Origin of the sequence: Leptolyngbya boryana PCC 6306 (genome assembly GCF_000353285.1) — a bacterium.
Classification (GTDB): Bacteria; Cyanobacteriota; Cyanobacteriia; order Leptolyngbyales; family Leptolyngbyaceae; genus Leptolyngbya; species Leptolyngbya boryana.
Map to the genome: position 1 here is coordinate 4,421,372 of NZ_KB731324.1, position 115,343 is coordinate 4,536,714.

Genomic DNA, 115,343 nt, shown 5'->3' on the forward strand with positions numbered 1-115,343 from the left:
GGTGCCTACTGGTCACGAGTGATTCGGCGCAATGACACATTGCGGATTCTAGCTCCAGAAGGTTCGAGTGGCGTAGCGCTCTTGTGCTATAACGCGGACAATCCGATCGAGCGATACAATGCAGCGGATACCGCGAAAATTCAGTTCAATGCTTTCTTAAAGAAAGGCATGGTCATTTATTCAGACATGGGACGAATTTTGTTCTCGATCGTTGAAGATACCTGCGGTTACCATGACACTCTCGGCGGATGTAGTAACCTCGCAACCAATGCAAAGTATGGCGAAGGCGACTACAAAAATTCGCGAGACAACTTTCTGCTTGCCCTGACGAAGCGTGATCTGGGCAAAAAAGATATCATGCCGAACTTAAATCTCTTTACCCGCATTGCAGTAGAGCCAAATGGCAATCTAGTTTGGGCAAACAAAACGGCTCAACCCGGACAATACATTGATCTCAGAGCCGAGATGAATGTGCTGGTTGTCCTCTCGAATTGCCCGCATCCGCTTGATCCAAATCCAGCGTATGACCCGAAACCGATTCAAGCAACTGTCTGGAGTTCACCTGCTCCCACTGCGGATGATCTGTGCCGAACTGCGAACCCAGAAGCCAAGCGTGGCTTCCAAAATACTGATGCCGTTTTCGCGTAATGTAGGAGCCTTTCAGTGATGACTTCAACGATTAGTACTCAACTCGATCCCAAGCTCGCAATCTACGATCAAGTTCTTCCATCTCGCAAACCTTGGGCGAAAGTAATCAAAAAAGGACAAACCCTGCGGATTGTAGATTTAGGTGGAAATCAAGCGGTTGATTTTCTGGTCTATAATGCCGATGATACGAGCGAACGTTACAGCGCTCCAGATACCATTCGCGCCCAAGGAAATATTTTTATTACCACTGGAACAAAGCTCTACTCGAACGATGGCAATGTTCTGATGACTGTTCTCAACGATACCTGTGGTCGGCATGATACGTCGGGTGGAGCTTGTAGTTGTGAAAGTAACTCTGTGCGCTTTGGATTAGATAAAAAATGGCAACATGCTTGCGTAGAAAACTTTCTTTATGCCTTGAAAGACTACGGCATGGGCAAGCGAGACATGACGAGCAATATCAACTTTTTCATGAATGTTCCAGTCAGTGAAGATGGAACGCTAGAAATTGTGGATGGCATTTCTGATCCTGGTAGCATCGTTGATCTACGTGCAGAAATGAATGCCCTAGTGGTGATCTCAAATTGCCCTCAAATGAATAATCCGTGTAACGGCTACAATCCAACTCCGATTCAACTCATTGTGTGGGATAGCTAGTGATCGGGCAGATTTGCTATGAAGGGTAGGGGAATAGGGGAATAGGGGAAACACTAGAAATGATTCTTGCTCCCCACTCCCCACCTCCCCAATATGACTAACTCCTAGAGCCACAATTTCTATCCCCCTTACCCTACAAGTGCCTTTTATGTTTCAAAAAATTCTGATCGCCAATCGCGGAGAGATTGCTTGCCGGATTATTCGGACGCTCGATCGCTTAAATATTGCTTCAGTTGCCGTCTATTCGGAAGCAGATCAATATGCTCGGCATGTCGCGATCGCAACTGAAGCCGTGGCGATTGGTTCTGCATCCGCAGCAGATAGCTATCTGAGATGGGATCGAATTCTCGAAGCAGCAAAACAAACAGGCGCAGAAGCAATTCACCCAGGCTATGGCTTTTTGAGCGAAAATGCTGAATTTGCAGAAGCTTGTGCAGCAGTAGGAATTGTCTTTATTGGGCCGACTCCTGCACAGATGCGAAGCTTTGGGCTGAAGCATACTGCACGTGAACTTGCGGCTCAGAATCAAGTGCCTTTGCTTCCGGGTACTTCGCTTCTCGAAAATGTTGAACAAGCACAAGCTGAAGCTGAGAAAATTGGCTACCCAGTCATGCTCAAAAGCACGGCAGGAGGAGGGGGAATTGGATTACAGCTTTGCCACAGTCAAGATCAACTGGCGGAATTGTTTCAAACGGTACAACGCCTCAGTCAAAACAACTTTAAGCAAAGCGGAATTTATCTAGAACGCTATGTCCAAAAAGCGCGACATATTGAGGTACAAATTTTTGGCGATGGGCAAGGGCAAGTGATTGCACTCGGCGATCGCGATTGTTCAGTGCAACGTCGTAATCAGAAAGTCATCGAAGAAACACCCTGTCCTGGAATTAGTGACGCTCTTCGCCAACAGCTATATGAAGCAGCATTGCGGCTCACAAAAGCGATCGATTATCAATCCGCTGGAACCGTTGAGTTTGTCTTTGATGTCGATCGACAAGAGTTTTACTTTCTTGAAGTCAATACTCGTCTGCAAGTCGAACATGGCGTGACTGAAGAAGTGACAGGCGTTGATCTGGTTGAATGGATGATTCGGCTCGCAGCAGGCGATCGCAGTTTTCTAGAAAATTACCAACCGCAAACAGAAGGACATTCGATTCAGGTGCGTCTCTATGCTGAAGATCCAGGTAAAAACTTTCAGCCGAGTTCTGGGATCTTAACTGAAGTCAAATTTCCAGAAACCGTTCGATGTGATACTTGGATCGATCGCGGGACAGAAATTACTCCCTACTATGATCCGTTAATTGCAAAACTGATTACTCATGCAGAATCGCGAGAAAGCGCGATCGCTCAACTCAAATCCGCATTAGATCAATCTACTGTTGCAGGCATTGAGACAAATCTCGACTTTTTGCGCCAAATTCTAGCAAGTTCAACCTTTGCCGCAGCAGATCTCAGTACTCGGTTTCTCGATTCGTTTGAGTACTTGCCCAACTCGATCGAAGTTCTACAACCCGGAACCTTTAGCACAATTCAAGATTATCCGGGTCGCATGGGCTATTGGAATGTTGGTGTTCCTCCTTCGGGACCGATGGATCATCTTGCTTTTCGCTTAGCCAATCGGTTAGTTGGAAATTCTGAATCTTGTGCTGCACTAGAACTTACTGTTACAGGGCCTACCTTACGATTCAACTGTAATACTGTCATTTGCTTAACAGGTGCGCCAATGCGCGCAGAGCTAGATGGGGTTGCGATTCCGTTTTGGTCGGCGATTCCAGTTGCAGCAGGAAATACTCTGAAACTGAGTACGATCGAGGGAGCAGGGACACGTACCTATCTTGCGGTACAGAACGGATTTGATGTTCCAGATTATCTCGGCAGTAAATCAACTTTTACGTTAGGTAAATTTGGCGGGCACTGCGGCAGAGTTCTGCGAATTGGAGATATTCTCAAACTGAATGTACCGGATGAGCCTGCTCGTTGCCATTCGCTACCAACCGAGCTTATCCCGACTTACACTCACAACTGGGAAATCGGAGTGCTTTATGGGCCTCATGGTGCGCCGGATTTCTTTACTGATGATGATATTGAAATGCTCTTTTCAACCGACTGGGAAGTGCATTACAACTCTGCTCGAACCGGAGTGAGATTGATCGGCCCGAAACCCCAATGGGCGCGTCAGGATGGCGGTGAAGCGGGATTGCATCCGTCGAATATTCATGACAATGCTTATGCGATCGGGACAATTGACTTCACGGGAGACATGCCGATTATTCTCGGCCCCGATGGGCCTAGCCTCGGCGGGTTTGTCTGTCCAGCAACGATCGTTCAAGCTGAACTTTGGAAAATGGGACAGCTTAAACCGGGTGATAAAGTTCGTTTCAAACGTTTATCGCTTGCAGAAGCAATTCAAAAAGAACAGGTTCAAGATCAAGAAATTAATACCTTAAAACCGCAAAAAGTTGACCCTGTTCACTCATCAGAGCCAGACAGTGCGATTCTGCATGAAATTTCCGGATCTGCTGAGAAAATTGCGGTGAAGTATCGCAGGTCAGGAGATAAGTATCTACTCGTCGAATATGGCCCGCTTGTGCTCGATCTCAATCTACGGTTTCATGTTCATGCGTTGATGAACTGGTTACTCGATCATCCTCAACTCGGAATTTTAGATCTGACACCTGGAATTCGATCGCTACAAATTCACTACGATAATCGTGTTTTACCTCTACAAACATTACTGTCTATATTGATTGCCGCAGAGGGTGAGCTTCCTTCGATCGATGAAATGGAAGTCCCAACTCGGATTGTTTATCTGCCGCTCTCTTGGGATGACGACTCGACCCAACTCGCGATCGAGAAATATGTCCGATCTGTCAATCCTCATGCTCCTTGGTGTCCGAGTAACATCGAATTTATCCGGCGCATCAATGGCTTAGATACGATCGAGCAAGTTCGCGAGATTGTATTTAACGCAAGCTATTTAGTCATGGGCTTAGGTGATGTTTACTTAGGTGCTCCAGTTGCTACGCCGATTGATCCTCGACATCGGCTCGTGACTACAAAGTACAATCCTGCTCGAACTTGGACACCCGAGAATGCTGTTGGAATTGGTGGAGCCTATCTCTGTGTCTATGGCATGGAAGGACCTGGAGGCTATCAATTTGTGGGGCGAACCATCCAAATGTGGAATACCTTCCACGAAACCACAGAATTTGAGCCAGGTAAACCTTGGCTGCTGCGCTTCTTTGATCAAATTCGCTTCTATCCAGTTTCGCCTGCTGAACTCTTACAATTCCGGCAAGACTTTATTCATGGCAGAGTTCACCTCAGAATCGAAGAGGAAACCTTCAATCTCAAGCAGTACAATGAGTTTCTCCAATCGATTGCTACTGAAACGACTCAATTTAAATCGATTCAGCAAGCTGCTTTTGAGGCAGAACGCGATCGCTGGGCAGCAAATCCTCTTTTGAATCAAGTTGTTGAGGATGAAGACGTTGCGATCGCAGAACAAACATTTGAGCTACCTCCCGATAGCGAAGCTGTCATTGCCCAAGTTCCAGCAAATGTCTGGCAGATTGTTGTTGAGAAAGATGCGATCGTTAAAGTGGGCGATCGCTTAGTCATTCTCGAATCGATGAAAATGGAGATTGCCATTACTGCGCCTGTGGATGGCGTTGTATCTGAAATCTTCTGCACTGAAGGGCAGATGGTATCCGTTGGGCAAATGCTTTGTGTGATTACATCCGGTTGATCAACCTGCACAATTCAGACGCAATCTGATAAGAGCAACTCGCACTGGATTACTGCTTGAGTAATGATGCGCCAGGTTGTTCTTCTGGATCACGGGTATACCAATATGCCCAAGCTAGTAAAACGGCTTGCAGGGGCAGTCTTGCCCAGTATAAAAATTGGCTGTGAGGAATGCCATCGATTTGAATATCGTGCACTGCCAAGTAGATGTTAGCGGGAAACACAGCAATAAATAGGGAAATTAAACCCCAAGCGGCAGCAACAGAGAGCCAAGGAATCAGTAAACCAATGCCACCTAAAATTTCAAAAAAGCCGCTGACATACACTGAAGGAAAAGCAGGAAATACAGGAGGGACAATGCGAGCGTATTGTTCTGCGCTCACAAAATGTGTGATACCTATAATAATCAGAGAAACAGCGAGGATGCCTCGAAGGATCTCTTTACGCCGAATTGGTTTAATGTTCATACTTTAAAGCAAGAGAGAAGTACGCGGACATCATAGTCGAGCGTTTAGAGCGATCGCGTCTGCCTAGAGATAGCGCGATCGCTGTTCTAGAGTCTCAAATGAGGTAGAAATTGCTGAGCAGGGCGACTTGTCAGAAGACTTTGCATATCTCCCCAATTGTGCTCGTGTACAAGAATGTACACCTATGAATTTGGAGAATTGATGATGCTTTATGAGTCTTTCGAGCGCTTGGCTTTCGCGATCGCGCTTTTAGGAGTTGTGATGTTACATGCAGCCTCTGTTCGAGCTAATGAGCGAACCTCTAATGCTGCTCAAGAACGGAAAGATAGCTCAGTTATATTGAGCAATGGCTCGGTCAGTTTGAATCCGCAACCGGAACCCCCTGGAAGCAGAGGAGGAGGTTCAAATGATTAATTCGCTACAATGTTGTTCTAGCTCTCAAATCAGTCTGCTCTGTGTATGAAATTTCGGGTTGTGCGAATCAGCGCTGTCATCTTGATGCTCAGCAGTTGCGCTGGACAAAACGGGCTGATTCCACAAACTCGGTGTAAAACCGCAGTCGCGATCGCGACCCAAACCTGGACAGTAAATTACTACATCAATAAAACCAGTGGCGGTTTGAACACGCAACGAATTCAAACCTTTCAGAGCAACACGATTACCAATCTGAACGGTGAGAAGCCTGTTGATGCAGTTTCCGTTGATGATAACGGGGTAGGGTGGGGTGCAATTCCTCCACGCCCGACTGCTGATGAAGTTGATCAGCGTCGTGATATTCAGGAACGTAATGATCCGCCTCAATTACAGCGATCGGTGACGTATCAATTGCAATGTGAGAATGGAACACTTTCAACGGATGCACTCACCTATCGAGAAGCAGCGAGAGCAATTCGATCAGGGCAGGATGTGAGAGCTAGCTACATCGGAAATCGCCTGATGAAGATTGAATCTCGTGATTCTCGTTAACTTAAATGGATTCAATCAGGTTGAGTAGGAGCGGACTGATTAGGATTGGGTGTGTTATTTGGCGGCTGATTGTTGCCTTGACACATAAAAAAGCCTAAAGCGATTAAAAGACCAATCACTCCAAGTACAACTTTATAGGGTGGTGTTTGAGGCTGAGATGTCGGTGTTACTCTTTGAATTGAGGTCGATGGCTCCGATTTCTCCACAGAGGTCGGGGTTGTTGCTTTTCTATTCCTTCTTACCTCTGAAGGTGCTCCTACCCAAACTGCGGAACGTTCGCCCTTTTGATTAACGCAATAGACTGCCTGATCGTCCCACAGGGGGTTTTCGGTCTGAGTTGAGATATCGACCCATGTGGGTGTAACGCGTGGGGGAAAAATAGAAGCTGATCTTCCATGAAGGACATCATTAATATCGAAAGGTGGATGGAGCACCGGAGGAACATAACTCGTTTCTCCTAAGTTCTGATTGATTTCAGATCGCTCTCGTTGCAAATCTTCAATCTGCTTATCGATCGCTTGTCTTCTCGAACGTAGGTACGAATTCCAATCAAAGTATTTCATATCTCTCTGCCCCTGATCATTGTTGAGAGACTTATTACCTTCAGAGTATCAGACTCCTCAATGGCTGAAAGACTGTCGTAATGAAATGAAAGATCGAGAATTGATAGCGAATACGAAAATACTGAAGCTAGCAGAGCGGTAGATAAATGGACTACACCTATGAAGCAGATTAGCAAAACTCAATCGTAGCAAACATGGTAGCGTAGGGGTATAGCCCCCTACCTTCCTCTAGTTCAGGCATCAGATTTACTATTTTCTACCTTCGGCTTTTCGCTCGCTTCGGAGTCGATCGCTCAACTGCCGCATTATAAATGCTCTCATTCGCTTGAGCCGACTTAAACAAATCGACGATCGGGCGCGGATAGTCTACTCCAATGCGTACCTGAAATCGCTGCTGCTCAACGGGTAGTAACTTCCAAGGCTCATGTACCTTCGCTGCCGGAACATCCTTCAATGCAGGCAGCCAATGTTTCACATAAGACCCATCTGGATCGTAGTCCTTTGACTGCTTGATGATGTTAAAAAACCGAAATCCCCGCGCATCATTTCCCACGCCTGCGTTATAGTTCCAATTTCCCCAGTTACTACATACGTCATAGTCAATCAAAATTGATTCAAACCATTCAGCGCCCCACTGCCAATTGATACCCAGATTCTTGGTTAGAAAACTAGCAACATTCTGCCGTCCCCGATTCGACATAAATCCAGTTGTAGCAATCTCTTGCATGTTGGCATCAATGAGTGGAAATCCAGTGTTCCCAGTTCGCCAAAGTTCAAAGCGATCGACATCATCTTTCCACGGAATCGAGACTCCCAGTAAGCCCGATTGATAAAAAATCTGATTGCCATGCTTCGCGCAGATAAATCGGAAAAAGTCCCGCCACAACAGTTCAAAAATTAACCAGTACGTTGAATCATTGCGAACGCGCTGAGATTCATAGTCCTGAACTTGCGAATAGATGTAACGCGGGGACAGACAGCCTAATGCTAACCAAGCTGAGAATTTTGACGAATAATCCACTCCTAGCATTCCATTACGCGTCTCTTTGTAAGCCTTTAAAGCATCTTGCTTCCAAAAATATTCTGCTAACCGAGCTTTCCCTGCCGTTTCTCCACCCTGGTAAGGAATCATCCCTCTAGGGTCACGTTGAGGCGGTTCTAGTCCTAACTCTTCTAAAGTTGGAATTTCACCTCGATCGATATCGGGCAATTCTGCTAATCGTTCAGGCGTGGGAAACATTTCATTGACAGTCGCAGACTTCTCAACGCCTTTGCGAAAGTTCGTGAATAGCTCTGGAATTTCCCCGATTGCAAACGGCAAATCATCGGGATGATAAAGCGTCATTCCCCAAAATGCTTGTATCGAAGTCTCGATCGCTTTTAATGCTTCTCTGAGGTTGTCTTCAACCTGTGTCTCTTCTGAAGTAACTTCGTGATAGTAATAAACGGACTCTACTGCTAATGCTTTGGCGATCGCGGGAATCATTTCTTCTGCTTTTCCCTGCCGAATGAGCAAATCACTCCCCAGCGATCGTAAATTCTGCCGCAAATCGGCGACGCTCTCTAACAAAAACTGCGCCCGAAATGCTCCAGTTTTCGGAAATCCGTAAGGAGTTGTACCAAACTGCCTCGGTTCAAAACAGTAAACGGGAATCACCGTTGCCCCTGAACGAATCGCTTTCATCAACGGTTCATGATCATGCACCCGTAAATCATTGCGATACCACATAATAATCCGCTTCTCTGCCACGATCGATTCCATAACGCTTCACGCTCGATCGTAACGTTTTTTAACAAAAAAGCTCAGCGATCGCCAATTTGGCGATCGCTGAGCAATTCCCTACGAATTAAAGTTCTAGCTAACGAAAACAGGAATACCAGCGAGCACTTGACTCAACAATCCGGGAATGAGTTGCATCGCAAATTGCAGCGCGAAGATTGCCAGAATTGCGGAAAAATCGATTCCACCCAGTGGCGGAATAATTCGACGAAAGATATTCAAATACGGATCGGTCAACTGGCTCAAAATTGCGAACGGTTGGCTATACCAATCGATCGTCGGGAACCAACTGAGCAAAATTCTGATAATCAACAGTGCAAAGTAGATTCCTAAAAACTGTTGAATCGTCGTGATCAAGAGAATAGCTGGATTCATAGCCTTTTCGGTTCCTCTGAATGTAGGGATGGGTGATTCACATTGAGAATAGTTTAAGCGATTTTTTTGCGACTTGTACTCTTGCTCGCAGTACATCCTGCCTTAATCTTCTCGCATCGATCCTTCTCGATCTTGCTCGATTGCGCGTCCATTGACGTTTCCCAACTGCTGACGCACATCATCGATCGCATCATTCAACTGTGCGATTTTATCTTCCAAACTGCGTCGAGCCAATTCGATATTCTGTTCAGCCGATGCCCGCATCCGCCGCTTCGATTTGACTCTCGCATCTGCCAATTCAGGCTTTGTGCCGTCTTCTCCTTCTTCTGCCAAGCGTTGCGAAGTCAGTGCTGCACCAATAATGCCGCCTACCACGCCGCCCACGATCGCGCCGAGGACAAATCCACCGGAAAAATTATCTTGCTGACTCATGGTTGGTCGTCTCTGAACATCTCTCTTATTGTATCGACCTTTACGTTCCGAAAATACGATCGCCCGCATCCCCCAATCCTGGGACGATAAATCCGCGATCGTTCAACGTTTCGTCAATTCCTGCTGTATAAATCGTCAAACTCGGATAAGCCGTTCCCAATTTTTGCAGCGCTGGCGGAGCGGCAACGACTGCCACGATTCGGACAAGTGCAGGATCGATTCCCCGCTTGGTCAATTCTTCCATTGCGCATACCGAACTGCCACCAGTTGCCAACATTGGGTCAACGATCAAAACGCGCGTTTCAGGATTGAATTGATCCGGCAGTTTATTCAAGTAGCAACTTGCTTCTAGGGTTTCTTCGTTGCGGACAAGTCCTAAATGATAAATCGAGGCTAAAGGCAAAAGCGCCTGTGCGCCATCGAGCAATCCGAGTCCCGCCCGCAAGATCGGTACGACGACGACCGGAACTTCTGGGTTGATAAAGGTGGCAGGACAGGGTGCAAGCGGAGTCTCGATCGTCATGTCTGTCGTGGGCAACCATTCCCGAATTGCTTCATAGGTCAACCAGCGCCCTAATTCTGTAATGGCACTGCGGAAGAGTGCTGAAGGCGTAGAAGCGTCACGAGCAACGCCAAGCCAATGCTTAATTAACGGATGGGGGGGAACGTATACACGCAGTTGCAGAGTCATAAATCGCTCATCAGAATTGAATCTGAACCATCATACTCCTTCTGCTCTAATATTTTCGGTTATTTTAATCAGCGGAAAATCATCGGATCGCAACAAGTTATTGAAATAAATTCTCATCTGTATTGACAAGAGTTTTCAATAAGTCTTATAGTAATTTTCAGTGTTCTCCTCTCTAGAGGATCGGCAGATGGACGTAGAAAACGATGGATTTTTTACGTCCGCTTTTTTTGAAAATTACGATCGAGACTTCAAACACTCAAATTTTTAGATCAAAGCGTTTTGCGATCGCTCAAGTGAGCCATTATTCTAAAAGCTGGATCGGTAAGTAAGTTTGGAAGCTTCTAAAGTCTTGGTCTGTTGTAAAAATAGAATCGTTACGGCGATAAGCAGCAGCACAGATCAGAAAGTCTGTATTCGATCCTTGAATTCCATTGCGGCGACAAGTATTAAAGAATTCAGCAGCGATTTCGTAGTCGTCTTGCACTAGGGTTAAGTCTGGAAACGCTCGAAGATAGTCCCGTAGCCTTGTAAATTGTTCGGCTGTGCGAATTCCGGAGAGAATTTCTTGGCGAATGGCTCCGAGAATGCTGATCTCATCTTCAGCAATGAGAGTGCGAAGTCGATCGACAATTTCAGAATTAGGCGTATTGCGACGCAAAGCCAGCGACCAAATTGAGGTATCTACGATCACGCTCATGAAATTTGGCGTTGCGCTTTGTAGTCGTAGGTTTCGTCGTAATCGATCGTTCCAAATAGATCGATAATTTTGCGACGTTGCCGACGCTGAATATATTCGCGCAAAGCTGTTTCGATGACGGATTCTAGGTTTTGCTGTTCATCGAGTGCCAGTGCTTCTCGAATCAGGGCTTCATCCAAATCAAGCGAGTGAGTCATTGTGAGCAGCGATGTTGTGACTTCTCTATTTTATATTTTATCTGTGTTTCAAGGCTTAGATTCAGATGATTAGAGTTTTTGAATTTCAGCGATCGGTAACAACAGAGCATCTTCAATTTTTTGTCGCACTTTAGGATTGATGCAGACATCACGATTCAAACAGCGGGCAAGTATCAGATTTGCATCGTAGTAATGCTTCAAAGATTGTTTCTGCTCGTCACTAAACTGTTGAAACTGAAAATCCGCTTCTATTAGATACTGATTAATCTCATCTCGTAGTTCTTGAGTACTTGGAATTAATTTTTTATTGAACCAATGTTGAAGATCTTTTTCAGATATAGAAGATAAACGATTTTGTAATTTGTCTACTTTACTGTGCAGGTTCTCATCTTGAGTTCGACTTTGAATATCAGCAAGGATGAGAGCGAGGCTACTGTAAGCATCGCGAATAGAATTCACTATATCTCCATTCTCAATACTACGAGCAAAGTTAAGATCAATGTGAAACTTCTCTTCGACTGTACTATCAAGAACACACGCAAGTTCAAAATGGATAACGAAAACAGTTTCTAGAACAATAGCTAAGACAAGTCCATAAAGGAGTGCCCGGCCAGCAGCAGCATTACAGTTAAACTCATTCTTGTCTAAATAGTATTGTTTACTTATCCATAGTAAAAGTTGCTGAAGCTGCTCATCTCCTAGCAAAAGACTATCAATCTTTTGTTTCATAATTACTGCTAAATCTTCGCTGTTTGGTCTCAAATCTACGACTAACAAAAAGACCTCGTGCCATCGTTTATCTGTAATGTGCTCTACCAATTCTTTATAACTTTCTTGATGCACTATTTCTCTAGCCGTGAAGTATTCATGAAAAGTTAAATGTGAAAAAGAATAGCGTTCTCTTGCTCGTTCTACAAATAATCCATGCTGAGCTTCAATTGACTTCAATACTGCTTCACTATCTAACTCTAATTCCTGCGCGTCTGTACTCGCTCCCGGCAAATTCTCAATAAATTCGCGAATCTGTCTTTCTAAATCTTTCTGCTTAAAAAAGTAGTCTCCAGTTTTAAAAGTACGATATGCAATTTGGCTCAACAAATCTTCTTTGCGCTTCAAAGAGAGCTTCTTATAGATTTGATCGCGCTCAATATTGCGCTTAACATCCCACTTTTTCAGGAGTACATCTACGCTGTTCTGATAAAGTTCTGAGCGATTTGCTGGAAAATCGCCCGAATCTTCAAATACAAGACACAAAAGCATTAGCAAGAGTGGACTGGTGGCAAGTTCTTGGATTGGGGGATGTGCTTTTAACAGTTGGAGAAAGCGTTCTCTCTTTATCTCATCTTCTCGACTGCGAAACCACTTTCTAGCAAAATCGGCAATTTGATCATTATCAAAATCAGTCACCTCGACTTCTGTAAATTGCTCAAACGTATATTCACAAGCAGCAATTCGACAGGTCATAACAAATTGATTGCGATAGTAGCGCTCTGAAAACTTGTGAATCTGTCGTAGAACATGAGAAATATCAGTTTCCCGAACTTCATCCAAACCATCGAGAAGAATTAGCGCATTTCCACGATCGAGCAATTCTCGAATTGCTTCTGTCTCATCACATTCGAGATACAAACCAATATATTCAATTAGATCAGGACGTTCTTTAGACTCAGCAAACTCTTTCAAGGTAATAAAAATTGGGACTTGCTGCGGTTGAAACCTTCCACTGATACACTGGATTGCCAAATGTTTAAGAAACGTAGTTTTGCCTGCCCCAGGCTTTCCTAAAATCATTAGTGTGCTATGTTTCTCAACTGCTTTTAACCCCAGAATTGGTTTGCCTTTCACTGCTACCAAGTTAAACCTTTCTATGTTCTCTGCTGAGCCAGTTTGCAACAGTTCTGATGGCTCTAACCCTCTGTTTCCAGTAATTTTCTCCAAGATGTTGACGCTAGTGTAAATGTCATCCAAGCCGATCGGTTGCGACATATCCAATACGCGCATCGTGCCGCAGCGTTTTTGCAAATGTGGTCTGATGCGATCGCGAAACTTCTGCACCAAATCCATCGAAGCGTCGATCTTCACATCTGGAGATTGAGCAGCAATTCCCGCAATTTCTTCCCAATTCAAGTCAAGCTTCTCGCAAAGTTTGACGAAAATCCGTCGATCGACCTTTTCTCCTCGACAAAACTTCTTCGAGGTCGCTGACGAACAATCTTCTCCTGCCAATTTCTCTTGACTTAATCCTTGATGAGTCAGTGCATGAGCAATTTGCTCAACTCCTGTTGGACATGCTTGAAGCGATCGACTTGCCATACTCTCTCACCAGCACAATGCCACAATTTTACACATCTCATTCAAAGTTATCCGCAAGTCAACCCAAACTCATCCAGACGATAACCCTTGTAGAGCCTGAACTTCAAATCGATCTCGCTGATAGTAAGAGTGTTAGTTACAAACTGATGATTATGCACAAATCGACACCTTCTCTCTTTCAGCAGGTTTTCTTCACCGTCGTTGCGTTCACGCTGCTATCCGGTGGCGGAGCGATTAGCATCGCGAGTCAACCCGAACTCACTCCAGAACAGTCTCGTATTCTCGAAACGCTTGACACAACTTGGAAGATTGGCATCGGCAAAATTTTTGGACTGCTTGGTAGTCAAACACCAACATTGCTCAATCCAAAACATGAGACAGATGAGGATGAGGCAAATGAATCACATTCTTAGTCTGTCTTTGCTCTAGAGAATCGCAAACGGGCGCAGGAAGGGGTAGATTTCTTGCGTCCTCTTTTTTGAGAACTACAATCGAGACTGCAAATGCTTAGATATCTGGATCAAAGCGATTTACGATCGCTCAGTCAATTTTTACTCTAACGATCGTCCGAATCAACTACTGGCGATGGAGCCAGTTTGCTGTGGCGACAGATGCGATCGTGCCGAGAAAATGTGCGCTGATCCCAATCATATTTGCCATTGCAACGAGCACATCTAAGGGGCGGATGATGCGAGTGGGATCATAGATGGCGACCCCTTGCGGTTGAGCGATCGATTTAGAGAGTAAGACTCCCATTGCTGCACCTCCGCCAAGAATTGTAAGCCCCATGCCAATAAATCCCGCAATGATTCCAATTCGCAGAATTCGCATTACTTCACTTTTTTTGGGATGAAGTTCTGGGTTTGGATTGCGAAGGCGACGCGCGAAACGAAGTTGACGGAATGCAAGATAAGCCGTAAACAGCAACGCGATGATGCCACAGACCGCCCAAAATATGCCAATGCCTAGTCCGGGAGTCGTTGCATTCTGAAAACCTCTGCCGATAGCTATCCCTGGGACAGCAGGAGCAACAGCTTGATTAAAATTCCGTCCAGCGATCGCAAATAGCAGCATCACGCCAGCCACAATTCCAAGCCCAAGCTGTGTGATAATGCCGACCCAGCCAATTAAACGAAGGATCTTACCAATTTGCTCTAACTTATGAGAGAGGGAGTCATGGTCGATCGCGGTTGGAGTTTGCATTTTCATCCTCCTCGAAATGTGTGCTATCCGCAAACATAATTCAAACTCAAACAACAAACGACCTTCCCTAGCCCGATATTCAATGGCTTAATTCTCAAAGCTAGTCCAGTCCGTAGTGATTCTCATGGATGCTTCATCTAACTCAAGTTAGATTGATCAAGCAACAGGAACTAGCTTAAAAATGCTATATCATCATCTCAATAAAAAGCCTGGGTCAGATTTCACAGTCGGAAAACGCTACCTGAGATGGCTTTGCGTGCCTCGAATAAGTTCTGCTAGCTCTGCTTCTCTCGTTGGATAGATGACTACTTCTGCCATTTGGTAGAAGTTAAGAGAGATGCTTTTTCTGTCTGATACCATTTTTTTATCACTATGCAAGTTGCCCGACTTCATCAAATCAATTTTTTAAAACAGCCCGACATCAATTCTTTCAATCGTCAACAGTCGCAGTTTACAGAACTGGCTCAAGAGCAATTTACTGATGTTGAGGGGGGCAAAATCTTGCAGAAGAGTGTATGAACCAACAGACCGATCCTTACCACGATCACTCTTCTCCAGAACAAGCGCAACTGATGCTCATCGAGCAAAATCGGCTCTTAAAGTTAGTTGCATCCGGTCAGCCGTTGGAAACTTGTCTGACTGAGGTTTGTCACTCGATCGCTCAACTTAATCCTGGGACTCACGCTTGTTTTTTGATTGCCGATGCACAACGGGTGTCTTTTTTGCAGGTGATTGCGCCCAACCTGCCTGCTGCGTTTCGGCAAAGACTCGAAGGTGCTCTGATCAATGAATTCTGTATTGGAAGCTTCGGCGACGCGATGTATCGAGGTCAGCCCGTTTCCTGTCCTGAAATTGCCAATGACGATCGCTGGTCTTCGGAATGGCGATCGCTCTGTGTTGCTCACAATATCCTGGCGTGTCATTCTGAACCTCTCATAGGTCTCAATCATCTACCGTTCGGGTTGCTGATGTTATGTTTTGAACAAGCACGGATACGAACAGATTGGGAGTTTCAACTTGCCCAGTTTAGTACTCAGATTGCGAGTATCGTATTTGAGCGAGATCGAACCGACCTTGTTTGTCAAGACCGGGAAAAACAGTATCGCACGCTGTTTGAATCGATCGATGAGGGCTTCTGCATTTGCGAACTGCTGTTGAATCAGAATGGTGAACCTCAGGACTATCGACTTCTAGAAGTCAATTCTGCTTTTGAGAAATTAACAGGGCTAGAGCAAGCGACAGGGAAAACGGCACGAGAACTGGTTCCCAATCTTGAGGATTTTTGGTTAGAGACTTATGCTCAAGTTGTCCAGACAGGCAAGTCGATTCGATTTGAGCAGGAATCGATCGCGCTCGGTCACTGGTTTGATGTTAACGCTTTTCGCATCGGTGAGCCACAGCGCCATCAGTTCGCGTTGTTGTTTACGAACGTTACTGAGCGCAAACAGGCCGAAAAACTTTCACGTCAAGCGACCGAAATCGAGACATTTCGGGTGTCCTTAGTCGATGCGCTCCGTCCGCTTGCGCATCCAGTTGAAGTTCAGGCAACAGCGAGCCGAATGCTGGGTGAATATTTGAATGTCACTCGCGTCGTGTACTTCGAGGTTCAAGGCGCAGATTATGTCGTTGAGCGCGATTACGTGAATGGTGCAGATGCGCTGGCAGGTAGATACGCGATCGAATCATTTGGAGAAAAGGTACTCAAGGCTTACCGTGCTGGGCAGACAACTTCTGCATCTGACGTGACCGCCGATCCAAATTTGTCTCCAGAGCAGCACTCCGCGTATGCCGCGATTCAGATCAAGGCTCACATTGGCATACCGCTGATCAAAAATGGTGAGTTTGTAGCAGGGCTGGCAGTGCATAACGCTACTCCGCGAGTGTGGTTGCCCCAGGAAATTGCTCTAGCCGAAGAAGTTGCTGAGCGGACTTGGGCGGCGGTTGAACGTGCGAGTGCTGAAGCTGCCTTGCGTAATGCACATAAGCAACTAGAATCTGCTTTGGCGGCGGGAGCTGTTTATACCTGGCGCTGGAACATTCCTGCTTATCGAGTCATCATCGATGCGAAGTTTGCCCGATTGCTTGACATTGATGCTGCTGTAGCTACCACTGAAGGACTCCCGATTGAAACGTTCATCAACTGGATGCATCCCGACGATCGCGTTCTTGGCTTCGCTGCCCTTCAGCAGGCAATCACAACGGGCGAAGCGTACACCTCTGAATATCGCGTTCAGCTTGCCACCGGAGAGAAACGGTGGTTCACAGCACGCGGTCAGGTTGAGTATGATGCTACAGGCAATCCCATTGCATTACTTGGCGCACTTGCCGATATGACGGTTGCGAAGCGTCTTGAAGAGAGCCGCAGACGGGCAGAAGAAGACCGCGATCGCTTCTTTCAATTGTCTCAAGACATGCTAGCGATTGTGCATATGGACGGGTACTTTCTCCAGACGAATCCAGCCTGGGAAACCACGCTCGGCTATACGTTACCCGAGCTAACTGCTCAGCCTTACATTGAGTTTGTGCATCCTGACGATCGCGCGGCAACTGTGGCTGCAGCAGACCTCATTGCTCAAGGAATTCCACTGCATGAGTTTGAAAATCGGTATCGTGCTCGAAATGGCTCTTACCGTTGGATATCCTGGAGCGTTGCTCCCTTTATCGAGCAAAAGCTCATGTACTGTGTGGCGCGGGATATGACGGATCGTAAATCAGCCGAAGTAGAACGCGAACAATTACTTCAGCAAACTCAAGTTGCGAAGGAAGCTGCTGAAACTGCAAACCGGATTAAAGATGAATTTCTTGCGGTTCTATCTCACGAACTACGATCGCCGCTGAATCCGATTTTGGGCTGGACGAGGATGCTACAAACTGGCAGATTAAATGCGCCTCAAACGCAGCAAGCGTTAGCCACGATCGAGCGGAATGCCACACTGCAAGCTCAATTGATTGAGGATCTACTTGATATCTCCCGCATTTTACGCGGCAAACTCGTCTTAAATGTTGTTTCTGTTGATTTAGCAAGTATTATTCGAGCCGCGCTGGAAACAATTCGATTAGCCGCAGAAGCAAAAAATATTCAGATCCAGACAATGTTTGAGGGAACAAGATGGCGAGTTTCTGGGGATGTTGCTCGGCTCCAACAAGTGGTTTGGAATCTTTTGTCGAATGCGGTGAAGTTTACGCCTGAGCAAGGACGAGTTGAAATTCGCCTAAGCGAAGTTGGGCATCACGCGCAAATCGAAGTCAGTGATACCGGAAAAGGCATTTCTGCGGAGTTCTTGCCTTATGTGTTTGAGCGGTTTCGGCAAGAAGATGGCTCGACAACGCGCCAGTTTGGCGGATTGGGCTTAGGGCTTGCGATCGTACAGCAAATTGTCGAATTGCATGGTGGAACTGTCAACGTTAGTAGTCCTGGAGAACATCAAGGAGCAACGTTTACGGTTACGCTGCCCTTGGAGCAGATCGAATCGCCAAGCTTGCCCAATTCATCTGAATTGTTTGCTATCGCCCATGCTTCTCTGGTCGGTATCCATGTGCTGATTGTGGATGATGAGCCAGATGCGCGCGATTTTCAGGCGTTTGTGTTGGAGCAACGAGGAGCGATTGTAACCGTTGTAGACTCTGCGATCGCGGCTCTACAACAATTGAATCAAGTCATGCCTGACGTTCTTCTCAGTGATATTGGTATGCCCAATATGGATGGGTATACGCTGATGCAACTGATCCGATCGCGTCCTCCGGAGCAGGGAGGGATGATTCCAGCGATCGCGCTTACAGCCTATGTCGGAGAATTGAATCAGCGAAAAGCAATTGAGGCTGGATTTCAGAAACATTTTGCAAAGCCAGTCGCGCCAGATTTATTAATTCAAGCGATCGCTGATTTAGTCAACATCTCCAACTCTTCTGCTTAGCAAAGCACACCACTATTGGTGATGAAAAAGCTGTTCGTATCTGCTCAACTTGATTGTTAGCTAGCTCTGCTGAAAGTCTTTGATTCGTCCTGGAAGATTGTAGATAGCTCAAAAATACGCAGAACGTGATAAGTGAGAACATTAGTTGAAGCGCGAGAGATTGGTGCGCGAGGGATTTTAGACCAACATTACAAGTTTTGCAACATTTTTGTCATCAATGTAAAGTTGAATAGGATAGTAATATAGTCTGAGCAATTTTAGGTTAAAGGAGAAACGGGATCGCATCGGTGAGAGGGCGTTGATCAGCTATCAACTATTACCTGGAGATGATAATGTCTGTAAAGCAACCTTTGGTTATTGACTATGTGGATCTGCCTAAGTCTTTGCCCAATCCGCCACTTTTAACCAGTTTTCAAGCAGGTTGGAATAACATTCAACTTGCCCATTACTGCCAACCGTCGATCGATTTGCCTGAAGCATCAAGCTCTCAGCACATGATTTTTATTGTACTCGGACATCAAGCATGTGATTGGGAATTTAGCTCAGAGGGTCGTTTTCAAACAATTTCATATCGAGAAAAAGACCTTGCAGGTGGTTGTATTGAAATCGTTCCTGCTGATCTATCTTATGGAGCGCGTTCTATTTCGATTGTGCAATCAATCGAGTGGATTCACTGCTATCTAGAACCAACATTTCTAGCTCAGATTGCCCATGATTCGGTAAACCCTGATCTCGTCGAACTGGTGCTGACATGGAAAAAAACTGACTTATTGATTCACCAGATGGGACTAGCACTCAGGGCAAGTTTAGAAGAGGATGGAGCAGGCAGTCGTTTCTATGCCGATTCAATAGTAACGGCAATGGCGGCTCATCTATTGCGCAATTATTCCACCCGCAAGCATTGTTTTCGAGACTATGAGGATGGGTTGTCGAAACAAAAGCTGAGGCAAGCAATCGAGTATATCGAGGCACATTTGGGCGAAGATATCTCTCTGAGTGACATTGCAACTGAACTGGGAATAAGCCAGTACTATTTTTGTCATCTGTTTAAGCGATCGACAGGCATTTCACCGCATCAATTCTTAATTCGTCAGCGAGTCGAACGAGCAAAGCGTTTACTCAAGCAGTCAGAACGAACGATTACATCCGTTGCACTAGAGTGCGGCTTTGCGAATCAAAGTCATTTTGCCCGGTGTTTTCGTCAATGCATTGGGGTGAATCCGAATCAGTTTCGCAAGTCATAGCATCATCAACTTCTACTTAAAGGAGACTGGTAATGTCTGCAAATCAACATTTGGCGACTGACTATGAGAATTTGCCCAGGTTTTTTCCCAATCCACCTCTGCTAACCAGTTTTCAAGCGGGTTGGAGTAGCATTCAACTTGCCCATTACTGCCAACCATCGATTGATATCCCTGAAGTATCCAACCCTCAGCACTCCATCGCTATTTCACTGGGACATCAACATCAAGGATGTGATCTGGAATTTGTTTCAGAGGGGCGTTTACAGACGATCTCCTATCATGAAAAAGATTTTGCAAGGGGTTTTATTGAGATCGTTCCCGCTAACTCACCTTGCGGAATCCGTTCGATTTCGACAACTCAATCAATTGAGTGGATTAACTGCTATCTAGAACCGACATTTCTCGCTCAGATTGCTTATGAATCAGTTAATCCTGATCGAGTCGAGTTGTTGCTGACACGGAAAAAAGGCGATGCCTTAATCCATCAGATTGGTCTAGCACTCAGGGCAAGTTTAGAAACGGTCGGGGTTGGCAGTCGTTTATACGCCGATTCAATGGCAACAGCAATGGCGGCTCATCTAATCCATTATTACTCTACTCGCAAGCATTTCTTTCGAAAACATGAAGATGGGCTATCGAAACAAAAGCTGAGGCAAGCGATCGAGTACATTCAGGCACATTTGGGCGAAGATATCTCTCTGATTGACATTGCAACTGAACTGGGAATGAGCCAGTACTATCTTTGTCATCTATTCAAGCGATCGACAGGCATCTCACCCCATCAATTCCTGATTCATCAACGAGTCGAACGAGCAAGGCTTCTGCTCAAGCAACCAGAACGAACCGTTCTATCAGTTGCACTAGAGTGCGGCTTTGCGAATCAAAGTCATTTTGCCCGGTGTTTTCGTCAATGCACTGGAGTGAATCCAAACCAGTTTCGTAAGTTATAGCAAGATTATGTTCTAAGTTCGCAAGAAAAGGTGCGACTTCATTGAAGGGATTGGCTAAAGTGATTGCAATAGGGGAAGCAACTTAAATAGCTTACCACCTATATCAAGGCGATCACTTGTTTAAGGATGCTATTAATCTGGCAATGCTAAGTTGCGAAAAGGAGTCCAGAATTTTTAGGGGTTCCAGTTTCAAAAGTGCAAAGTCTACTGTTAAGGAAACGTTATGTACTTGAACTCTATTCTAAAAGGTCTGATTGTAGGTTCAGCAATGTCCTTACCGTTGCTCCTGCCAAAGCTGAGCTATGCCCAACCAGCCCAGCAGCTTAGTTCTTTCAGCTCGTTAAACTATCCTGATCGTTACATTCGCCATCAATCCTTCTTGGGTTACATTGCTCCAATTGTTGCAAGTGACAAACTGGGCAGAGAAGATGCAACGTTTCGACTTATTCCAGGACTAGCAGGCAGATGTCGATCGTTTGAATCTGTCAACTATCCAGGTCACTTTTTGAGACACCAGAATTATCGATTGAAGCTGACAAAGCAGACTGATGATCAGCTTTTCAAGGAAGATGCTACGTTTTGCATTGTACCGGGGCTTGCCAATTCTGAAGCTTACTCATTTGAATCTGTTAATTTTCCCAAGCACTACATACGGCATTCCAACTTTGAACTTTGGCTGGTTAAATCTGACGAAAGTCGATTGTTTAAGCAGGATGCAACATTCTTCATCTCACGTCCTCTGACGATGTATCCTCCTTCAGTACCAATTGACCCAGGAACCAACCTTATTCCAGCGGAGCCAGAATAGCCCCAATTCTCTAAAGTAGGCTAAAAAAGCCAAGTTTGATGAACAGCAACTATGCCTAACTAAGCGCTGTAGAGAGAAGCCGCAAAAAGTACAGTGCCCTTTAGCTTAGTTGGTTAAGTGAGAGATATATCGTTACGAACTGGTTATCGTCTTTAAAGCCCGGCATGAAGAAATTTGGGGGAAATACGCGATGTCAAACTATTGTCATTTCTACTGCATTGTTTCTATTAAATTCATTGCGATTCTGGCTGCCTCGGTTGCAATCCCCTCAACCTCGGCGATCGCACAAGAATGCAACAGCGTATCACTCTGGGAGCAAAACTCCTTTTCCTCGTTAAACTTTTCTGAGCGTTACATTAGACATTCTAGTTTTCTTGGGTACCTTTCCGACCCAAGATTACCTAACCCGAACACCAAAGTTGAGTTTGAAGACGCGACCTTTGACGTTCTGCCAGGTTTCTCATGTCGGCAGAACATCCCAAGTGTATCAATCAGATCGAGAAACTATCCAAAACGCTGGATGCGTCACTCGTTCTGGCGTATTCGTTTCGACGAATATGATCAAGGTGCACAACCATCGGATCTATTTAAAAAAGACGCATCCTTCGAGATGGTGCCAGGCTTAGCAGGACAATGCGTTTCGTTCAGATCTGTCAATTATCCCGATCGATATATCAGACACCGCAACTTCGAGTTGTGGTTGGACGTTCTGGAGAACACGGATCTCTTCCGTCGCGACGCGACGTTCTGCAAGCAGCCTCCACGCGCGGGATATTACCGGGCAACGGACGAATCCTCGAAACCGCCTGACACGCCACCAACTATTCCAACTATTTCAGTCTCCTTGCCTCAGTCCCAAACCTTTCTCGTACAAGGCTCTGGGTTCTTGCCAGGAAAGCAAGTTGCGATCAGAATCGCAGATGACGCACTTAACCCTAATCTGTTCTACTACACGACAGCAACCGCGAATGGGTCGATCAATATGACGCTGTCTATCCCGTGCAGTCCAGGTCGGCTGTATTTCTCCGCAAATGATGGTCGTCAAAATTCCAGCGATCGCACGGGCATGTTATGGAGCAATACTGTGACGCTTTCCTGTCAATGAGGTGCAGCGATCGTGGAAGAGTCTCAACATTCATTTGGGAGTTCGTTATGTTATCTAGAAATTTACAGGTATCGAAGCGCCGATTGTTGTTATTTGCTGGAAGCGTATTCATTGTTCAATCGATCCGCCCACTGAACAAGGCGATCGCGAGTCTCAGCGTCAGCCAAGATCGACCCTACTGGCGCTTCTGCAATAAGTGCTACGTGATGTTCTACACCGATGCCGAAACGAATAGCTGTGCAGCGGGTGGAACCCATTCAGCACAAGGTTATAAATTCCGCCTGCCCTTTGGCGGCTCAGAAACACCAACCAGACAAAGAAGTTGGCGTTGCTGTAAAAAATGTCAAGCGATGTTTTTCAATGGCTACTCAAGAAAAGGGATCTGTCCGGCAGGTGGAGGTCATGTGGCAGATCAGACGTTTGCTTATGTTCTCCCGCATGACGTTCCAGGCACACCCACAGCTCAGACAGATTGGAGATTCTGTAATAAATGTCATGCCATGTTTTTCGACGGATACTCCGATAAGGGACAGTGTGCAGCAGGTGAAAGTCATGTGGCACAAGGATACAATTTTGTTCTGCCGCACTCACGCTAGGCAAACATATTCAGCACTGTTACTCCACATTCCCAGATGCCTCTATAAGCGTATACAGACGCACTAATCAAATCATTTGCTAGCTCACAATTGTCAAGGAGTTGAGTGATACCTTATGTCTAGAAGAGTGAGTTTTAGAATTGCGTCACGCTTCTCGGTTGCCGTCAGGCTCAGTCTTGCCTTTGCGTCTACGCTTTTCGTTGTAGCTGATCCGTTGGAAGTACAAGGTCAAATTCTCCGACCAAAAGTGCCTATTCCTCGTGAATTAATTACTCTCCCAGAGTACATGCGACCTGGGCAGCATACGTTATCGCTCGATGTCGCACAAAGTCTCTCACGAGCTATTGATAAACGATACAAAGATGTGCCAGTTATCGGACTACTCATTGGGCGTGGTGTAACTTGCGTACCTATAGGCAAATTTCCAGGTCATCTCTCTGGCACGGTTGGTTGGGGTCAAAGCGAATGGGGCGATTCTCCATGTATGGCTGCTGTTCTTCAGCTTGCTGTGAATTTTGACACGACGAAGCTAGATAAAATTCCAGTGAAAGTGATCGATCGAGCCATCCTTACCTATGACGAGTCTGCAGCACCGATTTGTCCACTGGTATATGGGGGACCCAATGCCTGTTGGCAAAGTGGTCAAGGGATACCGGAGGACAAACCCGACGGTTGTGCAGTTGTCCGAGTGCCCAGCGTTAATTGGGCAGAAACAGTTCCGCCGTCAGGACTAATTCCTTATGCAGGAGCCTCGCCTGCGGTAAATCGCATCTCTGCTCGCGAATGGGATGTTACAGAACCAGTTCGTTGGCAGAAAGGAAGTGCAGCACCTCTAGGTGCTAGTCCAACTTATGGTTTTCTTCTTTCGGGTGGACCATCACTCGATCAATTAACAGCCGAGGATAACACCGTGTGCATCTCAGCCCTTGCAAATATCAAGCTGCATGTTACATACACTGTCCCGCCAGAAGGTGAACCTTTCCGAGCGCCAAGATAGCGCGATCGCAGCGGCAATAATTGGCAGAATCTGACGATATTCACTCCAATCAGAGGAGAATTTGAATGATGATTAGTCAAAAAACGATCGAAATCGTGAAAGCAACTGCACCAATCCTGAAAGAAAAAGGTGAAGAAGTTACTCAGCGAATGTATCAAATCACTTTTGAAGAGCGCCCTGACTATAAACGCGGCTTTGAGACTACTTGGATGCAGCATCTCGATGGGGGTGGGCAAGCACATAAATGAGCTGCCGCCGTGTATGCCTATGCGACTCATATCGATCGTCTAGATGATTTAGCGGCAGCAGTAGACCATATTGTTTATCGTCATGTCGCAACTCGGATTCTGCCTGAGCAATATCCACTAATTGGCGAAAAGTTGCTACAGGCGATGAAGGATGTTTTGCAAGATGCTGCAACGGATGAAGTGATTGCAGCTTGGGGTGAAGCCTATGATGCTTTAGCAACTCTCTTTATTCAAAAAGAGCAGGCAATCTATCAACAAGAAGATCAAGCACTTACCGAGCGATTAGTGAGAACTAACAACGCGAGTCTGTTAAGCTAACAAGGCTCTTTTTTGGCAATTAGGGGGAGCGCTAATATAAATTAGGACAGAAGGTTGATTCGGGCTGTAATCCTATCTATGCAGTAGATTTTGGGTCGGTTATCGACAGAGCGGTTGGAACACAGGTTAGCAATCCACACTTGCATGATAAACCTGTTGTCTTAATCTTGACGAGGAAGACAAACCTCATGCGGTTGCTTACAGTCGATCAGGACATATATTAGAGATGATAGGTGGGAAAAGTTAGCTGCCAAGATGTTGGAGTAGTGAACGAAGATTTATTTCTGCGTTGAAATATGTCTGTTCCTGCTCACGTATGTCGTTAGGCAGAACGGCTCAATTTTTCAAGCAAAAATTGACCACCTAAAGTCGATCAACGTGCGGCTGGACTCAGACTTAGGACACAATCGAATCTCTCTTTGAGAAGAAGTATATGTGGAGAGAGCAGATTAGGATTCCATTCAGTTTATCTCGACATTTCAAATTCAAATTTCAAAGAGAGAATGACCGAGGACACAATCATGGATATTTCTAAGGTCTATGCAGATTTAGCAGTTTATGCCGAAGGACCTGGCGGACTAGAGGGCGCGTCAGATGTGCATTTTGGAACAGTAGAGCAAGTTGAAGCTGGAAAATACATCAAACTCAAAAAGCTCGATTCTCCAGATGGGCGATCGCATTGGCTTCCGATCAGTTGGGTTCGCGCAGTCGATGAAAGCGCAGTATTTTTGAACAAAACTGCCGATGAAGCTCTCGCCGGATTGATAAATGAAGCCCCGACCGAAGGTTAGTTGATTCGTCTTAGAGAACTTAGATAGCTTTCAATTGTAAGTGACGTTGAAAAGGATAGGGAGAAATCTGAGCCTGAGTTCTCCCTATCCCCACCTCTTTCTCAAATTTATTTTGGCGTATTACCAGAAGCACACTAGCCTCTCACGAGAACGTAAAGGGTTGTATCGCACAATCCACAAGTGTCTGTTCTCAGTCTCTATACTGGAGACATTAGGTGGGCAAGACAGATGGATGATTTATTCCAAGAGATTGAAGCACTGGTTGATCAAGGCTTTGAAGGATTGCTAGATATTGTGCGAGTGATCGAAGGACGAGAGCCGAGAGAGCCTGAATTTCGCGTGAACCAGCCCGAAAATGTCGATCGCAGCTCCCCAACTGATGAAAGGCAATCTTTCTTTAGCGAAAATACAGTTCTGAGTACACCATCGAGCGAGGAGAGTGTACAGCCGACCCTTGCAGGTGTAGGGGGATTGTCTAGCGTACTGCGAGAGCTACGCGAACTTGTCGAGCTTCCGCTCAAGCGTCCTAATGTATTAGCCGCTCTCGGATTAGAACCGACGACAGGCGTGTTGCTGACAGGACCACCCGGAACTGGAAAAACTCTCACTGCACGTGCTTTAGCCACAGATCTCGATGTGAACTACATTGCGATCGTGGGTCCAGAAGTCATCGGAAAATACTACGGAGAAGCCGAATCTCGACTGCGCAGCATTTTTCAAAAAGCAGCACGGTCTGCTCCTTGTATTATCTTTATCGACGAAATTGATAGTCTTGCTCCCGACCGTTCTAAAGTCGAAGGCGAGGTCGAAAAGCGGGTCGTGGCGCAACTCTTGAGTCTAATGGATGGGTTTGCTAAGACAAAAGGAATTATTGTCCTAGCTGCAACCAATCGCCCGGATCATCTTGACCCTGCGTTACGTCGTCCAGGTCGGTTCGATCGAGAGATTGCATTCCGTGTGCCTGATCGCGGTGGGCGCTTAGAAATTCTTGAGATTTTAACGGCAATGATGCCCCTGCACGAATCCGTGGATCTCAATGCGATCGCGGATTTATCTGGAGGTATGGTTGGTGCAGATCTCAAAGCACTCTCTCAAAAAGCAGCTTACTTAGCACTGCGGCGACTGTTGCCGAGCTTGGATAGTCCGATGCCTGCACAGATGAGTGTGACGCAGGTTGATTTTCTAGAAGCAATTCGACACATTAAGCCTGCGGTACTGCGATCGATTGAAATCGAAGCACCGAAAGTTACCTGGGATGCGATCGGCGGACTGGATCACATTAAACAAACGCTACAAGACTCTGTAGAAGGCGCATTGCTCTATCCTGAACTGTATGATCATACTAAAGCGAAAGCACCACGCGGAATTTTGCTATGGGGCGAACCTGGAACAGGTAAAACGCTTTTGGCGAAAGCGGTTGCGGCTCAAGCTCGGGCAAACTTCATTGCAGTGAATGGACCTGAATTGCTGAGTAAATGGGTTGGAGCCTCAGAACAAGCAGTGCGAGAACTTTTCACAAAAGCGCGTCAGGCATCTCCCTGCGTTGTTTTTGTCGATGAAATTGATACGCTTGCGCCAGCACGCGGGAGATATCAAAGCGATTCAGGAGTGAGCGATCGCGTTGTCGGTCAACTACTCACAGAACTCGACGGCTTGCATGACTGTACGAATGTGCTCTTCGTCGGAGCCACAAATCGCCCGGAAACCCTCGATCCTGCTTTACTGAGAGCAGGACGATTAGATTTGCAACTCAAAGTAGATCTCCCCGACCACATGAGTCGCCTCGCTATCTTGCACGTGCATAATCGCGATCGCCCGTTGGAGGAGGTAGAGTTGGACTCATTCGCTGCCCAAACAGAAGGCTGGAATGGGGCTGATCTAGCGCTGTTAAGCAATCAAGCAGCATTAGAAGCAGTGCGCCGCTATCGTACTCAAGGCATGAATGATCCGACCTGTTTGAGGATTACAATGGATGACTTTACGATCGCCTATCAACGGCTTTTGCTTCAGCGCGAAATGGCTCGTTAACTGCTTGTGAGCTTAGGAATGAGATCGAACCTGATCCCTGAAACGTCTTTACAGCTTATAACCAGAGAGCTTTTTTACATCCTCGATTGTCTTTAAACATCCTCTAAGGATGTTCTGAAGTCACGCGATCGTATTCTACCTTGCCGTAATCGAGCTTGATCACACGATCGCTAAATTGAAAATAATGATCATCATGACTAATCACCCAAACCGTTTTACCCCGATGCTTTAATTTCGGCAAAAACTCGGTGTAAAACAGTTCTCGGAAGATTGGATCTTGATCCGAAGCCCATTCGTCGAACAAATAGATCGGACGATCCTCCAAGTAAGCCGTCAACAATGCCAACCGTTTTCTTTGACCTTGCGACAGTTCCGTGGTTGATAATCTTCCATCTACAACCTGAACTTTGTGTTCAAGCTGTAACTGCTGAAGATAGCGCTGAGCATCCTCGTCAGACGCATCTAAGCCGAGTAAGCGATCGAATAAGTAGAAGTCAGCAAACACTGTTGAAAAATGCTGTCGATACCATTCTCGATTGTGCTCAGTAATCGGTTCGCCATCGAGTAAAATCGTGCCAGTTTCGGGCGCATATAATCCCGTTAAAAGCTTAGCGAAGGTAGATTTTCCGCTGCCGTTACCACCAACGATAAATACAATCTCGCCTGCATTCAATGTTAAATCGATCGTGCCTAAAGTAAACTTCGTATCTTCAGACTGATAGTAGCTATGCGTCACACTTTTCAGTTCTAAGCGGTTCCACGTCTGAACGGTACTGGGAATCGTTGTAGACTCGGCTTTTTGCTTCAAGGACAAACCTAGCATGTCGATCTTTTGCAATGACACACTTGCTTGGCTCAGAATCGGCAATTTCAGCACCATCTTATCCAATGGCAACATCAAATAAGTAAACGTCAAAACATAGCCGGACAAGGTTTCAGGCGGAATCGATACAATACCTGGCAAGGCAAACATCACAAACCCGATCGCAAAAAAGAAGATCAGCTTGCCCCAACTTCCTGCCGACGCAAAGAGCACTAAAGCGTGAATGTTATGCCGACGAAATGACGCGGAAGCGGTCTCTAACTCATCGCGCAGAAACACCTGACGGCGCGGGTAATGCAGCTTCATCTCTTTGATGCCATCGGTAATCGATCGAAAATGCCGAAACAACACATCTTGATCTTCGCGTGCAAATACCATCCGACGACGAGCTTGGTTGAGCATCCATTGACAAGTTGCGAATGCAAAGAAAAACAACCCCATCACCATCGCAAACACAACCCAAGACAGCGAACCAATATAAACAAAACAGCCAACAACTGTCGCCAAATCGATACACAAAAACGGAAACGAAGAAACCGCAGTGGCGACCGCTTGCACATCTTCGGTCAAAGTTGCCATCATGCGCGCATTTCCAAGCTGCTCCAAATGCCGCAACTCCGACGACAAAATTTGTCGGCTTAACTGCAATCTCAATTTAAAGACTGCATCCTGCGCCAACTGAATCAGCACCATCTGCGAAATCACGCTCGTGATCAGCGACACGATCGCTAATCCGACAAATGCCCACGCAATCTGTGACACGGCACCATTGCCCAAGGCGCGGCTAATTAATGCAATTAATCCTGCACTACTCGCCCCGCTCAAAAAACCCGTCAAAATCGCGATCGACACTAATTTACGAGATGAGCGGAACAAAAATGAAATCAATTGCATAGCAGGAGTTAAAAGGGTTCTGGTAAGGTAGACGCAAATTTGGGCAGTGTAGATTTAGCAAGTTTATGGACGATTACCCTTGTGATGACACCATCTACATCTGAGTTTCGATCGAAACTAAACGTTCCCGTGTTGGCTCCCGGAAACGTACAGACAATTCAGCTCGAATCGATGCTACAAGATTTGCCTCTGTATGATTTTGCGGCAGAGTTGGACGTTTTGGGAACGGAGGTGGCTGAGATCTTTGAGCAGCATCCGTTACTCCCAGGGGTAATTTTGACTGAAAATGGGCGCTTTTTGAGCCTGATTTCCCGCCATCGTCTGTTGGAATATTTGCTCCGTCCCTACGGAATTGACCTGTTTCTTGAGAAACCGTTGCGGATTTTACAGAGTTACGATCGCACAGTGCCGCTGATTCTCAGTGGCGACACTCCGATTCTCACCGCTGCCCAACAAGCCTTGCGTCGTCCGTTTGACCGACTGCGCGATCCGATTGTCGTGCGTCTCGGTGCAGATCAATACCGAATTCTCGATCCACATGAATTAAATATTGCCTATTGGCAACTGCGCGGTATTGAAACCCAAGTCAGAATCGAACGCCTCCAGCTTCAAATGCTCCAGAGCGAGAAAATGGCAAGTTTGGGACGCTTGGTCGATGGAGTGTCTCACGAAATTCTCGATCCCGTCAGTTTTATCTGGGGAAATTTGAGTCATATTGCCGAGTACAGCCGCAGTTTGTTGGAAATTATCGGCGCTTACGAGAAATGTATTACGGACGTTCCCCAGAAAGTGATTGATCTCAAAGAAGCGATCGAGTTCGATTATATTCGCGAAGATCTGCCCAAAACGCTAGACAGCATCAAAACTGGAGCCGAGCGTCTCTCCCGTCTTGCCAATAGCTTGCAGAATTTCTGCCATATCGATGAAGTGTATCCGCGTCCAGCCAATTTACATGACTGTCTCGACTCGGTGCTGCTGCTGCTGAAAAGCCGCCTGTCGAGCGACATTCAAGTCACGAAAAATTATGGACACCTGCCGCCAGTGCCTTGCTTCATTAGCCAACTGAGCCAGGTGTTTATGAATATTTTGAATTGTTCAATCGATACGCTGCTGAATCAAGCTGCATACCGAGAACAAAATCCTGACCTAGTAAGCTCTGACGCTCCACAAATTAGAATTTCAACCGAAGTTTGCTCGATCGATGGAACTGGACAGCGTTGGGTTGCGATTCAAATCGCAGACAACTCAAGCGAAATGTCGATCGAAATTCAACGTCAACTCATGCAAGCCTTTTCTACCGAACTCACGAAAGAAACCAGTCTTGCGACAAGTTATCGAATTGTGACAGCAAGACATAGCGGCATCTTCCGAGTTTACTGCGACATTTCACCGAGATTACGGGGCACAGTGTTTGAAATTTTGCTGCCTTTAAACTAGAAAATGCGGAAAAGATGTTTACAAAAATTCGGAAAGTGTTACATTAGCGCTGTAGAAAAGGAAGAATAAAGCCAATCGTCAAGTATGACTTGGCTCTATCGTTCGCAGACTTGCTGACCTCACCGCATTCAGGTAAAGATTATGTCGCTGACCGGATTGATTCAAGGCGTAAACTCGTTTCACAGCAATTACTTCAACGATCACCGAGAATTATTTGAGCGGCTCTCTGGAGGACAATCTCCCGACGTTTTATTCATCACCTGTTCTGATTCACGCATTGATCCCTGTCTGATCACCCAAGCCCAACCCGGTGAACTGTTCGTGATGCGCAATGTCGGCAATATTATTCCGTCTTATGGAGCAGCGAGTAGTGCGGAATCAGCCGGAATCGAGTATGCAGTGCAGGCGTTGGGCATCAAAGACATTATTGTCTGCGGGCATTCGCACTGTGGGGCAATGAAAGGATTGCTGCAAATTGGCACGCTGGCTGAACAAATGCCTGCTGTTTATGACTGGCTCAAACGCCATGGAGAAGCGACCCGTCGAGTCGTACAAGATAACTATGCAGGAATTGAGCCAGAGAAATTATTGAAAATCGCGATCGAACAAAACATCCTCACCCAAATCGAAAACCTTGAAACCTATCCGGCAATTCGCTCCAAACTCCATGCAGGTAAGTTAAACCTTCATGCCTGGATGTATGAGATCGAGACGGGCACTGTATTTGCCTTTAATGCAGAGAAACACCGTTTCATGTTGATGGAAAAGCGATCGTTCCCCGTCCCCGACCCATTAATCACGCACATCGCAAGCTAAAATCTGGAGCACTCCGAGGATGGAAAAGCTCAGAGTGCTTTTCCCACAACAGATCATCAAGTTAAACGAGTCACTCCTAATCCTGCCATTCGCTGATAGACCGATTGCGTCGGAGCAATCCACACGCGCCCTGTTCCTCGGAACGTTTGCAGAAATCCTTCACCACTCGTCATAGCTCCCATCAGAGAGTTCGAGGCTTTCTCCACACTGAACTGAATTCCACTGGTTCGCAACAACGCAAACGACCCATCGACTTGCAGGGTTTCATTCTCTAATGTTAATTCCATAATCTCGCTTAACGGGACAGGAATCCGAAACACGACAATTCCTGTGCCCATCACCTTCGTTTGATAGCGTCCTTCTCCACCTGCAACTCGTGCGCTAAAGCTTTCAACCCGATGCGCGCCAACTTGTATGGAATTCTCACTACAGCAAAACAATCCCTGATCCGCATACAGCGTTTGGTTGTTTAGCTGCATGAACCAGTAATGTCCAAAGGTGGGTTCTAAGTAAATTTCACCCGTGCCACTGTACAACGGCTTGAACATCGTTTCACCCGTACGTGCTGCTGCCAGTGCGCCTTTGACGAGTCCTCCAACCCCTTCTCCCATTCCGGTTGAGCTTTCCATCTCAATCCGACCTTTACTAAATTGCAGTGCTCCCGGTTCTGTGCGAATTCCATCTTTGTCTAAGCGCACTCGTAACTGGCGTAAATGCACGCCTGCTTTGTTCAGAACGTGCAGTTGCTCCGCGATCGCAAGGGTTTCACTTCCCGCCAGTGGTTTATATTCCAACAATTCAAACGTCGTGCCACCACGAGTCACACTATGAACGACGTGAAAAGGCAAATTATTTTCAGTCATAATCCGTTACCTCAGACTGCTCGATTTATCTCAAGAATGCCCCTTACTCACTGCGTAATGCTGTAATCGGATCCAGTCGAGCCGCATTTCTCGCTGGAATTACTCCGGCGACTAATCCCACTCCTAACGCTAAAGTGAGTCCAGCCGCGATCGCGACTCCAGAAATAATGAATGGAAAGCTAAACGCCGTTGAAGCAGCAAACGCTAAGCCTAAACCGACTGCCACCCCGATTGCGCCTCCCATCAGGGAGACTAAAATTGCTTCGGTGAGAAACTGACTCAGTACTGCTTGATTTGTCGCCCCGATCGCTTTTCTGACTCCAATTTCACGAGTTCGCTCGACAACCGAAACGAGCATAATATTCGCGATCCCAATTCCGCCGACAATTAACGAAATCCCCGCGATCGCGCTCACCAATACCGTAAACAATCCCACAACACTACTAAATGTATTAATAATGTCCACCTGATTACTAATCCGAAAATCATCCGGTTTGGGAGGATAGATATTATGTCGAACTCTCAGCAGATTCGTGACTTGAAATTGTGCTGCTTCAAGTTCTTCTTGACTGTTTGCCTTCACCCAAAACCCGCTAATTGCCCGACCATTGAGCGAATTATTTCCCACAATCCGCGCCGACATATTCGTCAATGGGATGTAAACGCGATCGTCTTGATCTTGCCCCCCGACTGATCCTTTTGACTCTGCCACACCGACGACTGTATAGCGCCCATTCTGAATCCGAATATTTGCTCCGATCGCTCGTTCTCCAGATGCAAATAAGGTATCCCGGACTGCACTGCCCAAGACGACCACTGAAGTGGCATTGACCAGATCGTCTTGAGTGAAAAACTGTCCTTCTTGGGGTTGAATTTCTTTGACATCAGGATAGTTCAAATCCACACCCAAGATTGAAGTCGAAGTATTCTGATTGCCATACACAACCTGTCCGCCCCGCTGCAAATAGGCAGTGACTCCTGCTGCTGCTGGAGCTTGTTTCCCCACGGCTTGAGCATCTTCAAAGGTCAATGTACTCGCTGAACCTGCTCCTTGACTGATCCCGCCCGATCGAGCGACCCCAGACAGAACCAGCATGACATTTGTCCCTAATGCCTGAATCTGCTGTTCAGTTGCTTTCTGCACGCCTTGACCAACCGAAGTCACTGTGATCACCGAAGCGATGCCAATAATCACACCGAGCATCGTCAAACTCGTTCTTAATCGGTTGCTCCACAAGGCTTCTACTGCCATGCTGAAGATCTCTAGCAGTGGCACTTGTCTGACTCGAAGTTTTCCCATGGTTCTAACCTCCGCCCCGTCTACTGCCACCACCAGGTGCGCCGCTACCGGGCGCACCTGGAAACACAGAGGGTGTTCTTGAAGTGGGTCGCTCACCCTGCGGAAAACTGAGCAACACGCGATCGCCTTCTTTTAATCCTGATTCAACGACTGTTTTGTCGTCGATCAAAGCTCCGGTTGTAATTTTCTGAAATCGGGGTCTGTCTTGTCCTGCTAGTAAAACGCCTGTCCCTTCAGCCCGCCGAACAATTGCAACAGTGGGCACAACCAGCGCATTTTCAAGCTTGCCAATATTAAATTTCACATTGACATTCATGCCTGCTTGCAGTTGGTTGTCTCGATCGTCGATCGCAGACTTGACCTCAAAGTTCGTGACATTTTGATCCACGGTCGATTGATTAGCAACTTGCACAACGGTTCCTTTAAAGGACTTGCCTGGAAAAGCGTCTGCTTCGATCGTCACAGTCTGTCCGACTTTAATTCGAGGAATACTCGTTTCTGGAACTTTTGCCACAATTTGATTGGTTGCAGCAAGAGCCAGAATCGAAGAAGAGGTCGCAGAACTCACATCACTACTTGAAGTCGTCGGAGTAACAAATGAACCCGGATCAGCAAACTTCCGAGTCACCACTCCCCGGAACGGTGCGCGAATAATCGTATCGTTAATCTGAGTTTGAACGGTTTTGAGCTGTCCTTGAGCATTCATTAACTGAGCACGAGCGGCTTCTATGTCTTCGGATCGTGCCCCTTCCTTTTGCAAGCTCAATGCTTGCTTGAGTTGTTCAACCTGAGCGCGCGCCGCTTCAATGTCTTCAGGTCGAGTTCCTGTCTGCTGCAAATTGGTGGCTTGTTTCGCTTGTTCAGCTTGCGCACGGGCAGTCGCTAATGCGGTTCGAGAGGTGTCCAATTCTCGCTGAGACAATGCTCCAGATCCAAAGAGCCTCTGATTCTGATTAAAGTTCAGTTCAGCTTGTTGTAAGTTCGCTTCGGCTGCGGCTAATTGCGATCGCGATTGAGCAATTTCTTGAGGACGATTGCCCGCGACTAATTTATCGAGATTGGCTTGGGCTGCTGCGAGTTGCGCCTCGGCTTGAGCAATTTCCTGCGGACGATTGCCAGATTCAAGCTTTGTTACGTTCGCTTGAGCAGTAGCAACCTGTGCTTGTGCTTGCATCAATTGTCCTTGTAGGTTGGAGTCGTCCATGTAAGCAAGCACTTGACCTGCTTCAACTCGATCGCCTTCTTTCACTAATAATTGTCTGAGCACACCCGAACTTTTCGGGCTGACATTGACCGATTGAGCAGGTTGGACAGTTCCGTTGGCGGAAATGGTTAGTGCAGTATCAACTCGATCGACGGTCACCGTCTGCACTCTTCGCCGCGATTCTTGCCGTTGAGAAGCCGTGTATTGCTGATATCCCAAATATCCGCCTATGCCCAATAGTCCGGCAATTCCAAGCCACAATAGCCATTTTGGAATTTTTGGTCGAGTTTTAATCCAATCTTTCACGCTCTCGCCCCCAACTATCTGTTTCACAGTCTAATGAATAGAAATGAAGTTTAGACAGCGCGATCGCGAAAAGAGTTCAAATTTCAGAGTGGTTGTTTGGCAGTATCACCGTTTTTCTTGCCACAATACCTAAATTTAGAGGCGTTACGGGATGTGGAAGCTTATTTAACCTGTGTATCAAGATTGCTTCAGAAATGCTGGTCGCAGAAATGGCAGTTGTTCCTGCTAGCACAGTGACTCTTAAAGGCTTAGAGAGCAGTTTTTTTTGTCGTTTGGATACAAGGCTGATCCACAAAAAATTGTGTTGCAGGTTCTTCTGTCTCAATCGGACTCAGCCAAATAATCCGATCGCTGACACACAGCATTTTCTCATCACCTGGAACGTGCAGAAAGAAGTTCTCTTGACCAAATTCAATTTTCTGAATCGGGAGCCAGTCTTGATTCGATCGAATCAAAATTTTCAGATTTGTCTTGCGGCTGTAGTGCGTACGCCACGCTTTCCACAGATGACGCACCTCGGTATAGTTTGCTTCGTAACCTGACGGAATCGGGGAATGTTCATATTCCACTAAACCCTGATCGTTGATTCCGATTGGCAGGTATTGATGCTCGGTCAAGATGCGATTAAGTAATTCCTGATAGGCAGAAGATTGTCGAACTAAGATCGCTCGAATCTTTCCAACGAGTTTGGCTGTTGCAATGAGTTCGCCTCTTTTTGCAAGCAGTTGAGCCGAGTTGAAGACAGGCTCAAGTCGTAGATTTTGATTCGCAAGAAAGCTAAGATCGCCCTGAATGAATTTCCGAATTAACTCAACATCGTTAAGTTTAGACATTGCTAGTGTGAGCCTAAAAGCTACTTGTGTATTTTGCTACTAGCAATATTCAGTACTTATTTTTCCTTCTCCGGAGAACTTTGATAAAAAAGTGTAAATTTTCTGCTAAACGTTAGAGGTTTTTTAAGGTGCGATCGATCACTTGATAAACTGTCTCTAACTCATCCGCAGTAATGCAATAGGGAGGCATAATGTAAAGAGTGTCACCCAATGGACGTAGTAAAAATCCAGACTCTAAGAATTTAGCTTTGAGCAAAGGTGCGATCGCATTAAAGTAACCCGATTGTTCTTCAGTTTTGACTTCCATTGCTGCGATTGTGCCGCAAACTCGAAACTGTTTTAAGCGGGGATTTGAGAAGAGATAGCGATCGAGAAATTTCCAATGCAAGCTTTCTAATTTTTGATAACCATCAGGGTTCTGTTCGAGTAGCTCTAATGACACGACACCTGTTGCACAAGCTAAAGGATTCCCCGTATAGGAATGTCCGTGGTAAAAAGCTTGAGTCGGATCATCTTGATAAAAGGCTTGATAAATGGCTTCCGTTGCAACGGTTACAGAGAGCGGTAAGCACCCGCCTGACAGCCCTTTAGACAGGCAAATAATATCGGGAGCGGTTGAAGATTTGAGACAGGCAAATAGCTCTCCAGTGCGACCAAATCCCGTCATCACTTCATCGTAAATTAGTAGCACATTGTACTGATCTGCTAGCTTTCTCAATGCTTGTAAGAATTGAGGGCGGCACATCCGCATCCCGGCTGCACCTTGAACTAAGGGTTCGATAAAGATCCCAATGATGGTTTGCTGTTTGAGAAATTGCTCGATCGCGGCTAACGCTTCAGCTTCTTTGCGATCGACTTCTAAATCTCCGTCATACGTTTCAGGGAAGGGAACTAGCGCTGTCTCGAACATCAGCGATCGAAACTTTTGCCACCAGGTTGAGCCTGCACCGACTGACATTGCGCCGATCGTGTCACCGTGGTAGCCGCCATCGAATGTGATGAAGGTTGTGCGTTCTTCTCCTAAGTTGCGCCAGTACTGATACGCCATTTTCAGCGCGACTTCAACAGCGGTAGAACCATTATCGGAGAAGAAGACTCTAGTAAGCTGTGGTGGCAGATGCTTCAGTAACTTACGAGCAAGTTGCTCAGCAGGTTCGTGTGTAAACCCGGCAAATATTACGTGTTCTAAGTTATTTGCTTGCTGATACAACGCTTCTGCAAGTTTCGGATGAGCATGTCCGTGAATCGTCACCCACCAACTTGAAATGCAATCGAGAATTCGGCGATCGTCTTCTAGTTCAAGCCAAACTCCCTCGCCCCGTTTCACCTTCAACGGTTCGGGAGTGGTTTTCATTTGAGTAAAAGGTCGCCAGATGGGAGAGTCTGCCATATACTTTGAAATCACGATCTGAACAATATTATCGTGAAAAAGCGGTTACTCATTCTGGGTGGGACAACTGAAGCAAAGGAATTGGCAGCACGAGCCATAGAGATTGCCAACATAGAAGTCATTTCTTCATTAGCAGGACGGACTCAGACGGCAATCCCTCTATCTGGAACGGTCAGAGTCGGTGGATTTGGGGGAGAGGTGGGATTAGCGCACTATCTTCAAGAGCAATCGATCGATTTATTAATCGATGCGACTCATCCATTTGCAGCACAGATTTCTTGGAATGCGGCAGCAGCAGCCGATCGCGCTGCGATTCCTCGATTGATGCTGAGTCGTCCTGCATGGAAGCCCGAATCGAATTGGATTGAAGTCGAAAGTAACGAAGCAGCCGCAAAACTTTTACCCGATCTCGCACAGCGGGTCTTTTTAACGATCGGGCGACAAGAACTTGCAGCGTTTGCCCATTTGCAACAACTGTGGTTTTTAATGCGAATGATTGATCCGCCGACGGGTCTAATTCCGCCCGGAGAAGTGTTACTTGCTCGGGGGCCTTTTACGTTAGAACAAGAGCGATCGTGGATGCAGCATTATCATATTGCAGCGATCGTCAGTAAAAATAGTGGCGGAGATGCCACTGCTGCAAAACTCGTTGCAGCACGAGAACTGGATTTACCGATCGTCATGGTCAAACGTCCGGCAATGCCAACGGGGGAAAGAGTAACAGACGTGAAAGACGCATTATTGTGGATCGCTCGCTTCGTTTGAAGATAAAAGGACTCCGATTCTTCAAAAAGTCAGAGTCCTTCAAGTCTCAAAGTTAATCTAAAATGCCGTCTTTTTTCGCCATCATCATCATCAAATCAACGACCCGATTGGAATATCCCCATTCGTTGTCATACCAAGACACAATTTTAAAGAAATTGGAATTCAGTTCAATTCCTGCACCTGCATCAAAAATGCTAGAACGGCGATCGCCCTGAAAATCAGTGGAAACAACTTCTTCATCGGTATAGCCCAAAACCCCTTTCAGAGAATTTTCCGCGGCTTCTTTCATGACTTCGCAGATTTCCTTGTAGGTCGTTGGCTTCTCAGTTTTAAACGTCAAATCCACGACAGACACATCTGGAGTCGGAACCCGGAATGCCATTCCTGTCAGCTTCCCTTTCAACTCTGGCAGCACCAAACTCACCGCTTTTGCCGCACCCGTCGAAGAAGGAATGATATTTTGGGCAGCACCGCGTCCGCCGCGCCAGTCTTTTTTACTGGGGCCATCCACCGTTGGCTGAGTCGCGGTCATCGCGTGAACCGTCGTCATCAAGCCTTCAGTAATCCCAAAATGATCATTGAGGACTTTCGCAACTGGGGCAAGACAGTTTGTGGTACAGCTTGCATTCGAGACGATCGTATCGTGCTCAGGATTATACGAATCGTGATTGACTCCCATGAGCAGAGTTTTGACCCGTTCAGGGTCTTTGGTCGGAGCAGAAATGATCACCCGTTTTGCACCTGCTTTCAAGTGAGCTGAAGCAGTTTCAAAATCGGTAAATAATCCAGTCGATTCCACAACATAATCTACCTCCAAATTGCCCCAGGGCAACTCAGCCGGATTCCGCATTGCAAAACAGGGAATAAACCTGTCATTCATCACAATGCCATCCGGCTTAGCTTGCACCTTGCCGGGATATACCCCATGAGTTGAATCGTATTTCAGCAAATATGCCAAATTATCAGGCGGAACTAAGTCATTGATCCCAACCACTTCCAGATCGGGATGCTCAAGTGCGGCGCGAAACACAAGGCGACCAATGCGACCGAAACCATTGATCCCTATTTTCACAGTAGCCATGTGAAGAACTCCAACAATAATGATGGAAAAATGAAGTATGAAATCGAGAAAATCACACTTCAAAATTTTTGGTGTTCACATACGGTATCGCATTTATTTCAATAAGCCTTCAGACGTAATCTTTTGATCAGGCTTGGCAAAATTTGTCAGGAAATAATCATGTTACATCCTGAGAAAAAACAATAACTAATTTTGAGTTTTGTGCAATTTCTAAGGTATATCAGTAAAGAGTATTGTCTAGAAATTCAGAATTTATGTCTCGTACAAAGCCTTATCAACCTTCACTGCTGAGATTTTTACACGGGATCAATGCGCTATTAGTGATTGCTGCGTTGATCAGTGGATTCTGGGTTTATGACACATTTGATCAAAGATTTGGCAAGATTCCGTTACCGAGAATTAACGCGATTATTGATTATCACGGTACGATCGGGTTGACTTTTTTTCTGTTTTCACCTTTGTTCTTAATTTATAGTCTTTGGCTAGGCAGAAAGAAGCTGATTCAAAACAATACGATCGCGAATCTCACCCAAGTTGGCAAACCGATTTGGTGGGCAACGCTGCAACGCTGCACCAACACCTTGATGATTGTGGCGATCGTCTTTGCCGCTGGAACTGGCAAACTCATGGATGAAACTTGGTTGCCCCAAGGTCAGTTGTTCCATGTTGCTTACAGTTTTCATTTGATAGCCTGGGCAACGATGCTGATTTGTCTCGCTCTACACCTATTGATGAGTGCAAAAGTGGGTGGAGTTCCGCTTTTACTCTCCATCCTCAGTTTTCGAGTGCGTCCTGATGATCACCCGAAATTGTGGATTAAACAACTTCGCGATCGAAATTAATCCCGTACACTGCTACAAGAACGTGATCGGATATCGTAATCTATGAGCTTTACAATTCAGAATGTTTTGATTCCAGACGATCAGGGTTACAAAACCGTGGACGTACAGATTCAAGCGGATCGTATTACTGCGATCGCGCCGAATTTACCTGTAATCGGAACTGTGATCGATGGCAGTCATCAGCTTCTATTACCTGGATTTGTCAATGCTCATACGCACTCTTCTGAGATGTGGCAACGCGGCATCATTCCTCCGAGTCCACTTGAACTCTGGATTGCAGAACTGTACGAGTTTACGCCTCTCGATCCAGAGCAAGCTTATCTCAGCGCGGTTGGAACAGCCGTTGAGACATTAATGACGGGGGGAACGAGTGTTGTTGATCATTTAGTGTTGATCCCAGGTCAGGAGCTTGAAACGATCGCGGCTGCGGAACGAGGCTATCGCGATGTTGGGATTCGAGCCTTTATTGCACCGCTGATTCAAGATGAAGAATTGAGCGCGGGCATTCCGACTGGAGGCGATGAAGTAAAACACAGCAGTTATCAAGCGACAACAGAAGCAATGCTTGATCTGCTGCAAACGGCTGTAGAAAAGTTTCATCGTCCTGACGAAGGCGTAGAAATTATGGTCGCTCCCACGGGCATTCAGCTTTGCTCAGATGCCTTGTTTGCTGGATGTATTGAACTGAGCGATCGCTATAATCTCAATCGCCATGCTCATCTTTTGGAAACCAAAGCACAAAAGCTTTTAGCACAAGAGAAGTATGGCTGTAGTGCTGTGCAACATCTGCAAGAGATTGGATTTCTCAGTCCGAAAACTTCTCTAGCTCACTGTGTTTGGCTCGACGATCGCGATATTGAAATCATGGCAGAAACGAGATCGACCGTCGTACATAATCCACTCAGTAACCTACGTTTAGGCAGCGGCATTGCGCCGATTTTGAAATACCGACAAGCCGGGGTGAATGTCTCATTCGGATGTGATGGCTCAGCTAGCAACGATTCTCAAGATTTGCTAGAAGCGATCAAAATGGGGTCAATTTTGCATAATGTGACCGATTTTGATTATCTACACTGGATCACGCCTCGACAAGCTGTAGAAATGGCATCGCGAGGAGGTGCTATCGGATTAAATCGGGCTGATCAATTTGGTTCACTAGAAGTTGGCAAAAAAGCCGATCTCGTTCTATACAATCTCAAGAGTTTATCGTTATTGCCGAGAACTGATCCAATTGGGTTACTGATTTTGGGTCGTCCCGTGAGTGTAATAAGTCATGCTTGGGTGAATGGGAAACAAGTTATCTCAGATCATGAAATTTGTAATGTTAGCGTCAATGATCTTGCAGGGAAATTGTTTGAGCAAAGTGAATGGAACCCGAAACGAAAATCGGCAGCAGTTGCCCAAACAGAGGCGCGATATCGATCGGTGATGGGATTGCCTGAAATCGCGATCGAGCAGTCTTCAACATAAATGATTGCGCCCCATTGCATTGAATTTGAAATTGAATTGGGAGGAAAGCCGAACTACAAACCTTAAGACAAGATGAAATAATAACAACAACTTCGGTTAAGATCTTCAGATCTGTCCGAATGTCGTCTTTCAACTCTTAACCCTGAATCCCGCTATGGCAACTTCCGCAGTTGATCTCGCAAATCGTCTTGATCGCTATTATGAGCAGGTTCAAGCGATTATTTTGAGTCGCCAAAATCCGATCTCTGGATTGCTGCCCGCGAGTACGGCGATCAACGAACACGGGAACTATACCGATGCCTGGGTACGAGACAACGTTTACAGCATTTTGGCAGTTTGGGGATTGTCACTTGCGTATCGCAAATTTGATGACGATCGTGGACGTACCTACGAGTTAGAACATAGCGTTGTCAAACTCATGCGCGGATTGCTCAATGCCATGATGCACCAAGCGCAGAAAGTGGAGAAATTCAAAGAAACTCAGAATCCTTTAGAAGCACTCCACGCCAAATACGACACCGCTACCGGATCAACTGTTGTTGGCGATGACGAATGGGGACATTTGCAGTTAGATGCGACTTCAGTGTTTCTCTTAATGTTGGCGCAAATGACAAATTCGGGATTGTCAATTGTGTACACGATCGATGAAGTCAACTTTGTCCAAAACTTGGTTTATTACATTGGTCGAACCTATCGCACTCCTGATTACGGCATTTGGGAACGGGGTAATAAGATCAATCATGGCAATCCAGAATTAAACGGCAGTTCTGTCGGGATGGCAAAAGCTGCACTCGAAGCCATGAGTGGCTTAAATCTGTTTGGGACACAAGGCGGACAAGCTTCAGTCATTCACGTGTTGCCGGATGAGATTGCCAGATGCCGCACGACATTAGAATCACTGCTACCACGGGAATCAAGTTCTAAAGAAGTAGATGCAGCGTTATTAAGCGCGATCGGGTTTCCTGCATTTGCAGTCGAAGACTCGGAATTAGTCGATCGCACTCGCAATAAAATCATTGATTTACTGCAAGGCAATTACGGCTGCAAGCGATTCCTCCGAGATGGACACCAAACCGTTATCGAAGACACGACTCGGTTACACTACGAGCCATTTGAACTGAAGCAATTCGAGCATATTGAATGCGAATGGCCGTTGTTTTTTACCTACCTTGCCTTAGATGGAATTTTTAGAGGAGATCGCGCACAAGCTCAAGCTTATCTCGATCGCCTAGATACCCTCACTGTCGAGCGAGATGGCTTCAAACTGTTACCCGAGTTGTACATTGTTCCAGAAGAGTTGATCGAAGCTGAGAAAGCCGCTCCGCGTAGCCAAATTCGCGTCCCCAATGACAATGTCCCGTTAGTTTGGGCGCAAAGCTTATATCTACTTGCTCAAATGCTGCATGAGGGCATCATTTCAGTCGGAGACATTGATCCGTGTGGACGCTATCTCCGTCGAGGACAACGCCGCAAAGCAACGATTCAAATTGCTCTAATTGCAGAGGACGAATCACTACAGGTCAAGCTTGAAGCCAATAACATTACGACTCAAACGCTCAAACAAGTTGAACCGATTCAAGTCCGACACGCCCGTGAACTTGCCGCAGCGTATACCTACGTTGGGCAAAACTCAAAATTAGCACTCTCAGGTCGTCCTCAGCGACGAATGCGAAGTCTGACCACTGCAAGGGTTTACAAGATCAAGAAAGATACGATCGTCTTTCTTCCCTCATTTCTCGAACCTGAGCGTTTCTACCTCACATTGGACTATCACTTCCTTGTCTCTAATATCAAAACCGAACTCGCTTACATTCATCGACATTGGCAAAGTTTAGGCAGACCGATTGTCACCTTACTATTGACCAAAGAGATGTTTGAACTGGGTCGAGAAGCATTACTGGATCTCGCTCAAGAACTTCAAGCTGGACGATGTGGTGATATTCCGGTGCAGTTGGGACAGCTTAAACAGTTCATTCTTACAGCAGGAACGGAGCGAATTGATTCACTCCATGCGTTCAAGTTTGAAACTGCTTCGGTTGCTAGATTGAGTGTGTCTCGCTATCATCTGGGCTTCGATCCCGATAAAACGCATCCACTCAGCATTTCACAAGAGTTCAAACTAGAGTACGAATCGGATGTCAAAGTTTTACTTGACAGCTTACGATCGTCGCAAAATCTCTACGAACAAGTTGAGCTACTCGGAACCTTAGCTCGATTAGAGGGATTAGAGTTTGACACCGGATTAGCAGGCGCAGGAAAACCAGTCACAGTGCGAGACTTGCTGAATGAGAGCTATGCAAGAGCAAGTAAGGGAGATTCGAGTGGACAGCCTTACTGGAGCTTACTGCGGCGTTGTGCAGGATTGCTGGATAAAGTCGATGTTGGGCTTTCTGATGCGGTCACTGATATTCTGGTCAGGCAGAAACAAATTGCGATCGGACGAGCGTACAGCGAAGATTCTTTGATTGTGCAACCGCTTCCACACACTGAAGTACTAGAAAAAATTCGTCAGTTCTGTCGCGAAGATATTAGCGATCGCGTTCTCACGCAAGAAGTGATCATCTATCTCAGTTTGCTGATTAAAGCAGAACCCAATCTTTTTAAAGGATTACTGACACTGCGAGTCGGCTATCTGATTTTGCTGATTACGACTGATCTGGCTCGTGAGCTAGACCTAACGCAAGACGAAGCTTATGAGAAGTTAATGACTCTCAGCCCCTTTGAGATTAAAACTCGACTGCGGCAGATCGTCGTTGGTTATGCTGACTTGAACAAAGCATTACTCAAGCAAGAATCTCTGAAAGTTAAACTGCCCAAACAAGCGATCGATTGGGTTGTCATCGTTGATCAAGCGGAGGTCGAACCGACTGCTCAAGATTGGTGGCGCAAACGTCAATTAGATGGTGCATTAAATCGCGTTCCGCCAGACTTCTATCCGAGTGTGTGGAAGGTACTCCATCACTGCAAAGGCTTAGTCGTCGGAGACAAGCTCGAACGCCGCAATCGGTTAGAAAGTGAGTTCTTGACTACAGAAATGACCGCAGGCGAAAAGAACTTTGCTTTGAAAATCGAGCATTTGCTGAACAAAATGCAAGCTCCTGAATATCGACAAGTGAATGTTGAAGCATTGATGGAACTTGCCGCGATCGCAGAACGCAACCCCGATTTCAAAGTAGAAGAATACATCGTGATGGATGTCCTCATCGGTCACGCGGTTCGCCTAGCTTGGCTCGATAAGCATCCCGAACATCACGATCGCTATGATGAGTTCAAAGGTTCAGCTTGGCGATCGTTCTATGAAACTTCACCTTATGACTGTGCGAGTTTTGTAGCAAAAGCAATGCAGTTCCTGACTCAATTGGGTTAGTAGTCAACGGCATTCATTGTGGGGAGTAGGGAGTGGGGAGAACCTAAACTCAGATTGCTTTCTATCTCTCCATATCCCTATCAGAGGACGTTTGAAAAGTATCGTTCATCGCATTCACCCGCCCGTGATTGAAAATCCGGGCTAACAGAACGAAGTCCACTAAAGGGACTAAAAACCAATCAGAATCAGGTCTTCAGTCCTTTGAAAAGGACTTCGCACGATTAGCCCCGACTTCCAGTCCGGGGCGAGCTAGAACGGAGCGGCAACCTGTTGATACGTTTTCTATCACAGGTGCTTTCAATCCCATTAAGTCGCAGGCTGTTCTAATGCGCGAATTGCATTCTGGGCATTCTGCTGAAGATTTCTTGCATTTTGAGCTTGATAGAGTCGAGCTGCTGCGCGATAGTCTTTAATCGCAGAACTGCGATCGCCTCTTTTTGCTGCAATGTTTGCTCGATTAAAGTAAGCATCTGCTAATTTCGGATCGAGCCGGATTGCTTCGTTATAGTCTGCAAACGCTTGATCAAAGTTGCTATTCTTCGCGTATTCGACTCCTCGGTTGTAGTAAAGATTCGCAGCACGATTCGCAGGGGTGGGACTGAGATTGAGCGCTTCGGTATAAGCTGCGATCGCAGCATTGTGATTGCCCTCTTTCGACTTGCGAATGCCTTCCTCAAACCAGCCATCTGCAGTCGCAATTTGAGGACGCGAATTTGGGAAAGGTTGGAACAACGCCCAAAGCACTGCCCCAAAGAGAGCCAGTACCGCTAAGCTTGCTAGTCCAAGCCGCACTAATTCTGGAGAAATATTGCGCTCTTGCAGAAACCGCGAGGCTGGATCAGTTGCAGGTTCGACTGCTTCATCCGACGATCGCAAAATTCGACGATTTCTGAGAAATTGAGTCAATCGATCGCCAGTCGTCGGAGCTTCGACGGGAATCTCATTCTCCACAGGAGCTTCGACCGATGCTTCGACAGGGACTTCGATTTCTGTGGGGAGGGGGGCAAGCGTTGCATTTGCTGAATCTACTGGCAGCGGTTGTGTGACTAACGGGTTGTCTTGCAGCCCGTACAGTTGCCGCAGTTGCATTAACTCAGCTTGAGTATTGTCGCTTAACGGAGACTCGCGCTGACTGACTTGTTCGCGGATGTTTTCATACTGGCGCTGTTTCTCAGCTTGCTGACGATGCGGAAGTAACGCATCCTCTCGAATCGCATTCGCAATATTTTCGGGAATGCCTTCTTTGATCCGGAGCGCTTCTAAAATGTTGTGCCCGACGATCGAGATTTCTCCTTGACTTGCTAGGCTCATTGCTTCTTGACGGAAGTTCAGATAAGGCGCATTCACAAGTTGTATGAAATAGCCTTGCTCTTGGCTGTGTAGAGTTGGGGATAGAGCAGGCAAGCTATCTTGTAGACGGGTCGCAATGTAAGCATGAAGCTCGGTGACATTAATTTCGCCTCGCATCGGTTGGTTCGCTGCACCGTCTGCCATCCCTGTTTCAAACGCATCAATGATCAATTGGGTATAGGTTGAATTGCGATTCGATTTGTGTTTGGCAGAGTACTCGATCGAGATCGGAGAAGTCAGCAAGGCACGGCTTGGACTGACGAAGGATTCGGCGATCGCACTAAAGTCTTCGGGGGCGATCATGTCTTTGGCAAACGTGCCGCTGAAGCAGCAATCGAGAATCACAGTTTGCTGGCGAGCCGGACAGGACTCAAGTTCGGCTTTGAGTTCAGACAGAGAGTAGGCTGTTTGTTCTAAATGCGATCGCGACGTATTGCGACAAGGCAGAAACAGTTCTCTTTGATCAGTGACGATGGCGTTACCCGAAATGTAAATTAAAACCGTTTCGTTCGGGTCACGCAGCGTGCAGAATGTCTCGATCGTGTCTCGAATCTGCTGGAGGGTTGGATGATTGAGAACCGTGACCTCATCGGTACGACTTGCGCCAATATCAGGACGGCGAAGGAGTTCTTGCAGAGCAGCAACATCGCGATCGGGTGCTGCCAGGGGCTGCAAATTGGCATCATCGTACTGACCAATGCCGATGAGTAGTGCTTCTGTCATATCAGATCCCCCGACTAGATGAATGGAACACAGAGTTGATGACTGAATTGCAGCAGAAATCTACCGAGTCGTATCAGAAATTATCTGCAAGCAAGCTAAGCTTTTCAAGCACTTTCTAAGATTTGCTTGAAATTCAGTTTCATTCTAGTGGCTCGACGCGATCCTAAAGCGGTTTTGGAATCATTCCTAATCGATCGAGAATTAATTCTTCATCGTGCGATCGCTCTGGGTTTGGTGCTGTTAACAACTTCGCACCCGTAAAGATTGAATTTGCCCCTGCAAAGAAACACATCGCCTGCAATTCATCACTCATTTCAGTCCGACCCGCAGACAGCCTTACCATTGCCTTTGGAAAGAGAATCCGAGTTGTCGCGACCATCCGAACGAGCGCGATCGCGTCAATCGGTTTCGCAGCTTCTAAGGGCGTGCCATCGATTGGAATCAGTGCATTAATGGGAATCGATTCAGGAGGCGGATTTAATTTGGTGAGAGTTTCGAGGAGCGATAAGCGATCGTCGATCGTTTCACCCAATCCGACAATTCCACCACAACAGACGGAAATTCCTGCCTCACTGACAGCGCGAATCGTCTCTAGCCGATCTTGATACGTCCGAGTCGTAATAATTTTGTCGTAATACTCCTCAGAAGTATCGAGATTGTGATTGTACGCCGTGAGTCCCGCTTCTTTCAGTTGTTGAGCCTGATGCGGTTTGAGCATTCCCAACGTGCAGCACACTTCTAAATCCAAGGCTGCCACTTGTCTCACCATGTCGAGAACGCGATCGAACTGTGATCCATCTTTCACTTCTCGCCAAGCCGCACCCATACAGAACCGAGTCGAACCTCCTGCTTTTGCGGCTCGTGCTTCTTCGAGAACCGCATCGAGTTGCATCAAAGGTTCCGGCTTCAAGCCTGTATTGTGATGCACACTCTGAGCGCAATAGCCGCAATCTTCCGGACAAGCCCCACTCTTAATATTGCCAAGCGTACAAAACTGAATCGCCCGCGGATCATGATGTTCGCGGTGTACCTGCTGCGCCTCAAATAACAAGTCTGGAAAAGGCTGGTGATAAATCTGGGCAATGCGATCGCGCGTGTGAACAGCAGAAATCATGAGCAACAGTCGAGAAAGAACGATTCTTTATCATCGGTGATTCTGACCTGAGATACAATCTCGACTGCCGGATTTTGTTTTGAGTGGGAATTGGAGACTGGAGAGACATTTTTAGATCCTCTACCCCTACTCCCCACTCCCTACTCCCCATTCCCCCATCTACCCTCTTTCAATGTACAATTCCACGATGATGACCCGAACCCCCTCCCGCCAACGTCCTCCGGTTCGTCCTAAACGATTTCGGATCACGCTCACCGACATGCTGTGGGCACTGATTGGGCTGATGTTGACGATTGGTGGAACCTTGCTTCGAGCCACGATCGCAGGCGCACCCTGGGCATGGACACCCCAAGCGGTTCCCCTCCACTTTTTAGGAACTAGCTATCAGATTGGAGCCGTTTTACTGATTGGCTGTTTGGGAGGGAAAAATGCAGCCGTCATGTCGCAGATTGCTTACCTCGCTCTGGGACTTGCTGGATTTCCCGTCTTTTCCCAAGGCGGCGGCATTCAGTATATGAGTTCACCCGGATTTGGATATTTGCTCGGATTTGTCCCGGCAGCTTGGATTTGCGGATATCTCGCTTTTCGGGTGCCCCCGCGCTTGGAATCACTCGCTTTTAGTGGATTGTGTGGAGTCGTCGTGATTCATGCGATCGGGATTCTGTATTTAATTTTCGGATCGATATTCCGCTGGATCAATTTCGGCGAACAGTCGCTGTGGCAGGCTTTTCTCTCCTATTCGGTTAATTTGTTGCCCGGACAAATGGCAGTCACGTGCTCGGTTGCTGTCTTGGCGTTTGTGCTCCGACGGGTGATGTTTTACTAACAGAACCAATTTTCTGTGAGAATTGAGTATCTTGCCCTTTGCTGATTCTTTCATGCTGAGAAATCGTTTTTTCTGGATTGCCGCGATCGCAGGATTACTCCTTGATCGGTTGACGAAATTGTGGGTCGTGAAAACGATGGTATTGACCATTCCGCCCCAAGAAACGATCGTGATTCCAGGGATTTTACATTGGGCGTATGTGATCAATGATGGGGCAGCGTTTGGGATTTTATCGGGGAGTCCGATTCTGCGGTGGTTGTCACTGCTTGCCAGTGTCGCATTGATGGCGTGGGCGTGGTTTGGGCGGAGAATGCTGCGCTGGGAGCAATGGGGTTACGGATTGGTCTTGAGTGGAGCGCTCGGAAATGGCATAGATCGCTTTGTACTCGGGCATGTTGTCGATTTTATTAAAGTGCCATTCGTCTATGTTCCTTATCCCAACCCATTTCCGAACTTCGTTTGGATTCAGTTTCCAATTTTTAATCTAGCGGACGTTTTTATCAATCTGGGAATTATTTGTCTCCTGATTGGAATTTATCGCACTCCCGACACGCCCAAAAATTCTAATTAAATCCGCAATTACCACAGTTATTCAGTAAACTTTGCGTAAAGACTTCCCGGTTTTTGAGGCGATTTCTGAGAAAACAGAGTAGTTGTCAAATATCACTCAAAGATCACTACGTTGCATTTTTCTGAACGGGCGAGTCCCCTTGAGAGTCAAAAGTTAGTGTGTCCCGCTGAGATAGTTCGAGCCGTTTGAAGTTGAAAATCCACATGACGAGCAACCGTTTTTTGAAACGAGCCATTCGCGTTTCGCGATCGGCATCACAACGGCTCCCCAATCGAGCCAATCACTGGTTTAAGTGGCTATCTCCGGGGTTACTGGTAAAGCGCTGGATGTTTATCAGTGCCAGCGGGGTGTTGTTGATTCTACTGGGAGTGGGAATTTGGAGCAGACGGACTCCGGTGTTTCATCTTACGCAGTTGTTCGGTGATTTGCTCGAATTGCTGACTCGCTTAATTCCGAATTATGTCAGTGGACCGCTCGTCCTGGGTTTGGGCTTGTTGCTGGTGTTTTGGGGACAAAAGCGCACCGTCCGCTCCATCAGTGAAGTTTTGATGAGCGATCGCGATGAAGAATTAGTCGATGTGTTGATTAATCATCGCAAATTAAACCGAGGCGCGAAAGTCGTTACAATCGGGGGCGGAACCGGGTTATCGACGCTGCTGCGGGGCTTAAAAGTGATCAGCGCCAATATTACCGCGATCGTGACTGTGGCAGATGATGGTGGATCTTCGGGGCGACTGAGACGAGAAATTGGTGTACTGCCACCCGGAGACATTCGCAACTGTATTGCAGCCTTAGCGGATGAAGAAAAACTTTTAACCGAATTATTTCAATATCGATTTAAAGCAGGCGACGGTTTAGTCGGGCATAGTTTTGGGAATTTGTTTTTAACCGTATTGAGTGATATCACCGGAGATTTTGAACGCGCGATCGCAGCCAGTTCTAAAGTTTTGGCGATTCGAGGACATGTGCTCCCTGCGACGTTGAGTGATGTCAGGCTTTGGGCAGAACTTGCTGATGGACGCTATATCGAAGGCGAATCGAACATTACAGAAGCGCGGGGAAAAATTGTCCGCATGGGCTGTAAGCCTGCCAATCCGCCTGCATTGCCGAAAGCTTTAGATGCGATCGATGAAGCGGATTATATTGTGATTGGACCAGGAAGCCTGTATACCAGCGTGATTCCAAACTTGCTCGTTCCAGAAATTGCAGAAGCGATTTCCGCTCGACAAGTGCCTTGCATATATGTGTGCAATATCATGACGCAGCCTGGCGAAACCGATGGCTATTCGGTCGCGGATCATATTCAGGCAATTGATCGCGCGTGTGGACAAAGATTATTCGATTCGGTGCTGGTTCAGAAAACGCCACCTTCTGCCAAAGCCTTGATTCGATATGCTCAAGAACAGTCTCATCCGGTGGATCTCGATGCGGATGCGGTGACGCAGTTAGGTCGGCAAATCATTCGTGCCAATATTATGATCGAAGATGAAGAGACGGGCTATGTCCGCCATGATTCGCGGCGCTTAGCACGGGTGATTTATCGATGGTCGGAACGGGCACGGCAAAAATGGTAATTGAACTCCAAGATGCAGCAGCAACGCGATCACTCGGCATTCAACTCGGTCAAGTTTTACCCGCAGGCACAGTTTTACTGCTGCAAGGCGATTTAGGCAGTGGTAAGACTTCTTTAGTGCAGGGAATTGGGGAAGGCTTGGGAATTCGAGATGCGATCGAGTCTCCAACCTTTACGCTGATCAATGAGTATTTAACCGGACGAATTCCGCTCTATCACTTTGATTTGTACCGATTAGAGCCAGAGCAAACGGCAACGCTTTATCCTGAGATCTATTGGGAAGGCATTGAAGTGGAGCCGGGAATTTGCGCGATCGAATGGGCAGAGCGGTTAGCATTTAAGCCAGATTCCTACCTTGAGATAGTTCTGACCTATCAAGACGAAGGACGCAAGGTAGAAATTCAGGCGATCAAGGATGCGGTGATTCCAGAATTGAGAATCCGAACTTAGAATAGTTTAGAGAGTGTTTGAAACGTATCAATTTCCCCGCTTCGTTTTGGGAGCGGGTGAATGCGATGAACGATACATTTCAAATATCCTCTAAAGTAGCCCTTTCCTGCGTTGCCCTATGTCTCAGACTCCTGCAAAAATCTGCATTCTCGGTGGTGGCTTCGGAGGCTTGTACACCGCACTTCGACTCAGTAACCTTCCTTGGGGAAGAAACGAGCAGCCCGAAATTACGTTAGTCGATGCGCGCGATCGCTTTGTCTTTTCGCCGTTGCTGTATGAATTAGTCACCGGAGAACTGCAATCTTGGGAAGTTGCTCCGCCTTACGAAGAATTGCTCGAAGACACAACGATCCGATTTCGCCAAACGGCGGTTGCAGATATTAATACCGACACGAAACAAGTCCGACTCGCAGATGGTGGACTGCTCGATTACGATCTCTTAGTGCTGGCGATGGGCGGCGAAACTCCGATGGACAGGGTTCCAGGAGCCGCAGAATTTGCCATTCCTTTTAGAACGATCTCGGATGCCTATCAACTCGCAGATCGGCTCCGTCAGTTAGAAGCATCTGATACCGATAAGATTCGAGTTGCAGTCGTTGGAGCCGGGTATAGCGGGATTGAACTGGCTTGTAAACTCGCGGATAAGTTAGGCGATCGCGGTCGAGTACGCGTGATCGAAGTCGGAGATCAGATTTTGCGATCGTCGTCTACGCATAACCGCGATGCTGCCGCAAAAGCCCTCGAAGAACGCGGAGTCTGGACAGATTTAGAAACCTCGGTTGAATCGGTTGGTGCTGGAAGTATTTCACTGCTGTACAAAGGGGTCGTTGATACGATTCCAGTCGATTTGGTGCTGTGGACAATCGGGACGCGCATGAATGAAGTCGTCAAGAATTTGCCACTGAAACAAAATGAGCGCGGTCAGATTCTCGTCACTTCGACATTGCAAGTTGTGGATCATCCTGAGATTTTTGCTATTGGCGACTTAGCAGATTGCAAGGATGCCGATGGTCAGCAAGTGCCTGCCACTGCACAAGCTGCCTTTCAGCAGTCTGACTATACTGGATGGAATCTTTGGGCATCGTTGAGCGATCGCCCATTACTGCCATTTCGGTATCAATATTTTGGCGAAATGATGACTTTAGGCATTCATGACGCAACTTTAACCGGGCTTGGCATTCAATTAGAAGGCACTGCGGCTCACTTAATCCGCCGTTTAGCGTATTTAAATCGGATGCCTACTTTAAAGCATCAACTCCGTGTAGGATTCAACTGGATCACTCGCCCAATTATTTCCGCGATCGCGCAAATGGGTGAATAATTAGAAGGCTATTGGGTCTGTTCCTAGTTGAAATCGGGATTTTGTTGTTATGAAACGCCCCCAAGTGGTGTTTTTTGATGCTGTTGGCACATTATTTGGTGTGCGAGGAAGTGTCGGGCAAGTTTATCGAGAAATTGCTCGCGCTCATGGTGTAGAAGTCGATGCCGCGAAGATTGATCGCGCATTTTATGAGAGTTTCAAGGCTTCTCCGCCCTGTACATTTCCAGGAGTGGATGTATTAGAAATTCCGCAGCTTGAGCAGCAGTGGTGGAATACGATCGCACAACAGACTTTCGATCGGGCTGGCGTTTTGCATCAGTTTGCAGATTTTTCTGAATTCTTCTCAGATCTCTACTACCATTTTGAGACTGCAAAACCTTGGTTCATTTATCCCGATACCGTTCCAACGCTAGAAAAATTGCGCTCTTTAGACATCCCGCTCGGAGTTTTATCAAATTTTGATTCCCGATTATATAAAGTTCTAAAAGCGTTGAATCTAGAAGATTTTTTCGACTCAATTACGATTTCAACAGAAGTCGGAGTCGCAAAACCCGATCCAAAAATTTTTGCGATCGCGCTTGAGAAACATGATTGTCAGCCTGAGAATGCTTGGCACATTGGCGATAGTCAGCAAGAGGATTATGAAGCGGCGAATGCGGCAGGGTTGCGGGGAATTTTGCTGAATCGGTAGCTGTTTTTTGTGAGTAGTTTGTCCCGTTGAAAATGGTAGGGAGAGTGGGGAGTAGAGGAGTAGGGAGTGAGGACAGAAAAACATTTCCCCACCTCCCCACTCTCCACTCCTCACCTCTTCAAAGGTCTGATATAGTACCTAGATACCAAATGGTATCTCCCTATGCCGATTAAGCCCTCGCAAATTCTCAATCTGCTCGATCGTAAACGCGAAGATTTTGCACTGTTCGATCGCGCTGCTCTACAAGCGTTGCAGCAGTATGGAACTGCATTAATTCAACTGTCGCAGAAATCTGATCAAGCCATATCAGCAGCACTCGACGGGATCAGAGAGTGTGGAGCTAGACCCTTAGAGCCGTTGGGAATGTTTCCAGAATGGGTCATGCACGCGGGATTGTCCTGGCAAAATCGTGAAGAAAGTTTGGAATGGGTACGCGATCGCATTACTGGAGTTTCAACGTTTTCGGTAGACGGATCGCAAATCTACCCGAGTAAAGACTTCTCGATTCCAGTCGCACTTGTGCAAATTGGCTGGTATGAAAACTTTCACTTGCCCTCCGGTGAGTATCAAAAAGATATTGAGTTAGATGTTCTCACGCCAAACGATTTGAAGGTTGGACGCGGTGATCTTGCCGATCGACGAGTGAATTTACGTCGATTTGAAATGGAATGCGATCGCATTATTCAATACATGGAAGAACATGCAGGACAACGCGATTGTTTAGCATTTTTCGATGGATCGCTGATTGCAACATTTTCAGAAGCGTTTGATGAAGAGACACGCAGTTTTTACTTGAGATGTATTCTCAACGTATTACGTGCGAGTGAAGATTATCGCGTTCCAGTGATTGGATATATCGATACTTCCAGCGCACGAGATTTAACAGAAATGATTCAGCGATTAGCTCAGCTTCCAGATAGTAAAACGATTCATGATGCTCAATTGTTAAATCGCGCGAAAAATCAGATGCAGTGGGGCGATCGCACTCCTCTTTTTCTGTCTCAACGGTCTGGAGTTCTCGACTTGTATCAGGAACATCGCGATCGCATCGCATTTACTTACCTCAAAACCAATCGGGATAGCTATGCGGCTCGAATTGAACTGCCCCTATGGATTTATGAAGAAGGCTGGCACGATCAAATTCTCGATTGGGTTCGGGCTGAGGTCATCATTGGCGGCGGATATCCTTATGTGATCGAAACGGCGGATCAAGTCGCAGTTTTGAAAAATGACGATCGCCAAACCTTTTATCGATTGTTACAAGAGTGGGCAGAAAAAGAAGATCTGACCCTGAGACTGTCTCGCAAGATGATTAGTAAAGCGCGGCGAAGATAAGAAACGCTAACAAAATGCGGAATTGAACGACACAGATGCGATGTTGAATCAAGCTTTCTGGTTTGACTCACAGAGAGTGATGCGTTCGTCCTTCCCAACTCACAGGAATCGACGCAGAGCTTTGAGACAAACCAGCTCAATATCATCGGAGTCCTATCTATGCGTCGTGCTTGGATCTTTGGGTTCGTCACACTCCTGACACTCTTGACGATCGCACATCCCACTTTCTCCCAAACCAATTTCACGGACATTCAATCTCACTGGGCAAAACCCTGCATTGAGAAATTGGCACAAAAAGGAATCATTAGCGGTTTCCCAGGCAATCAGTTTCGTCCGAATGAGCCAGTCACCCGCGCACAATTTGCGGCAATGATTGCTAAGGCATTTCCTGAACAGATGAATGCTCCCAGTCGTCCTGCGATTCAGTTTCGCGATGTTCCCGCGAATTTCTGGGCGCGAGATGTCATTCAGAAAGCGTATCGATCGCAGTTTTTCTCAGGCTTTGAGAATCAGACCTTTAAGCCCGATTTAGAAATTCCGAGAGCGCAAGCATTAACCGCATTAGCAAGCGGCTTGAAGCTCAAACCAACTAATGATGTTGAACTCAGCAACAAAGCATTCATTGACACTCGAACTATTCCTAACTTTGCGAAAAGCGCGATCGCGGCAACCACCGAAAAGCAAATTACCGTCAACTATCCAATCATGCGTCGATTGAACCCGAATCGAACTGCTCAACGCGGTGAAATCGCAGCGTTTCTCTGTCAGGCATTACCCGATACTAAAGGCTTGATTAGCAACCAATTCATTCCTAAACCAGAAACACAGGCGCGAGAAATTCGTGGGGTATGGCTAACTAACATTGATAGTGATGTCTTGTTTGAGAAAGAGCGCCTGAGTAATGCTGTCAATGAACTATCGCGATTGAACTTTAATACGCTTTATCCGACGGTACTGAATTGGGGATATACCTTGTATCCCAGTAATGTCATGCAGCAAGAGATTGGATTTCCAGTCGATCCGCGCCCCGTTGCAGCAGGATTACGCGATCGCGATATGCTGCAAGAACTGATCACCGAAGCTCGCTCAAAAGGGATGGCGGTGATTCCTTGGTTTGAGTTTGGATTCATGGCTCCCAAAGATTCAGAACTTGCTCAAAAACACAAAGATTGGTGGACACAGAAACGCAATGGCTCGGTTGATTATCAACCTTCAGCCCTCGACGGCAAGCAAATTCCAGTCTGGTTCAATCCCTTCAAACCTGAAGTCCAACAGTATCTTCTGAACTTAGTCACTGAAGTGGTTGAAAAATATGATGTTGATGGGATTCAGTTCGATGATCACTTTGGGTTACCTGTGAGCTTTGGATACGACGACTTTACTGTCAATCTCTACAAAAAAGAACATCAAGGTAAAGCTCCACCTAGCAATGAGCGAGATCCAGAATGGTCACGTTGGAGATCGGATAAACTACAAGACTTTCTGACCAAGCTTTTCCAAACGGTCAAATCTCGCAAGCCGAATGTTCTGATCTCACTGTCACCGCTAGATTTACCCTTTGCTTATGAGGAACATCTAGTGGATTGGCATAAGTGGAGAGAAGCAGGTTTGCTTGAAGAAGTCATTCCACAAATCTACTTTCAGGGACAGAAGTTTGTTGATCGTAGTAACCCTGACAACTGGGTAACCTTAAAAGCTGCTCGCGATACGGTTCCCACTGCGATCGGGATTTTAAGTGGATTGTCTAGCACACCTCGCCCAATCGAAGAAATTCAGCGTCAAGTCAAAGCCGTCCGCGATCAAGGCTATGCTGGAATGTCGTTTTTTTTCTATGAAACCCTGTGGAATAAATCGCCTGAACCGATTGGCGATCGCAAAGCAGGCTGGCAAACTATCTTCAAAGAGAAAGTTGAGCGCTTTCGGCTATAAGATTTGCTAGCTCTACTCGTCGATCTCATTCATTATGCAGAGTGGGGAGTAGGGAGTCCCCACTCTGCACACACATCAATTCTTGAGGAAATCCAAAGAATCAGAACTCGTAGCTGAAGAGACAAGACTCGCACAGGCAATTTCGTTAAAATGATCGTCGCAAAGTGAGCCAGATTTATGAAAGTTGCTTTTTTCAGTACCAAATCATACGATCGCCGATTTTTTGAAGCTATCAATGCAACCTATCAGCACGACATCACCTTTTTTGAAGTACCACTAAACGCCGATACGGCAATGCTTGCGACAGGCTATCCCGCAGTTTGTATGTTCGTGAATGATGTCGCAGATACCGACACTTTGAACAGTCTTGCTGCGAATGAAACTCAGCTTCTCGCCTTACGATCGGCTGGATTTAACACCGTGAACTTACAACGAGCAGCAGAGCTAGACATCAAAGTAGTCCGTGTTCCAGCTTATTCTCCCTATGCCGTTGCAGAACATGCCGTTGCTCTCATTTTGGCGTTGAATCGTAAAATCTACAGAGCTTACAATCGAGTTCGAGATGATAACTTTGCATTAGAAGGACTTCTTGGATTTGATTTGCATGGGTGTACCGTTGGGGTGATTGGTACAGGCAGAGTTGGCATGGTCTTTGCTCAAATCATGCAGGGATTTGGGTGTTCTGTGATTGGATATGATGCCTATCCAAACGAGCAATTGACACAGTATGTTTCCTTACCTGAACTATTTGAGAAGTCTGATATTATCTCGCTGCATTGTCCATTGTTGCCAGAAACCTATCATTTAATTGATCAAAGCGCGATCGCACAAATGAAGCCCGGAGTCATGCTGATCAATACAAGTCGGGGGGCTTTAATTGATACGGATGCTGTGATCACAGGAATTAAAACTGGCAAAATTGGCTATCTAGGAATTGATGTTTATGAGCAGGAAGAGAACTTATTTTTCCAAGATCTCTCTGACACCATTATTCAAGATGACACCTTTCAGCTTTTACAATCTTTTCTGAATGTTTTGATTACCGCGCACCAAGCATTTTTTACTCGGAATGCCTTAGAAGCGATCGCAACAACAACGCTCTCCAATATTTCAGATTTTGAGCAAGGAAAGCCATTGAAGAACGAAGTTGTCTACCACCCTTCTCCAGCTTTACTATGAAAATTCTGGTGCTGAACGCAGGCTCAAGCAGCCAAAAGAGTTGTCTGTATTCAATCGACGATCGCCTACCCAATGAACCCCCAGAGCCAATGTGGGAAGCCGCGATCGATTGGGCACATCATCCCGGCTTTGCAGAGATCAAGGTCAAAACCGCAACTGAAGAACTGACAGAAGAGATTGAAGTCAAATCGCGTCTTGAGATTATGGCGCATCTGCTCTCAATGCTTTGGCAAGGGAAGACCGCAGTTCTCAATCACCCGACTGACATTGATGTGGTTGGACATCGAGTCGTACAAGGTGGGCAAGAATACTCTCAACCTGTACAGATTGATCAAACAGTGAAAGCAACGATCGATCGGCTTTCTACACTGGCTCCAAATCACAATCCTGCTAATCTCGAAGGTATTGAAGCGATCGAGCAATTTTTAGGAACTGAAATTCCACAGATTGCCGTATTCGATACTGCCTTTCATCGTCAAATCCCCGATGCTGCTGCAATCTACCCCGTTCCTTATGCTTGGGTCGATCAAGGAATTCGGCGCTATGGATTTCATGGCATTAGTCATCAGTACTGTGCTGAACGAGCCGCACACTTGTTACAGCGAAACTTAGAAGACTTGCGCCTGATTGTTTGTCATCTTGGCAACGGGTGCTCACTTTCTGCCATCGCCCAAGGACATAGTATTGATACAACAATGGGATTCACGCCGCTCGATGGCTTAATGATGGGAACGCGCTCTGGTTCGGTTGATCCAGGGATTTTAATTCACTTGATGCGACAAGAAGGCTATTCTGTCGATCTCTTAGATCGCGAACTGAATCGAGAATCGGGTTTGAAAGGAATTTCTGGCGTTTCTGCTGATTTGCGCCAAGTCATGAAGGCGATCGCAGACAACAATTCTCAAGCACAGTTAGCACTCGACATTTACATTCATCGCTTGCGCGCTTACATCGGGGCAATGCTCGCCAGTTTAGGAGGGGTAGATGCTTTGATTTTTACAGCAGGCGTGGGGGAAAATTCAGCGATTGTGCGTTCTCTAGCTTGTGAATCCTTTGGTTTTCTGGGCTTAAAGCTTGATGCTCACAAGAATGAAAATCGCCCCGTTGATCAAGATATTGCCACAACAGATTCAACGGTACGAGTTTTAGTCATTCATACGCAAGAAGATTGGGCGATCGCTCAAGAATGCTATCGTTTAAGAGCTAAACATGTATCGCTTCACGAGAAACAATCATGATGAGCCAACTCCCGAATCAGATTACGGCTCCAGCTTGGGTGCAACTTTTCAATTGGATTGTTGATCCGCTTGGATTCCTGGACAAATACACTCAGAAGTATAGTGATGTTTTTACCATGCAACTGGCTGGACTGGGATTGTCTGTCGTCATTGCCAATCCGAAAGCGATTCAGGAAATCTTTAATCAAGATGCAAAGTTTGATATGGGACGGGGTAATGAACTCGCAGAACCGCTGTTAGGACGAAATTCTTTGCTGTTACTGGATGGCGATCGCCATCGACGAGAACGCAAATTACTCATGCCGCCTTTTCATGGGGAAAGACTGCACACTTACGCCACGCAAATCTGCAAAGTTGCTGATCAAGTGGCAAGTCAGTGGCAAACTGGACAGCCTTTTATTGTCCGAACCTCGATGCAAAACATCAGCTTAGAAATCATCTTGCAAGTTGTTTTCGGGTTGAGTGAAGGAGAGCGATATCAACAGCTTAAAGTTCTCCTGACCGAATGGCTGGACATGACCGATTCACCTTCACGATCGAGCATGTTATTCCTAAAATTTTTGCAGAAAGACTGGGGAGCTTGGACTCCTTGGGGACGGATGCAGCAGCGCCAACGCCAAATTCATGACCTACTTCAGGCAGAAATTGACGAGAGAAGAACGAAGGGAGATGAGAAACGGAGTGATGTTCTCAGCCTGATGATGGCAGTGCGAGATGAAACTGGGCAAGCCATGAGCGATGAAGAATTGAGAGATGAATTGCTCACGATCTTGTTTGCTGGACATGAAACTACTGCAACAACTCTATCTTGGGCGTTTTACCAGATTCATCAACAGCCAGAAGTGCGTGAGAAATTGCTCAAAGAGCTTGAAAGCCTAGATGCACATGCGTCTCCAATGAGCATGGCTCAACTTCCCTACTTGAATGCTATCTGTCAGGAAACACTCCGAATGTATCCTGTGATTCCTGTGCTGTTTCCGCGCATTTCTAAAGTGCCTGTGAAGGTTGCAGACTATTCATTTGATGCAGAGACGACTCTCTGGATATCTCCTTATCTGGTGCATTATCGAGAAGATGTATATCCAAATGCTCACCACTTTGAGCCGGAACGATTTCTCGATCGACAGTACTCGCCTGCTGAGTATTTTCCCTTTGGAGGCGGGAGTCGGCGATGTCTGGGATATGCGCTGGCTCAGTTAGAAATGAAGCTCGTTCTGGCAACAATCTTATCGAAATACCAACTTGCTTTAGCTGACGATAAACCTGTGAAACTACAGCGCCGTGGGTTTACGCTCGCTCCGACAGGTGGAGTGCGAATGGTGTTAACTGAGAAGCCATAGATATCTTTCGAGGTTCAGGACTTTAAGCTAGTCGTGCGAAGTGGGGAGATGGGGGAGTGGGGAGAACCCAGATTCACATTGCTCCCTATCCCCATCAGATTTACTGTAGTGAACTACTGGACACTCTACTGCTCGCTTGTCTGCCATAAAGGATAGAACCGAAGCCAGTAATATACATCAATAAGCTATAAACCGCAGCGGGCACAGCCATATCGGGGTTGTTGAGTAGACCCGCAGTGATAGCAATTGCTAGCGTTCCGTTTTGAATCCCGACTTCAATAGCGATACAGATTTGTTGAGCGAGCGGCAGCCGAAACAGCTTTCCGACCAGAAATCCTGCCAGTGTTGCCAGGAGGTTGAGCAATACGACACCGATTCCTACCTGCACCAGAAATCCTGGGAGCTTACTTCCTTCTCGTACCAGCAACAGCACAATAATCAGCGCTAACAATCCTATGGCAAGTCGGCTCATTTGCTTTTCTAGACGGCGTGCTGTGTCAGGAAACTGATGACGAATTGCCATGCCGATCGCTGTCGGTAGCAGTGTGATCAGAAAAATTTGCAGCATGGTCTGCCCAATCGGTAGAGCGATTGCCGCACTTTGCCCTAGGAAATATTGCAGCGCCAGATTTGTAAAAATCGGAATCGTAAACACAGTAGCGATGCTACTCAGCGCTGTGAGCGTTACTGACAGAGCAACATCGCCCTTTGCCAGATAAGTTATGAGATTAGAAGAAGGACCACCCGGACATACTGCTAGAACAATCAGACCAACCGCGATCGCGGGCTGCATGGGCACAACCAACGTGATCAGTATCCCAATCAGCGGCAGCAGCAATAGCTGGCAGATCGTGCCCACCGCAACTGCTTTGGGATCACGAGTAATTCGTTTAAAGTCTTCTGCAACCAGACTTAACCCCATACCCAACATCACAATTGCCAGAGCCAGCGGCAGTAAAACAGAGGTGAAGATGTTGCTCTGCATCGTTATTAGACATTGATTTTGATTTGCACAGGTATCATACAAGAATATGTTCAGAGTTTCGGTATGCTCTGCTCACACTCCCTGCACCCGTCAGACAAACTCGAACCAATCAATTTGAATCGTTCGGCAATCCGAATGCGGAGAGAGCATAAGCTAAGCTGTAGTTGTTGAGCAAGTCAAAGTTCTCCAAAGTGGAGTTGTTATCATGCAGGTCGGTTTGAACTGTGCGCTGAGTGATGTCCATATTGATGCTGCTCAAGCAAGTAGTCAGCGTCAGATGGCAATCTCGATCGAAGCCATCCCCCAAGCGTCGCCTCGTGAGACTCCGCTCAATCTCTGTCTGGTTCTCGATCAGAGTGGATCGATGGCAGGTCGATCGCTGCAAACTGTTCAACAAGCCGCCGCTAGGCTCATCGATCGCTTATCCCCAGGAGATCGACTCTCGATCGTCACGTTCAATCACAAAGCCAAAGTTCTCCTCCCCAATCAAATCGTTGAGGATCCAGAGCCGTTAAAACTTGCCTTAAACCGTCTGGAAGCGTCGGGCGGCACTGCGATCGACGAAGGGATTCGACTCGGAATAGAAGAAGTCGCAAAAGGGAAAAAGAATGCCGTTTCACAAATGTTTCTCTTGACGGACGGAGAGAATGAACACGGCAGTAACGATCGCTGTCTCAAACTCGCTCAAGTCGCGACCGGATACGGTCTGTCGATTAATTCACTCGGATTCGGAAGTGCTTGGAATCAAGACGTTTTAGAAAAAATCGCCGATGCGGGTGGTGGGGCACTTTCTTATATTCAAGAACCTGAGCAAGCGGTGACAGAGTTTGGGCGATTGTTCGATCGCATTCAATCGATCGGCTTAACGAATGCCTTTTTACGCATTGTTTTATCGCCAGGAGTTCGCCTCGCAGACTTTAAGCCTGTCGCCCAAGTTGCACCCGAAACCGTCGAATTACTTGTGCAGCATGAAGATAACTTAGTCGGCGCGCGCTTAGGCGATTTGATGGTCGGCTCACCTCGCGTGATTTTGGCGAATGTTTACCTGACGCAGTTGCCGGAAGGGAAAAATACGATCGCCGAAATTCAAGTGAAATATGATGATCCAACTTCAGGTGAATTAGCACTAGCCTCTGAGACCTTCCCGGTTGAAATTACAGCTCAAACTCAATACCAACCCGCACCAAACTCAGACGTTCAGCAGCATATTCTCGCTCTCGCAAAATATCGACAAACCCAAATCGCCGAAACCAAATTGCAGCAAGGTGATCGACAAGGAGCCGTAACAATGCTGCAAACAGCCGCACAAACTGCTTTGCAAATGGGAGATCGCAATGCGGCAACTGTTTTACAAACTAATGCAACTCAACTGAGTTTAGGAGAAGACTTATCGGAAGTCGATCGTAAAAAAACTCGACTCGTTTCTAAAACTATTTTGCAGGCGGGAGATTCTGAGTAGGCGTACCGAATTCAACCGTCGGCAGCGCACAAATCTTTTTCGTCATCTGTGGATCAGAATAGCGATCGGTTTTCCAAGTTGCAGGAGAGCCGACTCCGTTGGTATACGTGATCTGATTGGTTTTGCAATTCACATCTGCATAGAGAAACTGAAACACGCCACTGCACGCTGTCCCGCTATTTTTTCCCATCGTCTGCACAACGATCAGTTGACGAATATTTTTATCTGGCTGATTGGGGCGTTCCTGACGTGCCACGATAAATTCTGGATCTGTATAAAATTCGCAACCATCCCGCGTCTGCCGCATCAGCAGACTATATTTGCTCATCACGAAATTAAACGTTTCAACATCAGGAAGTGCTGCCATTGCTGAACTCTGACCCAAAATGGCAAGAGCAAGTGTCATAGTGATTAAGCGCTGCATACAGACCTCATCCGAATACAAATGGCTTGAATGATTTTGGCAGATTCAGTTCCCTAGGTTGATCAAAAAAATATCGATCCCACAATACCCTTTACAATGGTTGAATGTAGAATCCCACAGAAATTAAACCGTGAATAGCGTCCGTACTGTTTCCGATACTAAGCGATCGTTTTATAGTCTTCACACCCGTCCGGTGAATTCGATTTTCCGCCGAGTCGTGGAAGAATTGATGGTCGAAATGCACCTACTGGCTGTGAATACTGATTTTCGTTACGACCCGTTTTATGCATTGGGTGTCGTGACAACTTTCGATCGCTTTATGCAAGGGTATCGCCCTGAAGCCGATAAAGAGTCAATTTTTACGGCATTATGCAAAGCATTAGAGGCAGATCCACAGCAATATCGCACTGATGCTCAGCGATTAATTGCGACAGCCTCCAGTGCAGCTTGGGATTCAATGCTGATTCCAGATAAGGCGAATGACTATCGAGAGGCGTTACAAGCAGTCGCATCGAATCCAAAATTCAAGTACAGCCGCCTTTTTGCCGTGGGTCTATACACAATTTTGGAAGCGTCCAGCCCTGATGTGGTCAAAGACACCGCAAAGCTGAACGAGACGTTTAAGCAAATTTGCCAAGCATTGAATATTTCCGAAGAGAAAATTCAGAAAGATTTGGAACTGTATCGCAGCAATCTTGAGAAAATGAATCAGATGCAAGTTGTGATTGCAGAAGCTTTAGCTGCCGATCGTAAAAAACGAGAAGAGCGTGAGCAAGCCCAAGCAAAACCGAAAGATGAAGCAACGTCTGAATCATAAGGCGATCGCAAATGCAGAATGGGGAGAGTAGAAAGCGCTCCCCGTTTTTTGTATCGTTTGTAACAACGCAGCGGGATCAAACTCGACTACAAGTAGAACGGTATCGAGTTTGATTGCATGATGACTATTCCAGAAATTTCACAGAAACTGTTCGCCGCGAAAAAAGCAAAAGGATTGAGCTTTGCAGATCTCGAATCTGTGCTTGGACGCGATGAAGTTTGGATCGCAGCGTTGTTTTATCGACAAGCGAGTGCATCTGAAGAAGAAGCAACCAAATTATTAGAAGCATTAGGCTTAAGCCTGGATCTTGTGCCTGAATTAGTAAGCTCCACGGTGAAAGGATTAGGGCCGATCGTGCCGACAGATCCTTTGGTCTATCGGTTCTATGAAATCATGCAGGTGTATGGAATGCCGATGAAAGAGGTTATCCATGAGAAATTTGGCGACGGCATCATGAGCGCGATCGACTTCACGCTTGATATTGAGAAAGTTGAAGATCCAAAAGGCGATCGCGTCCTCGTCACAATGAATGGAAAATTCCTCCCTTATAAGAAGTGGTAGATTTTTCGGACAATCCTCGGAAACTCATCTACACTAATCACAGTCAGAGATCCCTGACTCTTTGTGTTAGTTGAGAGAGCCGATGCACCCGCACGATTGTTCCTGTCCTGTCCACGATCCGCAAACCAAACAGCGTCAACTTCTCACCGCTCTCATTCTGGTGGGAAGTTTCGCTGTTGCGGAATGTACGATCGGGCTATCAAGTCATAGTCTTGCATTAGTGGCTGAAGCAGGACATTTAGTTTCTGATTGCTTTGCTTTGTTGCTGGCATTGCTCGCCACTCGCATCGCTCAATCTCCGATGCAATGGGGCTGGATTGGAGAGAACACCGTTGCGATTAAACCGAGCCGATCGCCTGAAACTTGGGCTGCTTTACTCAATGGCTTGGGACTAGTTGCCGTCACGATTTGGATTATTTGGGAAGCGATCGAGCGATTTCAAACGGCTACACCAGAGATTTCCAGCATTCCAATGTTACTGACTGCGATCGTGGGATTAGTTGTCAACGGAATTAACATTGCAGTGCTACATCAAGGCAGCGAATTCGATTTGAATTTGCGGGCTGCTTTCCTGCATGTGGTCGCAGATGCGTTGGGAGCAATTGGAGTGATTATCGCAGCGATCGCGGTTGCTGCATTCCATTGGATGTGGGCAGATGGCGCGATTAGTTTAGCGATCGCAGTTTTAATTCTAGGCTCAACCATTCCACTGATTCGCCAGAGCATTCAAGAGCTACGACGCTAATTTCCTAAATCCCTTTTCTCAATTCATTGACAGCAGTCTGCATATCCGTTTCTGCTATCAAAACGCATCGACTGAGAAGTTGAATATCCAAATCTTCTAACCCTGGAATCAAACTGCTTTGAATCGCTTGATATCCATTGTCAGATAAGCGATACAGCTTAAATACACCATCTTCCCAAAACCAGACTTCTAGCACTCCTAGAGCTTGATACTTCAACAATTTAGACTCACTACCAGAAGTGAAAATAATCTCGATCGCGAGATCTGGAATCGGTTTTCTAGACCCAAAACAATAGCTTTCATCTGCTTCTGCCGCAGCTTCAGGCGGTTTTTTCTGAGTAAAACTTCCTGTAGGAAGAAACCAGACTCCTTTGTCCAAGCAGTAAAGCCCTAGCAGAAAAGCAATGATTCCCGAAAAAACTTTGTGGTCTTGTCCAGGCATCCGTAATTCAATGGTTCCTTGATAAAAACTCAACCGTCTTTTCACCTCAGAGAAAAGACGATCCATTTGCTCAAAATCTTGCCAACTTTTGTTATGAAGCAGGATTACAGAATCCTGAGAATGAGTCTGTGCAGTAGGCATGACTAGAAATTGAATGCTTGGTCTAATTCTAGGTCAATTCAAATCATCCAGCAGCAATTAGAGCTTGCTTGCTAGCTCTAAATTGTAGCAATGTAAATGCTCACAATTAGCCTGCAACCTGCTGAGCTTCTTGTGAAGTTACTTCTTGGAATCGGATTTCATCGCGACGTGGATCAACTAAGCTCACTTTCAAGCGCAATTGATCACCGGGGCGAATCGAGCCGCTTATGCCTCTGACTCGGATGATCTACTCACTTGGCGCTGAGCAACTTGCATCAATAGCCGTAAAGCATTATTGACATCTTCTTCGGTTGGGAAAGCTTGTGCAACATCAGGAGCTAGGAGAACTAAATTGGTTCCTTTTCGATATCGTTCAATATATTTCCCTCGGACTCCTTCTCCAAGTTGAGAAAAGTCATACTCAGAGCGTAATTCATCTTCCATCTCATTCTCCTTGCTCATAGAACCTCCTTTCTGAACGAGTGGCTTTTCGGGCGCTGATAATTCGGATTTTTTCGTCTCGGTCAGTATGAGCAACGACTAGCAGTTCTCCATATTGAGACATCCCAATGATAACGTAGCGACTTTCTCCGATCGAATGATCTGGATCTGGGAAGGTGAAAGACAGCGCATCATCAAATACCGTCGCGGCTACTTCAAAGGGGATGCCATGTTTTCTATAGTTTGATTCCGCTTTCTCTGGGTTCTACTCAAACTCCATCGGAATTGCACCCACCGTAACCTTTAATTAACCTGCAACCTGCTGAGCTTCTTGTGAGGTTACTTCTTGGAATCGGATTTCATCCCGGCGTGGATCAACTAAGCTGACTTTCAAGCGCAACTGATCACCAGGGCGAATCGATCGTTGTTGAAACACCATTGGTAATTCTAAACCTAGCTCTTCTAGCAACACTAATCCTAAGCCTTCATGCTCTCGCAACCAGCGCAGCATCAGAGCATCCCAAACCTCATCTGAATGTCGGCGGAGATACTCCAAACTCCAGTAGCGATTGGTATGTCGCTCCACAAAGACTGCTTCTTGAACGGCTAAGCCAATATTGATCATCAATTCTTTGACTTCTTCTTCAGAGAAGGGCAGTACATCGCCCCGCAAATGCGCCTTGATCTGAAAATGCGCGAGTAAATCGCTATAACGGCGAATGGGAGAAGTGACTTGTGTATACGTATCTAATCCCAAACTCGCATGACGCGCAGGCGTAATCGTCAATTCGCTCCGAGGCATACAGCGCCGAATCGCACACGATCGCACAGGTCCCGCTGGAAGCTGCAATAATTCCTCATCTGAAGGAAGCTCTGGTTGAGGCTGTCCCCGAAACGGTAAGGGCAAACTGTGAGTCTGAGCATAGCGCGCCGCCACTTCACCCGCCAAAATCATCATTTCAGCGACCAATTGCCGAGACATCGAATCGTCTAGCACCTCGATCGTCACTTCTCCATCATTTTTGACTTTGATCGAAGACTCCGGCATGTGAATACTAATCGCGCCTTGAGTCTGCCGCCATGCTGTGCGCTGCTTTGCCCACTTGGCTAATCCTTCGATTTCCGGTTCGCCCTGCACGTTTAAATGCAGCATTTCATCGACATCATCATAGGTCAGACGATACGTCGATCGAATCGAACTCGCATGAATACTGTAGTCTTCGATCGCACCCTCTGCGGTCAGGGTCACTGCAAAACTCAACGCACAGCAAATGACACCCGGATTCAAGCTCATCGGACCCGTCGCCAACTCCGACGGAAACATCGGAATCATGCCCGTTGGCAAATAAATCGTTGTAATCCGCTTGCGCGCATCGAGGTCTAACTCATCCCCCGGCACTACCCACCGAGTCGGGTCAGCAATATGAATCCAAATGCGCTCTCGCCCATCAGGTAACACTTCTAGACTTAAACCATCGTCGATCTCTTTTGTGCTTTCATCGTCGATCGTATAAACCTTTAAGTGTGTCAAATCAAGACGATTGACATCTAAATCTTCAGGTGGGGATTCCAAACGGTGGTGCGCCACTTCCAAAACCTTCTGAGAAAATTGCATCGGAACCTGTGCGCGCCGTAGAAACAAGTTCTCGTGAGGACTCCAAATTCTCAGGTCAACGAGAAGTTGAAAGGCGGCGGGAGAGGTTTCAGGACGCTTCAGAGCAGACATCAGTTCGAGTGCGCTAGCCCGATTGGGAGTTTCTTCGCTGACTGCAAATCGCTCTAACGCATCTAAACGAGGTCGATCGCTGGCTTGCCATTCGACCGTTTCCCCGTCCAAGGCGAATCGGACTCGCTCTAAGAAACTCTGCCATTCGCGTTGGCGTTGAGCTTCCATCTCGATCTGATGCTTTAATTCTGCCACTTGATTCGCAGAACGTGGCTCATAGCGATCGCCCTTCTGCTTAAAGTAAAGCTTATCTTCTGAAAGTAAGTAGTGAGCAGCGTAACACATCGCTGCACTTTTGTCGGAAAACAGCAGTATTGCCATTTCCTCAGGGTTAGTGCTGTCTCCGGTTTCGATAAGAATTTCCCAAGCAACCTCTAGGCTTGAAGGGTCGAGATAAGGCTGCGTCTCTTTGAGAAAACTAGGGATATCCGTCGGTTTAAAACTTTGGTTGGCGACTTCGTAGGTGATTTGTCGCGGGTGAAGCGTATGATTCTGAGAACGATCGTCAATTACGATCCAGTGCTTTTTGCCTTCTGGACGCTCGGCAACAGCGAGACGACGCTCACCATTGACGCGAAATTCGACTAAGGTTCCCTTCTCCATTGAAATCTGTGGGGTGTAACTAGGGTGATCACAAAAGATGGGGAAACGGGGAGCAAGAATCGCGGTGGCACTTCTCCCTATCTCCCCATCTCCCTAAAACAATTCTTTTAGCCTTCTGCGTTGACGAAGGGCAGTAATGCAATCACACGGGCGCGCTTGATCGCAACGGTCAAATCCCGTTGTTGTTTTGCAGTGAGTCCTGTGATTCGACGGGGCAAGATTTTGCCGCGTTCGGTGATGAATTTGCGCAGGAGATCGACATCTTTGTAATCGATCGGATCACCTGGTTTGATTGGAGAAATTCGACGACGGAAATAGCTCATGGAAGTATGTTTGGTAAAAGGTCATTGGGCGGCAGTTATCACTGCGGGCAAAAACTTACCAGCTTTTGCTGACAACCGAGATTCGGTTATTTGATCTCTTTATGAGCCGTATGCTTGTTGCAGTGCGTACAGAACTTCTTCAGTTCTAAACGAGCTGTGGTGTTACGACGATTCTTGGAGGTGGTGTATCGAGAAACACCAGGAGAACGCTTTGCCGGATTCGTCCGACATTCGGTACATTCCAGCGTAATGATTAGTCTTACGCCTTTATTCTTTGCCATGATTTTTGCACTGACGAGAACGATAAATGTGTCAAGACACGAAGATCTATTATTCCACATCTACAGGGGTTTGGACGGAAAAATTTGGGATTTCAATTCTGGAATCGAGTTACGAAAAGTGCGATCGTAATTTCTGAGGAGATTTTAAGATGGCAATATTAGTTTTGCTTGATTGAATGACAAGAATCTATCTGGATACAAGTGCCTACAATCGCCCTTTCGATGATCAAACTCAACCGAAAATTTTCCTTGAACTTCAAGCAGTCGTAATCATTCTACAAATGGTTGAAGCTGGAATCGTTGAGTTAGTTACATCCTCTGTGTTGGAGTATGAAAATCGCCGAAATTCAGATCTGCTCCGGCAAGAAGCGATGACTCGATATCTTCAGCTTGCTGAAATCCGACAAGAAGTGAATGAGGCAATCCAGCAGCGAGCAGAACAACTAGGACATAATGGAGTGAAAGCGATCGATGCACTTCATGTGGCAGGTGCTGAGACGGCAAATAGCGATTATTTCATTACTTGCGATAAGCGATTGATTAATCGTTGCCAAGCTCTGACGATGAGAGTTGTCAACCCAGCGGATTTTGTATTGGAGATGAGCAGCAATGATTCAAGTGAAGAATGAACAACAAGTTCTTCAGCAGGGGTTACAGATCCTCTTAGCGAATATGGAACCCTCAGAAGTCGCGAAGTTCTGGGCAGCTTGCCATCTGGGAAATGGTGATTATCTTAAGACGAAAGATGTGCTTTTTGATCAGGAATCTGTTGCGAGTCTATATGGAAAAGTTCTGGATTTTCAAGAATCGAACCGCAAAAAATGAAGTTGCCATAACGCTTCTTCTTAAAAATCGAGGTTCCTAATTTCTACAACTAGGAACCTCGATCGTATCTAAATCGCTGCTACAGAGGGCTGTTTCGCAAACGATTTCAGAATTCGTTCTGCCATTTGAGGGGGAGTTAAACCTAACTCCGCTTTAGACTGATCCGGAGTCGCATGATCGACCAGAATATCCGGCACACCAATCCGCGTCACAGGTACAATCACCTCAGCATCCATTAAGGATTCGAGAACCGCAGACCCAAATCCGCCTTGCAGACAGCCTTCTTCCAGCGTCACGACTCGCCCAATTTTTTGAGCCAATGGCAGGATCAACTCTTCATCGAGCGGCTTCGCAAACCGAGCATTCACTACAGTTGCTTCGATGCCATGCTCGCTGAGAATTTCAGCCGTTTGCATTGCGGGATAGACCATCGAGCCATATCCAAGCAGCAGCAAATCATCCCCTTGACGGAGAATTTCAGCCTTACCGATCGGTAATTCTTCCCAACCTTCTTCCATCAACGGCACACCATAACCATTGCCGCGCGGATAACGCATCGCGATCGGTCCCTGCGTGTGATTGATTCCCGTAACAATCATGCGCTGCAATTCGGCTTCATCTTTCGGAGCCATCAGCACCATGTTGGGAATCGATCGCAGATAGGCGATGTCATACATGCCTTGATGTGTCGGTCCATCTGAGCCAACAATTCCGGCACGATCCATACAGAAGAACACAGGAACGTTCTGGATACAGACATCATGCACGATCTGGTCGTAAGCGCGTTGCAAGAAGGTGGAATAGATCGTCGCGACTGGACGCATTCCTTCACACGCGAGACCTGCTGCCAAAGTGACAGCATGTTGTTCGGCAATACCAACATCGATATACTGCTTGGGCACTCGTTTTTGGAAAATATCCAATCCGGTTCCCGTTGCCATCGCTGCAGTGATGCCGAGAATGCGAGGATCGTTTTCAGCCAACGTGCTCAGGGTTTCGCCAAACACTTTCGAGTAGCTCGGAGGTTTGGGCTTGCTCGAAGGAATCGCTTTACCGGTTGCCAGATTAAATGGCGTTTGGGCATGGTAGCCGACTTGATCTTGTTCGGCGATCGCATATCCTTTTCCCTTTACGGTTGCCACATGCACCAGCACGGGACCAGTTTGTTTATGCGCTTCTTTAAAGGTTGCGATCAATTCCTCTAAGTTATGTCCATCGACTGGACCCATATAAGTAAAGCCAAGTTCTTCAAACACGGCTCCGACTTTGGGCACTGCCAGTCGCTTCATGCCTTCTTTGAGTCGCGACAACTCTGGAGAAAATGGCATGTTCTTCATTTGTTCCTCAATGTTGTCAGTGAGGAATTGGACAGGCGGGCTGAGCCGCATTTTATTCAAATAGCGGGGAATTGCACCAACGTTGGGCGAAATCGACATTTCGTTATCATTGAGCACCACCAGAAGATTTGTTTTGGGCAAATGTCCTGCATGGTTGATCGCTTCGAGTGCCATACCGCCAGTGAGCGCACCGTCACCGATCACAGCAACAGTTTTGTAATTTTCACCTTTGGCATCGCGAGCCAGCGCCATGCCTAATGCAGCAGAGATGCTGGTGGAAGCGTGACCTGCGCCAAAATGATCGAATTTGCTTTCACAGCGTTTTAGATAGCCTGCAACGCCGTCTTTTTGCCGCAACGTATCGAAATTCGCATAACGACCCGTAATCAGTTTGTGCGGGTACGCTTGATGTCCGACATCCCAGATCACTTTGTCGCGATCGAGATCTAGGGTTTGATAGAGGGCGAGGGTTAGTTCGACAACACCCAATCCGGGACCGAGGTGCCCCCCGATCGCTGCGACCGTTTGTAAGTGCTTTTCGCGAATTTGACGTGCAATTTGCTGAAGCTGAAAAATCGACAAACCGTGCAACTGGTTTGGGTGGGTCAATTCACTCAAATGCATACCGGGGTATCCTTCGGATGACGTGATGTGAGCGGTAGAGGAACTCTACCTCTTATCACTCTAGTCCATCGGGGGTAATGATTCAGAGTACTTGTATGCAATTTGCAACGTTTTCTCTTAACGAAAAGTTAGGGAACCAATGGGGAATCCTGGGAAAGACGTTGCATTGCATACAGTTATGACTTCTCAAACCCTTCGTCTGAAGAAGGCAGTGAAAACAATTCCAGGTTTGAATTATCTTGCCTCTGTTCTTAAGTATGACGGGATGGGGGGATGGGTGTTTCAACGCCCAATTTTGCAGTGGATCTGTGATCCGACTTTGAGACAGCAGCTACCTGGTTTGTATCGCTTCTTTGGAGTCTATTGCCAATGGTTCTTTGACCTCACAGGAGCCGGATATCTACGAGGAGGACATCTCCTTTTTCCAATGGTTGCCAAATTCTCGAACCAGCAGTATCTCAAACTTCAACTTCCAGAATTTACAGTCTTTCTTGATGCGAAAGATTGGCGAATGTTTGCGGTGGTGCATGAATTAATGAGCCATAAGGCAGATACTAAGATTCTGTCGCGCTACTTGAGTGCAGGAGATACCTTTTTGGATGTCGGGGCAAATCACGGCAGTTTCTCGATCGTAGCGAGTCAATTAGTCGCGACTCAAGGCAAAGTGATTGCGATCGAGCCGCAGCCAAAACTGGCAAAAGCGATCGAACTTTCACTGTCTGAAAATCGCTTCTCGCCTTTTCAGGTGCATCAAATTGCTGTTGGAGATACAGAAGGCGAAGTGGAGTTGATGATTCCGAAAGATACATCCGGTGCAGCAGGATTGTATCAAGAACATTCGGGCACTCAGGACTATGAGAAAGTGACTGTGCCCATGAAGCCGTTTGATGCTCTAGATTGGCAGAGTCTTCCGGGCAGAGTGGTGATGAAGCTGGATGTGGAAGGCTGTGAATATCGTTTTCTCAACGGCGCGAGAAAGATGATTGCCGCACGAAAGCCGATTCTGATTATGGAAATCAATCCTGACACATTAAAAGCAGCCAGAACACCCGCAGCAGAAATGAAACAACTTTTGCGCGAATTGGGCTACGTGCAGTATGCAGAGATGCGATCGCTCGATCAAGTTTTGCCGATCGAGCAATTAGATGCTGGAACTTGGCGCAATATTGTGCTGTTTGCAAATTGACCGTTTTATCATGGGTGAAACGCAACGATTTTCACCCATGAAAGACCGCATTAAAGATCTCGCCCTTTCACTTGCGCCTCGCCTCATTGAAATCCGTCGCCATTTGCATAGTCATCCAGAGCTAAGTGGACAAGAACAGCAAACCGCAGTGTATGTCGCTGGGGTTTTGTCGTCTTGTGGATTGCATGTAAAAGAAGCGATCGGGAAAGTTGGAGTCATCGGTGAGCTTTCGGGCGGGGATGATCCGCGACTGCTAGCGATTCGCACCGATATGGATGCATTACCGATTCAAGAGCGCACCGGACTCGAATTTGCGTCTCGACAGCCCGGAATTATGCATGCGTGTGGTCATGATGTACATACGACTGTGGGGCTTGGAACGGCGATGGTATTATCGCAACTAGGTGTTTCTCTTCCAGGAAAGGTTCGATTTCTATTTCAGCCTGCGGAGGAAATTGCTCAAGGCGCGCAGTGGATGGTTCAGGATGGCGCGATGAACGATGTGAATGCGATCTTATCGGTGCATGTGTTTCCCAGTATTCCAGCTGGAAAGATTGGTATTCGATATGGTGCATTGACAGCGGCAGCGGATGATCTGGAGTTGACAATTATTGGCGAGTCGGGACATGGGGCGCGTCCGCATGAGGCGATCGATGCAATTTGGATTGCGTCGCAGGTGATTACGGCGTTGCAGCAGGCGATTAGTCGGACTCAGAATCCGTTGCGCCCGGTGGTGTTGACGATCGGGAAAATTAGCGGCGGACGTGCGCCGAATGTGATCGCGGATCAGGTGACGATGATGGGCACTGTGCGATCGCTGCATCCTGAGACAAATGACGCGCTCCCGACTTGGATTGAGAATATTGTGTCGAGTGTCTGTCAGACTTACGGGGCAAAGTATGAGATGAACTATCGACGCGGTACGCCTTCGGTACAGAATGATGCGAAATTGACGAATTTGTTAGAGTCGGCGGCGCGTGAGGTTTGGGGAAGTGAAAGCATTCAGATTATTCCAGAGCCTTCCTTAGGTGCAGAAGATTTTTCGTGCTATTTGCAATATGCGCCGGGGAGTATGTTCCGTTTAGGCGTTGGATTTGCGGACAAGAAAAATTATCCGTTGCATCATCCGCAGTTTGAGGTCGATGAAAGTGCGATCGTGACGGGAGTTGTGACGATGGCGTGTGCTGCATACCAGTATTGGCATCAGTAAGGTTCTTTCTTGTGAGAGAAGCGCGATTGTAACGCGATCGCGAATACTGAAACGAGTTGATTTTAGGAGTATCTAATGGCTTCTTCCACTCGGCTGACTGGATTAGATTTAGTAGATTGTGCCAGAGCGAATGCGAAACAAGGAATCGAAGAGGCTGCAATGCTCTGTGGATATGGTTCGGATTTGAACGGGTTTCGCTCAGAACTGAAGCAGGCTTGCGACCATATGCGGATCGAGTTTCATGAGTTGAGCGATTTGATCAAAGGGGAATCGATTTCAGTGGGATTAGATGGAGTGACTGTGGAGCCAGATTCGTCAGGCGAATTGTAATTCTGTGATTCCAAGATCGCGAGATTTGGAAAGTGTAATCCAGTTGTGAGCGAGCAAATCAAAGGCGCAAATCCTGATTACGATGAAAGCGTCAAATTTTTGATCGTAACGACTCTCAGTTCTGTGACTCGCTCTAAAGCTGTATCGTTGGTCAGAAATACATCACATCCAGCGACGATCGCGGTTGAGATTTGGAGAGCATCAGGCAGTTTCAGATTGTATTTCACTCGAATTTCTGCGGTTTTGCATCCGACTGCCGTATCACTGGGTTGAAAAAAGGTGTTGGTTCCAGAAACAATCACGGCTGTGAAATCTTGCTGGAGTTTCTGTAAGCCCTGACGTGTAGGAAGGATTAAGCACTCTGCTAGTGTGATTGGCGAAGTTACTGCTTGAAAAGTTCCGTTTTGTATTTCTTGGAAAATGGGTTGAACGATCGCAAAATACTGAGCATTTCGCTCAATGTAGTAGATGACTGGAGCAGTATCTAAGAAAATCTTAGTTGCTGCTAAAAAAGCTTGCTCAAATTGCATGACTATCCTCGAAGCATTTCTTCGCGATCGTCCCATTCTTCGCGAATCTGATTCACCCAATCTTGAGCATCTTGACCTTTGAGAAGGTTTGGAGCAATTCCTTCTAGATCTTGCCAAGATTTCTTCGGTTGAGTTTGATTTTCCATGTGTTGAATGTGTTCAATCAGTTGCAATCGCTCTTCGGGTGCGAGTTGAGCAATCTCACTCAAAACTTGCTGGAGTAGAGGACTCATGATACTTCTGAAGTAGGGTTGGCTTAATTGTACTCTGGAAAATTCGGCGATCTCGTTTCAGGTCAGAAGGACGATCGCTAGGGCGGATCTCTCTGAGACGATCGCTGCTATGACTTCCCATCCAAAATCATTTCGCAGTTCGCTCTGCTTCCCAACGTTCTTCTAAATGCTGTTCACATTGGCTCTGCTCGGTTCTCTGCTTGGGGTCGTCGAGGATGTAGGGTTTGAGGCGTTGGCAGGCGCGTCGCAGAAGAGAATCGAGGTTGAGATCAACGCGGTAGATGTTGACGATCGATGGTTGGGAATCGGGGAGTGGTGCGCCGAAATAAGAGGGATTTTGGACGATCGCGATCGTTTGCCAATCTGGACTGAATGCGGGCGATCCTCCCTCAAACTGTCCGACTTGATTGCCGTCTTTGTCCCAGAGCTTGGTGCTGTCATCGTTCCCGATTGTGGCAATCCGCATTCCATCTGGGCTGAACGCTACACTCCTAACGCTGCCCTGATTGCTGTTGATTGTAGTAATCAGTTTGCCGTCTTTGTCCCACAGTTTGACGCTGCTATCGTTCCCGACTGTGGCAATCCGCGTTCCATCTGGGCTGAACGACACACTCCACACTCTACCTTGATTGCTGTTGATCGTAGTAATCAGTTTGCCGTCTTTGTCCCACAGTTTGGTGTTGCCATCGTTTCCGACTGTGGCAATCCGCGTTCCATCCGGGCTGAACGCTACACTCCTAACGCTGCCCTGATTGCTGTTGATCGTAGTAATCAGTTTGCCGTCTTTGTCCCACAGTTTGACGCTGCCATCGTTCCCGACTATGGCAATCCGTGTTCCATCGGGGCTGAGCGCCATACTCCTAACGCCGCTTTGATTGCTGTTGATCGTAGTAATCAGTTTGCCGTCTTTGTCCCAGAGTGTAGTACTGCCATCGTTCCCGATTATGGCAATCCGTGTTCCATCCGGGCTGAACGACACACTCTCAACGCCGCCTTGATTGCTGTTGATTGTAGTAATCGGTTTGCCGTCTTTGTCCCACAGTTTGATGCTGCCAGCATCTCCGCCGATGGCAATCCGCGTTCCATCGGGACTGAACGACACACTCCCAATGCTGCCTTGATGGCTGTTGATCGTAGTAATCAACTTGCCGTCTTTGTCCCACAGTTTGATGCTGCCAGCATCTCCGCCGATGGCAATCCGCGTTCCATCAGGACTGAACGACACACTCCCAATGCTGCCTTGATGGCTGTTGATCGTAGTAATCGGTTTGCCGTCTTTGTCCCACAGTTTGGTGCTGCCAGCATCTCCACCGATGGCAATCCGCGTTCCCTCGGGACTGAACGCCACACTCCAAACGCTGCCCTGATGGCTGTTGATCGTAGTAATCAACTTGCCGTCTTTGTCCCACAGTTTGACGCTGCCAGCGTCTCCGCCTGTGGCAATCCGTGTTCCATCCGGGCTGAACGCTACACTTCTAACGCTGCCCTGATTGCCGTTGATTGTAGTAATCAACTTGCCGTCTTTGCTCCACAGTTTGATGCTGCCAGCGTCTCCGCCTGTGGCAATCCGTGTTCCATCCGGGCTGAACGCTACACTTCTAACGCTGCCCTGATTGCCGTTGATTGTAGTAATCAACTTGCCGTCTTTGTTCCACAGTTTGATGCTGCCAGCGTCTCCGCCCGCGGCAATCCGTGTTCCATCCGGGCTGAACGCTACACTTCTAACGCTGCCTTGATTGCCGTTGATTGTAGTAATCAACTTGCCGTCTTTGTTCCACAGTTTGATGCTGCCAGCGTCTCCGCCTGTGGCAATCCGCGCTCCATCGGGACTGAATGCCACACTCAAAACGCTGCCCTGATTGCTGTTGATTGTAGTAATCAACTTGCCGTCTTTGTCCCCCAGTTTGGTGCTGCCATCGTTCCCGCCTGCGGCAATCCGCGTTCCATCGGAACTGAACGCTACACTCCAAACGATGTCTTGATTACTGTTGATCGTAGTAATCGGTTTGCCGTCTTTGTCCCACAGCTTGATGCTGCCATCGTTCCCACCTGTGGCAATCCGCGTTCCATCGGGACTGAACGACACACTCCTAACGATGCCTTGATTGCTTGGAATCTTTGTTTCTCGAATCTTTTCTAAACCAGATTGAAGTACTAAGAACGGGGAAATCGCAGGATACTGATCCAGTGATTTCCCCGCCGTCCACTTTCGCAATTCAAAGCCTGCCTGCATCGCCAGCCGCAATCCATCCGCTTGATCCGTATCAAATCGCCTCAGCGCCAAAGCTCCCACTCGTTCAATCCGAGTTCCCGCTTTTGCTTCCTCTGTTGTTCTCCATGCCAAGCCTGCCGCGATCGCTGATCCCACCAGCGTCAGTGCCAACACTCCAGACCCAATCTGCACTAATCGCTTTGCCCGTTGTCCCGCCTGAAGCAAAATCGTCGCGGCTTCCTCACTTGCATGACTAGCGCTGATGTATTCCCGCTGAAGTTCCGTTGGCTTCGGTTCTTCTTGTTCTGCTGCCGTCAGCCAAGTTTGCGCCCGTTGCAAATCATCGCCCCGCAGCACAAAACTCGGATTACGTCCCTCACGCTCCCATTCGATCGCTCGTTGCAAAATCCGCGTATGCGATCGCACATGCTCCAAATCCGTCTCGATCGCACGAATCAATTCTGCAAACGTCACCTCAAACGGGTCTTGCTCCCGCAAAAACAGCCAATTTAACTTCCCCAGTGCCGGATGCACCTGAGCAACATTCTCCACATCACGACAAACCAAAGGAACCAAGCGTTTGTTATGCTTCACCGCGTGGTCGATCTCGTCACGACAAATTTCTGATGTGACCGAATCCGGTGAGATCACAAACACAAACGTATTTGTCCCTTCGATGCCTCGCTCGATCGCGCTCCACCATTCCTCAGTTTTTTCGATCGAATCCCAATCGACCCAAGTTTCCTGATTCTGCGATCGCAGCGCATCATACAATTTTTGAACAAACGATTTATCTTTCCGGGAGTAAGAGATAAAAACATCACTCATAGGATTCAGTGGAGGCTTTTCATTCCTTCATCAGAATACAAAGTCAATGCGTAGATTTCCAGAGATTAAATGTATCGTTAGAAACAATTGCGATCGCCAACGAACTCAAGACTTAAACCCCAAAACTAATGTGATTTTCCTGATAAGAAGGCGGTTCAACGTGAATGATCACCCGCACCGGACTATAACGCTCCATCAGTTTTGCTTCCACGTCTTCTGTAATCTGATGGGCAGTCTCAACCTCATTCGTGTCCACAACCAAGTGCATTTCGATAAACGTCTGTCGCCCAACCACACCCCGCGAAGCAATATCGTGACAGTTCAACACGCCCGGAACCGACATCGCGATCGCATGAATGGCTTCAGGCGCGATCGCAATTTCATCGACTAACCACGGCAAATTCTGCTTCAGGACTGACCAGCCACTTCGGAAAACGAGAATCGCGACTGGAAATGCTAGGACTACATCTAACCATTGCCAGTTGAATACCCAAATTCCAATCAGCCCTCCTAGCACACTGATCGTCACCCAAACGTCACTCATCGTATGTTGAGCGTCGGCAATCAGAATGGGACTATTTACCCGGAGTCCTTCTCGTCGTTCGTAGAACGTGACAAATAGGTTCACACCTAGCACCAGCAATAACAACCACAATTCCGTACCAGAGATCGCCACAATATGGTTTTTTCCAATGCGCTCGATCGCACTTTGCACGATTTCAAAACAGGCAATGCCTAGAAACGCAGCGACTCCTAAAGCTCCGATCGCTTCATATTTCTGATGACCATAGGGGTGATCGCGATCGGGCAAAGGCGAAGAAAACCGACTTGAAGCTAATCCCAAAATGTTACTCGCACTATCCGTTAGGCTATGCAGTGCATCAGCAAGTAAACTCAGCGAACCTGTTAGCCAACCGACCACTGCCTTGAGCAGCAAAACAAAGAGATTTAAGAATAAAGTGATCAATAAAACTTTGCGAACTGTCGATCGATTATCGAAAAGCATATCGGTTTAATATTGCTACGATTTTTAGTGTAGATCTGACGCTCAAAAAAAGCTCGAAAGCTTTAGAAATAAGTGCTTTTATCTATTCATAATCTGATTGTTTTCTTACAAGAATTCTCAATATCAAACTGTAATCATGCCATTTCTCGATTAATTGCAAATTTGATTAGTGTACTTGTTGTAAAAAATTGTCAGATAATTGAAAACGACGCATCAAAATGAAAATGTCTCAACTTACGTTAAACCTTGATACTGGCTCAGTCATGTTTCAGTTCACGCCTGAAGCTGCACAAGAATTAAAATCCACATTAAACGAATTAATGGGACGGCTGAAAAATACGGCAACTAAAACAACACCAGGCAGTAAAACCGCACCCCAACCGTCGATGGAATATCGCTACACTGGAGATGTCTTTTTAGAGCTTTTCTGCAATCCCAATATTTGGGCATCTCCGTTTGCTGCTAGAGTGCTCGTGACCTTGCGAGACGATCGAATTCGACTCAACACCGAAGCCGAACTGAGCCGCCTGATTGAGGATGTCAACCAATTTATCGAACAGCAATGAATCGGACGATCGTTTGGTTTCGCCGGGATTTACGTATCAGTGATCATGCACCTTTGCATCGTGCAATCTCACGAGGTGCTGTAATTCCGGTGTTTATCTTCGATCGTGCGCTTTTACATCATCCTGAAACCGGATCAGCGCGAGTCGCATTTATGCTCGATTGTTTACGATCGCTCGATGAGGATTTGCGCGATCGCGGTGGACGCTTAATTCTCAGATTCGGTGATCCGGTTGAACTCTTGCCCGATCTGATTCGCGAAACTGGAGCAGATGGAATCTATGCATATGTCGATTACGAACGCATCTATGGCAGAGTTCGAGATGCCCGATTAAATCAAGCGTTAGTAGAACAAGGTCTAAAAATTCGCTGGTTCGAGCCAAGCGGAGCCGCATCAGAATTGATGGACTATCGCGACTATCGGAAATTGTGGTATCGAGACATGAGTGCAGACATGCTCTCGACTCCGTTGAATATTCCGACTCCTGAGGATATTGCCAGCGAACCCATTCCGAAACTGACTGATTTGGGTTTAGTTCCCGATGGTAAGTTAATCCCGCCTGCGGGAACGAGTGCCGCTCGCGATATCTTGGGGCAATTTTTGAATGAAAAGCTCGATCGCTATTATTGGCAACTTTCGTATCCCGGTGCAGAAGTCACGTCTGGATTAAGTCCACATATCAAATTTGGAGCAATTTCGATTCGAGAATGTTATCAAACTGCACAACACATTTTGAAATATACAAGCGATCAGAGAATTGAACGAAGTTGTAAACAGTTTATTTCACGCTTGCGTTGGGGAAGTGGATTTGCTCAACGATTTCGATATTTGCCGCAGTTAGAACTGCGATCGCTTTATTCCATTTTTGATCAAGACGGATGGGAATTCGATGAAACCCTCTACGAAGCTTGGAAAACAGGACAAACCGGATTCCCCATCATTGATGCGGCTGCAAGATGTTTACAAGCAACAGGCGGCTGGATGTCGTTAAATTTTCGATCGCGGGCGCTGTATTCTAGCTTTCTTAGCAATTTGATGAACCACGACTGGCGTTATGGGGCGCTGCATTTCATGCGGCATTTAATCGATGGAGATTGTCCGATCGATCATTATCAATGGGCAATGCAAGCCGGAGTGACGCATTGTTTAGATAAAAGTTGGACTCGTATCTATAATCCCGAACAGGCAGCCGTCGATCGCTGTGATCCCGACGGTGCATTTATCAAAAAATGGGTTCCAGAACTGGCAAAAATTCCGGCGGTTCAACTCGGCTTACCGCCACGAGTGCAAGGCTACCCTCAGCCAATTTTGAACTATCGAGAAGCGCGGGCACGTCGCGTTCAACAACTCGAAGAACAGCGATCGAGTTTTCGGCAACAATCCGATATTTTGCCGCATTTAGCTCGTATGCCGAAATCAGTTTTGCCATTTGGAAGCGATCGATTTGAAAGTGAGATTCAATGGGCGCAAAAATCTTCTCCTTCTCTCTTTCCGGCAGCATTGGATTTAGATCAGTTAGATATTGAGCGATCAACGTGGTTGCGATCGTGGTTAGTTGCCCATGTCGAATTCAAACCGCAAAAAACCACGTCTCGTCGAAAAAAATCTCAGCCTGATCCGAACGTGATTCAACTGAGCTTGCTTGAATAGTCGTCCCGTTTTCTCAAGTTCTACACTGAAGATCGACACCCAATTCAGATTTTCGATCGCTACCGCTTGAATCGATGACCGCAAAGCCGCAAAATCTTGTAAAGCTGACTACCTACATCCACACAGGAACTTAAACCCGAACATGCTTGAATCTTACCGCCAACACGTTGCAGAACGCGCCGCTTTAGGAATTCCGCCTTTACCCCTGAGTCCGCAACAAACATCGGAACTGTGCGAACTCCTGAAAACTCCGCCCGCAGGCGAAGAAGAATTTCTCCTCTCGCTGTTGCGCGATCGCGTTCCCCCTGGAGTCGATCAAGCCGCTTATGTCAAAGCTGGATTTTTAAGCGCGATCGCCAAAGGTGAAGCTACCAGCCCGCTCATTTCCCCCAAAGATGCCGTCGAACTGCTCGGCACAATGATGGGCGGCTATAACGTGCATTCGCTAATCGACCTGCTCAAGTCTGACAATTCCGAAATCGCAGAAACCGCAACCGCAGCATTGAGCAAAACGCTGCTCGTGTATGATGCCTTCCACGATGTCCAAGAATTAGCGGAAAGTGGCAATTCTTATGCCCAACAAGTCATGAATGCTTGGGCAAATGCAGACTGGTTTACCAGCCGCGCTCCCTTGCCTGACTCGATTACAGTAACCGTTTTCAAAGTTCCAGGTGAGACCAATACCGATGATTTGTCTCCTGCAACTCACGCTACTACTCGCCCAGACATTCCACTCCATGCCTTGGCAATGCTGGAAACGCGGCAACCGGGATCGCTGGAAGTCATCGAAGATTTGAAGAAAAAAGGGCATCCCCTCGCGTATGTCGGCGATGTTGTCGGCACAGGATCATCGCGGAAATCAGCGATTAATTCCGTGTTGTGGCATATCGGGCAAGATATTCCCTTTGTGCCGAATAAGCGATCAGGCGGATATGTTCTCGGCGGTAAAATTGCTCCGATTTTCTTCAATACAGCAGAAGATTCGGGTGCTTTACCGATCGAATGTGATGTCACCCAACTGAACACAGGCGATGTGATCACGATCTATCCCTACAAAGGCGAGATCACCAATGAATCGGGTGCAGTCATTTCAACTTTCGCACTTAAACCCGACACGATTCTGGATGAAGTGCGCGCAGGCGGTAGAATCCCTCTTCTGATCGGACGCACTTTAACGGATAAAACTCGCACGACATTAGGACTTGCGCCGAGTGATTTATTCGTCCGTCCGCAAATGCCTGCTGACACCGGAAAAGGCTTTACCCTGGCTCAGAAAATGGTCGGAAAAGCCTGCGGCTTACCCGGTGTGCGTCCTGGAACTTCTTGTGAACCGATCATGACCACCGTGGGATCGCAAGATACGACAGGCCCCATGACTCGCGATGAATTAAAAGAACTCGCTTGTCTCGGTTTCAGCGCGGATTTGGTCATGCAAAGTTTCTGTCACACTGCAGCTTATCCCAAGCCTGTCGATCTCAAAACTCATCACGAGCTTCCCGACTTCATCAATTCTCGCGGCGGGGTTTCTCTGCGTCCAGGAGATGGCATTATTCACTCTTGGCTAAACCGGATGCTGCTTCCTGACACGGTTGGAACCGGGGGCGATTCGCATACTCGTTTCCCCCTCGGAATCTCATTCCCTGCCGGATCAGGTCTAGTTGCTTTTGCTGCTGCTTTGGGTGCGATGCCGCTCGACATGCCTGAATCTGTGTTAGTTCGCTTCAAAGGAAAGTTGCAGCCTGGTGTAACCTTGCGCGATGTGGTGAATGCGATTCCTTATGTAGCAATGCAGCAAGGAAAGCTCACCGTTTCTAAAGAGAACAAGATCAATGTCTACTCTGGCAAGATTATCGAAATGGAAGGCTTGCCTGATTTGCAGCTAGAGCAAGCGTTTGAGCTGACCGATGCAACGGCTGAACGATCGGCGGCGGGATGTACGATCGCGCTTTCGATCGAAACGGTTTCTGAATACCTACGATCGAACGTTGCATTGCTGAAAAACATGGTGGCTCGTGGGTATGGCGATGCGCGTACCATTCTTCGCCGCGTTCGCAAGATGGAAGAATGGCTCGCAAATCCCCATCTCCTGCAAGCTGATGCTGATGCTGAATATGCAGACATCATTGAAGTCGATTTGGATCAACTCAAAGAACCGATCGTGGCTGCTCCTAACGATCCTGACAACATCAAACTCATGTCGGAATGTGCAGGCGATCCGATTCAAGAGGTCTTCATTGGCTCTTGTATGACGAATATCGGGCATTACCGCGCTGCTGCGAAAATTCTCGAAGGTGCAGGCGTTGCCAAAGCGAAGCTCTGGATTGCTCCTCCAACTCGGATGGATGAACAACAACTTCGAGCCGAAGGCATTTATGACATTTTCGTTGCGGCTGGAGCACGGACTGAAGTTCCAGGCTGTTCGCTCTGTATGGGGAACCAAGCGCGAGTCGATGACGGTGTAACCGTGTTCTCGACTTCCACTCGGAACTTCAACAACCGCATGGGCAAAGGCGCACAAGTCTATCTTGGCTCTGCTGAACTTGCGGCAGTCTGTGCGTTGCTCGGTAAGATTCCGACGATTCAGGAATACATGGAAGTCGTGACGACGAAGATCGACCCGTTTGCGGCTGATCTATATCGGTACTTGAACTTCGATCGCATTGCTGGATTTGAGGATGAAGGTCGCGTCCTCTCGAAAGAGGAAGAAGCCAAATTGGTTTCTGCGATCGCATCTTAGATTCAGTCTGAATCGATACTGTTGAGTCATTTTGCTAGAGACGCGACTGATCGCGTCTCTACAGTTTTTTATGATGAAAATTGCATTCTGGCTGATTCCAGCAGAACCCGATCGCACAATTTATCAATCTCTCATTCAAGATTTCGCTGCTCGATACAACGCTCCAATCTTTGCGCCGCATGTCACACTGCATAGTTGCAAAGTTGAGACATTCATCACTTTTCAAACTGATATCGATATTGTTCTAGAAGTCGATCAAATTTCATACTCGGATTCATTTACAAAATCATTATTTATTCAGTTCTTTTCAAATCCACAATTAGATCATCTGAGCGAATCATTTCGTCAAAACTTTGAGTCGCCTTTCATTCTGAATCCACATCTCAGTTTGATTTATGCCAATCTACCGGAATCTGAAAAGCGATCGCTAATCCCCAAAATTCCTTTCAATCCATCGATTCGGTTTGATCAAATTCGTGCGATCGAATTGCCTCCATCGATTCAAACCCGCGCCGATGTCGAAAAATTTAGACCCATTGAGTAAACCCCGCAACAATCGTTACGGGGTTCGTGCTCGAGCAATTGAACGTCAATCAAATCAGAGACGTTCTCAAGAGAACGCCTCAACTGAATCTACACGCGGCGGCGTGCAGTGTCATCATCCACGATCGGGCGACCTTGAGTATTAACATCCAATTCTTCGCGACGAATTTCTTCTTCGCTGTTCACGATGTCTTGGTCTACCACTTTCTTCACGCGAACTTCTTCACGCACAAACGCTTCTTTCTGAATGTCTGGCGTTTCTTCATACACTTCCATGCGAGCTACTTCACCTTCATGAAATGCTGCTTCGCCCGGAACCGCTGAAGTATTCGTCGGGGTAACGCGCTCCACTACAACGCGCTCTTTCTCAAGCGGCACATCGACGCGAGCCGTTTCCGTCTCAATATGCTTGCCGACAGTCACTTCGCCTGCTTTCATCCGACGCTTGTTCGCAATCAGACGTTCTTCATACAACCGAATGCGATCGTCATGCTGATCCATGTTGTACAAGTCGCGATCCATATCGTAGCGATAGGAATCCCGGTCATAGGTTGCAGGAGTTGCACCCATCGACGAACCTGTGTAAGCTGTTCCTTCAGCTTCTAGAGCTGCCGAGCTTTCCAGCGGGCTAGAACCCATTGCGGTTGCCGTCGAACCCATCATCGATGCATCTGTTGTAGTTGTCCCTGCTGCTGTACCCAAACCTGCACCAGTTGCAGAATAATCACCCGATCGATAGACACCCCGAACCCGTTCTTCGTCGTTGTAATCGATCTTCATTTCATCGGTAAATTCAGGCAGTTGCTCAACTTGTTCCTTAGTCAAGCCGGGTGCATAAACGCGATGAGCATTGTAATCAATTTGCGCGCGTCCGATCGGAAGCAATACTTTCTTGCCAAAAATCCACGCACCAGTGCTAATGACAAGGTAGCGGAACTTTCCATCTTCATCAACTAGAGCATCATTCACCGAACCAATTTTGTCATCTCCACTATAGAGATCCAAATCTTTGATATCGTTGCCATCAAAGTGGTTCCGGTAATCTGGATCAAAGTCTTTAATTCTGTATAAAACCATTGTTGATATCTCCTTTCTGAACATGTTTTTTAGCTTAAGAGTTTCAATTTTTTCCTTCGTCCTTCTAATGACCGAACTGACTCTTCCTAATGAGTGAAATCGGCTAGAATGATATTTTTTGAAATTAGAAAATTTGCGTTATTTTTTGCTGAATTTGTAATGGAAGATCAAGCCTGGTTGAACTTACTTGAAAAAGAGCGATCGATTAGTATTATTCGCGCCCCAAATTTCCAAATGGGGCTACAAATGGCAAAAACTGCAATCTCAGGGGGAATGAGATTAATCGAAATTTCTTGGAATACAGATGCCTCGACTGAATTAGTTTCTCAATTGCGATCGATGTTTCCTGATTGCACAATTGGGGTTGGCACAATTCTCGCTGCATCTGATTTAAAGAATGCGATCGCCGCAGGGGCACAGTTCGCATTCATGCCTCATACAGACTTTGATTTAATTGCGATCGCCAAACGTCAAGAGATCCCGATTATTCCGGGTGCATTCACGCCGACTGAGATTATGACTGCCTGGAATGCAAAAGCGAGCTGTGTCAAAGTTTTTCCAATTCCCTCGGTCAGTTATCTCAAAGCAGTGCGAGCGCCGCTCGGACATATTCCGATGATCCCCACAGGAGGCGTGACGATCGAGAATGCAAAATCTTTGATTCAAGCTGGTGCGATCGCGGTTGGGATCGGAGGAAACTTATTTCCAAAAATCGCGATCGAAACCGGAAAATGGGAGACGATTCAACAGCAAATTAAACTGCTACTGAAAGATTTACAATCTGAGAACGATTTAGGAATAAATTCATGCAACGAAAGTTAATTGCTCTAGTAATGATTGGGGTAATGAGTGCGATTTCTCAGCATGCAACAGCTCAAAATAAACCTACCCCCTCAGAGAATTTACCAAGAAACATTCGAGTAGATTGTAAGAATCAGCAAACGCAATTTGATATGAATTTTTGCGCGAATCAGCAAGCAAGAGCTGCCGATCGCAAACTCAATCAGGCGTATCAAACATTAATCCGCAGCTACAAAGGAAGCCGTCGCGAATCGCAATTGGTCGCAGCACAACAAGCCTGGATTAAGTTCCGAGATACAAATTGTACATTCACGAGTGCCGCGTATGAGGGTGGCTCAATTCAGCCGATGGTTTATTCCAATTGCATTGAGAAAATGACCAACGATCGAACTAAGCAACTCGAAGACTTTGCGAAGAATCGAGAAGGCGTATTCTAACGAGAGCTTGGGCACAAAAAAGAGGCATCACGATGAATGATGCCTTTTCTATTTCAAATCAATGGATTTTTAGGCGTTCGGCGATTCCATTTTGGCGAGTTCAGCAGGCTTCACAAAACCAAAATAAGCGGCTGCAATTCCAGTCAGTAAATTGAACCAAACATTGTTACCGTAAATGGGCATTAAACCAAAAGTCGTATTCGTAATCGGCAAAATTCCGAGAATTGCGATCGCAATATAAGAAACTGCAAATCCCTGATTAAACACTAACGAACCACTAAAACTCGTTGCGGCTGCAATCCCTAACAATCCAACGACAATATGAACCGCATTATGGACAAAATTGGTCGGAAAAATGCCAAAGAGATGTCCATATCCATCTGGTGAAATTAATCGCGGCACAACAGCACCCGTCACAGGTGCATCACCTGGAAGTGACATAAAACCTGGAACAAATCCAGCAATTCCAATGAACAAGAAAGTAATTCCAAGGATTAATGCACAAAGCCGTTGGGCATCAATCAATTTCTTAAACATCAAAGCAGAAGACTCTTGCATACTAAAACCTCAGTTATTAAAAACTTTCAGCAAAAATCAATTTGGCTAATCCTGAGTTTCTCAATCTTTTCAAGAAACCATGAGCCAGATTCATTTGCTGCCTACTTCTCTATTCAACTCGGCTTTAGCAATCAGAACTCTACCTAAAGGTGTTATCCCGTTGAATTATTTTGTTTGTCTTTTAGTGCAACATCAATCTAACCAACACTAAGCTGATTCACCCGGCGCATTCTCCGCTTCCTCCAGCTTCTGTCCAAGTTTCGGCTCTGTTCCAGCGATCAATCGCTCAATATTCGATCGATGTCGCCAAATCACATATCCGCCACCCGCGATCGCAAATAGCACATACGGCAATGGCTGAGCAAAGAGAATCATCGACACAATCACCGAAACTGCACCCAGAATCGAGCTAATCGACACAATCCTCGTGATGGCGATCGTTAACCCAAACACCCCAAGCGTTGCTAATCCCACTACCCAATTCATTGCCAGCAAAATCCCTAAACTGGTGGCAACTGACTTGCCCCCTGTGAATCCTAGCCAGATTGATTTGCTATGCCCAATTAAAGCTGCCAGACCTGCCAACGTCACCATCACAGGCTGCCAAAGATTAAAATCTAACCCCACAAGCTTCGAGAAGTAGAGCCAACCCGGAAGCGTAGTAAATGCATAGTTCACGGCTGCAATCGCTAATGCGCCTTTGGCAACATCAACAGCCAACACCACGATCGCGGGAACTTTCCCAAGCGTGCGGAGCACATTCGTTGCGCCTGTTGAGCCTGAGCCTTCCTGCCGAATATCAATGCCTTTTAGTAAGCGTCCAGCCAGATAGCCGGTCGGAATCGAGCCTAAGAGGTAGGCAACAATCAGCAGCAAAGCATTGTTAATAAACCAGGGAAGCATAGGTAATGAGACCAGTAGAATAATGACAGACTGCGCTTCGACTCCACAAACGCCCGTCTTTCGGTTTTGCTCAACATCCAAAATTGAGATCCTACGTGGGTTGAGCGGAGCCAAAGCTCAAACCCCACGAGCGATTAGAAATAAGATTGCTGTTGAATCATTTGCTGAGGACTCGGTGCAAACGCAAGCAGCAGCGGAAACTGCAACAAAGCAAGACTAATACTTTCTTCTGTTTCATCTACCACGATCAGCGGCAAAAAGCCATCCTTCTCTAATCGTTCTGCTTTTAGCGCCAACTGTTCTGGAGCTTCAAACAAAGTAATGCCGCGATCGCTGCCAAAATCGCTGCGGGTCACTCCCAAACAATCCTGCAATCCGCGTCGCCATTCTCCCAACCGTTCCGGCGAGTTTGCCAGAATCAGCGTTCTCACACGATCGCGATGGAGCTTATACAAAATCGAAATTGTCGCCGACGCGATCAAAATATTCTGCAAGCGCGATCCCATCGTTCGCACCGCCCCCCGTCCGCCTTGATCAAAAAACCACGTGGAGACTCGCTCTGCATGAACTGGCTCAAACGTCCGACGTAACTTCCACACCGGACCGTAATAATCGGGCTGATTGCGAAACTGATCAATCACATTGCGAATCTCACGTGCTTGATCTTGAAACTTCGATTCCGCAAACTTCGGAGCCGCGATCGCACTCGGTTCTTCGACCACAGGTTGAGTCGGTGCAACCACCTGAGGTTCTTGAAATTTCGGTAACTCCAACCGCTCAGCAGCGATCGCCAAATCCTGCAAACTTCCGACCAAATAATCCTTAAAACTCTGCACCCGAATTGCGATTTCCTGAGAAGTCCCGGCAAAACTGGTTTTCATCTCATTGCGAATCCGTTCTTGTCGGCGTTCGAGTTGTTCGATCGACAATTGCAAAGCCTGTCTGCGTTGCTCCAACTCCGATAAATTCTGCTGAACCACCTGAGCAAGACTATTTTGCGTCGCAACTACCTGAGCTTGAAGCTGATCACGAGTCGTCGTGAGATCCGCGATCTCCTGCTGGATCGCTTGTTCGCGCTGTATCAGATCAGCAATCCGCTCCCGCTCAGGCAGCTTCAACTCAGGCAACACCGCTCCTGTCTCATCCGAGGAGGCATTCTCATCTGCAATTGGCAACTCATCAGAATTCATAAATTACACTCAACAAAAATCAGGCTTTGGGAAAATGCTGCTCTAGACAGATCCGTAACATTTTAGGGTCAAAAATGATCGGTAGAAAATGAATACTTTTAACTTCTCTAAAGTAGAAGAGAATCGGCACAGGCGACCAGAAGATTTCCCAGTTTTGCCATTCCCGATACGGAAAGCGCCGAATCAACGTTTCCCCTCGATAGACATCTAAATCTGTCGGCGTAAACTTCAGCCGCAGCAGAACCGTCTGAATCAGCAAAAATACTCCAAATAGCGCAATCCCTGCACTGACCCAGATTTGGATCAAGACTAACGGGATGGCAGCCCCAATTAAAACGATCGGAATCACATAGCTTGGAGCAAGTTCTACAGTTTGATCAGCAGTGTCGATCGCGGCAGGGTTCGTCATGGCAATTCTTCAGGTCAAATTTCTCTACCATCTTACGATCGCAGCGACCCACCGACCCAAATCCTGACGGTCTAAGGTACGATCGGGCTTAAAGTCTAACTACAAAGGGTTTGCTACATGTTTCTGACCGAACTTTCACCGCTCGTCCAAGAGTTTACCCAACAGCCGCTCGCCTTCATGGGGGGACTGTTTACCGGATTCCTCAAATTGAGCCTGACCGAGGAACCCGTCCGAAGCTGGCTCAATCAACAAACAGGTTCAACCACCTACACGACAAACGGACATAGCCCCAACGGGAACGCCCCGAAATCAATCACGATCGAATAGTTCACCTCAGCTTAGGCAATTCTCAATTGAGAATTGCCAGCTCAATTGCTTGTACTTCTAAGTAATAGAAGAAAACAGACGTTCTATCAATCGAAAGTAAACAAATTTCTAAATCTAATTAATAGAATTTCAGGATTCCATAATATCTATAAAAAGAACCAAGTAAAGTCTACAAAAGGGTAGAGCTGAGAGTCTAGATGTCCTATATTTTTCATGGTAGAATTCAATTTATAAGGGTGCATGATCTGTAGCATCAAAACAGATTTAGTTCTGAGTCTTAATAGATTTCTAGCTCATGGTTTTCATCCAGCGATGGTTGGAGTTCTTGTATGAAACTAACAAAATTATCTCGCCCCCAAATGTTTTTCTGTGCAGGGTTACTAAGCCTTGCAGTGCCCGCAGTTGCTCAAGCATCTCCCTTCACGAGCAATTCAGATCAAACCATCTATACGATCGCTCAAGCCTCCGCTGGCACATTTCAAACGCATAAAAGTCCATTAGGATTTCGATTTGATTTTCCAACTACTTACAACTTGGATACTTCTCAAGAATCGAAAGGAACAATCGTACTTCGGAGTACGGTAGAAGCTCCCACAGCAGTCGGAAGTGATGAACCTGCACCTGTCGATAGTAATGTGCAATCTCAATCTTCCCCAGGAGACAAAATTATCGTCGCCGAATTTTCTAATCCTAAACGTTTATCTGCACAGCAGTGGGCAGAACAAAACCGAGATAAATCCTTTTTTGATGGGCGACAAAGTGACTATCGAGCTTACAGTTTCGCGGGTCAGCCTGCAATTTCCTACTCCTGGTGTGGCACCAATAACTGCGGAGATAGCGTAATTGTGCCAAGCCGCGATCGCACAAAAGTATTTGTTCTCAGTGCGCTCTATGAATATCCCGGCAATGCTGTACGCTGGGACTTCAAAAATATGATCGGACGATTCCGCCTGACTCAATAGCTTGCGTGTTCCTTCAAACTCATAGAGACGAGTCGGCGACCCGTCTCTATCAGCGTGTTGAATTTACTGAATCCCTAGCTCGCTAGACAGTAGAAATCTCACAACCGAATTGTTTCTCCGACCTTCATTACCTGCAATCGACTGCCCACTCTTTGCTGCTTCAATTCTGCGGCAAAAGCAGCAGGTGTCCCAGTCAAAGCTGGAAATGTACCGAAATGCATTGGGATCACTCGATCGGGTTTGACATAGCCGACGGCTGTTGCAGCTCGTTGCGGTCCCATTGTGAACCGATCTCCAATACACGCCAACATCAGCGTCACTTTGCGAAACCGCGGAATCAACGCCATATCCGCAAAGACATCCGTATCACCCGTGTGATAAATCGTAGGACCATTTTGTACAGTCACCAAAAAGCCCCCTGGATTTCCTGCATACTTTGCGGGACTGCCATCAGAAGCGATCACCGAACTGTGAATCGCGGGAATAAAGGCAACCTTGACCTCATTATTCAGCAATGAGATTTCGCCGCCAAAATTTCCTTGAGTGTCCAAGGTCACGAGATTTTTTGGATAGCCTGATTCGACTAATGCCTGTCCTAAATCGGCAGTACTGACGAGAGGAGCATTCGTCTTTTTCGCGATCGTCATTGCATCGCCGACGTGATCGAAATGTCCATGCGTCACTAAAATCAAATCGGCACGATTCAGAGTCGCTAAGTCAGTCTTGCCGTTGGGATTCACGGGATTCGTAATCCAAGGATCAATCAAAATGACTTTTCCAGTCGGCGTTGTCAGCTTAAACGCGGATTGTCCATACCAGTGCAATTGGGTTTGTGCGGCTGTAGGGGCACTCCATCCCTGAACAATTGTGCAGAGAATCAGAATTGCAGTCAAACTCACCGGAGCAAGCCATTTTAGAAATCGTTTGAAGTTCATAACTGAAAAGATTGCGTCAAAATACGGAGCGCGCCTATCGATGAATCATGAGGAGTTGCGCGCTGAATCTCCGACGCTATTATGCTGGCTGAATTTGCGTGATCGCATATTGACCCCATAATTTCTTAATCAATTCTCTGGCGATTTTTCCGATAAATTTGCCAAACTTTACGGTTGACAAAAGAACAAGATCTTTGATCATTTCATCGAACAAGATATAATTAGACTCATCACCCCCTGAAACGTTATGTCTGCGATCTGAAGTTGGTAACTGTGCAGTTTGCGGAGTTGAGGAATGAATCGAATGATCGAAAAGTGGTTAACGATCGCTGCACTTGCAGGATGGGTCGCATCGATCGCAGGCTTAGTCGGATTGGCAATTCGAGCAACGGATCCACCAGCGGTGTCCCGTGCTGCTCAGTCAGCGAATGTAAGAGTTCAGAAGGCAGATAGACTTCTATTCGCTTCACCGCGATCTCAGTCTAATTCTGTTGCAGCAACCGTCCCCGTCGATACCTCAAAAGGATATTGGCAGCACTCATTGAAACCGCGATCGCAACCTCAATCGTTGGTCAATAAATAACTTCTCGCCCTTCAGATCCTTCCTAACGCACATCTTTTTCCGGTGCGCAAGCAATCTAAGTTGAGTTAGTGCCGATTGATCGTTCCCCATAAAAACTGCTCAACATCAGGAACAATCTAATCAATGCTTCGCCCGCGAACCGTCTGCGATCGTCGGGGAGCCGCAACGGGTGCAAGCTCAATCTTACGTTCCTGAAGCCGATGCCCTTCAAAATGCTTCTGCCAGAGTTCTGGTGCATTCAACGTCTCACCGCCATGCTTTGTCAAACGCTGCCGCACCTTACATAGCACTGGCGTATTCACGCAAGCCCCAGAAATAATGATCTGTCCCTTGGTCAAAGCAGGCAGTTCTTTCAGCAAATCCCGTCCTGCTGCTTCAACTCCATACTTTAGACTCTCTTGATCCACCGGATTCACAATGCGCATCAAAAACTGACTCATACATTGAGACAGGACATCCGCATCTAACTTCCCTGGACGTTGCGTAATTAATCCCATTCCTAAGCCAAACTTCCGCCCTTCGCTCAAAATTGTCCGAATCACTGACTTACAGCGAGAGGGTTCATGAGCAGGGGCAAAACGATGCGCCTCTTCAACCAGAATAAACACGGGGTAGGGCAAGTAATTCTCATCTTGCGGTGAAATGAGTTCTTTCTGAGTACTCATCCGTGCATGATTGACTTGCCGCAGCACTGCCGCACAAATCACTTGCTGTTCTTCTTGACTGATTTCGTTCATTTGCAGGACGGTCACTTGTCCCGGTTCAAATAGTTCTTTTGGGCTAACCGTGTGTTCCACATTATGAAAATAGTCCGATCGCTCAATCTTCTCCAATTTCCATTCCAAAGCTGGAGCAGATGATCCCGTCTTTTCATTGCCATCGTCATCGACCTGCACATCGGCTTCTCGAACGGCTGCGATTAGATCTTGAATACCCCAACGATAATCTCCTTTGCGATGTCGCAGCAAAATCCGAAAGGCTTTGCTCAACATAGCTTGTTGACGATCGCTCATTTCCGGCAGTAATGCCAAAATATCGTAGTAATCTAGCGAAGACACTCGAATCCTCACTTCTTCCGGTGTCATCACTTTCACTTTGGGAGCATAGCCATCTGCTGATTTAAATGCTGGATGCCCCCGCATATCTGTCAGCGTTCCATACTCTCCATGCGGATCAAAAATTAAAACCGCCGCTCGATTGTGGGGAAGGAGCAACTCTTCTACCAGAACTCCAGCCGTATAGGATTTCCCTGAGCCAGTTCCCGCCAGAATCGCCATATGGGTACTAACTAATTCTTTGACATCTAATGCGATCGGCACAGAGCCGACTTCTCTCAACAAAAGTGAGCCAATATGAGCTGATCCCACCGACTGAGGCTGACGACGATTTAAGATCTCCCTGAGCATCTCGTCACTTGCCAACACTACTTTTGCGCCTGGATCTGGACTTTTTCGCGGATTCATAAATCCCAGCGACGGATCGAAATAACCGATCACATCCACTGCAACTTCATAGATCTCCGGATGCTCGTACGTAAATCCGACAAGAGCCGCGATCGCTTCTGGACTAATCTCAGTGTCCGCAAAAATGCGATCAGGTAAGTGATCAATGAGTCTTCGATCCGAGATCTTACCGAGGATTTTACGGAGAAGCCCAGCTTCATAAACTTCATAATAGACATACTCGCCAATTCGCACATGGCGGTTATCAGACGTAATGAAAACATACTGATTGCCGTTTTCACCCGGTCCCTTTACCGTACCGACAACGCTGATTGGATTGGCAGTTCCAGGCTCTAAATTCATAAGATCCAAGGCGAATTATCGTGGAATAGAGAGGCAGTGCAAGCTTCGTTCAAGTGTACTATGTCTAAGAAAAAAAGGTGTGAAATCCTTTGAATTGCTTTATAGAGCGCAACTTCACATCGTCTTCATGTGGAAATGCATAAATTTTTGAGAATTTAGTCAATCAAGAACAGCAATCGAGGGAAATTACGGATACTTTCAAAGCGTTAAGACGCTAATCTGAAAGCGATGGTCTAACGAAATGCAAGATAGGTAAAATCTTACCTAGTTTATTTTTCGTATACAGAGCCATGCGCTTCCCGTAACGGATTCCGAAAGAGATTTGTGATGGGAGATTCCTGAAAAAGTAATGCAACGATAGGCATGTAGCAGGATGCAAGCAAAAGTTTCGCGATCGAGACCGACAGAATCTCAGGAAGTTGTGGGGCGAGTCATGGATGTTGTCAACACTACAAGAGAAGAAGCCCTTCGGATCGAAACTGATCGACTAACTTCTTTGTCTACCCATCCGGTTGAAACTGTGCCGCATTCCAGCCCTCTCGTTTCTAGTTTGGCAAGTGTCGGACGCAAGATTACTACAGCTCTCGCTCACGCCACTCAGAGCGAAACAGTTCTTGTGGAAATTGCAGCGTTGCTAGGAGAAGCTTATGGGGTTCAAGCTTGTATCATTTCAAATCAGGGTGAACCTTATTCCAAGTCATTGACTGCTTGGTTTGCCAAGACGCACCTTAGCGCCAACCAACAGGGCGAAATTCTGGCAAACTATGGCATGATTCAGGCTGCGACGCTGGAACGTTCCAGCTTATTTGTCTCCGATTTGAACCTTAGCGAAATTAACAGCATATCGAAAGCGCTGCCAATTCGAGGCGTACTCAGCTTACCAACTCAATTTCAGGGACACATCAACGGTGTGATCAGCTTGCTGACAGCACAGGCGCATCGCTGGTCAGACTTGGAAATCGAAACGTTGACTCAAGTTGTTGATCACATTGCGATTGCACTCACCCAACTCACCCTTCAGCGCAAAGTCGCAAAACAGTCGCAATCGCAAGCGCTATTGCGAGAAGTCTCGATCGCGATTCAGAACTCAGTCGATGTGCCTCAAATCCAAGTCATGGTACTAGAGGGACTAGCTCGTACCCTTGAAATCGATCGAGCCTTTGTCCTGCGCACCAAGTTTTGGGATCCACGGCATAGCTTGCGGGCAAAGAGCGATCGAGTTCCGAAAGCGCGCGTGATGATTGACAGCGAGTGGAACCGTGACCCAATTGAGGTCGATGAGTCAGAAACGCCGCTCAGCCAGTCTTTCTGGATTACAGACTGCGCGGTTTGCCAGAGTGCATTTCTGAGTCCAGCTAAATTCTTTGCCTTCAGCAATTCAGGTAAGTTTCCCAGTAACCTAGAAACTGCGCCAATTTTTGATGCTGAGAAAATGCCTGCACTGTTACTAGTTCCTTTAGAAAGCAAGAATCGCCTGTTAGGATTTATCGCTCTTCAACAAAAAGAACCCCGCGCCTGGCAACCCGAAGAAGTCGAACTCGTCGAACTTGTCAGCGCTCAAATCAGCACTGCAATTATTCAAACCGAAACGCTGCGACAAGTTGAATCTCTTGTTGAGGAAAGAACAGCGCAACTTCAGCAAAGTCTAGAACTGCAAGCCAAACTCTACGAGATCACCCGCAAACAAATCGAGAAACTGCGGGAAATGAATCAGCGAATGGATGAGTTTCTCAGCACACTTAGCCATGAACTGCGCACGCCGCTCACAAGCATGATGTTAGCCATTCGGATGTTGCAGCAAGCAAATCTTTCTCCTGATCGCCGTCAGCAATATCTCAACATCTTGGAGCAGCAATGTGCTCAAGAAACGAATCTGATTAACGATCTACTTGCCCTTCAAGAGTTAGAAACGAAACAAGTTGCGTTCCAGCTTCAACAAGTGGATGTGAAGGAATTGATGGCTGACTTATCGAATTCCTTTAACCAGCGGTGGTCATCGAAGGGCTTAACGCTCGAACTTGAACTTCCAAAACGCTTGCCCCTTCTCAATACTGATTTAACTAGCTTCAATCGAATCTTGCTAGAACTGCTAACTAATGCGGGTAAATATGCTGATCCGAATAGCATGGTTTACTTACAGGTGGTGCCTCAGCCTGGACAGCAAATGAAATTCTCAATCTCAAACATTGGATCAGCGATTTCCGAGGAAGAATTACCCCATATCTTTGATAAGTTCCGGCGTTGCCAAGGAATGACGCAAAATGCAGTTCCTGGAACTGGACTCGGTTTGGCACTGGTTAAAAGTTTAGTTCAGCATCTCAATGGCACGATCGAGGCAACGAGTACGGAGATGGAAGGAACTCAGTCTTACGAGACTTGCTTTACGATAACCTTACCGCAGAACTTGGAAATCGTAGAGGTTTGAGTCAGGAGAACTCCATCAGAAACTCAATTAGATCTGTGATGTCATTTAGGTTTTGACTTTGCCTAACTGATAGAAAAACTGAAATTGTGTGTTGATCTGAGCCAATATGTAGAGGCGATTCAATCCTAATGATCTCGCTCTTGGTTCAAAATTTGAGCGGTTGTAGGAAGAAGCCAGCAATTTTCGATCGCTCCGTACGGCTACGTTTCTCGACGGGTATGCTAAGTTTGGCACTCCGCAAGAAATGCAATGAATGACGAACCAAGAGGGATTTTGTCAAGATTTCTAGCAGTGTCGAATTTTCCCAATGATATTCGTGCAGGAATCTTCTGCTTCTGGAGCAGTTCTTCAACCCTCCAGCGCTATAATAATTTGAAGTTATGTTACAAACTACAGCCCCTAAACCTCTACGCTGGCAACGGCAACTCTCTTCTCCACTGGCTCGGCAGGTGGATATTTCTGTGTCGGCTGCCAAATTGACGTTTTATTTGTGGTGGGATCGTCAGATCGCAAGGCAGTCTGCTCATCACCGAAATCGCCGTGCTCAGTGGTTAGTCGGAACGCTGTTAGATTTAGGACCAACATTTATCAAAATTGGGCAATCGCTCTCGACTCGAGCTGATTTGCTGCCTTTGGAGTATGTCAAAGCATTGGGACAACTTCAAGATCGAGTCCCAGAATTTGATTCGAGCCAAGCGATCGCCATTATTGAATCTGAACTAGGCTATCCGCTGCATGTCTTGTATCGAGAATTTGATTCGACTCCGATCGCAGCTGCTAGCTTAGGACAGGTGCATCGTGCTCGGCTGCATACGGGCGAGGAAGTTGTGGTGAAAGTACAACGTCCGGGGTTAGAGCAACTCTTTGCGATGGATTTTCAGATTGTAGGTCGGCTCGTGCGTTGGATTGATCGCATTGTTCCAACCGCAAGACACTACGATATTTTGGCGATTCATGAGGAATTTTCTGAGATTTTGAATCGTGAGATTGATTATGTGCAAGAAGCGATGAATGCCGATCGCTTTCGACATAATTTTGCTGATCACGATCTCATTGTCGTTCCGAAAATTTATCCTAAGTACACGACGAAGCGTGTGCTGACGATGGAATATGTGCCAGGAATCAAGGTCAACGATCGGCAAGGGTTACTTGCGATCGGGATTGATCCTCGTGAGATTAATCATTTAGGAATTTGTTCGTATCTCAAGCAACTGCTCCAAGATGGCTTTTTTCAAGCTGATCCCCATCCTGGAAATATGGCAGTGAGCCACGATGGAAAGCTAATCTTTTACGATTTTGGCATGATGGCAGAAGTGCAGCCGATCAACCGCAATCAGATGGTTCAGACTTTCTTTGCAGTATTGAAGAAAGATACCGATCAAGTCGTGCAAACGCTGGTGGATATGGGTTTGGTTGAGCCGATGGCAGACATGACCCCCGTGAAGCGAATTGTGGGCGTGTTGGTTGAACGATTTGCGGATAAGCCTGTTGAGATTCAAGCCTTTAAGAGCGTTAGAAATGAACTCTATGCTGTGTTTGAGCAGCAACCGTTCCGATTGCCTGCGCGGATGACTTTTATTATTAAAGCCTTGACGACGTTGGACGGAGTTGCGCGCGATCTTGACCCGAACTATAACTTGTTAGCGGCAGCGAAACCATTTGTGAAGAGTTTGGCGACAATTCCTGCGAAGCAAGGTGGGCTGGGAGAATTGGCGCGGCAGGCGAAGGGATATTTGGCGTATCGCATGACGAAGCCGAATCCCACTCAGACTGCGATCGAGCGATTAGAAGCCCGCTTAGAGCAAGGAGAATTACAAATTCAGGTGCGCTCGATCGAGCAAGAACGCGCCTTGAAAAAGCTCAATCTTTCGCTGAGAGCGTTGCTTTACGCCTGTATTTCAGGATTCGCAGCACTAACTGGAGCGATTTTGCTCGTCGGGAAAGTGAGCGGTTCAATGTTTGCTTTTGCGATCGCAGCAATTGCAGGCTTATTTTTAGTCAAAGCATTGATTGGGTTGAAAATGCGTGACCGTATCGATCGCATGATTGATAATTAAATCGAGCAGAAACCGCGCAAAAGGTGTAGAAAGGATAGAATCACTTTCTAAATGATGCGCGATCGGCTATGAAATTTTCCGCTCTTACAGGTTTTTGGCGGTTTTGGGCAGTGGCAATGGCAGCATTTTGCCTGATATTGGGCATTACGGCTTGCAATCCGCAGGGCTACAAAACACAAGCAGCAAAAGTTCCTCAGCTTGTCGATACGACCCTGAGCGATCCCAAATCATTTAACTATGCGTTGATTAACGAAGATCCAAATGTCGCGGGATTCTTGTATGTGGGATTAATCACAGAAAACGCATTGACCAATGAGCTTGAGCCAGAACTTGCAGAGAAATGGGAACTTTCGCCAGATAAGAAGAAAGTAACATTTACCCTGCGCGAAAACTTGAAATGGTCAGATGGTGTGCCGCTGACAGTCGATGACGTTGTGTTCACGTTCCGGGATATTTTTCTGAATCCTAAAGTGCCAACGGATATTCAAGATGTCCTGCGAATTGGTAAAGGACGGGCATTTCCAACCGTGCGAAAAATCGACGATCGCCGAGTTGAGTTCACCACACCTGAACCGTTTGCTCCCTTTTTGAGAGTGACAGGCGGATTGGCAATTTTGCCCAAACATGCGCTTGAAGAAACAATTCGCAAGACTGGCTCAGACGGCAATCCGCTCTTTTTCTCAACTTGGGGAACGGATACCGATCCGAGGAAAGTGATTTGCAACGGACCTTATACGCTCGACCAATATTTTGCGACACAGCGGATCATTTTCAAACGTAACCCGAACTATTGGAGAAAAGATGAGCAAGGCAATCAGAAGCCTTACATCGAGCGGATTGTTTGGAGTGTGATTGAAAACCAGAATACTGAGCTTCTTCAATTTCGATCAGGTGGAGTCGATATCTCTGAACCGATTCGGGCTGAAGATTATCCCATTCTCAAAAAAGAAGAAAAACGAGGTGATTTCACAGCGTATATTGGCGGCACTCGTCCGATTACGACTTTTATGGCGTTTAACTTAAATCAAGGACGGCGAAACGGAAAACCTGTCGTTGATCCCGTGAAATCAAAGTGGTTTAACAATCCAAAATTCCGTCAGGCAGTCGCATATGCTATCGATCGAGAACGGATGAACACGAATATCTTCCGAGGCTTGGGAGTCTTGATCAATTCGCAAATTTTGGAGACTAGCCCCTATTATCTCAAGCCCGAAGAAGGCTTAAAAGTTTACCAGTACGACCAAAACAAATCAAAAGAACTGCTGAAAGAAGCTGGGTTTAAGCTCAACGATCGCGGACAACTTGCTGACCCAGACGGGAATGTCGTGCGTTTTACGCTGATGACGAATGCGGGGAATGTGGTGCGTGAGTCGATGGTGGCGCAAATTAAGCAGGATTTGAGCCAGTTGGGGATTCAAGTTGATATTAATCCGATTAACTTTGGAGTGTTGTTGGATAAGTTAGATAACACTCAAGAATGGGAATCGTATCTACTGGCAATGGGCGGAAGTAAAGAGCCAAATAGTGGAGCAAACGTTTGGTTGCCGGAAAGTCGATCGCATAGTTTTAATCAATCGAGTGCACCTGGAAAACCGCCGCTTGAAGGTCGGGTTGTTGCAGATTGGGAAGCGGAAATTGGGCGATTATATGTCGAAGGTGCTCAAGAATTAGATGAAGCAAAACGGAAGGAAATTTACGGAAAGATTCAGAAAATTTCACAAGAATATTTGCCTTGGATTCCACTTGTGAATGCGCGTGTGATGGCTGTGGTTCGCAATCGGATTAAAGGAGTGAATTATCCTGAAAGTGGCGGTGCACTTTGGAATTTGACTGACCTGAGAATTGAGGATTAGTGATGAAAAAGGTCAGAATCCAGATTGGAGTGTGTTTGACGATCGCACTTCTCTTTTTGTCGAGTTGTAATCCTCATCGATATAGAACGGTTGCTGCACAAGTTCCTCAGTTAGTCTTAGCGAGTCCAACTGATCCCAAAACGTTTAACTACGCCAATAATCAAACTTTCCCATCTGTTTTTCCTTTCATTTATGAAGGGTTAACAAGAGAGAATGGTTTAACAGGAGAGTATGAACCTGCATTAGCTGAATCTTGGAAATTCTCGCCTGACAATAAGCGAGTCGTTTTTACTTTAAGACCCAACTTGAAGTGGTCAGATGGAAAACCTCTGACGGCAGATGATATCGTTTTTACTTATCGAGATATTGTTTTTAATCCATTAATTCCAACGGATCAGAAAGAGAGTATTCAGATTGGGGTGAAAAAGGTTTTTCCAGAAATTCGGAAAATCAACGATCGCCAAGTTGAATTCATCTTGCCTGAACCCTTCGCGCCTCTTATTGCTGCGACTGCTGCACCTGAGGGCATTATGATTTTGCCGAAACATGCCTTAGCAGAAGCAATAAATTCAAAACTACCGGATGGAAATCCCAAATTTATTTCGACTTGGGGAACGGACACTGATCCGAAAAAGATTATTACGAATGGGGCGTATGTCATTGATAGCTATAGCCCAAGCCAGCGATTAGTTTTAAAGCGAAATCCGTATTACTGGCGAAAAGATAAAGACGGCAAGCAATTGCCTTATATCGATCGCATTGTTTGGCAATTTATCGAGAATTTAGATACGCAATTGCTGAGATTTCGCTCTGGCGATTTGGATGTGATGGGTGATACTCGACCTTTACGATCGGAGTATTTTTCATTATTAAAGCGAGAAGAAAAACGCGGAAATTTCCAGGTCTTAAATGGCGGCCCTTGGTCAGGTGTTTTGTATCTTACTTTTAATCTTAGTAAGGCAAAAGATAAAAATGGCAAGCCCTTTGTTGATCCGGTTAAATCGCGTTGGTTTAATACGCTTGAATTTCGGAAAGCTGTCGCTTATGCAATTAATCGCGATCGCATTAACACTAATCTATTCCGAGGTTTAGGAGTCGTCCAAAATTCGCCGATTTCGGTGCAAAGCCCATTCACTCTCAAGGAAGGTTTAAAAGCCTACAATTACGATCCGAATCAATCAAAAAACTTGCTAAAGAAAGCTGGATTCAAATATAACGATCGCGGTCAGCTCTTTGACTCAGATGGCAATCGAGTTCGCTTTACTTTACTCACCAACTCGAATAATTTAACTCGTGTTGCAATCGGCGCTCAAATTCGGCAAGATTTAGCTGCAATTGGAATTCAAGTTGACTATAATCCGCTGAATTTTAACGTTTTGATCGATAAAATCAATGGAGCAAGAGATTGGGATGCTCACATTATCGGATTTACGGGCGGAACCGAGCCACATGGACTAGCAAATCTGTGGATGACCAGTGGGGGATCGCATTCATTTAATTTGAGCCAGCAAGTTGGACAGCCGAAAATCCAAGGATATGTAGCAAATGAGTGGGAGAAAGAAATCGATCGCTTATTTATCCAAGGTGCTCAAGAACTGAATCCAGAGAAACGCAAAAAAATCTATGGTGAGTTTCAGAAGCTTGTTCAAGAACAGCTTCCTGTGATCCACTTAGTCAATGACTCTGCAATCATGGCAGTCAGAAATCGAGTTCAAGGATTGAAGTATTCTGGTTTACCCAGTTGGGGACTTTGGAACATTCAAGAACTTAAAATCAAAGAGTAGTACCCTTCACATGACCCATCCCGAAGCACTAAAAGCACTGTTAGATGATGTATCTCAAGGCAAACTGAGTTCAGAAGATGCATTGAGCAAGCTGAGATATCTCACTTATGAGCCAGTTGGAGGTTTTGCTAATATTGACCATCATCGATCGCTGAGAACGGGTTTCCCGGAAGTCATTTGGAGTCCGGGTAAAACGCCCGAGCAGATTGCTCAAATCATGGAAACAATGCGAGATAAAGCGACAGTCGTCATGGCAACTCGGATGGAGCCTGAAGTGTATGCTTGGGTGAAAGAAATGGTTCCAGATGCCCTTTACTATGCGACTGCTAAGATTTGCGCGTTAGGCAGTCCAAAAGCTCCGATTTATCCAGGTACAATTGGGATTCTTTCAGCAGGCACAGCAGATCTTCCTGTTGCCGAAGAAGCAGCCATTACTGCTGAACTCTGTGGATTTCGGGTGAATCGACTTTGGGATGTCGGCGTTGCTGGAATTCATCGCTTGCTAAGTAATGTGCATGTGTTGACTCAGGCAGATGTGCTAATTGTCGTCGCAGGCATGGAAGGAGCATTGCCGAGTGTAGTAGCTGGTCTGTCAGATTGTGCGATCGTCGCTGTTCCCACCAGTATCGGATATGGAGCCAGTTTTAATGGACTATCCGCATTGCTCACGATGTTGAATTCTTGTGCGACTGGAATTGGGGTCGTCAATATTGACAACGGATTTGGAGCCGCCATGTTAGCAGGTCAGATTTTGAGAACAGCTAGTAAATTGAAGTAAAACTAGCAGTGTGGAGCGAGAAGTCAGAATTTTACAAAACTCCGACTTCTGAACAATCATCACCTAGCTATTGAACGCTGGAAAGAAGTTTGATCCCACCGATTTTTTCAATCGCCGCATCGCCCGCCCTGCCATATCCGTAAATAGTAAATCGCCACACAAAAGCTGAGTAGCATAGCGTGTACTTTTCTCATACTTCACGCCGTACTTATAGCAAACTCCCGTCCACTGGTAAAACACCCGCGCTAAATTCAAAGCTGCATCAAAATTTGCTGCAAACTCGGCGTGAATGCGATCGGTATATTCATCTGCTGCTTGATCAATAATGCTTTGAGCTGCGATCGCACCACTCTTCACCGCATGGAGAATTCCATCGCCAAACAATGGATTGATCAATCCCGCTGCATCCCCGACTAGTAAAATCCGTCCTTCATGTAATGGCTCTTTCCCACTCCACGTCGGCAACGGATGAGCGTGAAATTTCAAAGCTGAACGATCGTATTTCAATCCCAACGCATCCATATATTCCAGAATCGTCTTCTGCAACTGCGCGGGTAAATCGCGATCGCGTCTCGCATCCTGATTATCTGGACGAAACACACCTGCTCCAATATTCAAATGATCAGCTTTCGGAAAAATCCAGGCATATCCGCGTTTCACCGCACCATATTCTAAATGAGCAATATCGGGACGTAAATCTGCATGACCATCGCCCCATTGATGTGGATGCTCAATCTCCATTGCTAACGCGATCGCTTTGCGCTTTCTCAACTGAGTCGCCTTTGCAACCACTCCATTCGCGCCATCGGCTCCAATCACATATTGCGCCTTTGCTGTAAATTCCGATCCTGTCTTAATCCCCTGTGCTCGGACAATCACGCCATCAGGTTCAGGTTCAAGCGATCGGAGCGCAATTCCATCTCGCAACTCGGCTCCAAACTGGCTCGCTCTTTGAGCCAGAGCATTGTCGAAAATGGGTCGTTGAACCATCCAGAGCGATAAGCGCTCATCGGTCGATCGCGGATTCATCGCAACAAGATAGGGATTTTCAAACTTCCAGGTATGCCGCATCTGGGTAACATCTGACTCGACAAACGCCTCTGGAGCTAAATCTTGTAACTGAGACTGCATCACCATCGGCATCCCGCCACCGCACGTCTTATGACGAGGCAAAAACTGTTTTTCCAGTAGAGCTACAGTGAATCCAGCTTGGGCAAGTTGAGCAGCAGCGATCGAGCCAGAGGGGCCTGCACCGATAACAACGACATCGTAGGTTTGCATGAGCGATCTAGAAAATTGCACCTACTAGACTATCACCGTAAAAGCTGGCTCAGCACTGAATCCATGCCCTGCACTTCTAGTAAAACCTGTTGCTTTTCACGCTCACCATAGGCATCCCAGTTATTTCGCAAATTAATGCCTAATGAGTACCGTTGTCTAGAACAACAAATAATCACCGAAATTCCGCGATCGAGCAATCTTGAGCCTAAGTCATACGCTTGATCTCGACGCTGCGCACTAAAGCTATGAAACTGGCAAAACAACTCACCTTGATAGCTAATTCCATCACAGAGTTGATCGTGAAACCAAAACTTAAAAAATCGACAATCGGATTCATTTGCGAGTAGCAGGTTCATGCAAAATAATAGATCAGCCCAATCATTAAATACTTCAAAGGAAAATTCAGAGTTTCCGGTTCATTGTGCCAGTTTTAGAACATATAAATGTATCTTTTCAATCCAATTGGCGCAGTCAGTGCACCCCCATTTCTTAGGGTATTGAATGTCAAACTCAGGTTGATTCAGTTCTTATTCTTAATACTATTTAATAAAGTCGGGCAACCTATCTATCCTAAGACAGACGAAATATGCAGTTTGTCGCGAAGACATCAAAAAACAGCCTCAGCGATAAAGTTTAAGTAATTTCCACAGTTTCTCTGAAGGAAGGGATCAGACTGTCATAAGGGATCTGGCATTTTCGGCATAAAATTCGCTAAAATCAGCTTTAATTGCCGTGTTTTTACGAGGGTGCTCGGAATTTTGAATTCATGCTTATACGGGGAGCATCGTCACAATTACGGAGCAGGATCGTAATTTCAGATGTCAGTGAGCATCAAAGCGAGTACACCCCCAAAAACGTTCCCATTCGACTGCAATGCAAAACTGCAATGATTCCATCATCAGATCTCAATCGACTCAGCCGCCAGATCGGGGAACCTTCATGAAAATTTTGGTGATTGAAGACGAAAAAGATGTTCGGCTGAACATTCTAGAAATTCTTGCCTCTGGGGGCTTTGACTCCCTGAATGCCGATAATGGTATGACCGGAATTCAATTGGCAAAGGAGCGATCGCCCGATTTGATTCTCTGCGATATCAAAATGCCTGATTTTGACGGCTACAACGTTTTAGAAGCATTGCGTCAAGATCCAAGCACAGCAATGATTCCGTTTATTTTTCTGACTGCCAAAGCCGATAAAGCCGATATGCGACAGGGGATGAATTTGGGCGCGGATGACTACTTAACCAAACCCTTTCGCCGGGTGGAATTATTAGAGACGATCGCTGCTCGTCTGAAACGGCATAGCGCCCAACTTGAGATTCAGAGAAAGGTCGATGAACTGCAATCCATCAATAGTCAGAAAAACGATCTGCTCAACACGATTACGCACGATCTGCGCGCACCACTCACGACAATTAAAGTGGCGCTGCAATTAATGGATGCGATGCCGGACAATCGGCGGCAATATATCGATATTGCGCTGAATGCGTGCGATCAAGGCGATGAATTGATCCAAAACTTATTAGATTTGTATCAACTGGAATCTGGAGAAGCGTTAGCTCCACCCGAACCGCTCAATTTAAGAGAGCTTTTGCGGAAAACAACAGATGCGTTTCAAGTCAGAACTCGGGATTGTCAACAACTTCTCAAGGTGAATCTTCCCGAAACCTTGCCTGTGATTGTGGCAGATGGAGTCAGTTTGCGCCGAATTCTCGTTGAGCTGTTAAATAATGCCTGCAAATATACACAAAGTGGAGGTGAAATCTGCCTCAAAGTTCGCGAAGGATTGAGTGAAAATCAGACTCCACTTTTGCAATTTACGATCGCCAATCAATCCGAAATTCCGACAAAAAACTTGCCGCATATTTTTGACAAATTTTATCGAGTTCCGGGCAGCGATCGCTGGCAAAAAGGCGGCACAGGTCTAGGACTTGCCCTCGTCAAAAAGCTCGTTGAACAGCTTCAAGGCAGTATTATTGTAAAAAGCCAGACTGGGTGGACTACTTTTGTCATCGAACTGCCTTATGAAACTCTTTAAATGAACTTCAGCAAGTCTCCATGAAGTTCGATCAAAATTTGAGTAAAGATTTTAGAGGCAAAGATTTATTCACCCCTGAATTCGAGCGTGAGTCATGCGAGAAACTGACCAGATCCAGTTACAACAGCGCAATGCGGAACTCGAAGTACTCGTCGCCGAACTGCGATCGCAACTTCAATCCCAATCTGTGCAAGAACTGACGAAAACCCCCAAAGCAATCGCTCCTTCAGTGTCGAGCGTGGAGGCGGAATTTGATCTGGATACCGTGCGATCGCTGCGCTATCAAATCACCAAGCTCGAACATAAGATCGAACAACTTCAAGCTGAAGTCAGTCGTCGCCGTCGTGAGCAAGAAAGCCTCAGAACGAGCGAACAACGCTATCGATCCGTCGTAGAAGCGATGCATGAAGCTGTGATGATGCTCAATGCAGAAGGACTCATCGAAACTTGTAATGCCAGTACTGAGAAAATTTTGGAATGTGCGATCGATGAATTGATCGATCGCAATATTTTGGAGTTGGGCTGGGAAGCGATCCATGAAGATGGTTCTGCATTTGATCTCGAAACTTTTCCGGGTCTGATCACGGCAAAAACGGGGATTCCCTGCTCAGAAGTCATTCTGGGTCTCTGCAAACCTGAGAAACAGGTAACTTGGATTTCGATCAATTCTCAGCCGCTGTTTCAGCCTGGACAAGTTTTACCCTACGCGGTCGTTGTTTCTTTTTCAGATATTAGTCTGCGCCGCTGGATCGAAGAGGAGCGGCATCAACTGTTAGCCCGTGAGCAAACTGCCCGTGCTGAAGCAGAATTAGCCCGTGAACAGATTAACCGGGTTTTGCAGAGCATTACCGATGGATTTGTCGCGCTCGATCGCTCTGCTCGTTTTACCTATGTCAATCACGCTGCCGCACAGATCTTAGGGAAGCCTGCCCGAGATTTGCTCGGCAAAGTGCTTTGGCAGGAGTTTCCCGACTTTGCAGAAACGAGTTTTGGGCAACTCTATCGACGTGCGATGGCAGAAGGTGTCCCCCTCGAAATTGTCGATTACTATATCCCCTGTCAGGGCTGGTATTCAATGCGCGCCTATCCTGCTAAGTCTGGCGTGTCTTTATTTTTCCGCAATATGACCGATTCGGTCGAAACCGCAAGAGAGCGCGACCAAGCTCAGCAAGCGCTCAGATGTGCCTTACAGCGGTTATCCTTCCATGTGGATAATTCACCGTTTGCTGTCATTGAATGGGATCAAAATTTACGGATCACTCGCTGGTCACGCGAAGCCGAAGCCTTACTCGGATGGGATGCGTCTGAAGTGATTGGCAAACAGTTTGGAAGTTGGGAATTAGTCGTACCAGAGGATTTAGGCACGGTTGATCGCGCGATCGCGCAACTTCTCAACGGGCAGACGACTCGCAATGTTTGTACCAGCCGCAATGTCTCGAAAGATGGCTCGATCGTGCCCTGTGAATGGTATAACTCCGTCCTGTTTGATAGCTCAGGTGAGCTAATTTCAGTCTTGTCGCTGATTTTGAATGTGCGAGAGCGACAGCAAGTCGAAGATGAACGCAAAGCTGCGGCTGCGGAACTGCGAGAAAGTGAAGAACGATTCCGGCAGTTAGCTGAGAACATTGAACAGATCTTCTGGATGTACGATGTCGAGCAACGCAAGCTGATTTACATCAGTCCAGGATGTCAGCAAGTTTTGGGGTATGACAGTCAAAGCTGTTATGAGAAACCGTTAAGTTTTTGGCTCAATCGGGGGCTACCAGAAGATATCCCCCATCTGATGAAAGTCAGTCGGCAAGCACTCAGAGGCAAATCCGCAGAGGCAACATTTCAGTTCCAGCGCCCCGATCAAGAAAAGCGCTGGTTACTCGCACGTGCCTTTCCCGTGCGCAATCAGCAAGGCAAAGTCTATCGCATAGCGGGAATTGCAGAAGATATTACCGAAGCTAAGCATCGAGAAGCAGAGCGCCAAGCTCAAGAGCAGCGATTGTTACTTTTAGAGTCTGTCGTCTTAAATGCAAATGATGCGATCGTGATTACTGAAGCAGAACCCGTGGAGCCACCAGGTCCGAGAATTGTCTTTGTGAATGATGCCTTCACGCGCATGATGGGCTACGAGAAGCATGAGGTGATTGGCAAGACCCCTCGGATTTTGCAAGGTCCGAAAACGAATTGGACAGTCTTGAAGAATCTGCGATCCGCTTTAAAGAACTGGCAGCCTGTGATTACCGAACTGATCAACTATCACAAAGACGGGTCTGAAGTGTGGATCGAACTGAGTATTTTCCCAGTCACCGACCAAACCGGACATTACACTTATTGGGTCGGCTTGCAGCGTGAAATTACCCACCGCAAACAAGCTGAGATTGAAATGCGAAAAGCATTAGAAAAAGAACGCGAGCTAAGCGAACTGAAATCAAACTTTGTCACCACTGTTTCGCATGAGTTTCGTACGCCCTTGAGTACGATTCTTTCTTCGGCAGACATGCTGGAGTTTTATGCGGGAAATTGTTCGATCGATAAACAACTTGAACATATCCAGCGCATTCAAGCGGCATCTTTGAACATGAAAGACCTTCTCAGTGACATTCTGATGCTGGAGCGGGCTGATGCCAAGAAAGTCAAGTTTGAACCGGCTCCACTCAATATTTTGTCTTTTTGCGAGAACCTGATCGATGAAATGCGATTGAATGATCAAGCTCAGCACCAGATTAGGTTTGAACCGGAAGCGGATGTGTCAGAAATTCGCGGCTACATGGATGCGAAATTGATGCGGCAAATTTTTACCAATCTGCTTTCTAATGCGTTGAAATACTCTCCGGCTGAGTCCACCATCACATTCCGAATCCGACAAGATCAGACCCACGTTTACTTTGAAGTGCAAGATCAAGGCATTGGAATCCCGGAAAGTGATCAAGTGCGGCTCTTTGAAGCATTTCATCGAGCTACGAATGTCGGAATGATTTCTGGAAATGGATTAGGACTGGCGATCGTCAAACAATCAGTTGAAATTCATCAAGGGCAGATTCAATTAACGAGTCATGAAAATCAAGGAACAATGGTTCAAGTGATGTTGCCTCTGCGCCCTCAAGATACGGAAATTTTAGACTGATGGTGAAATGGTTGATATTTGCGATCGCAGGATTAGGCATCGCTGGGCTAGGCAAGATCGGTGAGATGACGATTGAGACAATGGGCAGCCTCGTTCACTTTAACTGTCGCCCAACCGCAAACCGTGTGATCTGTGAATTAACGCATGAACCTTTAATCGGTTCATTAAAAACAATTGAGTTTGAGAAGCAAGAGTTAAAGATGACCACCATCCAGCAAGGACGGCGCTCTACAGATCAACGGTTAGCAATCGTTTTACAATCCGGTGCAGTGATTCCTCTCACTCACAATTGGTCAACCAGCAACAATCAGCAATTGTTGCAGCAACGGGATTTGCTCGATCGCTTTATTGCCGACACAACTGCAAAGACGCTGAATATTCGGACACACCGACCTGGACAGCTTTGGGTCATTTTAGCGAGTTTGCTAGCAGGCATGGGAGGATGCGTTGCGATCGCGCTTAAACTCTCCAAAGGGTGATTCTTCTAGTGAGATCGTTTGCCCCACAAGCCAGATTCCGGGAAAACGCGATGGCTAGAAATTAGGGCGGCGGGAGGATTCCATCCCGTCTGGAATTGTGTCAATTTAGAAAGGATTGGTTCAAGAAATTCACTCTGTCATCAATACTTGTAGAGATCTTGTTTAGCGCCTTCACCTTGAGGGCTATGGGGATCTCAACTTAGCGAATTGACAAATTCATCGGCATTTACGCTCAATCCCCATGCTGTCACAGTCGCCTACCCTCGAAGATATTGAAGTTCAACTGCTGTTTGATGGCATTTATCGCTACTACGGCTATGATTTTCGCAACTATGCCTCTTCATCTCGGAGACGAAGAGTGCAAAATTTTATGCAGTCTGAAAGAATCGAGACAATCTCAGCATTACAGGAAAAAGTCTTGCACGATCGCGCCACGCTCGATCGCTTCTTGCTCAACTTGACCGTCAATGTCACCTCTATGTTTCGCGATCCGAGCTTCTTTCTGACCTTCAGAAACGTCGTCTTGCCTATGTTGCGCACTTATCCCTTTATTCGGATTTGGCACGCAGGCTGCTCAACCGGAGAAGAAGTGTATTCCATGGCAATTTTATTGCAAGAAGCAGGCATCTACCATCGCTGTCGGATCTACGCAACCGACACTAATGAGAAAGCATTGCAAGCTGCCAAGACTGGAATATTTTCACTGTCTGCAATGCAAGAATATACGCAGCAATATCTCAAAGCAGGAGGTAGCAAATCATTCTCTGAGTACTATACAGCCGCGTACGAAAATGCGATTTTTCGCGCTTCGCTGCGCGACAACATTGTCTTCTCGCAGCATAATCTTGTGACTGATGGATCATTCAATGAATTCAATGTAATTTTGTGCCGCAATGTCTTGATTTACTTCGATCGTGTCTTACAAAATCGCGTGCATGAGCTGTTTTATCAAAGCCTCTGCCCTTTTGGCATTTTGGCATTAGGACGGCAAGAATCCCTCCGATTTACGGCGTATCACGATCGCTACGAACCCCTTTCAACCTCTGAGAAGCTTTATCGGAGGTTAGACTAATGGCACCTGCTTTGGTGGCGATAGGTACTTCTCTAGGGGGATTATCCGCGCTGCGGACTATGTTAAAAGGGGTACCAGGATGTTTCACAGTGCCGATCGCCATCGTACAGCATCGGGATCAAGGATCGACAGACATGCTCAGCCGGATTTTACAGCAGGAAAGCGCGTTGACCATTTTGGAAGTGGAGGACAAAGAGCCGATTCGCCCTGGATTCGTTTACCTAGCTCCGCCGAATTACCATCTTCTTGCTGAACCTGAGTATTTTTCGCTTTCAATTGATCCCCCCGTTGCTTTTGCAAGACCTTCGATCGATGTCTTGTTCGAGTCCGCAGCAAAGGTTTACGCTCAGTCGGTCATCGGGATCATCTTGACGGGTGCAAATCAAGATGGTTCAGAAGGTCTGGCTCAGATTAAAGCGCAAGGCGGCACGACCATCGTGCAAGATCCTCGTACTGCTGAATGCCCGATTATGCCGGAAGCCGCAATTGCTAAAAGCGCTGTTGATTATGTTCTCCCGTTGCATCAGATTCCATCTATGCTGGTTACTCTCTGCTCCTAACCTCACCCTACTCCCGCTGTTTTAGGATCGTGCCCATGTCGTTGAACAAACCCGTTAACATTCTTCTTGTCGATGACCAACCTGAAAACTTGCTGGCATTGGAAGCGGTCTTAGGCAAGCTCGGGGAGAATCTGATACAGGCATCCTCTGGAGAAGAAGCGCTGCGATGTCTGCTGAATCAAGATTTTGCGGTGATTCTGCTCGATGTCCAGATGCCCGGGATCGATGGGTTTGAAACGGCAAGTTTGATTCGATCGAGAGCGAGATCGCAGCATACGCCAATTATCTTTCTGACGGCTTTTGATTCGAGTGATCACGGGATTTTTCGAGGCTATTCACTCGGTGCAGTGGACTATTTGATCAAGCCGATTAATTCCGACATTTTGGTTTCTAAAGTTGCAGTATTCGTCGATTTATTTAAGAAAACGGCAGCGGTTAAGCTACAAGCAGCGCAGCTTAAGGCAGTCAATGCTGAATTGCGGCGGAGTGAAGAACAGTTTCGCTCTCTATCAGCATCCTCGCCATCTGGAATTTTTGTGATTGATCCGACGGGACAATGTACCTATACCAATCCCCGCTACGACGCGATTTGTGGCAGGTTGGCTGAGAATTGGTGTGAGTGTGTTCACTTAGAGGATCGCGATCGCGCGATTTCTCAGTGGCAGGTCTATCTCGAACAGGGCGGAGAATTTTCCGAAGAATTTCGCCTACACACTCAAGATACGCGCGCGTTGTGGGTACAAGTGCGATCGTGTCCGATGTTTTCCCAAACTGGTGAACCTCAAGGGTATGTTGGCACAATCGAGGACATTACAGAGCGCAAAGAAGCGGAAGCCACCCGTGCTCAAGTCATGCGCGAACAGCTCGCGCGCCAAGAAGCAGAAGTCGCCAATCGCATGAAAGATGAGTTTTTGGCGGTGCTTTCTCATGAGTTGAGAACGCCGCTCAATTCGATGTTGGGCTGGGTACGGTTACTGCGATCGAAACAGTACGACCAGAAAATGATCGATCGCGCCTTAGAAACGATCGAACGCAATGCGGAAACTCAGGCGCAGTTAGTTGAAGATATTTTAGACGTGTCGAAGATTATTCGCGGCAAGCTGCGGCTGAATTATCGGGCGGTGCATCCGATTGCTGTGATTCAAGCTGCGATCGATGCCGTCCGTCCTCAAATCGAGGCAAAATCGATTTTACTCGAAACAGAGTTTGAACCCGATTTACCGAGCCTTTGGGGAGATTCGACCCGATTGCAGCAGATTATCTGGAATTTGCTCACAAATGCGGTGAAATTTACGCCATCCGAGGGACAAATTACCATTCGTCTCACGTTGGATGATGCGAACATGGCGAAAATTGCTGTGATGGATACGGGCATGGGGATTGAGTCAGAATTTTTGCCGCATGTGTTCGATCGCTTTCGCCAAGCAGACAGTACTACGACTCGATCGCATAATGGGCTAGGCTTAGGGCTCGCGATCGTGCGACATTTGGTCGAAATGCATGGAGGAACGATCGCAGCGGATAGTCCAGGAGCAGGATTAGGAGCGACGTTCACGGTGCGATTGCCGCTCTTGAATTCGAGCGAGTTGCAGGATAAATTGCCAGGGGACTCTCTGATGTCAGTAGACACTGCTCAGAAAGTGATCTGGTAAGCTGAGCCGTTAATTTCACTTTGCTAGTCAACGGCATTCATTTTGCGAAGTGGGGAGATGGGGAGCCGCAACTAAGTCGGGAAAATGAATTGGAAGATTGTCGCTCTCGTTTGCGTCCCGCCCTAAACTGGAAGTCCGGGCTAACTGTGCGAAGTGGGTTGAAACCCACTGAAGAAAGTGTTTTCATGGGCTGTCAGTCCCAGAGCGGATTTCGCACAGCTAGTCCCGAATTCATGCCGGAGGGGTGAGCAACGAAGCGAAAGAATGTGCCGAACTGATGTTGAATGACGCCCATCTCCCTATCAGGATGAATTGCGGTGAACGACTACCTTAATCTAAACGTAGCCATGCTCCGCCAAAAAATCCATCGAAACGCGATCGGGCACTTCTGCTCCCGGTTTCTCACCCCGCAAAAACCGCTCTACATATTTTCCTAAAATATCGCCTTCTAAATTCACCCAATCCCCAGGCTTCAGTTCACACAAATTCGTTGCAGCATAAGTGTGAGGAATGACTGCAACGGTAAACCAGGAACCATCCGGCGCACAATTTGCCACAGTCAAACTAATGCCATTGACGGAAATACTCCCTTTCGGCAAAATGTAGCGAGCAACTTGATCACTCTCCGTATTGAAGCGCATCTCCCAAGACGTCGCAGACTCAGCCGCAGAATGAAACGTTCCTACCCCATCCACATGCCCTGTGACAAAATGCCCGCCTAATTTACTGCCGACCC

104 protein-coding genes and 1 pseudogene (2 of these 105 running past the window's edge) are annotated in these 115,343 nt (G+C 46.7%); 63 read left to right on the forward strand and 42 right to left on the reverse strand.

Translation table 11 applies throughout. The annotated features are described in order from the left end of the window. The 3 genes from LEPBO_RS0122060 to uca form a co-directional block, all read left to right on the forward strand. A protein-coding gene (locus LEPBO_RS0122060) for an urea amidolyase associated protein UAAP1 (RefSeq protein WP_017289752.1) crosses the window boundary here: on the forward strand, positions 1–648 show its 3' portion. It extends 48 nt beyond the left edge of the window; only the last 648 of its 696 coding nucleotides appear in the window; its start codon lies beyond the left edge, outside the window; it ends in the stop codon at positions 646–648. Between the two features lie 18 nt (positions 649–666). Continuing rightward, complete coding sequence (locus LEPBO_RS0122065) at positions 667–1,305, forward strand: urea amidolyase associated protein UAAP2 (protein WP_017289753.1); 639 nt, start codon at positions 667–669, stop codon at positions 1,303–1,305. Between the two features lie 148 nt (positions 1,306–1,453). Next, positions 1,454–5,050, forward strand: coding sequence for an urea carboxylase (gene uca / locus LEPBO_RS0122070; RefSeq protein ID WP_017289754.1), 3,597 nt, complete (start codon positions 1,454–1,456; stop codon positions 5,048–5,050). Between the two features lie 49 nt (positions 5,051–5,099). On the opposite strand, the gene LEPBO_RS0122075 is transcribed toward uca, so the two are convergent. After that, positions 5,100–5,432 carry a DoxX family protein gene (locus LEPBO_RS0122075; RefSeq protein ID WP_239741205.1) on the reverse strand — a complete coding sequence of 111 codons (333 nt, stop codon included), beginning with the start codon at positions 5,430–5,432 and terminating at the stop codon, positions 5,100–5,102. 258 nt (positions 5,433–5,690) lie between these two features. On the opposite strand from LEPBO_RS0122075, the gene LEPBO_RS0122080 reads away from it, so the two are divergent. Both LEPBO_RS0122080 and LEPBO_RS40250 read left to right on the forward strand, forming a co-directional pair. Next, on the forward strand, positions 5,691–5,930 hold the full coding sequence (locus tag LEPBO_RS0122080; RefSeq protein ID WP_017289756.1) for a hypothetical protein: 240 nt from the start codon (positions 5,691–5,693) through the stop codon (positions 5,928–5,930). A gap of 45 nt (positions 5,931–5,975) precedes the next feature. Next, on the forward strand, positions 5,976–6,482 hold the full coding sequence (locus tag LEPBO_RS40250) for a hypothetical protein (RefSeq protein WP_017289757.1): 507 nt from the start codon (positions 5,976–5,978) through the stop codon (positions 6,480–6,482). Between the two features lie 11 nt (positions 6,483–6,493). Here the strand turns inward: LEPBO_RS40250 and LEPBO_RS0122090 are convergent, their stop codons facing one another. The 8 genes from LEPBO_RS0122090 to LEPBO_RS0122125 form a co-directional block, all read right to left on the reverse strand. Next, entirely contained in the window at positions 6,494–7,045 is a 552-nt protein-coding gene (locus LEPBO_RS0122090) for a hypothetical protein (protein WP_017289758.1), read from the reverse strand. Between the two features lie 256 nt (positions 7,046–7,301). Next, positions 7,302–8,807: a DASH family cryptochrome gene (locus tag LEPBO_RS0122095; protein WP_017289759.1), complete on the reverse strand. Its 1,506-nt coding sequence runs from the start codon at positions 8,805–8,807 to the stop codon at positions 7,302–7,304. A 93-nt stretch (positions 8,808–8,900) separates the two neighbouring features. Next, on the reverse strand, positions 8,901–9,200 hold the full coding sequence (locus LEPBO_RS0122100; RefSeq protein WP_017289760.1) for a YggT family protein: 300 nt from the start codon (positions 9,198–9,200) through the stop codon (positions 8,901–8,903). 102 nt (positions 9,201–9,302) lie between these two features. Beyond that, positions 9,303–9,632, reverse strand: a complete 330-nt coding sequence (locus tag LEPBO_RS0122105) for a hypothetical protein (protein ID WP_017289761.1) — start codon at positions 9,630–9,632, stop codon at positions 9,303–9,305. A 40-nt stretch (positions 9,633–9,672) separates the two neighbouring features. Then, a complete protein-coding gene (gene upp / locus LEPBO_RS0122110) occupies positions 9,673–10,323 on the reverse strand; it encodes a uracil phosphoribosyltransferase (protein WP_017289762.1) in 651 nt (216 codons plus the stop codon). Positions 10,324–10,624: 301 nt separating this feature from the next. Further along, positions 10,625–11,020 (reverse strand): type II toxin-antitoxin system VapC family toxin, encoded by a 396-nt coding sequence (gene vapC / locus LEPBO_RS0122115; protein ID WP_017289763.1) that lies wholly within the window; start codon positions 11,018–11,020, stop codon positions 10,625–10,627. After that, positions 11,017–11,217 (reverse strand): type II toxin-antitoxin system VapB family antitoxin, encoded by a 201-nt coding sequence (locus LEPBO_RS0122120; protein WP_017289764.1) that lies wholly within the window; start codon positions 11,215–11,217, stop codon positions 11,017–11,019. Before LEPBO_RS0122120 ends, vapC begins: the two co-directional genes overlap by 4 nt. Before the next feature lie 69 nt (positions 11,218–11,286). After that, the gene (locus LEPBO_RS0122125; RefSeq protein ID WP_199323850.1) at positions 11,287–13,155 is read right to left on the reverse strand and encodes an NACHT domain-containing protein; all 1,869 of its coding nucleotides are present in this window, start codon (positions 13,153–13,155) and stop codon (positions 11,287–11,289) included. Between the two features lie 527 nt (positions 13,156–13,682). On the opposite strand from LEPBO_RS0122125, the gene LEPBO_RS0122130 reads away from it, so the two are divergent. Next, positions 13,683–13,943, forward strand: coding sequence for a hypothetical protein (locus tag LEPBO_RS0122130; RefSeq protein WP_026148828.1), 261 nt, complete (start codon positions 13,683–13,685; stop codon positions 13,941–13,943). Positions 13,944–14,106: 163 nt separating this feature from the next. Here LEPBO_RS0122130 and LEPBO_RS0122135 read toward each other — a convergent pair whose 3' ends face one another. Further along, entirely contained in the window at positions 14,107–14,733 is a 627-nt protein-coding gene (locus LEPBO_RS0122135) for a DUF3611 family protein (protein WP_026148829.1), read from the reverse strand. Between the two features lie 515 nt (positions 14,734–15,248). Here LEPBO_RS0122135 and LEPBO_RS40255 point away from each other — a divergent pair. The 11 genes from LEPBO_RS40255 (at position 15,249) to LEPBO_RS0122190 (ending at position 27,732) form a co-directional block, all read left to right on the forward strand. Next, positions 15,249–18,647 carry an ATP-binding protein gene (locus LEPBO_RS40255; RefSeq protein ID WP_017289769.1) on the forward strand — a complete coding sequence of 1,133 codons (3,399 nt, stop codon included), beginning with the start codon at positions 15,249–15,251 and terminating at the stop codon, positions 18,645–18,647. Between the two features lie 332 nt (positions 18,648–18,979). Further along, entirely contained in the window at positions 18,980–19,891 is a 912-nt protein-coding gene (locus LEPBO_RS0122150; RefSeq protein WP_017289770.1) for an AraC family transcriptional regulator, read from the forward strand. Between the two features lie 32 nt (positions 19,892–19,923). Beyond that, positions 19,924–20,841: a helix-turn-helix domain-containing protein gene (locus tag LEPBO_RS0122155; protein WP_017289771.1), complete on the forward strand. Its 918-nt coding sequence runs from the start codon at positions 19,924–19,926 to the stop codon at positions 20,839–20,841. Between the two features lie 223 nt (positions 20,842–21,064). After that, a complete protein-coding gene (locus LEPBO_RS37925; protein ID WP_017289772.1) occupies positions 21,065–21,649 on the forward strand; it encodes an AbfB domain-containing protein in 585 nt (194 codons plus the stop codon). 190 nt (positions 21,650–21,839) lie between these two features. Then, a complete protein-coding gene (locus LEPBO_RS41145; protein WP_071596182.1) occupies positions 21,840–22,754 on the forward strand; it encodes an AbfB domain-containing protein in 915 nt (304 codons plus the stop codon). Between the two features lie 47 nt (positions 22,755–22,801). Beyond that, positions 22,802–23,350: a hypothetical protein gene (locus LEPBO_RS0122170; RefSeq protein WP_017289775.1), complete on the forward strand. Its 549-nt coding sequence runs from the start codon at positions 22,802–22,804 to the stop codon at positions 23,348–23,350. 115 nt (positions 23,351–23,465) lie between these two features. Beyond that, positions 23,466–24,347: a hypothetical protein gene (locus LEPBO_RS0122175; protein ID WP_026148830.1), complete on the forward strand. Its 882-nt coding sequence runs from the start codon at positions 23,466–23,468 to the stop codon at positions 24,345–24,347. Positions 24,348–24,412: 65 nt separating this feature from the next. Continuing rightward, positions 24,413–24,595 carry a globin family protein gene (locus LEPBO_RS45095; protein ID WP_017289777.1) on the forward strand — a complete coding sequence of 61 codons (183 nt, stop codon included), beginning with the start codon at positions 24,413–24,415 and terminating at the stop codon, positions 24,593–24,595. A gap of 9 nt (positions 24,596–24,604) precedes the next feature. Beyond that, on the forward strand, positions 24,605–24,913 hold the full coding sequence (locus LEPBO_RS45100) for a globin domain-containing protein (protein ID WP_017289778.1): 309 nt from the start codon (positions 24,605–24,607) through the stop codon (positions 24,911–24,913). A gap of 521 nt (positions 24,914–25,434) precedes the next feature. After that, positions 25,435–25,704 carry a DUF2171 domain-containing protein gene (locus tag LEPBO_RS0122185; protein WP_017289779.1) on the forward strand — a complete coding sequence of 90 codons (270 nt, stop codon included), beginning with the start codon at positions 25,435–25,437 and terminating at the stop codon, positions 25,702–25,704. A 228-nt stretch (positions 25,705–25,932) separates the two neighbouring features. Then, complete coding sequence (locus LEPBO_RS0122190; protein ID WP_017289780.1) at positions 25,933–27,732, forward strand: AAA family ATPase; 1,800 nt, start codon at positions 25,933–25,935, stop codon at positions 27,730–27,732. A gap of 103 nt (positions 27,733–27,835) precedes the next feature. On the opposite strand, the gene LEPBO_RS0122195 is transcribed toward LEPBO_RS0122190, so the two are convergent. Continuing rightward, entirely contained in the window at positions 27,836–29,449 is a 1,614-nt protein-coding gene (locus tag LEPBO_RS0122195) for a cyclic peptide export ABC transporter (RefSeq protein ID WP_017289781.1), read from the reverse strand. A gap of 84 nt (positions 29,450–29,533) precedes the next feature. Between LEPBO_RS0122195 and LEPBO_RS0122200 the strand changes: the two genes are divergently transcribed. Continuing rightward, on the forward strand, positions 29,534–30,886 hold the full coding sequence (locus tag LEPBO_RS0122200; RefSeq protein WP_017289782.1) for a sensor histidine kinase: 1,353 nt from the start codon (positions 29,534–29,536) through the stop codon (positions 30,884–30,886). A gap of 141 nt (positions 30,887–31,027) precedes the next feature. Further along, positions 31,028–31,702 carry a carbonic anhydrase gene (locus LEPBO_RS0122205; protein WP_017289783.1) on the forward strand — a complete coding sequence of 225 codons (675 nt, stop codon included), beginning with the start codon at positions 31,028–31,030 and terminating at the stop codon, positions 31,700–31,702. A gap of 56 nt (positions 31,703–31,758) precedes the next feature. On the opposite strand, the gene LEPBO_RS0122210 is transcribed toward LEPBO_RS0122205, so the two are convergent. The 5 genes from LEPBO_RS0122210 to bioA all read right to left on the reverse strand — a co-directional run bounded on the left by LEPBO_RS0122210 (position 31,759) and on the right by bioA (position 37,598). After that, on the reverse strand, positions 31,759–32,565 hold the full coding sequence (locus LEPBO_RS0122210; protein ID WP_017289784.1) for an AIM24 family protein: 807 nt from the start codon (positions 32,563–32,565) through the stop codon (positions 31,759–31,761). A 43-nt stretch (positions 32,566–32,608) separates the two neighbouring features. Continuing rightward, positions 32,609–33,865 (reverse strand): ABC transporter permease, encoded by a 1,257-nt coding sequence (locus LEPBO_RS0122215; RefSeq protein WP_017289785.1) that lies wholly within the window; start codon positions 33,863–33,865, stop codon positions 32,609–32,611. 4 nt (positions 33,866–33,869) lie between these two features. Next, complete coding sequence (locus LEPBO_RS0122220) at positions 33,870–35,402, reverse strand: efflux RND transporter periplasmic adaptor subunit (RefSeq protein ID WP_144056249.1); 1,533 nt, start codon at positions 35,400–35,402, stop codon at positions 33,870–33,872. 221 nt (positions 35,403–35,623) lie between these two features. Next, complete coding sequence (locus tag LEPBO_RS0122225) at positions 35,624–36,208, reverse strand: hypothetical protein (RefSeq protein ID WP_017289787.1); 585 nt, start codon at positions 36,206–36,208, stop codon at positions 35,624–35,626. A 112-nt stretch (positions 36,209–36,320) separates the two neighbouring features. Further along, positions 36,321–37,598 (reverse strand): adenosylmethionine--8-amino-7-oxononanoate transaminase, encoded by a 1,278-nt coding sequence (gene bioA / locus LEPBO_RS0122230; RefSeq protein WP_017289788.1) that lies wholly within the window; start codon positions 37,596–37,598, stop codon positions 36,321–36,323. A 33-nt stretch (positions 37,599–37,631) separates the two neighbouring features. Here bioA and LEPBO_RS0122235 point away from each other — a divergent pair, with 33 nt between their 5' ends. Further along, positions 37,632–38,363 carry a cobalt-precorrin-6A reductase gene (locus LEPBO_RS0122235; RefSeq protein WP_017289789.1) on the forward strand — a complete coding sequence of 244 codons (732 nt, stop codon included), beginning with the start codon at positions 37,632–37,634 and terminating at the stop codon, positions 38,361–38,363. 52 nt (positions 38,364–38,415) lie between these two features. Here the strand turns inward: LEPBO_RS0122235 and gap are convergent, their stop codons facing one another. After that, positions 38,416–39,444, reverse strand: coding sequence for a type I glyceraldehyde-3-phosphate dehydrogenase (gap, locus tag LEPBO_RS0122240; RefSeq protein ID WP_017289790.1), 1,029 nt, complete (start codon positions 39,442–39,444; stop codon positions 38,416–38,418). A 254-nt stretch (positions 39,445–39,698) separates the two neighbouring features. On the opposite strand from gap, the gene LEPBO_RS0122245 reads away from it, so the two are divergent. From LEPBO_RS0122245 to LEPBO_RS0122255, 3 genes are all read left to right on the forward strand, one after another. Further along, positions 39,699–40,286 carry a cytochrome b/b6 domain-containing protein gene (locus LEPBO_RS0122245; protein ID WP_017289791.1) on the forward strand — a complete coding sequence of 196 codons (588 nt, stop codon included), beginning with the start codon at positions 39,699–39,701 and terminating at the stop codon, positions 40,284–40,286. A 42-nt stretch (positions 40,287–40,328) separates the two neighbouring features. Beyond that, positions 40,329–41,756 carry an amidohydrolase gene (locus tag LEPBO_RS0122250; protein WP_017289792.1) on the forward strand — a complete coding sequence of 476 codons (1,428 nt, stop codon included), beginning with the start codon at positions 40,329–40,331 and terminating at the stop codon, positions 41,754–41,756. A gap of 154 nt (positions 41,757–41,910) precedes the next feature. Continuing rightward, the gene (locus tag LEPBO_RS0122255; RefSeq protein WP_017289793.1) at positions 41,911–45,123 is read left to right on the forward strand and encodes a glycoside hydrolase family 15 protein; all 3,213 of its coding nucleotides are present in this window, start codon (positions 41,911–41,913) and stop codon (positions 45,121–45,123) included. Positions 45,124–45,429: 306 nt separating this feature from the next. Here the strand turns inward: LEPBO_RS0122255 and LEPBO_RS0122260 are convergent, their stop codons facing one another. After that, a complete protein-coding gene (locus LEPBO_RS0122260; RefSeq protein ID WP_017289794.1) occupies positions 45,430–47,196 on the reverse strand; it encodes a tetratricopeptide repeat protein in 1,767 nt (588 codons plus the stop codon). A 163-nt stretch (positions 47,197–47,359) separates the two neighbouring features. Next, a complete protein-coding gene (gene bioB / locus LEPBO_RS0122265; RefSeq protein ID WP_017289795.1) occupies positions 47,360–48,310 on the reverse strand; it encodes a biotin synthase BioB in 951 nt (316 codons plus the stop codon). Positions 48,311–48,497: 187 nt separating this feature from the next. Between bioB and LEPBO_RS0122270 the strand changes: the two genes are divergently transcribed. The 11 genes from LEPBO_RS0122270 to LEPBO_RS0122325 all read left to right on the forward strand — a co-directional run bounded on the left by LEPBO_RS0122270 (position 48,498) and on the right by LEPBO_RS0122325 (position 60,763). Then, positions 48,498–49,136 (forward strand): biotin transporter BioY, encoded by a 639-nt coding sequence (locus tag LEPBO_RS0122270; protein WP_017289796.1) that lies wholly within the window; start codon positions 48,498–48,500, stop codon positions 49,134–49,136. Between the two features lie 52 nt (positions 49,137–49,188). Beyond that, on the forward strand, positions 49,189–49,707 hold the full coding sequence (lspA, locus tag LEPBO_RS0122275; RefSeq protein WP_017289797.1) for a signal peptidase II: 519 nt from the start codon (positions 49,189–49,191) through the stop codon (positions 49,705–49,707). Between the two features lie 203 nt (positions 49,708–49,910). Next, the gene (locus LEPBO_RS0122285; RefSeq protein ID WP_017289799.1) at positions 49,911–51,281 is read left to right on the forward strand and encodes a gluconeogenesis factor YvcK family protein; all 1,371 of its coding nucleotides are present in this window, start codon (positions 49,911–49,913) and stop codon (positions 51,279–51,281) included. Next, positions 51,275–51,730 (forward strand): bifunctional alanine racemase/tRNA (adenosine(37)-N6)-threonylcarbamoyltransferase complex ATPase subunit type 1 TsaE, encoded by a 456-nt coding sequence (locus tag LEPBO_RS0122290; protein ID WP_017289800.1) that lies wholly within the window; start codon positions 51,275–51,277, stop codon positions 51,728–51,730. The genes LEPBO_RS0122285 and LEPBO_RS0122290 overlap by 7 nt, the downstream gene beginning before the upstream one ends. Positions 51,731–51,848: 118 nt before the next feature. Further along, positions 51,849–53,051, forward strand: coding sequence for an NAD(P)/FAD-dependent oxidoreductase (locus LEPBO_RS0122295; RefSeq protein WP_017289801.1), 1,203 nt, complete (start codon positions 51,849–51,851; stop codon positions 53,049–53,051). 49 nt (positions 53,052–53,100) lie between these two features. Further along, the gene (locus LEPBO_RS0122300) at positions 53,101–53,742 is read left to right on the forward strand and encodes an HAD-IA family hydrolase (RefSeq protein ID WP_017289802.1); all 642 of its coding nucleotides are present in this window, start codon (positions 53,101–53,103) and stop codon (positions 53,740–53,742) included. A 162-nt stretch (positions 53,743–53,904) separates the two neighbouring features. Continuing rightward, positions 53,905–55,077 (forward strand): DNA double-strand break repair nuclease NurA, encoded by a 1,173-nt coding sequence (locus tag LEPBO_RS0122305; RefSeq protein WP_017289803.1) that lies wholly within the window; start codon positions 53,905–53,907, stop codon positions 55,075–55,077. Between the two features lie 159 nt (positions 55,078–55,236). Continuing rightward, the gene (locus LEPBO_RS37940) at positions 55,237–57,006 is read left to right on the forward strand and encodes a glycoside hydrolase family 10 protein (protein WP_017289804.1); all 1,770 of its coding nucleotides are present in this window, start codon (positions 55,237–55,239) and stop codon (positions 57,004–57,006) included. 177 nt (positions 57,007–57,183) lie between these two features. Then, positions 57,184–58,185: a 2-hydroxyacid dehydrogenase gene (locus LEPBO_RS0122315; protein WP_017289805.1), complete on the forward strand. Its 1,002-nt coding sequence runs from the start codon at positions 57,184–57,186 to the stop codon at positions 58,183–58,185. Further along, positions 58,182–59,423, forward strand: a complete 1,242-nt coding sequence (locus tag LEPBO_RS0122320; protein ID WP_017289806.1) for an acetate/propionate family kinase — start codon at positions 58,182–58,184, stop codon at positions 59,421–59,423. Before LEPBO_RS0122315 ends, LEPBO_RS0122320 begins: the two co-directional genes overlap by 4 nt. Next, on the forward strand, positions 59,420–60,763 hold the full coding sequence (locus LEPBO_RS0122325) for a cytochrome P450 (protein WP_026148834.1): 1,344 nt from the start codon (positions 59,420–59,422) through the stop codon (positions 60,761–60,763). The genes LEPBO_RS0122320 and LEPBO_RS0122325 overlap by 4 nt, the downstream gene beginning before the upstream one ends. 100 nt (positions 60,764–60,863) lie before the next feature. On the opposite strand, the gene LEPBO_RS0122330 is transcribed toward LEPBO_RS0122325, so the two are convergent. Then, on the reverse strand, positions 60,864–61,748 hold the full coding sequence (locus LEPBO_RS0122330) for a bile acid:sodium symporter family protein (protein WP_017289808.1): 885 nt from the start codon (positions 61,746–61,748) through the stop codon (positions 60,864–60,866). Between the two features lie 205 nt (positions 61,749–61,953). Here LEPBO_RS0122330 and LEPBO_RS0122335 point away from each other — a divergent pair, with 205 nt between their 5' ends. After that, the gene (locus LEPBO_RS0122335; protein ID WP_017289809.1) at positions 61,954–63,207 is read left to right on the forward strand and encodes a vWA domain-containing protein; all 1,254 of its coding nucleotides are present in this window, start codon (positions 61,954–61,956) and stop codon (positions 63,205–63,207) included. On the opposite strand, the gene LEPBO_RS0122340 is transcribed toward LEPBO_RS0122335, so the two are convergent. After that, positions 63,179–63,613 carry a hypothetical protein gene (locus tag LEPBO_RS0122340; RefSeq protein WP_148664730.1) on the reverse strand — a complete coding sequence of 145 codons (435 nt, stop codon included), beginning with the start codon at positions 63,611–63,613 and terminating at the stop codon, positions 63,179–63,181. The two genes, LEPBO_RS0122335 and LEPBO_RS0122340, sit on opposite strands and share 29 nt — an antisense overlap. Before the next feature lie 148 nt (positions 63,614–63,761). Between LEPBO_RS0122340 and psb29 the strand changes: the two genes are divergently transcribed. The 3 genes from psb29 to LEPBO_RS0122355 all read left to right on the forward strand — a co-directional run bounded on the left by psb29 (position 63,762) and on the right by LEPBO_RS0122355 (position 65,754). Beyond that, on the forward strand, positions 63,762–64,448 hold the full coding sequence (psb29, locus tag LEPBO_RS0122345) for a photosystem II biogenesis protein Psp29 (protein ID WP_026148835.1): 687 nt from the start codon (positions 63,762–63,764) through the stop codon (positions 64,446–64,448). A gap of 117 nt (positions 64,449–64,565) precedes the next feature. Further along, entirely contained in the window at positions 64,566–65,009 is a 444-nt protein-coding gene (cynS, locus tag LEPBO_RS0122350) for a cyanase (RefSeq protein ID WP_017289812.1), read from the forward strand. 82 nt (positions 65,010–65,091) lie between these two features. Then, positions 65,092–65,754 carry a cation diffusion facilitator family transporter gene (locus LEPBO_RS0122355; protein ID WP_017289813.1) on the forward strand — a complete coding sequence of 221 codons (663 nt, stop codon included), beginning with the start codon at positions 65,092–65,094 and terminating at the stop codon, positions 65,752–65,754. Between the two features lie 4 nt (positions 65,755–65,758). Here the strand turns inward: LEPBO_RS0122355 and LEPBO_RS0122360 are convergent, their stop codons facing one another. From LEPBO_RS0122360 to rpmG, 6 genes and pseudogenes are all read right to left on the reverse strand, one after another. Then, positions 65,759–66,337 carry a Uma2 family endonuclease gene (locus LEPBO_RS0122360; RefSeq protein ID WP_017289814.1) on the reverse strand — a complete coding sequence of 193 codons (579 nt, stop codon included), beginning with the start codon at positions 66,335–66,337 and terminating at the stop codon, positions 65,759–65,761. Between the two features lie 225 nt (positions 66,338–66,562). After that, the gene (locus LEPBO_RS0122365) at positions 66,563–66,799 is read right to left on the reverse strand and encodes a hypothetical protein (protein WP_017289816.1); all 237 of its coding nucleotides are present in this window, start codon (positions 66,797–66,799) and stop codon (positions 66,563–66,565) included. After that, positions 66,783–67,031, reverse strand: a pseudogene (locus LEPBO_RS41150) (BrnT family toxin); the annotation flags it as partial. The gene LEPBO_RS0122365 and the pseudogene LEPBO_RS41150, both read right to left, overlap by 17 nt. A 54-nt stretch (positions 67,032–67,085) precedes the next feature. Continuing rightward, positions 67,086–69,107 carry a ribonuclease catalytic domain-containing protein gene (locus tag LEPBO_RS0122370; protein WP_017289817.1) on the reverse strand — a complete coding sequence of 674 codons (2,022 nt, stop codon included), beginning with the start codon at positions 69,105–69,107 and terminating at the stop codon, positions 67,086–67,088. A 107-nt stretch (positions 69,108–69,214) separates the two neighbouring features. Beyond that, positions 69,215–69,430, reverse strand: coding sequence for a 30S ribosomal protein S18 (rpsR, locus tag LEPBO_RS0122375; RefSeq protein WP_017289818.1), 216 nt, complete (start codon positions 69,428–69,430; stop codon positions 69,215–69,217). An 86-nt stretch (positions 69,431–69,516) separates the two neighbouring features. Continuing rightward, entirely contained in the window at positions 69,517–69,711 is a 195-nt protein-coding gene (gene rpmG / locus LEPBO_RS41155; protein WP_071596236.1) for a 50S ribosomal protein L33, read from the reverse strand. A gap of 176 nt (positions 69,712–69,887) precedes the next feature. On the opposite strand from rpmG, the gene LEPBO_RS0122380 reads away from it, so the two are divergent. Then, a complete protein-coding gene (locus LEPBO_RS0122380; protein ID WP_017289819.1) occupies positions 69,888–70,340 on the forward strand; it encodes a PIN domain-containing protein in 453 nt (150 codons plus the stop codon). Beyond that, positions 70,321–70,536 (forward strand): hypothetical protein, encoded by a 216-nt coding sequence (locus tag LEPBO_RS0122385; RefSeq protein WP_017289820.1) that lies wholly within the window; start codon positions 70,321–70,323, stop codon positions 70,534–70,536. The genes LEPBO_RS0122380 and LEPBO_RS0122385 overlap by 20 nt, the downstream gene beginning before the upstream one ends. A 68-nt stretch (positions 70,537–70,604) precedes the next feature. Here LEPBO_RS0122385 and dxs read toward each other — a convergent pair whose 3' ends face one another. Next, positions 70,605–72,497: a 1-deoxy-D-xylulose-5-phosphate synthase gene (gene dxs / locus LEPBO_RS0122390; RefSeq protein WP_017289821.1), complete on the reverse strand. Its 1,893-nt coding sequence runs from the start codon at positions 72,495–72,497 to the stop codon at positions 70,605–70,607. A 178-nt stretch (positions 72,498–72,675) separates the two neighbouring features. Between dxs and LEPBO_RS0122395 the strand changes: the two genes are divergently transcribed. The 3 genes from LEPBO_RS0122395 (at position 72,676) to LEPBO_RS0122405 (ending at position 75,223) form a co-directional block, all read left to right on the forward strand. Continuing rightward, on the forward strand, positions 72,676–73,683 hold the full coding sequence (locus LEPBO_RS0122395; RefSeq protein WP_172410454.1) for an FkbM family methyltransferase: 1,008 nt from the start codon (positions 72,676–72,678) through the stop codon (positions 73,681–73,683). Positions 73,684–73,693: 10 nt separating this feature from the next. After that, positions 73,694–74,893 carry a M20 family metallopeptidase gene (locus tag LEPBO_RS0122400; protein WP_017289823.1) on the forward strand — a complete coding sequence of 400 codons (1,200 nt, stop codon included), beginning with the start codon at positions 73,694–73,696 and terminating at the stop codon, positions 74,891–74,893. Positions 74,894–74,968: 75 nt separating this feature from the next. After that, a complete protein-coding gene (locus LEPBO_RS0122405; protein WP_017289824.1) occupies positions 74,969–75,223 on the forward strand; it encodes a hypothetical protein in 255 nt (84 codons plus the stop codon). Positions 75,224–75,300: 77 nt separating this feature from the next. Here the strand turns inward: LEPBO_RS0122405 and LEPBO_RS0122410 are convergent, their stop codons facing one another. The 4 genes from LEPBO_RS0122410 to LEPBO_RS0122425 all read right to left on the reverse strand — a co-directional run bounded on the left by LEPBO_RS0122410 (position 75,301) and on the right by LEPBO_RS0122425 (position 80,032). Further along, a complete protein-coding gene (locus tag LEPBO_RS0122410; RefSeq protein ID WP_017289825.1) occupies positions 75,301–75,753 on the reverse strand; it encodes a type II toxin-antitoxin system VapC family toxin in 453 nt (150 codons plus the stop codon). A gap of 2 nt (positions 75,754–75,755) precedes the next feature. Then, positions 75,756–75,986, reverse strand: coding sequence for a hypothetical protein (locus LEPBO_RS0122415; RefSeq protein ID WP_017289826.1), 231 nt, complete (start codon positions 75,984–75,986; stop codon positions 75,756–75,758). Between the two features lie 127 nt (positions 75,987–76,113). Then, a complete protein-coding gene (locus tag LEPBO_RS0122420; protein ID WP_017289827.1) occupies positions 76,114–79,026 on the reverse strand; it encodes a WD40 domain-containing protein in 2,913 nt (970 codons plus the stop codon). A gap of 112 nt (positions 79,027–79,138) precedes the next feature. Beyond that, positions 79,139–80,032 carry a cation diffusion facilitator family transporter gene (locus tag LEPBO_RS0122425; protein ID WP_017289828.1) on the reverse strand — a complete coding sequence of 298 codons (894 nt, stop codon included), beginning with the start codon at positions 80,030–80,032 and terminating at the stop codon, positions 79,139–79,141. 224 nt (positions 80,033–80,256) lie between these two features. On the opposite strand from LEPBO_RS0122425, the gene LEPBO_RS0122430 reads away from it, so the two are divergent. The 4 genes from LEPBO_RS0122430 (at position 80,257) to LEPBO_RS0122445 (ending at position 85,528) form a co-directional block, all read left to right on the forward strand. After that, entirely contained in the window at positions 80,257–80,598 is a 342-nt protein-coding gene (locus LEPBO_RS0122430; RefSeq protein WP_017289829.1) for a hypothetical protein, read from the forward strand. After that, the gene (locus LEPBO_RS0122435) at positions 80,595–82,247 is read left to right on the forward strand and encodes a cryptochrome/photolyase family protein (RefSeq protein WP_017289830.1); all 1,653 of its coding nucleotides are present in this window, start codon (positions 80,595–80,597) and stop codon (positions 82,245–82,247) included. The genes LEPBO_RS0122430 and LEPBO_RS0122435 overlap by 4 nt, the downstream gene beginning before the upstream one ends. Positions 82,248–82,389: 142 nt before the next feature. Then, complete coding sequence (acnB, locus tag LEPBO_RS0122440; protein ID WP_017289831.1) at positions 82,390–84,984, forward strand: bifunctional aconitate hydratase 2/2-methylisocitrate dehydratase; 2,595 nt, start codon at positions 82,390–82,392, stop codon at positions 84,982–84,984. Positions 84,985–85,054: 70 nt separating this feature from the next. Then, positions 85,055–85,528, forward strand: a complete 474-nt coding sequence (locus tag LEPBO_RS0122445) for a hypothetical protein (RefSeq protein WP_026148840.1) — start codon at positions 85,055–85,057, stop codon at positions 85,526–85,528. A gap of 89 nt (positions 85,529–85,617) precedes the next feature. On the opposite strand, the gene LEPBO_RS0122450 is transcribed toward LEPBO_RS0122445, so the two are convergent. Continuing rightward, positions 85,618–86,604, reverse strand: coding sequence for a DUF2382 domain-containing protein (locus LEPBO_RS0122450; protein WP_017289833.1), 987 nt, complete (start codon positions 86,602–86,604; stop codon positions 85,618–85,620). A gap of 159 nt (positions 86,605–86,763) precedes the next feature. On the opposite strand from LEPBO_RS0122450, the gene LEPBO_RS37945 reads away from it, so the two are divergent. Continuing rightward, positions 86,764–87,426, forward strand: coding sequence for a bifunctional 4-hydroxy-2-oxoglutarate aldolase/2-dehydro-3-deoxy-phosphogluconate aldolase (locus tag LEPBO_RS37945; RefSeq protein ID WP_051077885.1), 663 nt, complete (start codon positions 86,764–86,766; stop codon positions 87,424–87,426). Next, positions 87,411–87,842 (forward strand): lysozyme inhibitor LprI family protein, encoded by a 432-nt coding sequence (locus LEPBO_RS0122460; protein WP_017289835.1) that lies wholly within the window; start codon positions 87,411–87,413, stop codon positions 87,840–87,842. The genes LEPBO_RS37945 and LEPBO_RS0122460 overlap by 16 nt, the downstream gene beginning before the upstream one ends. Before the next feature lie 69 nt (positions 87,843–87,911). On the opposite strand, the gene LEPBO_RS0122465 is transcribed toward LEPBO_RS0122460, so the two are convergent. The 4 genes from LEPBO_RS0122465 to LEPBO_RS0122480 form a co-directional block, all read right to left on the reverse strand. Further along, the gene (locus tag LEPBO_RS0122465; RefSeq protein WP_017289836.1) at positions 87,912–88,400 is read right to left on the reverse strand and encodes a DUF4383 domain-containing protein; all 489 of its coding nucleotides are present in this window, start codon (positions 88,398–88,400) and stop codon (positions 87,912–87,914) included. Between the two features lie 207 nt (positions 88,401–88,607). Then, a complete protein-coding gene (plsY, locus tag LEPBO_RS0122470; RefSeq protein ID WP_026148841.1) occupies positions 88,608–89,303 on the reverse strand; it encodes a glycerol-3-phosphate 1-O-acyltransferase PlsY in 696 nt (231 codons plus the stop codon). A 134-nt stretch (positions 89,304–89,437) separates the two neighbouring features. After that, positions 89,438–90,493 carry a DUF3086 domain-containing protein gene (locus LEPBO_RS0122475; protein WP_017289838.1) on the reverse strand — a complete coding sequence of 352 codons (1,056 nt, stop codon included), beginning with the start codon at positions 90,491–90,493 and terminating at the stop codon, positions 89,438–89,440. Between the two features lie 19 nt (positions 90,494–90,512). Continuing rightward, complete coding sequence (locus LEPBO_RS0122480; RefSeq protein ID WP_017289839.1) at positions 90,513–90,902, reverse strand: DUF3119 family protein; 390 nt, start codon at positions 90,900–90,902, stop codon at positions 90,513–90,515. 117 nt (positions 90,903–91,019) lie between these two features. Here LEPBO_RS0122480 and LEPBO_RS0122485 point away from each other — a divergent pair, with 117 nt between their 5' ends. Both LEPBO_RS0122485 and LEPBO_RS0122490 read left to right on the forward strand, forming a co-directional pair. Next, positions 91,020–91,229 carry a hypothetical protein gene (locus LEPBO_RS0122485; protein ID WP_017289840.1) on the forward strand — a complete coding sequence of 70 codons (210 nt, stop codon included), beginning with the start codon at positions 91,020–91,022 and terminating at the stop codon, positions 91,227–91,229. A 329-nt stretch (positions 91,230–91,558) separates the two neighbouring features. Then, positions 91,559–92,191, forward strand: coding sequence for a hypothetical protein (locus tag LEPBO_RS0122490; protein ID WP_017289841.1), 633 nt, complete (start codon positions 91,559–91,561; stop codon positions 92,189–92,191). 98 nt (positions 92,192–92,289) lie between these two features. Here LEPBO_RS0122490 and LEPBO_RS0122495 read toward each other — a convergent pair whose 3' ends face one another. Then, positions 92,290–93,126, reverse strand: a complete 837-nt coding sequence (locus LEPBO_RS0122495) for a metal-dependent hydrolase (protein WP_017289842.1) — start codon at positions 93,124–93,126, stop codon at positions 92,290–92,292. Between the two features lie 295 nt (positions 93,127–93,421). Here LEPBO_RS0122495 and LEPBO_RS0122505 point away from each other — a divergent pair, with 295 nt between their 5' ends. Beyond that, positions 93,422–93,709, forward strand: a complete 288-nt coding sequence (locus LEPBO_RS0122505) for a hypothetical protein (protein WP_017289844.1) — start codon at positions 93,422–93,424, stop codon at positions 93,707–93,709. A gap of 116 nt (positions 93,710–93,825) precedes the next feature. On the opposite strand, the gene LEPBO_RS0122510 is transcribed toward LEPBO_RS0122505, so the two are convergent. Beyond that, complete coding sequence (locus LEPBO_RS0122510) at positions 93,826–95,514, reverse strand: ATP-binding protein (protein ID WP_017289845.1); 1,689 nt, start codon at positions 95,512–95,514, stop codon at positions 93,826–93,828. A gap of 373 nt (positions 95,515–95,887) precedes the next feature. Between LEPBO_RS0122510 and LEPBO_RS37950 the strand changes: the two genes are divergently transcribed. The 5 genes from LEPBO_RS37950 (at position 95,888) to larB (ending at position 104,411) form a co-directional block, all read left to right on the forward strand. Beyond that, entirely contained in the window at positions 95,888–97,939 is a 2,052-nt protein-coding gene (locus LEPBO_RS37950) for a sensor histidine kinase (RefSeq protein ID WP_017289846.1), read from the forward strand. A 380-nt stretch (positions 97,940–98,319) separates the two neighbouring features. Continuing rightward, a complete protein-coding gene (locus LEPBO_RS0122520; RefSeq protein WP_017289847.1) occupies positions 98,320–99,996 on the forward strand; it encodes an ABC1 kinase family protein in 1,677 nt (558 codons plus the stop codon). A 68-nt stretch (positions 99,997–100,064) separates the two neighbouring features. After that, positions 100,065–101,849 carry an ABC transporter substrate-binding protein gene (locus LEPBO_RS0122525; protein ID WP_017289848.1) on the forward strand — a complete coding sequence of 595 codons (1,785 nt, stop codon included), beginning with the start codon at positions 100,065–100,067 and terminating at the stop codon, positions 101,847–101,849. A 2-nt stretch (positions 101,850–101,851) separates the two neighbouring features. After that, positions 101,852–103,633: an ABC transporter substrate-binding protein gene (locus LEPBO_RS0122530; protein WP_017289849.1), complete on the forward strand. Its 1,782-nt coding sequence runs from the start codon at positions 101,852–101,854 to the stop codon at positions 103,631–103,633. A gap of 10 nt (positions 103,634–103,643) precedes the next feature. After that, positions 103,644–104,411, forward strand: coding sequence for a nickel pincer cofactor biosynthesis protein LarB (larB, locus tag LEPBO_RS0122535; RefSeq protein WP_017289850.1), 768 nt, complete (start codon positions 103,644–103,646; stop codon positions 104,409–104,411). A gap of 63 nt (positions 104,412–104,474) precedes the next feature. On the opposite strand, the gene LEPBO_RS0122540 is transcribed toward larB, so the two are convergent. Together LEPBO_RS0122540 and LEPBO_RS0122545 are read right to left on the reverse strand one after the other, a co-directional pair. After that, positions 104,475–105,692 (reverse strand): geranylgeranyl reductase family protein, encoded by a 1,218-nt coding sequence (locus LEPBO_RS0122540; RefSeq protein WP_017289851.1) that lies wholly within the window; start codon positions 105,690–105,692, stop codon positions 104,475–104,477. Between the two features lie 32 nt (positions 105,693–105,724). Beyond that, complete coding sequence (locus tag LEPBO_RS0122545; RefSeq protein WP_017289852.1) at positions 105,725–106,048, reverse strand: hypothetical protein; 324 nt, start codon at positions 106,046–106,048, stop codon at positions 105,725–105,727. A gap of 583 nt (positions 106,049–106,631) precedes the next feature. Here LEPBO_RS0122545 and LEPBO_RS37955 point away from each other — a divergent pair. The 6 genes from LEPBO_RS37955 to LEPBO_RS0122575 all read left to right on the forward strand — a co-directional run bounded on the left by LEPBO_RS37955 (position 106,632) and on the right by LEPBO_RS0122575 (position 114,607). After that, positions 106,632–107,729, forward strand: a complete 1,098-nt coding sequence (locus LEPBO_RS37955) for a hybrid sensor histidine kinase/response regulator (protein ID WP_148664729.1) — start codon at positions 106,632–106,634, stop codon at positions 107,727–107,729. 94 nt (positions 107,730–107,823) lie between these two features. Continuing rightward, a complete protein-coding gene (locus tag LEPBO_RS40265) occupies positions 107,824–110,844 on the forward strand; it encodes a PAS domain-containing sensor histidine kinase (RefSeq protein WP_017289854.1) in 3,021 nt (1,006 codons plus the stop codon). Then, entirely contained in the window at positions 110,844–111,323 is a 480-nt protein-coding gene (locus tag LEPBO_RS0122560) for a hypothetical protein (protein WP_017289855.1), read from the forward strand. The genes LEPBO_RS40265 and LEPBO_RS0122560 overlap by 1 nt, the downstream gene beginning before the upstream one ends. 241 nt (positions 111,324–111,564) lie before the next feature. Then, a complete protein-coding gene (locus LEPBO_RS0122565; RefSeq protein ID WP_017289856.1) occupies positions 111,565–112,395 on the forward strand; it encodes a CheR family methyltransferase in 831 nt (276 codons plus the stop codon). Further along, positions 112,395–112,955 carry a chemotaxis protein CheB gene (locus LEPBO_RS0122570; protein ID WP_017289857.1) on the forward strand — a complete coding sequence of 187 codons (561 nt, stop codon included), beginning with the start codon at positions 112,395–112,397 and terminating at the stop codon, positions 112,953–112,955. Before LEPBO_RS0122565 ends, LEPBO_RS0122570 begins: the two co-directional genes overlap by 1 nt. Before the next feature lie 35 nt (positions 112,956–112,990). After that, positions 112,991–114,607 carry a sensor histidine kinase gene (locus tag LEPBO_RS0122575; protein ID WP_017289858.1) on the forward strand — a complete coding sequence of 539 codons (1,617 nt, stop codon included), beginning with the start codon at positions 112,991–112,993 and terminating at the stop codon, positions 114,605–114,607. Positions 114,608–114,942: 335 nt separating this feature from the next. Here the strand turns inward: LEPBO_RS0122575 and ribE are convergent, their stop codons facing one another. Further along, on the reverse strand, positions 114,943–115,343 hold the 3' portion of the coding sequence (gene ribE, locus LEPBO_RS0122580) for a riboflavin synthase (RefSeq protein WP_017289859.1). The gene runs 262 nt beyond the window's last position; only the last 401 of its 663 coding nucleotides appear in the window; its start codon lies beyond the right edge, outside the window; the stop codon is at positions 114,943–114,945.

Coding starts and splice junctions, on each gene's coding strand:
- LEPBO_RS0122065 (WP_017289753.1), top strand. CDS start 667: ATGACTTCAACGATTAGTACTCAACTCGATCCCAAGCTCGCAATCTAC.
- uca (WP_017289754.1), top strand. CDS start 1,454: ATGTTTCAAAAAATTCTGATCGCCAATCGCGGAGAGATTGCTTGCCGG.
- LEPBO_RS0122080 (WP_017289756.1), top strand. CDS start 5,691: ATGTACACCTATGAATTTGGAGAATTGATGATGCTTTATGAGTCTTTC.
- LEPBO_RS40250 (WP_017289757.1), top strand. CDS start 5,976: ATGAAATTTCGGGTTGTGCGAATCAGCGCTGTCATCTTGATGCTCAGC.
- LEPBO_RS0122090 (WP_017289758.1), bottom strand. CDS start 7,045: ATGAAATACTTTGATTGGAATTCGTACCTACGTTCGAGAAGACAAGCG.
- LEPBO_RS0122095 (WP_017289759.1), bottom strand. CDS start 8,807: ATGGAATCGATCGTGGCAGAGAAGCGGATTATTATGTGGTATCGCAAT.
- LEPBO_RS0122100 (WP_017289760.1), bottom strand. CDS start 9,200: ATGAATCCAGCTATTCTCTTGATCACGACGATTCAACAGTTTTTAGGA.
- LEPBO_RS0122105 (WP_017289761.1), bottom strand. CDS start 9,632: ATGAGTCAGCAAGATAATTTTTCCGGTGGATTTGTCCTCGGCGCGATC.
- upp (WP_017289762.1), bottom strand. CDS start 10,323: ATGACTCTGCAACTGCGTGTATACGTTCCCCCCCATCCGTTAATTAAG.
- vapC (WP_017289763.1), bottom strand. CDS start 11,020: ATGAGCGTGATCGTAGATACCTCAATTTGGTCGCTGGCTTTGCGTCGC.
- LEPBO_RS0122120 (WP_017289764.1), bottom strand. CDS start 11,217: ATGACTCACTCGCTTGATTTGGATGAAGCCCTGATTCGAGAAGCACTG.
- LEPBO_RS0122130 (WP_026148828.1), top strand. CDS start 13,683: ATGCACAAATCGACACCTTCTCTCTTTCAGCAGGTTTTCTTCACCGTC.
- LEPBO_RS0122135 (WP_026148829.1), bottom strand. CDS start 14,733: ATGCAAACTCCAACCGCGATCGACCATGACTCCCTCTCTCATAAGTTA.
- LEPBO_RS40255 (WP_017289769.1), top strand. CDS start 15,249: ATGAACCAACAGACCGATCCTTACCACGATCACTCTTCTCCAGAACAA.
- LEPBO_RS0122150 (WP_017289770.1), top strand. CDS start 18,980: ATGTCTGTAAAGCAACCTTTGGTTATTGACTATGTGGATCTGCCTAAG.
- LEPBO_RS0122155 (WP_017289771.1), top strand. CDS start 19,924: ATGTCTGCAAATCAACATTTGGCGACTGACTATGAGAATTTGCCCAGG.
- LEPBO_RS37925 (WP_017289772.1), top strand. CDS start 21,065: ATGTACTTGAACTCTATTCTAAAAGGTCTGATTGTAGGTTCAGCAATG.
- LEPBO_RS41145 (WP_071596182.1), top strand. CDS start 21,840: ATGTCAAACTATTGTCATTTCTACTGCATTGTTTCTATTAAATTCATT.
- LEPBO_RS0122170 (WP_017289775.1), top strand. CDS start 22,802: ATGTTATCTAGAAATTTACAGGTATCGAAGCGCCGATTGTTGTTATTT.
- LEPBO_RS0122175 (WP_026148830.1), top strand. CDS start 23,466: ATGTCTAGAAGAGTGAGTTTTAGAATTGCGTCACGCTTCTCGGTTGCC.
- LEPBO_RS45095 (WP_017289777.1), top strand. CDS start 24,413: ATGATGATTAGTCAAAAAACGATCGAAATCGTGAAAGCAACTGCACCA.
- LEPBO_RS0122185 (WP_017289779.1), top strand. CDS start 25,435: ATGGATATTTCTAAGGTCTATGCAGATTTAGCAGTTTATGCCGAAGGA.
- LEPBO_RS0122190 (WP_017289780.1), top strand. CDS start 25,933: ATGGATGATTTATTCCAAGAGATTGAAGCACTGGTTGATCAAGGCTTT.
- LEPBO_RS0122195 (WP_017289781.1), bottom strand. CDS start 29,449: ATGCAATTGATTTCATTTTTGTTCCGCTCATCTCGTAAATTAGTGTCG.
- LEPBO_RS0122200 (WP_017289782.1), top strand. CDS start 29,534: ATGACACCATCTACATCTGAGTTTCGATCGAAACTAAACGTTCCCGTG.
- LEPBO_RS0122205 (WP_017289783.1), top strand. CDS start 31,028: ATGTCGCTGACCGGATTGATTCAAGGCGTAAACTCGTTTCACAGCAAT.
- LEPBO_RS0122210 (WP_017289784.1), bottom strand. CDS start 32,565: ATGACTGAAAATAATTTGCCTTTTCACGTCGTTCATAGTGTGACTCGT.
- LEPBO_RS0122215 (WP_017289785.1), bottom strand. CDS start 33,865: ATGGGAAAACTTCGAGTCAGACAAGTGCCACTGCTAGAGATCTTCAGC.
- LEPBO_RS0122225 (WP_017289787.1), bottom strand. CDS start 36,208: ATGTCTAAACTTAACGATGTTGAGTTAATTCGGAAATTCATTCAGGGC.
- bioA (WP_017289788.1), bottom strand. CDS start 37,598: ATGGCAGACTCTCCCATCTGGCGACCTTTTACTCAAATGAAAACCACT.
- gap (WP_017289790.1), bottom strand. CDS start 39,444: ATGGCTACTGTGAAAATAGGGATCAATGGTTTCGGTCGCATTGGTCGC.
- LEPBO_RS0122245 (WP_017289791.1), top strand. CDS start 39,699: ATGTCTCGTACAAAGCCTTATCAACCTTCACTGCTGAGATTTTTACAC.
- LEPBO_RS0122250 (WP_017289792.1), top strand. CDS start 40,329: ATGAGCTTTACAATTCAGAATGTTTTGATTCCAGACGATCAGGGTTAC.
- LEPBO_RS0122255 (WP_017289793.1), top strand. CDS start 41,911: ATGGCAACTTCCGCAGTTGATCTCGCAAATCGTCTTGATCGCTATTAT.
- LEPBO_RS0122260 (WP_017289794.1), bottom strand. CDS start 47,196: ATGACAGAAGCACTACTCATCGGCATTGGTCAGTACGATGATGCCAAT.
- bioB (WP_017289795.1), bottom strand. CDS start 48,310: ATGATTTCTGCTGTTCACACGCGCGATCGCATTGCCCAGATTTATCAC.
- LEPBO_RS0122270 (WP_017289796.1), top strand. CDS start 48,498: ATGATGACCCGAACCCCCTCCCGCCAACGTCCTCCGGTTCGTCCTAAA.
- lspA (WP_017289797.1), top strand. CDS start 49,189: ATGCTGAGAAATCGTTTTTTCTGGATTGCCGCGATCGCAGGATTACTC.
- LEPBO_RS0122285 (WP_017289799.1), top strand. CDS start 49,911: ATGACGAGCAACCGTTTTTTGAAACGAGCCATTCGCGTTTCGCGATCG.
- LEPBO_RS0122290 (WP_017289800.1), top strand. CDS start 51,275: ATGGTAATTGAACTCCAAGATGCAGCAGCAACGCGATCACTCGGCATT.
- LEPBO_RS0122295 (WP_017289801.1), top strand. CDS start 51,849: ATGTCTCAGACTCCTGCAAAAATCTGCATTCTCGGTGGTGGCTTCGGA.
- LEPBO_RS0122300 (WP_017289802.1), top strand. CDS start 53,101: ATGAAACGCCCCCAAGTGGTGTTTTTTGATGCTGTTGGCACATTATTT.
- LEPBO_RS0122305 (WP_017289803.1), top strand. CDS start 53,905: ATGCCGATTAAGCCCTCGCAAATTCTCAATCTGCTCGATCGTAAACGC.
- LEPBO_RS37940 (WP_017289804.1), top strand. CDS start 55,237: ATGCGTCGTGCTTGGATCTTTGGGTTCGTCACACTCCTGACACTCTTG.
- LEPBO_RS0122315 (WP_017289805.1), top strand. CDS start 57,184: ATGAAAGTTGCTTTTTTCAGTACCAAATCATACGATCGCCGATTTTTT.
- LEPBO_RS0122320 (WP_017289806.1), top strand. CDS start 58,182: ATGAAAATTCTGGTGCTGAACGCAGGCTCAAGCAGCCAAAAGAGTTGT.
- LEPBO_RS0122325 (WP_026148834.1), top strand. CDS start 59,420: ATGATGAGCCAACTCCCGAATCAGATTACGGCTCCAGCTTGGGTGCAA.
- LEPBO_RS0122330 (WP_017289808.1), bottom strand. CDS start 61,748: ATGCAGAGCAACATCTTCACCTCTGTTTTACTGCCGCTGGCTCTGGCA.
- LEPBO_RS0122335 (WP_017289809.1), top strand. CDS start 61,954: ATGCAGGTCGGTTTGAACTGTGCGCTGAGTGATGTCCATATTGATGCT.
- LEPBO_RS0122340 (WP_148664730.1), bottom strand. CDS start 63,613: ATGACACTTGCTCTTGCCATTTTGGGTCAGAGTTCAGCAATGGCAGCA.
- cynS (WP_017289812.1), top strand. CDS start 64,566: ATGATGACTATTCCAGAAATTTCACAGAAACTGTTCGCCGCGAAAAAA.
- LEPBO_RS0122355 (WP_017289813.1), top strand. CDS start 65,092: ATGCACCCGCACGATTGTTCCTGTCCTGTCCACGATCCGCAAACCAAA.
- LEPBO_RS0122360 (WP_017289814.1), bottom strand. CDS start 66,337: ATGCCTACTGCACAGACTCATTCTCAGGATTCTGTAATCCTGCTTCAT.
- LEPBO_RS0122365 (WP_017289816.1), bottom strand. CDS start 66,799: ATGAGCAAGGAGAATGAGATGGAAGATGAATTACGCTCTGAGTATGAC.
- LEPBO_RS0122370 (WP_017289817.1), bottom strand. CDS start 69,107: ATGGAGAAGGGAACCTTAGTCGAATTTCGCGTCAATGGTGAGCGTCGT.
- rpsR (WP_017289818.1), bottom strand. CDS start 69,430: ATGAGCTATTTCCGTCGTCGAATTTCTCCAATCAAACCAGGTGATCCG.
- rpmG (WP_071596236.1), bottom strand. CDS start 69,711: ATGGCAAAGAATAAAGGCGTAAGACTAATCATTACGCTGGAATGTACC.
- LEPBO_RS0122380 (WP_017289819.1), top strand. CDS start 69,888: ATGACAAGAATCTATCTGGATACAAGTGCCTACAATCGCCCTTTCGAT.
- LEPBO_RS0122385 (WP_017289820.1), top strand. CDS start 70,321: ATGATTCAAGTGAAGAATGAACAACAAGTTCTTCAGCAGGGGTTACAG.
- dxs (WP_017289821.1), bottom strand. CDS start 72,497: ATGCATTTGAGTGAATTGACCCACCCAAACCAGTTGCACGGTTTGTCG.
- LEPBO_RS0122395 (WP_172410454.1), top strand. CDS start 72,676: ATGACTTCTCAAACCCTTCGTCTGAAGAAGGCAGTGAAAACAATTCCA.
- LEPBO_RS0122400 (WP_017289823.1), top strand. CDS start 73,694: ATGGGTGAAACGCAACGATTTTCACCCATGAAAGACCGCATTAAAGAT.
- LEPBO_RS0122405 (WP_017289824.1), top strand. CDS start 74,969: ATGGCTTCTTCCACTCGGCTGACTGGATTAGATTTAGTAGATTGTGCC.
- LEPBO_RS0122410 (WP_017289825.1), bottom strand. CDS start 75,753: ATGCAATTTGAGCAAGCTTTTTTAGCAGCAACTAAGATTTTCTTAGAT.
- LEPBO_RS0122415 (WP_017289826.1), bottom strand. CDS start 75,986: ATGAGTCCTCTACTCCAGCAAGTTTTGAGTGAGATTGCTCAACTCGCA.
- LEPBO_RS0122420 (WP_017289827.1), bottom strand. CDS start 79,026: ATGAGTGATGTTTTTATCTCTTACTCCCGGAAAGATAAATCGTTTGTT.
- LEPBO_RS0122425 (WP_017289828.1), bottom strand. CDS start 80,032: ATGCTTTTCGATAATCGATCGACAGTTCGCAAAGTTTTATTGATCACT.
- LEPBO_RS0122430 (WP_017289829.1), top strand. CDS start 80,257: ATGTCTCAACTTACGTTAAACCTTGATACTGGCTCAGTCATGTTTCAG.
- LEPBO_RS0122435 (WP_017289830.1), top strand. CDS start 80,595: ATGAATCGGACGATCGTTTGGTTTCGCCGGGATTTACGTATCAGTGAT.
- acnB (WP_017289831.1), top strand. CDS start 82,390: ATGCTTGAATCTTACCGCCAACACGTTGCAGAACGCGCCGCTTTAGGA.
- LEPBO_RS0122445 (WP_026148840.1), top strand. CDS start 85,055: ATGATGAAAATTGCATTCTGGCTGATTCCAGCAGAACCCGATCGCACA.
- LEPBO_RS0122450 (WP_017289833.1), bottom strand. CDS start 86,604: ATGGTTTTATACAGAATTAAAGACTTTGATCCAGATTACCGGAACCAC.
- LEPBO_RS37945 (WP_051077885.1), top strand. CDS start 86,764: ATGGAAGATCAAGCCTGGTTGAACTTACTTGAAAAAGAGCGATCGATT.
- LEPBO_RS0122460 (WP_017289835.1), top strand. CDS start 87,411: ATGCAACGAAAGTTAATTGCTCTAGTAATGATTGGGGTAATGAGTGCG.
- LEPBO_RS0122465 (WP_017289836.1), bottom strand. CDS start 88,400: ATGCAAGAGTCTTCTGCTTTGATGTTTAAGAAATTGATTGATGCCCAA.
- plsY (WP_026148841.1), bottom strand. CDS start 89,303: ATGCTTCCCTGGTTTATTAACAATGCTTTGCTGCTGATTGTTGCCTAC.
- LEPBO_RS0122475 (WP_017289838.1), bottom strand. CDS start 90,493: ATGAATTCTGATGAGTTGCCAATTGCAGATGAGAATGCCTCCTCGGAT.
- LEPBO_RS0122480 (WP_017289839.1), bottom strand. CDS start 90,902: ATGACGAACCCTGCCGCGATCGACACTGCTGATCAAACTGTAGAACTT.
- LEPBO_RS0122485 (WP_017289840.1), top strand. CDS start 91,020: ATGTTTCTGACCGAACTTTCACCGCTCGTCCAAGAGTTTACCCAACAG.
- LEPBO_RS0122490 (WP_017289841.1), top strand. CDS start 91,559: ATGAAACTAACAAAATTATCTCGCCCCCAAATGTTTTTCTGTGCAGGG.
- LEPBO_RS0122495 (WP_017289842.1), bottom strand. CDS start 93,126: ATGAACTTCAAACGATTTCTAAAATGGCTTGCTCCGGTGAGTTTGACT.
- LEPBO_RS0122505 (WP_017289844.1), top strand. CDS start 93,422: ATGAATCGAATGATCGAAAAGTGGTTAACGATCGCTGCACTTGCAGGA.
- LEPBO_RS0122510 (WP_017289845.1), bottom strand. CDS start 95,514: ATGAATTTAGAGCCTGGAACTGCCAATCCAATCAGCGTTGTCGGTACG.
- LEPBO_RS37950 (WP_017289846.1), top strand. CDS start 95,888: ATGCAAGCAAAAGTTTCGCGATCGAGACCGACAGAATCTCAGGAAGTT.
- LEPBO_RS0122520 (WP_017289847.1), top strand. CDS start 98,320: ATGTTACAAACTACAGCCCCTAAACCTCTACGCTGGCAACGGCAACTC.
- LEPBO_RS0122525 (WP_017289848.1), top strand. CDS start 100,065: ATGAAATTTTCCGCTCTTACAGGTTTTTGGCGGTTTTGGGCAGTGGCA.
- LEPBO_RS0122530 (WP_017289849.1), top strand. CDS start 101,852: ATGAAAAAGGTCAGAATCCAGATTGGAGTGTGTTTGACGATCGCACTT.
- larB (WP_017289850.1), top strand. CDS start 103,644: ATGACCCATCCCGAAGCACTAAAAGCACTGTTAGATGATGTATCTCAA.
- LEPBO_RS0122540 (WP_017289851.1), bottom strand. CDS start 105,692: ATGCAAACCTACGATGTCGTTGTTATCGGTGCAGGCCCCTCTGGCTCG.
- LEPBO_RS0122545 (WP_017289852.1), bottom strand. CDS start 106,048: ATGAACCTGCTACTCGCAAATGAATCCGATTGTCGATTTTTTAAGTTT.
- LEPBO_RS37955 (WP_148664729.1), top strand. CDS start 106,632: ATGAAAATTTTGGTGATTGAAGACGAAAAAGATGTTCGGCTGAACATT.
- LEPBO_RS40265 (WP_017289854.1), top strand. CDS start 107,824: ATGCGAGAAACTGACCAGATCCAGTTACAACAGCGCAATGCGGAACTC.
- LEPBO_RS0122560 (WP_017289855.1), top strand. CDS start 110,844: ATGGTGAAATGGTTGATATTTGCGATCGCAGGATTAGGCATCGCTGGG.
- LEPBO_RS0122565 (WP_017289856.1), top strand. CDS start 111,565: ATGCTGTCACAGTCGCCTACCCTCGAAGATATTGAAGTTCAACTGCTG.
- LEPBO_RS0122570 (WP_017289857.1), top strand. CDS start 112,395: ATGGCACCTGCTTTGGTGGCGATAGGTACTTCTCTAGGGGGATTATCC.
- LEPBO_RS0122575 (WP_017289858.1), top strand. CDS start 112,991: ATGTCGTTGAACAAACCCGTTAACATTCTTCTTGTCGATGACCAACCT.